This window comes from Gordonia sp. JH63 (genome assembly GCF_009856645.1).
Lineage (GTDB): Bacteria > Actinomycetota > Actinomycetes > Mycobacteriales > Mycobacteriaceae > Gordonia > Gordonia hongkongensis.
On the sequence record NZ_CP047235.1, the window covers coordinates 230,022 to 345,364 of the forward strand.

Here is a 115,343-nt window from a genome sequence, read left to right on the forward strand (position 1 = left end):
TCGATGGCGGTCGGCGGGCGGGCCATGGTCGACGTGCTGCGCGGCGATCTGGCGGCCGCGTCGACCCGCCTCGACGCGTGGGACGACACGGGACTACCGGACCAGTTCGGTTTCCCGGTGCCCACCCACGCCCGCGCCCTGCTGCTCGAGGCGAACCGGAAACTACGTGCGGCCGCGACGACAGCCGGCAGCGCATGGGACCACGGCCGCCGGTTCGGTCTGTACTCCTGGCTGCCCACCGTCGTTCTCGAGACCGCGCGGATCGGCGCGCGTGCGGGCGACACCGCGCTGCTCGGCAGCATTCTGGACGGGCTCGACGAGTTCCCGGTACCGCCCGCGCGGCCCATGTCCGGGCCCGTCGCGGTGGCCCGCGCGATGTGTTCGGTGGTGCTCCACGACGCGGACCCGTTGACGATCGTGCACGCCGCCGACGAGTACGCCGAGATCGTGCAGGCGGTCGGGGACCGGCAGTCCGAGGCGTGCATGTGGGAGGAAGCCGCGTGCGCGGTCGCCCTTTCGGGAGACCGGGACCGCGCCCGCGAGCTCGCCCGGCGAGCGATGCGACTGACGCGTGCCATGGGAGCAAGCACCAGCTCCGCACGCGTGGCCTCGCGGTTGCGTCCGTTGGGGATTCGGCTCGGCCCCGCGGCACGCGACCGGCCGACCCATGGTTGGGACAGTCTCACCAAGACCGAGACGACCGTCGCCGAACTGGTCGCGGCCGGCATGAGCGGCGGCGAGATCGCCGACCGACTGTTCATCTCGACCCGCACGGTGCAGACCCACGTCTCCCACGCCCTCGCCAAACTCGGCCTGCGCACCCGCGTCGAACTCGCCGCGTTCGTCGTGGGTCGGCAGCAGAACTGAGCATCGTCGTACGGTTGGCGCAGTTTTCTCCGTCATGACGCAGATGTACGCGTCATCGGTACGGCGGACAGTGGGTGTACCCCAACGAGGACCCACCTCGGCCGTACCGAAGGAGACCACCCGTGAACGCCAAATCGATGATCTTGGGACTCGCCCCCTGGTTCGTGTTCGCCTGGGCGGCCGAACGCCTGGGTGCCGACCACGTCACGCTCGCCGCGATCGCCGCCTGCGCGCTGGCCCTGGCCGTCACCATCTACGAGGCCGTCCGCACCGGCGGCGGTTGGAAGATCATCGACGTCGCCGGGGTCGTCCTGTTCGGCGTCATCGCGCTCATCGGCATCGTCGGTGATACTCAGGTCGACGAAGCGCTCGTGTTCTTCGGTCGCGGTGGTTCGGCGTTCGTCCTCGCCGCGGTCATGGCCGTGTCCGCGTTCACGGTCCCGTTCACCGAGCAGTACGCCCGCGAGACCGTCGATCCCGCCCTGTGGCACTCACCCGTGTTCCGCGCGAAGAACCGCCAGATCAGCCTATTGTGGGCCGGGGCGATCGCACTCATGGGCTGCTCGCACATCGTTGCCGGATTGCTGGCGTCGTCGGCGTCGGTGTCCGGCAGCCACCCGGGCAACATCCTGCTCAACTGGGTCGTGCCGATCGCGCTGATCGTGTTCGCGGTCAAGCGGACCCGGGCAATCGCCGACGCCGCGCCCAGCGCACCCGCCGCCTCCACCGCCCCGACCGCCGGCTGACCCCCGCGGCACAGCCCTCCTACCGACCCGCCCGAAGGACATCCGATGACCATCGCCACGCCCCCCACGCCCGCCCCCGTCGACCTCGCGCATCACGCCCACCTCACCGGTGTGTACGCCCCGCAGCGGGAGGAGGTCGATGTCACCGACCTGCCCGTCCGCGGCGAGATCCCCGCGGATCTGCGCGGCAGCTACCTGCGTAACGGCCCCAATCCGCGTTTCGATCCCATCGGATCGTTCGTCTATCCCCTCGACGGTGACGGCATGGTGCACCGGATCAGCATCGACGGCGGTCGCGTCGGGTACACCAACCGCTTCGTCCGGACCCCGATGGTCATCGCGGAAGAGGCTGCCGGACATGCACTCTGGTCCGGGCTCACCGACGGGTACACGCCACCCGCGAGTGTTGTCGGGGACGAACTCGCCGGCACCTACCGCGAACTGCCCGACATCAACATCGTCCGCCACGGCGGACGGTTGATGGCGATGGCCGAATCCGACCAGCCCTACCTGCTCGAACCGTCGACGCTGGCGACGCTGGCCAAGACCGATTGCGACGGCGCCATGCGGGTCGGCAGTACCGCGCACCCGAAGATCGACCCGGCCACCGGCGAGATGGTGTTGTTCAACTACAGCCTCGAAGCGCCGTATCTCACCTGGTCGATCGTGAATCCGGACGGGACGGCGGCAACCGGGCCCAACCCGGTCGACGGTCTGGACAAGTCGGTCATGATCCACGACATGGCCCTCACGTCGCGGTATCTCGTACTCTTCGTGTGCCCGTTGATCTTCGACCTCGAAGCCGCGATGACCGGTGGCTCGCTGCTGTCCTGGCAACCCGACGACGGCACGCGCATCGCCCTCATCCCGCGCGACGGCGGCCCGGTGCGCTGGGTCCAGACCGACCCGTTCTGGGTGTGGCACTTCGCCAACGCCTTCGACGGTGCGGGCCCCGACGACGGTGTCACCGTCGACTACGTGGAATGGAGCTACCCGGGTGGCTTCGCCGCCGAACCCCGGCCGGCGACGTCGGCGCTCACCCGCGCGATCATCCGCCCGGATGGCACCATCACCCGGAACACGATCAGCGACAACGCCTTCAACATGGAGTTCCCGCGAGTCGACGACCGGTTGCTCACCCGGGACCACCATCGCGTGGCAACGGTGGCGAAGGGACCCCGCGACACCGATGCCACCGACAGTCTCTGGTTCCACGACCTCTCCGCCGGCACCGAGACCTTCTGGAGTCCCGGAACCGCGATCGGCGAGCCGATCTACATCCCGGGCGCCGAACGCGATCACTGGGGCGCGATCGGCACCGACCCCGCCGACATGCGTTCGTATTTCTACCTTCTCGCCGCCGACGAGCCGACGGCCGGGCCGGTTGCCACCGTCGAACTCCCGATCCGCGTCCCCGCCGGGCTGCACGGCGCGTGGCTCGCGGACTGACCCCCTGACAAACCCACCCTATTTCCGTAAACCCATCCCGTCGGAGCGTGCTGGGTTTGTGGAAAAGGGGTGGGTTTGCGAGTCGGAAGGAACCGGCGCGGTCACCTCGACGAACCGCGCCGCGATGTCGATGGCCGACCGCGCCTCGGCCGACAGGCGGGGTATCAGTTGGAAGACGTGACCCTGGTCCGGCCAGGCCTGGATCACCGAAACCCCTCCGGCGCCGGTGATCTCGTCGTGGGTGGCCCGGGCGTCGGCCCCCATCACCTCGCGCGCCCCGTATTGGATGAGCGTCTTGGGCAGGGTCATGTCCGGGGTGAGACGGACGCGCATCCGTGGATGATCGGGGTCGGCGGTCCGGGTGTAGAGCCGCAGGATCTTGCGGGCGGACATCGCGTCGATGATCGGGTCCCGCACCCCGGTTCGCTGATTACGCACGGCCAGTTGAAAAGTCGGGTCGTAGAGCGGTGAGAACAGCACCATCGAACCCGGCTGCGGGGTCCCGGTGGCGTGGTTGACGGCGAGCAGGTCGAGCGCCAGGTGGCCGCCGGCGGAGTCACCCGCGACCACGATGTCCTCGGCGCGGTACCCCTGGGACAGCAGCCAGCGATAGCCGCGGACGGCGTCGTTGCCCGCGCACGGCCAGGCGTGCTCGGGGGCGAGCCGGTAGTCCAGGCTGAAGGCGGGCAACCCGGTCTTGTTGCCGAGCCGGCCGACCAGGCCCCGGTGCGTTCGCGGCGAGCACACCACGTACCCGCTCCCGTGCATGTAATACAGAATCCGCGAACCGGGGACCGGAGCGCTCGCGTGCCGGCCGATGACCCACTCGCCACGGACCTGCCCACCCCGGAAGTTCTCGCGCACGATCTCCACCCGGGTGTTGGCCGGGGGTGGGTTGATCCGCTCGATGGTCCGGTTCAGTGCCGGGCGCGTCCGCTGGATCATCTGCGCGGTGACGCGGGGGTGGCTTACCCCGGCCGCGGTCATCATCGGCCAGGTGACCCGGGCCAGATAGGCGTTGACCGCACGGGAACGCCGCGAACCATACGGATCGACGCCCAGGCGGCCGAACGGATGCGCGAGGAGATCGCTTCCGGGGTGGGCTCATCGGCCGGTACGGTGACGCTCATCACCTGACGGTAGTGGCTCGACGACGTGCGGGTGCGGGATCGGTGAGGGCGAGACCCGGCCGCAATCGGGCCGCGACCGTCGACGCTCCCGAAACGCCCGCGCGGGCCGTCTCCGGGGCGGACCCCGAATCGCCGGATTTCCGTCTGACGTGCACCGGCGGTGTCTCTGTGGTAACCGGATTTCGAGAGTGGGCCCTTCGCGTGGAAAAATGACTCACAATGCTCATACGGCTGCCCGGGGGCGCTCTGGCGTGCTGCGCGCGGTAGCTGCGATGAGCAGGGTGGTTCGGGTCCCGACGAAGCGGCCCGAAGGGACCGTCAGCAACGGCGCTGACCGGGACTCACCGCCGCTGTGATCGTCGGCTCTGCCCAGGTCAGCCCCGATGCGGGTGGAGCACGACGACGCCGGGGACATCGTGGTCCGCGGCCCGACACGGCCGGGTGTGGCCACAGACATCGACGACGGGTAGTGCGTGCACTCCTCGCGCGCAAAGTGAGGCGAACTATGAAGCAGGCTCCGGGACCGGTGGGTCTCTACGACCCACGCAACGAGCACGACTCGTGTGGCGTGGCGTTTGTCGTGGACATGCACGGGCGGCGCAGTCGCGACATCGTCGACAAGGCGATCATGGCGCTGGTCAATCTCGAGCACCGCGGCGCTGCGGGTGCCGAGCCCAACACCGGCGACGGTGCGGGCATCATGATCCAGGTCCCGGACCGTTTCCTGCGGGAGACCGTGGACTTCGAGCTGCCCGCGGAGGGCAGCTACGCGACCGGTATCGCCTTCCTGCCCCAGGGCTCGGAAGACGCGCGCCTCGCCTGCGAGGGTGTGGAGAAGGTCATCGAGGCAGAGGGTCTGACCCTGCTCGGCTGGCGCGAGGTGCCGACCAACGAGAACTCGCTCGGAGCACTTGCCCGCGATGCCATGCCGACCTTCCGTCAGGTGTTCGTCGGCGGCGCCGAGGGCATGGAACTCGAGCGCCGCGCCTACGTCGTGCGCAAGCGGGTCCAGTACGAACTCGGCAACAAGGGCGCCGGCGCCGACGGGCCCGGACGTGAGACCGTCTACTTCCCGAGCCTGTCCGGACGCACCTTTGTCTACAAGGGCATGCTGACGACCCCGCAGCTGCGGGAGTTCTACGTCGACCTGCAGGACTCGCGTGTCGAGAGCGCGCTCGGTCTGGTGCATTCGCGCTTCTCCACCAACACCTTCCCGTCGTGGCCGCTGGCGCATCCGTTCCGCCGCGTCGCCCACAACGGCGAGATCAACACCGTCACCGGTAACGAGAACTGGATGCGGGCCCGCGAGGCGCTCATCGACACCGCGGCCTTCGGGGCCGACGCGGCGTCGAAGATCTTCCCGATCTGCACCCCGGGTGCGTCGGACACCGCCCGGTTCGACGAGGTGCTCGAGCTGCTCCACCTCGGTGGACGTTCCCTCCCGCACGCCGTGCTCATGATGATCCCGGAGGCCTGGGAGCGTCACGAGTCGATGAAGCCCGAGCACCGGGACTTCTACCGCTACCACTCCGCGCTGATGGAGCCCTGGGACGGACCGGCGTCGGTGTGCTTCACCGACGGCACCGTCGTGGGTGCCGTGCTCGACCGGAACGGCCTGCGGCCCAGTCGGATCTGGGTCACCAAGGACGGGCTCGTCGTGATGGCCTCCGAGGTCGGCGTGCTCGACATCGATCACTCCGACGTCGTGCAGAAGATGCGTCTTCAGCCCGGCCGCATGTTCCTGGTGGACACCGCTGCCGGCCGCATCGTCGACGACGAGGAGATCAAGGACGAGCTCGCCGCCGAGCACCCCTACGGTGAGTGGCTCGAGCAGGGACTGGTCGCGGTCGACGACATCGAGGCGCCGCCGCATCAGCACATGCCGCACGACCGGGTCGCGTTGCGCCAGCAGGTGTTCGGTTACACGCGTGAGGAACTCGACCTGCTGGTCGCGCCGATGGCGAAGACCGGTGCCGAGGCACTCGGCTCGATGGGTACCGACACCCCGATCGCGGTGCTCTCCAAGCGCCCGCGCATGCTGTTCGACTACTTCCAGCAGCTGTTCGCCCAGGTGACCAACCCGCCGCTCGATGCGATCCGCGAAGAGATCGTGACCAGCGTCGGCGGCACCATCGGCACCGAGGCCGACCTGTTGCACCCCGGCCCCGAGTCGTGCCGTCAGATCGAGCTGCCGTCGCCGGTCCTCGACAACGACACGCTCGCGAAACTGGTGGAGATCAACTCCAACGACGGGCTGCCCGGTTTCCGCAGCGTCCACATCCACGGCCTCTACCCGGTGGCCGAGGGTGGCGCCGGTCTGCGCAAGGCCCTCGACGAGGTGCGTGCGAAGGTCAGCGCCGCGATCGACGACGGCGTGAACCTGGTCATCCTGTCCGACCGCGAGTCGGACGAGACCTACGCACCCATCCCGTCGCTGCTGCTGACGGCTGCGGTGCACCACCACCTGGTGCGGGAACGCAAGCGCACCCAGGCCGGTCTCATCGTCGAGTCCGGTGACTGCCGCGAGGTCCACCACGTGGCCGCGCTCGTCGGTTTCGGTGCGGCAGCGGTGAATCCGTACATGGCCTTCGAGTCGATCGAGGACATGACCGAGCGCGGTGTGCTCGGCAACCTCGACTTCGCCACCGCGCAGAAGAACTACATCAAGGCCGCCGGCAAGGGCGTGCTGAAGGTGATGAGCAAGATGGGCATCTCGACCCTCGCCTCGTACACCGGCGCACAGCTCTTCCAGGTCATCGGTATCTCGCAGGAGACCGTCGACGAGTTCTTCACCGGGCTCAACAGCCAGCTCGACGGCATCGGTCTCGACGAGATCGCCGCCGACGTCGCGACCCGCCACGCGCTGGCGTTCTCCGATCGCCCGTCCGAGCGCGCCCACCGCGAGCTCGAGGTCGGCGGCGAGTACCAGTGGCGCCGCGAAGGCGAGTACCACCTGTTCAACCCGGACACCGTCTTCAAGCTCCAGCACTCCACGCGCACCGGCCAGTACCAGGTGTTCAAGGAATACACGAAGCTGGTGGACGACCAGTCCCGCCAGATGGCGTCGCTGCGGGGCCTGTTCGACTTCAATTTCGGTGACCGCGACCCGATTCCGATCGAGAAGGTCGAACCGGCCCGCGAGATCGTGAAGCGGTTCTCGACCGGCGCGATGAGCTTCGGTTCGATCTCCGCGGAGGCGCACGAAACCCTCGCGATCGCCATGAACCGGCTCGGTGGTCGCTCGAATTCCGGTGAAGGTGGCGAGGATCCGCGGCGCTTCCATCACGACGAGAACGGTGACTGGCGTCGCAGCGCGATCAAGCAGGTCGCGTCGGGCCGTTTCGGCGTCACCTCGCACTACCTGTCGAACTGCACCGACATCCAGATCAAGATGGCGCAGGGTGCGAAGCCGGGTGAGGGCGGGCAGCTGCCGCCGCACAAGGTGTACCCGTGGGTCGCCGAGGTCCGTGGATCGACGCCGGGCGTCGGCCTCATCTCGCCGCCCCCGCACCACGACATCTACTCGATCGAGGATCTCGCGCAGCTGATCCACGACCTGAAGAACGCCAACCCGCAGGCCCGCATCCACGTGAAGCTGGTCTCCGAGGTGGGCGTCGGCACCGTCGCGGCCGGTGTCTCGAAGGCGCACGCCGACGTCGTCCTCATCTCAGGGCACGACGGCGGTACCGGCGCAACGCCGTTGACCTCGGTCAAGCACGCCGGTGCGCCGTGGGAGATCGGCCTGGCCGAGACCCAGCAGACCCTGCTGCTCAACGGACTCCGCGACCGGATCGTCGTGCAGGTCGACGGCCAGCTCAAGACCGGTCGCGACGTCGTGGTCGCCGCCCTGCTGGGTGGCGAGGAGTTCGGTTTCGCCACCGCGCCGCTGGTGGTCGCGGGTTGCATCATGATGCGGGTGTGTCACCTCGACACGTGCCCGGTGGGTGTCGCCACCCAGAACCCGCTGCTGCGTGAGCGTTTCGCGGGTAAGCCGGAGTTCGTCGAGAACTTCTTCCTGTACATCGCCGAAGAGGTCCGGGAACTGCTGGCGCGCCTGGGCTTCCGCACCCTGCAGGAGGCCGTCGGTCACGTCGAGGCGCTCGACACGACCAAGGCGCTCGCGCACTGGAAGTCGGAGAAGGCGGGCAAGCTCGACCTGTCGTCGATCCTGGCGATGCCCGAGTCGCCGTTCATGAACCAGGACCTGTACTGCTCCGGCGTGCAGGACCACGGCCTGGACAAGGCGCTCGACCAGCAGCTCATCGCGCAGAGCCGCGAGGCCATCGACCACGGCACGCGGGTGTCCTTCACCTCGAAGATCACCAACGTGAACCGCACAGTCGGCACCATGCTGGGCCATGAGGTCACCAAGGCCTATGGCGCACAGGGTCTTCCCGACGGGACGATCATCGTCGACTTCACCGGATCGGCCGGCAACAGCTTCGGTGCCTTTGTTCCCAAGGGCATCACGCTGCGCCTCGAGGGCGACGCCAACGACTTCGTCGGCAAGGGTCTCTCGGGCGGTCGCCTCGTGGTCCGTCCGGCACGCAACGCGCCGGACGACTTCGTCGCCGAGCACAACATCATCGCCGGCAACGTGATCGGCTTCGGTGCCACCGCGGGCAAGATCTTCCTGCGCGGCATCGTGGGTGAGCGCTTCTGCGTTCGCAACTCGGGCGTCACCGCGGTGGTCGAGGGTGTGGGCGACCACGGCTGTGAGTACATGACGGGTGGACGCGTCGTCGTCCTCGGCGAGACCGGCCGCAACTTCGCGGCGGGCATGTCCGGCGGTATGGCGTTCGTCTTCGACCCCGAGGGCAAGCTGGCCGACAACCTCAACACCGAGCTCGTCGACCTCGAGCCGCTCGAGGACGAGGACATCGAGTTCCTCGCCACGATCATCGAAGAGCACCGCGCCGAGACCGAATCCCCGGTCGCGGCAGCGCTGCTCGGCGATTGGGACACCGCCCAGACCAAGTTCGCCAAGGTCATGCCGCGCGACTACAAGCGTGTGTTGCTGGCCATCTCCGAGGCGGAGAAGACCGGGCGAGACGTGAACGAAGCGATCATGGAGGCCGCACGTGGCTGACCCCAGAGGATTCCTCAAGCACCCCGAGCGGGAGCTGCCCGACCGCCGCCCGGTGGAACTGCGTCTGCTGGACTGGAAAGAGGTCTACACCGACTTCGACAAGGGCCATCTGAAGACGCAGGCGAGCCGCTGCATGGACTGCGGTATCCCGTTCTGCCACAACGGCTGCCCGCTGGGCAACCTGATTCCCGAGTGGAACGACCTGGTGTACAAGGACCAGTGGCGCGACGGCATCGAACGTCTGCACGCGACGAACAACTTCCCGGAGTTCACCGGCCGCCTGTGCCCGGCTCCGTGCGAGGCGTCGTGCGTGCTGGGGATCAACCAGCCGCCGGTCACCATCAAGCAGGTCGAGGTCGAGATCATCGACAACGCCTTCGACAACGGCTGGGTGACCCCGGTCATGCCGTCGGAGAAGACCGGCAAGTCGGTGGCCGTCGTCGGCTCCGGGCCCGCGGGACTCGCTGCGGCGCAGCAGCTCACGCGTGCCGGACACGACGTGACGCTGTTCGAACGGGCCGACCGCATCGGTGGCCTGCTCCGTTACGGCATCCCCGAGTTCAAGATGGAGAAGCGCCACATCGACCGTCGTCTCGCGCAGATGGAGGCCGAGGGCACCGTCTTCCGCACCGGCGTCAACGTGGGTGTCGACGTCACCGTCGAGCAGCTGCGCGCCGACTTCGACGCGGTGATCCTCGCCAACGGTTCGACCATCGGTCGCGATCTGCCGATCCCCGGGCGTGAGCTCGACGGCATCCACCAGGCCATGGAGTTCCTGCCGCAGGCCAACCGGGTGCAGCTCGGCGACGAAGTCGAGGGCCAGATCTCGGCCAAGGGCAAGAAGGTCATCATCATCGGCGGTGGCGACACCGGCGCCGACTGCCTGGGCACCTCGCTGCGCCAGGGCGCGGAGATCGTCCATCAGTTCGAGATCATGCCGAAGCCGCCGATCGAGCGTGCCGAGTCGACCCCGTGGCCGACCTACCCGCTCATGTACCGCGTGTCGTCCGCCCACGAAGAGGGCGGCGAGCGCGTCTTCTCGGTCAACACCGAGCAGTTCGTCGGCGAGGACGGCAAGCTCACCGGGCTCAAGGCGCACGAGGTCGTCATGCGCGACGGCCGCTTCGAGAAGGTGGAGGGTTCGGACTTCGAGCTCGAGGCGGACCTGGTGCTGCTGGCCATGGGCTTCGTCGGACCCGAGCGCGAGGACCTCCTCGACAAGATGGGCGTCGAGTACGACCCCCGCGGAAACGTCAAGCGCGACGGCAACTTCGCGGCTGTCGGTCAGCCGGGTGTCTTCGTCGCCGGCGACGCCGGGCGTGGACAGTCGCTCATCGTGTGGGCCATCGCCGAGGGGCGCTCGGCCGCTGCGGCCGCCGACGCGTTCCTCACCGGGGCGTCGGACCTGCCCGCACCGATCGTGCCCACGCAGGTCGCGCAGCGCTGATCGCGCGTCGCACTCAGCAGTACTCGACTCCCGCTCACCCGCTCAGGGTGGGCGGGTGTTCTGCGTAGGCAGATCCGTCGTTCCACGGGAGTTCCGCAGGCGGCAACACGCCCGCCGGACGCCCGACCTAGACTCGGCGGTGAAGCTGCCTCCTCGGCCGGTACGAAGGGAACGGACCATGCGTCGGATCGTCGCGACTGTATGTGCCCTGCTGTGTGCGCTCCTGGCCGGCGGTGTGCTCGCCGTCCCGACGGCGACCGCCGCGCCCCGGGGGTGCCCGGAGATCTATGTGCTCGCGGTCCCCGGGACCTGGTCCAACGGCGCCAGCCCGGGTGTGCTGGGGGAGATCACCGCCGGGCTCGGACCGGAAACCCGCGTGCAGTACGTCGGCTACGACGCCACGGCGTTCCCGTGGGAGAAGGCGATCTACGGCAAGTCCAAGGCGCAGGCGGTTGCCAACACCACGGGGCTCGCCCTTCAGATGCTCCGACGATGCCCCGGTACCCGGATCGCGCTCGTCGGCTACAGCCAGGGCGCCGACGCCGCCGGTGACCTCGCATCCGAAATCGGCACCGGTCGCGCCGCGATCCGTCCGAGCCAGGTCGCGGGGGTCGTGCTGATCGCGGATCCGCGGCGGTCCAAGCGGGACAATCTCATCGGCCCCGCCCTGAGGGGTGAGGGCAGTGGCGGACCACGCCTCGACGGCATGGGGTGGGTCCTGCCCAGGGCGTTCACCCTCTGCGAACCCACCGACGTCTACTGCAACGTGCCACGCGACTACTACGTGACGCGGATCGTCGGCTACCTCGCCGAGACCAGCGACCCGACGCCGAGCCAGATCGTGCAGTACCAGGCCGAGGCGGGCGCGATCTTCTCCGAACTGCTCACCCTCGGCGGCCCCGGCGAGATCGCGCAGGAGCTTGGTGACGCGCGCGCTCGCGAGCAGATCAGGTCGTTCAACCAATTCCTCCAGTCCGGGTCGCACGGCACCTACCGGGACTTCGAGGTCCGTCCCGGCGTGACTGCGGTGCAGTGGGCCAACCGGTTCCTCGCCGGCCTCGCGTGACGACGCCGGTCGGCTGACCTGCACGAGAACCGGATGAATCGGACGTCCGACTAGAGTGGCGGCCGAAGTGGTCACCGATCCCGGGGACCAGCCGCCCGCCCTCGGACAGACGGAACATCTCCTTGCCAACGCAGCTCGCCGCCGTACTCGCCCAGACCGACCCGTCGCAAGGTCACAGCGGTTTCATCGGCTGGATTCTCGACCTCATGGACACGCTCGGCGAGCTGGGTGTCGGGGTGGCAATCCTCCTCGAGACCTTCCTGCCGCCCATTCCGTCCGAAGCCGTTCTTCCCGGCGCCGGCTTCCTCGCCTACGAGGGCCGCATGAACGTCTGGCTCGCCTGGGCCGCGGCGACCATCGGGTCGCTCGTCGGGGCCTGGCTCTGGTACTGGATCGGTGCGGCTCTGGGCCGCGATCGCACCCGGCGACTCGTCGGCCGGATGCCGCTGCTCGACTACGACGACTTCGACAAGGCGGAGGAGTACTTCGTCCGCTGGGGCGGAATGGCAGTCCTCCTCGGTCGGTGCGTGCCGCTCGTCCGATCGTTCGTCTCCATCCCGGCCGGCATCGAGAAGATGCCGTTCTGGCGTTTCACCGCCTACACGACGTTCGGTTCCGGCGTGTGGAACGCACTGTGGATCGGGATCGGCTTCGGCTTCGGTCCGGCCATCGCCCCCGCGCTCGAACGGTGGAGTGGCGTGCTGAGCAACATCGTGATCGCCGTGCTGGTCCTCATGGTCGCCTGGTTCGTCGTGAAGCGGGTCCGCCGACGCCGCGCCAGTGCCGCGGGATAGCGGGCCGGGGGAGTGGGACGACCCGTGGAATACCTCGTGCGGAAGCGCGGTTGTACCCCGCGACGGTGACGGACTCAATGCCCCGGGTCCCACCCTTTGCCGCTTCGAGCGGCCTGTTTGCCGAGAGGCGCACTGACCGCCATCGTCGTCCATCACACCGAAGCCGCCGGCCCGATTCCCGGGTCGGCGGCTTCGGTCGTTCGACGGCAGCCCGCGGGGGCGAGTGGTCGCCTGCCCGCCGCCGGGTCATTCATGCAGGTGAGGGGCGCGTCGCTACGCGCGAGGTAACAGTTCTCGTGCGACGATCGATCTAGCCGTCGTGTACGGCACTCGCCGTTTCGGGAACCGGAGCTGCGGGATTCACACGTGTCGGCAGTCGCGGGGGGTGGCGAAAGCCACTGAGAAGTCCGGCGACACGACCGGGAACAGCCGCTACAGTAAAACAAAGTTCCAGTCCGTTGTAACGAATGTGAAGTATCAGGAAGTGATTGGTCATGAAGTTGGCTGACACATTTCACTCGCCCCGCCGGGGCTCTCTGCTGAACTCGCTGACCGGCGGGCGACTCGGGGGCCGCCGCGGTTCCACGACGATGTTCCCCGCCGAAGCGGAACGACTCATCACACCCGCCGAGCTCAGACGGTTCGGCGTTCGGTCCTAGCGCCCTTCGAGGCTCGTCGCTGTCGCTCCTCGCACCTCAGGGAGCAATGGGGGACGCTTCTTCGGATCAGGGCACGTCGCCTTCGGCGACGACTCGCACGCTCATCCCGCCGACCGACACCACATCGCCGATCGTCAGCTGACGGCCGCGCCTGGTCTCCACCTCGTCGTTCACGGTGACCAGACCGTCGGCGATCACCTCCTTGGCCTCGGCCCCCGACTCGATCAGGTTGGCGAGTTTGAGGAATTGGCCGAGTCGGATGGAGTCGTCCCGGATCGTCACGTCGTACACGGCTTCGATCATGCCGTTCCACCGCCCGCCGGGCCACCTCGGCCGTCGGGGACGCAAGACGATCTGTGCCGGACGGGGCCAATCCGCGTGGAGTGCCGGGACATACCTCTCATCCCGACTACCTTTTACGCATGGCCACCGACACCCCCCTCGCGCCGGTCGACCCCGAGAATCTCGGCGAGCACCGCGACGTGGGACCGCGGACGCCCACCGCGGCCGACCGCAGGTCCCTCGCGCTGCTCGACAAGATCCGACGGCCCTCCGGGTTCGGGTCCCGCGCCCCGCACATCGCCGGCACGATCGTCGGTGTCCTGGCGGCAATCGCGTTGCTGTCCAGCCTCTTCCCGGCGATACGGCATCTGATCCACGACCCCCGCCGCTACGTCGACGACTACCTCATCACCCTCCCCGACACCAGCTTCGCCTGGGCGTTCGTGCTCGCCCTCATCGCCGTCGCGCTCTCGGCCCGCAAGCGGATCGCCTGGTGGATCAGCGTCATCTACTTGATCCTGTTCATGGCGACCAACGCGCTCTATCTCGTGCCGTCGCTGGCCGACGACCTGGGCGTGACGCGGTGGGACCGCACGAACATCTACCTCGGACTGTTCATCGATGCGCTTGCCCTGATGTTCCTGCTGTCGACGTACCGCCAGTTCTACACTCGGGTCCGCAGAGGCGCCGTGCTGGCGGCGTTCGGCACCCTGGTCGCCGGACTGGCGATTGCGACGCTGCTGGGCTGGGCCTTGGTGTGGGCGTTCCCGCACACGCTGACCAGGGGCGACCGGTTGCCGTACGCGTTCAACCGGGTCGTGGCGTTCGGCGCCATCGACCAGGATGCCTCGTTCGACGGTCGGCACACCCACCTGTTCGTGAACGGTCTGCTGGGACTGTTCGGCGCGCTGGCGCTGATCGCCGCGGCCGTCGTGCTGTTCCGGTCGCAACGGCTGCGCTGGCTCATCACCGCCGAGGACGAAGCCCTCATCCGGGCGCTGATCACGCGATTCAACGACGACGATTCGCTCGCGTACTTCTCGACCCGTCGCGACAAGGCCGTCGTCTTCTCGCCCGATGGTCGGGCAGCGATCACCTACCGGGTGGAGGTAGGAGTCGGACTGGCGGGTGGTGACCCGATCGGCGACCCGGAGTCGTGGCCGGATGCCATCGCCGAATTCCTCACCCTGTGCGAGAAATACGGGTGGCATCCGGCGTCGATGGGGTCGAGCCCGCGTGGCGCGGCCGCCTTTGACGCCGCCGGTTTCGTCTCGCTCAACATCGGCGACGAGGCCATCCTGCACACGCGCGAGTTCAGCCTCAGCGGCCCGGCCATGAAGGCGGTGCGCCAGGCCGTGACCCGCACCCGCCGTGCCGGGGTCGGCGTTCGCATCCGACGACACAACGAGATCGGCGACACCGAGATGGCGCAGATCGTCGCGCGCGCCGACGACTGGCGCGACACCGACGAGGAACGCGGCTTCGCGATGGCGCTCTCGCGCATCGGCGATCCCGCCGACGGCGACTGCCTGCTGGTCGAGGCCGTGATGGACGAGGGCACCCCCGGCGAGCGGGTCGTCGGCATGCTGTCCTTCGTGCCCTGGGGGCGCCGGGGTGTCTCGCTCGACCTGATGCGTCGTGACCGGCACGGACCCAACGGCGTCGTGGAGACGATGGTCGCCGAGTTGTGCCGTAACTCAGAGCAATTGGGCATCACCCAGGTGTCGCTGAACTTCGCGGCGTTCCGGGCGTTCTTCGAGCAGGGTCCCCAGATCGGGGCCGGGCCGGTGATGCGGATGGGCTACTCGATCCTCATGTTCGGCTCGCGGTTCTTCCAGATGGAGTCGCTGTACAAGTCGAATGCGAAGTATCTGCCGGACTGGCAGTCGCGCTACCTGTGCTTCGAGGACAGCCGGATCCTGCCCCGGGTGGGCCTAGCCGCGATCGTGACCGAGGGTTTCATCACGTTGCCGCGCTTCGGACGGGCCAAGCACTACACGCAGGGGCCGCCGTCGATCCCGCCCGGTGTCAACGCGCCCGCGCTCATCGCCGAGCTCGACGCCGAGGCAGCCACACCCGAGGGTGCGGTCGTCCACCGGCCGGAACAGGTGCGCGTCCGACTCGAGAAGATGGACCGGCTCGTCGAGCGCGGCTTCGATCCGTACCCGCCGGCCGATCAACCCACTCATACGATCGCGGCGGCCAAGGCCGAACCCGAGGGAACCGTCGTCACCGTCGCCGGACGCGTGACGCGACTTCGGGACTTCGGCAAAGTGGTGTTCGCCGACGTCCACGACTGGTCCGGCGAGGTGCAGGTGCTGGTCGAGGATTCCCGGATCATCCCAGGCACACCCGATTTCGGTACCGACGTCGACCTCGGGGATCTGATCCAGGCCCGCGGCGTCGTCGGCACGAGTCGGAAGGGTGAGCTGTCGATCCTGATCGACGCCTGGCGGATCAACGGCAAATGCCTGCGTCCGCTACCCGACAAATGGGCCGGCCTCACCGATCCGGAAGCGCGTGTCCGCCAGCGCTATGTCGACCTGGCGATCAACGAGCAGACGCGAGCATCGCTCGCCACCCGCAGCCTCGTCGTGAAGTCGTTGCGCGACTTCCTCTCCGCGCGCGGCTACCTGGAGGTGGAGACGCCGATCCTGCAACAGATCCACGGCGGCGCGAACGCCACCCCGTTCCAGACGCACATCAACGCCTACAACCTCGACCTGTATCTGCGGATCGCCCCGGAGCTCTACCTCAAACGACTGTGTGTCGGCGGGGTCGAGAAGGTCTTCGAGATCGGCCGCAACTTCCGCAACGAGGGTGTGGACTTCAGTCACAACCCGGAGTTCACGAGTCTGGAAGCCTATGAGGCGCACAGTGATTACCTCAAGATGCTCGACCTGACACGAGAGATGATCCAGTACGCGGCGACGGCGGCCTACGGGGAACCGGTCATCGTGCGCACCGACGCCGACGGAAACGAAGAGCGCGTCGACATCTCCGGGGAGTGGCCGGTCAAGACCGTTCATCAGGTCGTCTCGGAGGGCGCGGAGCAGGAGATCACCCCGGAGACGTCTGTCGAGGAGCTGCGCGCGGTATGTGACCGCCTGGATATCAATCACCGGCCCGACTGGGACGCCGGGCAGATCGTCCTGGAACTGTACGAGCACCTCGGTGAGGATCGCACCACCTTCCCGACCTTCTACACCGACTTCCCGACGTCGACGTCACCCCTCACGCGTGCGCACCGGAGCAAGCCCGGCGTCGCCGAGCGGTGGGACCTCGTCGCCTGGGGGGTCGAACTCGGTACGGCCTACACCGAACTGACTGATCCGGTGGAGCAGCGGGCACGCCTCACCGAGCAGTCGATCCTGGCCGCCGACGGCGATCCGGAGGCCATGGAACTCGACGAGGACTTCCTGCAGGCACTGGAGTACGCGATGCCGCCGACCGGAGGTCTGGGTGTCGGCGTCGACCGGGTGGTCATGCTCATCACCGGACAGTCGATCCGCGAGTCGCTCGCGTTCCCGCTGGCGAAACCGCAGGACGCCTGACCGGGTCGACCGAGTTCGAATTCGCCTCAGCCGCAGAGTGCTCCGACGGCGTCGTGGTCGTGGGTGGGGATCACGCGCACGGTGTGGCGGGCCAGGTGGAGCCGGTGCAGCGTCGCGAACGCCGCGTCGCGGTCGTCGTCGACGAATTCGCCGGGGATGCTCGGCTTCTGGCGCAGGCGCGCCACCTGCTCGAAGTGCCAGGCCGCATCGCCGGCGAGCAGGACCGGGCCGGAGGACGTGCGGGCCAGGACGCCGACGCTCCCGGGGGTGTGCCCGCCGAGGTCGACGACGACCACGGAGCCGTCGCCGAACAGGTCGTGGCTCGCGACGAATGTGGACACGGGCGGGCCGTCGAGTTCGTAGTCGAGGATCCGGCGGCCGTCGATCAGTGCCGCCCGCACCCCGCCGACCGGTGGTCGCGTGCCCGCCAGTATCCATTCGCGTTCGGGCCGAGGTAGCCACACCGGCAGGCCGGGCAGGTCCAGCAGGCCGCACACGTGATCCCAGTGAGCGTGCGTCGGCAGGGCGAAGTCGGGGGAGCGGTGCAGCGGCCGCAGCTCGAGACCGTCGGCGGTGCTGACCGTCGACCGCGGCGGGGTGATCAGCGGGCGCAAGATCGTCGGCAATTCGGGCAGGACGCGGTGGTGGGCGTCGCGGCAGAAGCCGGGATCGACCAAGAACGTGGCCTCGGGGTGCTCGACCACGAAGGTCGTCATCGCCGACGACGCGCGACGCAGGGTACGAGCTCCCTCGACGAGGCCGGCGAGCGGCACCTGTCGCGCAACCTGGGGCAGGGCGCGCACCCGGACGGTCACCTCGCCGTCGGGGAGCCCGGCGTCCTCGATGGCGTCGATGAGTCGCCGGTCCGGCGGGCGCGGCCGGAACGCGCCGCGCACGGCGAGCGCACCCGTGCGCAGCATCTCGGCCGGCGCCGGGCCCGGCTGGCGAAAGGTGGCCACCGCGTATTCCTACCCCGACCGCTAGGTGTGCGGGCCGATTCCGGGCAAGCGGATGTCATGTGTAGTTCACCGCGGAGAGGTTTTGGGTACCACTCCGCCGTCGTTGAATGGTCCTGGCCCTTCGAATGGCCTGCTGTCCTCCCAACGGGCTACAACCGAACACAATGTGTAACGACGCGCTAGAGTCCAACGACCTATTCATCGACCCCCGACGTCTGACGAGAGGTACCGGAATGGTTGTCGAAGAGCTCGCACACCAGGACCGTCGGGCGGACCGTCGCTGACATGCAACCGACCCACATCCGGTTCACGGCGACTCCCGGGCAGCCACCGAGTCTTCCCGTGCCTCGTCCCCGACCCGGCAGCACCTGAAACCGTGGCGCCGAGGGAGAGCGACGCCACCGCGAATGCGGATCATGGGGGCGGGGGAGAATCGCAGGTCCTACGGGACCTGCTGGCCCTGGTGGCCGAAGGCGACCGGGCGGCCTTCACCCGCTTCTACGATCTGACCAGTTCGCGGATCTACGGTCTCGCCGTCCGGGTGGTGCGTGATCGGCACTACGCCGAGGAGATCGTCCAGGAGGCGTATCTGCAGTACTGGCAGCGGGCCGCCGAGTACGACCCCGCCCGCGGGTCGGTGATCACCTGGATGATGACGATTGCGCACCGACGCGCCGTCGACCGGGTCCGAACCGAGAACATGCAGACCGAGCGGTTGTCGGAGTACGGCGTCCGGGCCGCCGAACCCGAGATGACGCAGGATCTTCCGCTCGAAGCGGTGCTGCGGTCGGTGGAGGTGAGCGCAGTGCACACCTGCCTCGGACATCTCACGGAACTGCAACGAGGAAGCCTCGAGATGTCGTACTTCGGAGGACTCACCTATCCCGAGGTGGCGGCGCGCACCGACACGCCCCTGCCCACCACGAAATCCCGTATCCGGGACGGCCTGAGACGGCTGCGGAGCTGCCTGGACGCGCAGGACGACCGCTGACGGATCGGCGGTGAGCGCGTCGTGCCGTCCGGCGACGCCGCGCCATCCGCGCGGGCACACTGGACGGGTGCACGAGACGACACCCGACGCGGGTCTGGATTCACCCGGTGAGTTCGTGACGGTCGGGGAGCATCGGCTCCACGTGCTCGACGAGGGGGCGGGTCCGCCGCTGCTGCTCATGGCGGCGCTCGGGAGCAACTGGTTCGACCTCGATCCGCTTGTCGCGCGGCTCGTCTCGTCGTGGCGGGTCGTGCGGTACGACCGCCCGGGTTACGGGCTGTCCGATCCCATCGGTCGGCGTCACCATCCGTCGCTGCTGGGCGAGGTGGAGCGGATGGCCGCGGTGCTCGACGCTCGGGGTATCACCGAACCGGTTGTCGTCGTGGGGCATTCGCTGGCGTCGCTGTATGTGGAGGCGTTCGCACGCCGATATCCCGAGCGGACCGCGGGCGTCGTCATCCTCGACGGATCGTTCGTCCTGGTGCCGTGGCGGATCGTTCCGCTGTCGTTCCGGGTGGGCAACGCCCATCGGGTGGTCGGTGCGGCGCGCGCGGTGACGAGCCGCGTCGGGATTCGTCGCTGGCCCAGTTTCCAGGTGTGGAGCCGCGTCGTGCCCGCGCCACCGGAGGGTCGAGGCGAGCAGCAGCGCCGATGGAGTACGCGCGTCTTCGGGCAGCCGCCCTACCTCCTGGCCCTTCTCGTCGAGAACGCCGCCTTCGGATCGATGAACCAGACGTTGCGGAGTCTGCGACGGTCCGAGCCGATGCCGGACGTCCCGGTGATCGTCGTCGTGGCGTCGTCCAGGCTCCCGGGGTGGCGCCACTTCTGGGAATGGAAGCAGCGACGGTACGCCGACGTGCTCGGTGCCCGCGAGATCGCGGTACTCCCGAGGGCGCGGCACTTCCTCGTGTCGGAGCGCCCGGACGACGTCGCCGAGATCATCGGCGGGGTGCGGCCCATCCCTACCCGCGAGTAACCAGCTACTTGCGGTTACACCTAAACTGTTCGGCATGAGCGAGCTGACCTTCACCCCGACGGCCGACCTCGTCGACGACATCGGCGCCGACGTCCGAAGCTGCGACACCCAGTTCACGCAGTTCGGCGGAAACCGGGAGTTCGTCGGACGGGTGTCGACGGTCAAGTGCTTCCAGGACAACGCCCTGCTGAAGTCGGTTCTGGGTGAATCCAACCCCGGCGGGGTGCTCGTCGTCGACGGCGACGCGTCGGTCCACACCGCACTGGTCGGAGACCTCATCGCCGAGCTCGGCCGCTCCAACGGCTGGGTGGGGATCATCGTCAACGGCGCCATCCGCGACGCCAAGACCATCGGCGGGATGGCGATCGGGGTCAAGGCCCTGGGTACCAACCCGCGCAAGTCGACCAAGACCGGCGCCGGTGAACGCGACGTCCCGCTGACCATCGGCGGCGAGACGTTCACCCCCGGCGACATCGTCTACTCCGACGACGACGGCATCGTGCTCGTCGCCGCAGGAGACAACCAGTAGAGCCCCGACCGCAGACCACGATCGACATCGAAGACCGGACACCCGCACAGCGCTGAGGAGCACCGCCATGCCGAAGCCCACCGCCGACTATTTCGCTCGCCTGGGTGCGCTCGTCGCCATCGACGACGCCGCGAGTCGTCCCACGCGCCCCGTCCTCGAGGCGTTCAGCGGGACGGAGATGGCGACCATCCCGGTCGCCACCGCCGACGATCTCGAGGTGGCGGTCGCCCGGGCCCGCCAGGCGCAGGAGGGATGGGCGGCCCGCACGCCGGCCGACCGCGCCGCGATCATCGACCGCTTCTCCGAACTGGTCCACCGCAACGCGGCGTCGCTGATGGACATCGCGCAGGCCGAGACCGGCAAGGCGCGCATCTACGCGCAAGAAGAGGTCATCGACGTCTCGATCACCGCGCGGCACTACGCGACGAACGGGCCCAAGCTGCTCGCCGATCGCAAGGTCAAGGGCATGCTGCCGGGCGCGACCAGCGTGCGCGTGCGGTACCTGCCCAAGGGTGTGGTCGGCATCATCAGCCCGTGGAACTACCCGCTGACACTGGCCGTGTCCGATGCGGTGGCCGCCCTGATCGCCGGCAACGGCGTCGTGATCAAACCCGACAGCCAGACGCCGTACTGCGCGCTGGCCCTGGCCGAGTTGCTGTACGAGGCGGGTCTGCCGCGTGAGCTGTACGCCGTGGTGCCCGGGCCGGGAAGCGTTGTCGGACAGGCGATCATGGCCAGCACCGACTACGTGATGTTCACCGGCTCCTCGGAGACCGGGGCCACCCTCGCCGAACAGGCCGGGCGTCGGCTCATCGGCTTCTCGGCCGAACTCGGCGGTAAGAACCCGATGGTCGTCACCGCGAGTGCCGACATCGCCAACGCCGTGCGCGGCGCGGCGCGGGCGTCGTACTCCAACTCCGGGCAGCTGTGCATCTCGATCGAACGTATCTACGTCGACAAGAAGATCGCCGACGACTTCGCCGAGCGGTTCGCCGCGTATGTGTCGACGATGAAGCTGTCGGCCTCCTACGATTTCAGCGCCGACATGGGTTCGCTGGCCTCGGCCGCACAGATCGACACCGCCGAAGCGCATGTCGAGGACGCGGTCGCCAAGGGCGCGAAGGTGCTCGCCGGCGGCAAGCGTCGCGCGGACCTGGGCCCCTTCTTCTTCGAGCCGACGGTCCTCACCGACGTCACCGACGACATGGTGTGTTTCGCGAACGAGACCTTCGGACCGGTCGTCTCGATCTACCCGGTGGACTCCACCGACGAGGCGATCAAGCTCGCCAACGACACCGACTACGGCCTCAACGCCAGCGTCTTCGCCGGTAGCAGCGCCGAGGCGCAGCAGGTCGCCGAGCAACTGCGCGCCGGGACGGTGAACATCAACGAGGGTTACGCCGCCGCGTGGGCGTCGACGGCGGCCCCGATGGGCGGCATGGGTATCTCCGGGATGGGACGCCGGCACGGTGACGAGGGGCTGCTGAAGTACACCGAGCCGCAGACCATCGCCGAGCAGCGTTTCATCGGCATCGACCGCATGCCGGTGGTCCCGACGAGCATCTACCGAGCCATCACGCCGACCGCCGTGCGCGCGTTGAAGTACCTGCCGGGCCGGTAAGAGAGTAAGAGAGCTCACTCTCTGCTTGTTCGGGAGTGGGATGACTCGTTCCCTCGACGGCGTCGAGTAGGACGAATTTCCGTCCACCTCAGGGTGTGGGAAGGGCAGATTGCCCTTCGACCTCGCTCACAGGGACGCAAACTCCTCACCCCGGACGGCGTCGCCACCACCCGGTCGCTCCGGTCGGGCCGCGACGTCGCGGCATCTGGCGTGCCTGTGGAGCACGATTTCGCTGATCGAGACGCCCGATGTCCTGCCCCGTCGATGTGAGCGTGGTTACGGTAGGCCTTGTGACCCGAACACGTCATGGACGCAGGAGATCCGTTCGTTCACCGGCCCGTGGGCTTGTGACGATGACCGCGTCCGCGGCTGTCGTGGCTGGGTTGTTCTTCGCCGGCCCGGCGGCTCATGCTCGAGCGCCGCTGCAGGTCACTGCTGTGACTGGCGGGATGACCATCCCCTGGGGTGTAGTGGTTGCACCCGATGGCACCGTGCTTTCCGGTGAGCGCGCGGGGCGGTTTGTTGCAGTGCGCCCCGGTGGAAAACGTGTGAACGTCAGAGCAGACCTGTCGAAGATCTTCGCGGTCCACGAGGCGGGCCTCATGGGGCTCGCCATCGACCAACGGTTCTCGGACAACCGCCGTGTGTATTCGTGTCAAGCGGAGTACACGGTGCCCGGCGCCTTTGTCGTGCCGGAACCTCTTGCCGGCGCACCTCTTCCGGCCCCACAGACTGGTCAGACCATCAAGGTGGTGTCGTGGCGGGTGAGTGCGGACTGGACGCAGATGACCCGTGAACGGACGGTCCTCGGTGGAATCCCCGTGACGTCCTCCGGCAGTCGTGCCGGATGCGGCCTATCCGCTACCGCCGACAGCCTCTGGGTCGGTACCGGCGACACAGGCACACCATCCGTTGCCCAGGACCAGAAGTCGCTGGGCGGCAAAGTTTTACACATCAAATTCGACGGTGCGCCCGCTCCGGGAAACCCGAACCCGCGCAGCCCGATCTACAGCCTCGGGCATCGCAACGTACAGGGCGTGGCGGTCCAGCCCGGCACGGGTCGCGTGTACGCCATCGAGCAGGGCACGAGCCGCGACGACGAACTGAATCGCATCGTCGCCGGGGGCAACTACGGCTATAAGCCCGACCGCACACCGATCATCTACGACGAATCGGTGCCGATGACCGATCCGGTACGGGTCCCCGGCGCGATCGGTCCGGTCTGGAGTTCGGGCAACGAGACGATCGCTCTGCCGGGAATCGCATTCCTGCCCGAAACCGGTTGGGGCGCATACAACGGCGGCGTCGTGCTGACGGCGCTCAAGGGCAAACGACTGGTGTTCCTTAAGCTCTCTGACGACGGACGCCACGTGGTGTCGCGAACCGAGGCCCTGAAGGACGAGCATGGTCGCCTGCGCGGGGTGACCGTTGCGCCCGACGGCTCGCTGATCCTGACAACCAGCGACGGCGAAGGCGCAGACCGCATCCTGCGGGTGCGCTGGGACGGCTGAGCAATGTGCGACAACTTGGCCGTCGGACACGCAATCGACCGTGATCGTCGGCGCACCGAAGTTCGCCGGTGGTACCGGCGGTCCGACGCGCGTGATCGCCATGGTGTGAATCGGACACAGAAAGGTCATCGATGACGACGCGCATCACCCGGTTCGACCGCGGACCCCACACCTTCGACGTCACCGACGAAGGTCCGATCGACGGTGAACCGATCGTGCTGTTGCACGGGTTCCCCCAGCGGGCCTCGTGCTGGGAACTGGTCGCGGAAATCCTGCACGACAACGGGTTCAGGACCCTCGCGCCGGACCAGCGTGGGTACTCGCCCGGTGCTCGCCCCGCACGCCGACGGGACTACGTGCAGAGCGAACTGACCGCGGACGTGCTCGCCCTGCTCGACGCCGCAGGCCTCGTACGAGCCCACGTCGTCGGCCACGACTGGGGCGCACTCGTCGGGTGGGCGGTCGCCGCGCACCATCCCGATCGGGTGAAGACGCTGACCGCCCTGTCTGTTCCGCACCCAGGGGCCTTCCTGCGCTCGATGCGCCACGGACAGATCTTCCGGTCCTGGTACATGGCCGCCTTCCAGATTCCGGTCCTGCCCGAGAAGTTCCTCGGCTGGGCGATGCGAACACAACCGGACTTCGGGGAGCGGATGGGACTTCCACAACCGTTCGCGTCGCGGATCGCCCGTGAGATCGGTGACTACGGCGCCCTTCCCGGCGCGCTGGGTTGGTATCGCGCGATGCCGCTCCCCGACAGGCGATCCGCGCCCCGGCCGGTCCGCGTCCCGACCACGTTCGTGTGGGGCGACGCCGACCCGGCGATCGGCGAGGAGGCGGCCCGCCTGTGTTCGGGGTGGGTCGACGCGAAGTACGAGTTCATCGCGTTGCGCGGCGCCGACCATTGGCTGCCGGAAGCGCACGCCGACGACGTTGTCGCCGCGGTTCTCGACCGGGTCGGCGATCTCGCCCCGGCGAACGGGTCGACCACCGCCCCGTCGGCGGCGGGACCGTCAGCGCAGGACTCGGCGTAACACGACGAAGACGATCAGCGCGACCACAGCTGCGAGCCCGGCATACGCGGGCGTGAGATTGGTGGTCGGGGGTTCGGTGGGCGAACCCGATCGCAACTGCGCGAAAGTCGCACGGGCGGCGTCTGATTCGGCGACCACATCGACCGGCGGGTGTGTGGGCGCGGGCGTGGGATCGGCGGGCGCGGGGGCCGAGGACGCGGTCGGGGCCGGCTTCGGGGAGTGCGTCACCGGCGGCTCGGGGGGCGACGCCGGGGTCGTGGCCGACGACACCTGAGCCGCTTCGGGTTCCGGGGTCGGAGTCGGCGGATCCACTGGCTCCGGGGCGGGCGGCGCCGACTTCGGCGGCGCCTTCTTGGCAGGTGCCTTCTTGGCTGCCGACTTCTTCGCCGGTGCGGCTCCGGCGGCCTTTTTCGCAGGGCTCTTCTTGGCCGGCGCCTTTTTCGCGGGGCTCTTCTTCGCCGCCTTCTTCGGCGGGAGCTTGTCGCCGCCGGATTCGGCGGCCGCCGTCTCCGGCGAGGCCTTCTTCGCTACCGGCGCGGCGGGTGCGGCGTCGGGTACGGAGGCGGACTCTTCCGGTGCGGCAATCGGGAACAGCGCCTGCTCGTCTTGGTTCGACTCACCGGCGGACGGCGTGGTGTTCGGATCTGGCTCGGTCATACCACGCTCCCTCGCAAGTGTCCGGCAGGCGCCCGGCAACTGCTGCGCCGCGCGACACGTTCGCACCCATCCTAATGGTGTGCCCCGGAACCGGGCACCGGCGACCGGATCCCGCAGCCTGTTCCACACGTACCGCTGATCGCTCGCCGATCTCACCCAAGCGGCCGCCGCCCACCGGCGCGGCGAGGACCCGGCTCGGACCGTGGGTCAGGAACGGACCCCGAGCCGTGCGAGGATGTCGGCGTCGACGGCTTCGAGTTCGTCGGCGATGGACTTGTGGGCGGTGCGGCGCTGACCGGCCGACATCGTCTCGGCGGTCTGCACCGCGACGTCCAGATTGTCGAGGCGCTTGGTCATCGCCGCGACGAAATCCGTGGAGTCGGAGCTGGTGTCCTGCGCGACGACCTTCTCCAGTGCCGTACGGGTGGTCGCGATCCGCGCGGACAGGGTCGCTCCGTGACCGCTGAACTGGCGCAACACCTCCGGTGAGACCCCCGCGCGGTTCGCCTGCAGTGTGGAGAGCTGTTCGCGTCCGGCGACCGCGGCCCGGTAGACGACGGGTGCGGCGATCGGTGCCACGAGCCGGGCGACGGTGAGGTAGCGCTTCACGCTGCCCGGGCTGAGAGCCTTCGCGTCGGCCGCGGCCTGCGCCTCGACGGCGAACTTCTTCGCCTCGGCCTTGCTCACCTTCGTCTGGGACTTGGCGAGCTGCTTGGCGGTCTTGCGCTCGGCCTTCATCTCCTTCTGGAAGTACTTGTGCTCGTTCTTGCGCCGGGCCTTTTGTTCCTTGCGCCGCGACTTGGCGTCGAACTTGGCCTCCAGCTTGGCTTTCGCCTTGAGAGCCTTGGCCTCTGCCTTGCGCTGAGCACGAGTCGTACCGTCGGAGGAGAACAATCCCATCGAATGCCCTTTCGCTGCTGCCGAGAAGACCGCAGTCGACCCCCGGCCTGCTCTCGTTCCGCTCCCGGCGCCGGTGTCGACCGGCTCGCTCGATCGCGTCCGGCGCCGCACTTCGTGGCCCCGCTCGCTTCGCTCCCGACGTCAGGCGCGCGTGATAACAAGTACAAGCATGACATGTGGTTGTATCCGACCACGTGTCCGTCCGTTCGAGCCCGGAAAGGGATGGCGTGGTCCCTGTCGTGTTGTCGCCGCGCGACCTCGCCGGTTGCGAGCACCGGGTCGCCCTCGATTTCGCGCACGACAGACGTCCCGCCGACGAACCCGATCCGCCTGGCGTGCAGCGCCGCAAGGAGGCCGCGGCCGACCATCGGGCGGCGATCCGCGAGCTGCTCCGGGGGGTACACAGCGATCAGCCGGGCGCGTTCGTGGTCGTCGACGCCGATGCGAGCACCGCTGAGCGCGTCGCGGCCACGCTGCGTGCCTGCGACGCCGGGGCGTCGTGGATCTGGAACGCGACCCTGCCGACCGACCGGGAGCACGGGCGCCGTGGCCATTCCGAACTGCTGGTGCGGGTCGGGGACGGTTACACACCCGTCATCGTCGTCAACCACCGGGTCAGCCAGCCGGCGAAATCGACGCCGGAACCGGACGGGCGCGCGCCCAGCCTGGTGACCAGTCCGTTCTGGATGTGGGCACCGAGCCCCGACCCATATCGGACCGGCCGGCCGAACCGACGGGACAACCTCCGGCTGGCTCATCTCACCGCCATGCTCGTGGAGATCGGCAGGGCGTCGTCGACCGACACGACAGAGTTGCGCGGCGGCGTGATCGGCGTGGACGCGGACTGCATCGTCGTCCTGGACACCGGGGCGATGCTCGAGGACTACTCGGCGATCCTCGAGCATCGGCTCGCGGTCGCGGGTGGGCAGGTCCCCACCGAGCCCCGCCGGATCAGCGAATGCCGTTCGTGCCCGTGGTGGGTGCGCTGCGGACCGGAGCTCGAGGAGAAGCGCGACGTCAGTCTCGTGGCGAGCGGCAACCAGGGTTCGGTCCTGATCGATGCCGGGATCACGACGATCGACGAACTGGCCGCACAGCGCGGGGCCCCACCGGAGGGCTGGCCGGGAGGCGTCCGGTTCGGCGACGCGATCATCAACGCGATCGCCTGGCTCACCGGCACCGAGCTCGTCCGGCGCGTCGACTCGCCGCGGGTCCACCGCGCCGACATCGAGATCGACGTCGACATGGAGAGCTACGGCGAGCACGGGGCGTATCTGTGGGGGACACTGCGCACCGACACCACCGACTCGTCCGCGCCCGTCGAGTACCGCCCGTTCGTCACCTGGGACCCGCTGCCCACGCGCGACGAAGCGCGGTCGTTCGCCGAGTTCTGGGGATGGCTCATGGCCGAACGCGCCGCCGCCCGCGAGGCCGGGAAGACGTTCGCGGCCTACTGCTACTCCCAGCAGGCGGAGAACCGATGGCTGCTGGGGTCGGCCGACAGCTTCGCCGGCGAGCCGGGCATCCCGGCGCGCGCCGAGGTCCAGGCCTTCATCGCATCGTCGGAATGGGTGGACATCTACGAGGCGGTCGGCGAGAACTTCATCTGCCCGCGGGGCAAGGGCTTGAAACGAGTGGCGCCGGTCGCCGGGTTCTCGTGGCGCGACGACGACGCGAGCGGCGAGGCGTCGATGGAGTGGTACCGGGCGGCTGTCGCGCTCGGGGGCGGGCGCCCCGACGACGGGCAGCGCCGGCGACTTCTCGAATACAACGAAGACGATGTTTGTGCCACAAAAGTGTTGCGCGAGTGGATGACCGACGGCGCGGCCGCGCAGGTGCCGCACGAGCGGGATCTGCTCGACCGGTTCCGGGCGAGCTGACGACCTCAGCCGAACCGCGGGGTCGAACGTCTCGTCGCCGCGTCTCAGGGACGCATCGAGCGCAACGAGTCGAGGAACGACCCGCTGCCGAGCAGGGCGACGGCGCCGAGCAGCAACAGTGCTCCCGGCGCCACGCCGAGGACGAACTTCCGCACCGACGTCAACGTCGAGTCCTCCGGCACACCGGGCGAGGCCTGCGGCGGATCGACCGGCGGACCCGCTGCACCCGCAACCGTCTGCGAGGTGTCGGAGCCGTCGGATTCGACACCGGTGTCGGGCTGTGGAGAACGACGATCGGTGTCCGGCCCGCTGCCGGAGCCGGAGTCCGGAGTCGGCCCGGTCGAACCACCTCCACCAGGCGGGGCGACCGTCGGTACGTCGGTGACGGCCGGACCGGTGTTCGCGGGGACCCCGGCCAGGTCGGACCCGCTCACATCGCCATCGGACGCCGAGGGAGCGTCCTCCTCCCGGCGGATGCCGCGGGACGGGTCGTCACCGTCGCCATCGCGCCCGGACGTGGTTTCGCGCCCGGACGTCGACGGATCCGGATCGCCGGTACTGGTCGTGGTCGTGGTCGTGGTCTCGCTCGTCGTGTCCGACGTCCCTGGCATGGGCGACGATCCACAACCGCAGCCCGTGGGATGGGACGGTGCGGAGGACTCGTCCGTGGTTTCGGGATCGGTGGTCTCGGGGTCCGTGGTTTCGGGTTCGGTCGTCTCGGGGTCATCGGTCGCCGAGCCCGCGGGTGTGTCGGTGTCGGTGTCGTCGACCTCGTCCGTGTCATCGGGATCGCTGTCGGAGTCGGAGTGGGCGTCACCGGCCCAGTCCGCGCCTGGCGCATCGGGGCCGGGTGGGGCTGTCGAGGCCACCCCGGGCGCGACGACGATGAAGAGAATCGCGGCGAGAGCGATCAGAAGGACGGCGAGACCACGCGGCTTGGCACGGGCGCCGCGGGGGGTCGGGAGACGGTGGCTCATCGTTCGTCAGGCGTACAGTCGAGGGGGTGAAACATCGTCGCTGACACCATGCGGCGGATCGACGCGCACCGCGGGCCGAACCCGAATGTTCATCTGACGGATCCGCGTCGGCAACCCATGACCCCCATGAATGTGAAGAACGCCACACTATCGATCGTTACACCATCTTTACAGGTGATACGCGCAGAGCGCGGCGGTCCGGTACTTTCTGATCGTACCGATCGTTGCAACGGCCGTGTACAGCGGGCTTTAATGCTTGCAAATTCAAATTTTGCGTTTCGGAGAAGATTGTCATGACTTCAGGAGGGGCGGAGAAGCCTATGGGCGACACCGGACGCACCGACTCCGATCGTTCGAGGACGACGGACGCGGATGCTCTCGACCCCGGGCTGTTCGCCCGGCGGCTCGAGGAACTGTTCCGGACGGTTCCTGGTCCGAACGGTAGGGCGTACAGCGCGAAGGCGATCGCGGCGCGATCGACCGAGCGGGGGTTCCGACTCGGCGAGTCGTATCTGAGCCAACTGCGATCGGGGAAGGCCAAGTCTCCCTCGTTCCGCACGGTGGAGGGCATCGCGGCCGCTTTCGGGGTCGACGTGCACTACTTTCTCGAGGATCGGGCCGCGCAGCGTACCCGCGACGAGATCGATCTGATGCGGTTGCAGGCCGACACGAACGTCCAGCTGGCGGCCTTCCGCCTGGCCGGGTTGTCGAGTGATTCGGTCACGGTGGTGAACGAGCTGATCAAGGTGCTGCGCGAGCAGCAGGGTCTGCCCAAGGATCCGCCGGACGTGATCGCGGCCGGTCTGAGCGACACCAAGCCGTCGGCCGATTCGCGGCTTCGCGTCGTCGGAGACCACAGCGACGACTGACCGCCGGTGAGGCGTTCGCGGAGCCATTCGTTCCGGACCGAGGGGTGTCGGCCCGGACAGGCCAGCGAAGTCGATCGCCGCGGGTGGATTCCGGCGTGGTGCGCGCTCGTGATTCGATGAGCTCATGCGTCGATCCGAGCGCGCATTGCGCGCGTTGTGCCGCGCCGAGCTGAAGGGGCTCGATCTCGATCTGCCCCTCGACGTGGCTCAACTCTGCGAACGGTACGGTGACCGTCGCGGTCGGCCCATCCGGTTGATCGAGCATGCCTTGCCCGCGGGGGTTCCCAACGGCATCTGGCTGGCCGCGACCGACGCGGACTACTTCTTCCACCAGGCCCACACCTCACGCTTGCACCGCAACCAGATCGTCGTCCACGAGTTCGGCCATCTGATCGCCGGCCACCAGATCCTCGGTGAGGCCTCGGCGGCGGGGATCGCCGCCCTGACGCAGGACGAGTCGGCAGCCGCGCTCCGGCGCACGTGCTACTCCGACGACGCCGAGTGGGAGGCCGAGATGCTCGCCTCGTTGATTCTCGGCTGGGCCGAGGACGCCGGCACCGGCGTCGGGAGCACCGCGTCGCACGGCGAACTGCGTGGACTCCAGAAACTGTTGGGGGGTCATCGCGGATGGCTGTGACACGCCGGTCGGTTGTGGCACCGGGAAGAATGTGAGTCCCTGTTGGGCGTGATCACTGTCGCGGGCGGGGGCCCGACGGTCAATCTGCTGGCCTCCGGGGTGGACGTCGGGATCGGCGCGGTCAACGCCGTCGCCGCGGGCGTCTTCGCCCTCGCGTTCTGTTGGCGCCTCGATCAGATCCGCCGTGCGGGATGGGGGTTGCAGCCGCTGGCGATGATGATCGCCGTGGCGGCGCTGACCCTCGCATTCGTCGTCGTCGACGACTCGGTCGCAGACGTGCTCAACGAGGTCGGTTTCACCGGCCTGTCGAGGGTGGCGTTCTACGCGCTCCTCGCGATCGGGGTCGCGGCGCTCGTGGTGGTGTTCTTCTTCCCCGGGAAGGTCACGCGCGAACGCCGGGCCGAATGGGAGGCATTGCCCCTCGTCGTGGCACTCGTCGGGCTGCAGGTGACCATGCTGGTCATCCCGGTCGAGATCCGGACCGCGACCATCGACGAATGGACCGTCCAGAACTGGGGTTTCGCGCTGTTCATGCTGATCGCCAGCGGTTACCTCGCCTACGGCTTCGTCGCCTGCGTCAACAGCGTCCGCAAGTTCTATGCGACGGCGGACGGCTATCTCCGTGTGTCCCTTGGCCTTCTGATGACGGGTCTGACGTGTCTCGCGGTCGGCGCGGTCTGTCAGATCGTGTTCGTGATCGTGTCCGCGACGAACGTCGTCCGGTCGCCGTGGCTTCTGACGACGAATCGGGCCGTCGCCATCGTCGGCGTCGTCACGTTCCTGATGGGGATCAGCTATCCGATGGTCTACGCGCGGGTTCAGTCGGTCGCGGCCAACCGGCGTCGTCGACGCCTCGACGCCGAACTCGTGCCCCTGTGGCGACTGGTGACCGACGCGGTCCCCGGAGTGGTGCTACCGGATGCCGGCCGGCTGACACCGACCACCCGATTGCATCGGCGCGTCGTCGAGACCCGAGACGCGTTGACGCAGTTGAGTCCTCGGGTCCCGGCGGTGTTCGGGTATGCCGAACCCGAGGTGCAGGCGAGGCTGTTGCGGGCCGCCGTGGCCGGACACGATCCGCGAGAGGGTGACGGCGGTGCCGTCCGAGACCTGGCGCCGGCCGATGGCGAGGGTCTCGAAGCTGATGCCGTGCCGTTGATCAGACTGGCCCGGGCGCTCGACGCCGTACAGTTGGTCGAGGAGCCGGCCGACCGGTGATGCGCCGGCCGGCCCTCGAACAGGCGAAGTCGCCTCAGGTGAACAAGGCGAGTCGGTCGGACTAGCGCGGCGCCATCCGGATCGCGCCGTCCATGCGGATGGTCTCTCCGTTGAGGTAGTTGTGCGCGACGATGAACTCCGCCAATTGCGCGTACTCGTCGGGCTCGCCGAGACGTTGCGGAAACGGGATGCCCTCGGCGAGGGTCTTCTGGAACTCGGGGGTGACACCAGCCAGCATCGGCGTGCTGATGGTGCCGGGGGCGATGGTGCACACGCGCACGCCGACGCGTGCGAGGTCGCGGGCTGCCGAGATGGTCATCGCGTGCACACCACCCTTCGACGCCGCGTAGGCGATCTGACCGATCTGGCCTTCGAACGCGGCCACCGATGCGGTGTTGATGATGACGCCGCGCTGACCGTCACCGTCGATGGTGGACTCTTCCTGCATGCGGTTGGCGGCCAGTCGCATGACGTTGAAGGTGCCGACCAGGTTGATGTCGATGACCTTGCGGAAGAGGTCGAGCTCGTGCGGGCCCTTCTTGCCGAGTATCCGTGCGGCCCAGCCGACGCCGGCGCAGTTGACCGCGACACGCAGCGGTGCCCCGGACTCGGCGATGGTGTCGATGACGGCCTGGACCTGGGTCTCGTCGGTGACGTCGGCCGCGACCAGCGTGACTCCTTCGGTGGGCGCGGCCTTGTCGATCGAGGCCTGCAGGTCGAGGCCGAAGACCTGGGCGCCGGCTGCGGCGAAACGCCGTGCGGTGGCCGCACCGAGGCCGGAGGCCCCGCCGGTGACCAGTACGGAAGCGCCTGAAACGTCCATGTGTGAGGTGATCCTTTCGCGGTACCCGACCCGTTCTCCTGCCGGCCGCGCCGCCGTCGTCGGCGACGCCGCTCCGGCTCGTGCTGCAGTTTCACGATAGTCAGACGGCTCGCACCAACCGCGAAAGACCCCCTGAATTACCGAACGAGCGCTCGGACGCTCTCGTCGGAACGGAGGCGGTTCTCCCGGCGGATCAGCACGATGCCGATCCCGGTGATGATCACGACTGCACTGAGCGTGCCGGCGATCACGGGCACCGACGCACCGATCAGACCGTCGGTGATGAGCCAGGCCGCGAACGCGAAGAAGAGAACTGCCGCGCCGATCGCGATGACGCGCTCGGGGAGGTGGCGGCCGAGCAGGACACCCACACCGATGGCGAGAGCGTCGGCGGCGACCATGCCGAGCGTGGACCCGATCCAGACCCCGAGCCAGTCGTTGTCGGTGGCCAACGTGATGGTCGCGAGCATGGTCTTGTCGCCCAGTTCGGCGAGGAAGAACGCCGACATGACGGCGAAGAACACCGAGGCGCCGACGCGGGTCGCCCGACTGGACTCCTCGTCGTCGAGCCGGTCTCCGCGCAGCGTCCAGAGGCCGAAGACGAGCATCGCCAGGCCGGCGAGGATCGTCAGGAGCGTGGTGGGTATCGACAGACCGAGGAAGTGGCCGAAGAACACCGAGACCGCGTGCACCGCGGTGGTGGCCACAGTGATCGCGAGGAGGATGACCCACCAGCGGTAGCGCAGGGCGTAGGTCATCGCCATCAGCTGTGACTTGTCACCGAGTTCGGCCACGAAGATCACGCCGAAGCTGAGGAGCAGGGCGGCAATCACGGACGCCAGGTTAGTCAGCGCTAACTCGGGGACGCAACTCGTCGAAGACCCGTATTTCCGCAGGTAGGGCCATCAAAAACAGATGTTCGGGGACCCGTATCCACGGGGTCGGTGACCCGTCGTGCGGCCTTCGGGCGGCCGCCCCGCCCTACGCTGCGAGAAGCATGGCCAGCACGGCGGTGTCGGGGTCGGCGTTGGGGTCGATACCCACCTGATTGCGGAGGTTGACCACCGTGCCGTCGGCCTCCGCCTCGGCCCATCCCGCCCGGTGTTCGAGCCCGAGTTCGGGGAGTCCGGGCAGCAGCACGCAGCCGGAGGCGACCTGCGAACACTCGGGCAGGGACGGGCGCGTCTGCGACGGGGGATGCAGCATGACCAGCGCCGGCGGATTGTTCAGGAAGCGGCCCGCCTCGACGAAGCTGTCGTCGACGACATTGCCGATCGCGACCATCATCCCGACGGTGTCCGCCTCACCCTGCTCCGGACGCTGCTCGACCACGCCGAAGATCGTCGTCGTGGGCAGGAAACCCGGCCGGCAGGCGATCCGGACCGAGGCCACAAGCGTCTGCGTCCACTCGAGCGTCGACTCCGGCCAGCGGCCCGAGATGAGAATGCCGTTCAGCGTGCCCTCGTGCTGGAACGGTGTGAGGCCGATCGGAATCGATTGCATCATGTCCTCCTCCGACCCGGGCACGACCTCGGGTGATCCACGGACTGGGGACCGACGGCCGACCCTGGTGAGAAGACCATCCACCGGTGGCGAGGCGCCGACAACTCGAATCACCGTGTTGTGATGGATCTTTAACATGCGAACGAACGACAGCGGCGGTCGCGGAGCACTGTCCCCGCCGGTGGGGGCGACGGCACCAGGCACACTGGACCGGTGAAGAACTCGCCCCCGCTGCGACCCATGGAGTTCGCGTCCGTCGCGATCTTCGGCGGACTGACCGTCGCGGCGGTGGTCATCGCGTCGGTCATCCCGCTGGCCCAGGCCGCCGGACTGCTCGCCCCGGTGCCGCTCGCACTCATCGCGGCGCGTACGCGGCCGCGGGCCCTGGTCACCGCCACGGTCGCCACCACCGCGGTGGCGTTCGCGATGGCGGGCACCGGCGCGATGGCAACCGTCCTCGGATCCGCGCTGGTCGGCGGCCTGGTCGGCGACATCAAGCGCCGGGGCCGGGGGATCGGTGTGCTCGGGGTCGCCACGCTGGTCGCCTCGCCGGTGCTCGGTGGGATCTCCGTGCTGATCCTCCTGATCCTGGTGCCGCTACGTGAACTGACGATCGAGGCGATGACCAACTCCATCCACGGCGTCGCGAAGTGGCTGCACGGATGGGGCCCGACCGGCGGCGTCGCCGATGGGCTCGACGCCATGAGCCGGAGCATCGCCGACGACTGGTGGGTGTGGGTCTGGGTGTCGGGAACCCTCGGCACCGCGATCTCGCTGCTCGTCGCGTGGTGGATCCTCGGTTCCGTGATCAGCAGGCTGCGGGACGTGCCGAGCGAGGACACGCTCGACGCCGTCCCGTCGGGGTTCGCCCCGGCCGCGGTGGTCGCCGCGGCCCACGATCCGGGCATCGCGCCGCTTCCGCTGGTCTTCGAACGCGTCGGGTTCGCGTACGCGCCCGAAGCCCGCCCGGTGCTGCACGACATCGACCTGCGGATCGATCCCGGTGAGTTCGTCGCCGTCGTCGGCGCCAACGGTTCCGGGAAGTCGACGCTGGCGAAGATCCTGGCCGGGCGTGACCCGTCCACCGGCGTGGTCCACCGGCCGGGCCTGCCCGGTCTGGGCGCGCACGGCGGGACCGCGCTCGTCCTGCAACGTCCCGAGATACAGATGCTGGGTTCCCGCGTCGCCGACGACGTCGTCTGGGGTCTGCCGCCCGGCGTCGACGTCGACGTCGAGGCACTGCTCGACGAGGTCGGTCTCGCCGGACTCGGTGACCGGGAGACCACGGACCTGTCCGGCGGTCAGCAGCAGCGGCTGGCGATCGCGGCGGCGCTCGCCCGGGATCCGCAGCTTCTCATCGCCGACGAGGTGACGTCGATGGTCGACCCGGAAGGCCGGGGACAATTGCTGGCGCTGCTCGCGGGCCTCCCGGCACGCCGCGGGATCGCCGTCGTCCTGGTGACGCACCGCGGCAGCGAGGCGGCGGCGGCCGATCGGGTGATCCACCTGGCCGGGGGACGCCTCGTGCCGCACGCGCCCGACTGGATGCCGGGTCCCGACGCTGACCTGGGCGCGCCGAACCCGCGCCCGTCGCCCCCGCCCGCACCGACCTCGCGGATCGGCGGGCCACTCCTCGTGCTCGACCAGGTGGGTTATGCGCACCTGCCGGGCTCACCGTGGGAGGTAGTTGCCCTGCAGGACATCTCGCTGACGGTCTACCGCGGCGAGGGACTCCTCGTCGTCGGCGGCAACGGATCGGGCAAGACGACTCTCGCGTGGATCATGGCCGGCCTGCTCCCGCCCGGGACCGGTACCTGCCGTCTGCTGGACATCCACGAGAAGATCACTCCCGGAGCGGGTTTCGACGCCGGAACGCCGATGACGGAGCGGGTCGGCGCGGTCGGACTCGGATTCCAGCACGCGCGTCTGCAACTGCAGAAGGTCACCGTCGCCGACGAGATCATGGCGGCCGGTGGTGAGAAGGTGGGCACCGCCGAGGTCGCCCGGGTCCTCGAACTCGTCGGGTTGCCGCGCCGGATGGCGGTCACCAAGGTCGACGCGCTGTCGGGCGGACAGATGCGACGCGTCGTGCTGGCCGGTCTCATCGCGCGCCATCCCGACCTGCTGGTCCTGGACGAGCCGCTGGCCGGTCTCGATCCGCCGGCACGCGAGGAGATCGTCGCACTGCTGGCCCGGCTCCGCGCCGACGGGATGACCATCGTGATCATCTCGCACGACTTCGAGTCGTTGGAGTCGGTGTGTACCCGACGGGTCAGGCTGGTCGACGGGCGTCTCCTGCCCGATTCGCATCAGATGATCGACCAGGCACGCGGCTGGGACGGAGGAACCCGATGACGATGCGTACCGTCCCGCTGCGGCAGGTGCCCGGCGACTCGTTCGTGCACCGGCTGTGGGCGGGGACCAAACTCGTGATCGTGCTGATCCTCGGGATCATGACCTGGGTGCTGCCGTCGTGGCCGGCGCTGGGCATGGTCGCCGCGGTGGTGGTGATCACCGCCCTCGTAGCGGGAATCCCGTTGGGCGCCATACCTCGTCCGCCGTGGTGGTTCTGGGGTCTGATCGGCATCGGCGTCGCGTTCAACGTGTCGTTCGCCGGCATCCCCGGCGCCCTGGTCTTCCTGCGCGCGATCACCCTGGCACTCGTCCTCGTCGCCAGTTCGATCCTCGTCATCTGGACCACCCCCATGGCCGACGTGGCGCCGGCGCTGGCGCGGCTGATGCGTCCGCTGCGGTGGCTCCGGCTGCCCGTCGACGAGTGGGCGGTCGCGATCGCGTTGTGCCTCAGGGGTCTTCCGCTGCTCATCGAGGAGTTGCGCATGCTGCGTGCGGCGCATCGCCTCCGGCCGACGGCCAAGGGCCGCAGCGACCATCCGTCGGCGGAGATGGGGATCATGGATCTGATCACCGCGGCGATGTCGTCGGCGCTCCGACGCAGCGCCGAGATGTCCGAGGCGATCACCGCCCGCGGCGGCACCGGCCGCCTGACCGCCCATCAGGCCGGCCCCGGGCGCGCAGATGTGTTGGCGCTCATCGTGATCGGCCTGGCCTGCGCGGTCGCCATCACGGTCACGCTCGTTCTCTGAGGGACGCGTCCCCACCGCTCCCTGAGGAGGGTCCGGAGCTTGCGGAGGGCGCGTCACGAAGGGTCTTTGGCGAGACGACTTGCGGACGACCCTTCGTGACGCTCGCAAGCTCGCTCCTCAGGGAGCAGGGGGAGGCTTCGCCCGCACGTGGGGAAGGGGGGGAGGCTTCCCGTGGGGAGCGGGGAGGCTTCCGTGGGGAAGCGGGGGAGGCTTGGCTCGCGCGGGAGCTGAGAGGTTTCGCTCGCTACTCAGGGAGCAGGGGTTTGCTCGCAGCAGAGAACGTGGGCCCCGAACAACAAACAGCGCCGGTCACCTGAAGGTGACCGGCGCTGTTGAGGTTCGGCGAACCGGGATCAGGCCGGGACGACCAGGCCGCTGCCCTGGCTCTTCGCGCGGGCGAGACGCTCGTTGGCGTCGGCCCAGTTCACGACGTTCCACCACGCCTTGACGTAGTCGGGCTTGACGTTCTGGTAGTCGAGGTAGAAGGCGTGCTCCCACATGTCCAGCATGACGACCGGGATGATCGCGGCGGGGATGTTGCCGCTCTGGTCGGTCAGCTGCAGGATGACGAGCTTGCCGCCGATGGTGTCGTAACCCAGGATCGCCCAGCCCGAACCCTGCAGGGTGGTGGCGGCGGCGGTGAAGTGGGCCTTGAACTTGTCGAAGCCACCGAACTGTTCGGTGAGGGCGGCCGCGAGGTCGCCGTCGGGCTCGCCACCGCCGTTGGGCGACAGGTTCTTCCAGAAGATGGAGTGGTTGGTGTGACCGCCCAGGTGGAACGACAGGGTGGCGGAGAGTCCGTAGACCTTGCCGGCGATGCTGTCGTCGTCGCGGGCCGCGGCCAGCTTCTCCAGGGTGTCGTTCGCGCCCTTGACGTAGGTGGCGTGGTGCTTGCTGTGATGGAGCTCCATGATCCTGCCGGAGATGTGCGGTTCCAGTGCCGCGTAGTCGTAATCGAGATCCGGCAAGGTGTATTCAGCCACGATGTTCCTCTCTGAGGTGCTACTCGTTTCCCTGTCCACGCATGGCTCCGACGACTCGGCCGGGCGCCACGCGAATGCTTCCAGCCTTCCCCAGAGCATGGGTGATTGCAACAATCCCGCGCCAAGAAACATCAAGTGCGGTTGAGATGTCAACGACGCGAGAGTGCGTAGGCTGAGAGCTGACCAGGCCGCATCGAGTCGGCTGGGTTCAGATGAGGACGAGCAGGATGAAGACCGCGATGAGCGCGAGAATGGTCAGGGCGCTTGTGCGGCAACTCCTCGCGACGTCGTAGTTGGCGCGTGGGGCGGTCCGACCGAGCCCGGGGGCGCGTCGGAGATCTCCGGTCGCGTGCGTCGCCATCGTCGCCTCTCGTCCCTCGAACGGCTGCACATCCCTGCCGGCGGACGGGCCGCGATGGCGTACTAGTGATCGGTATCACAGTGCCACGGATGTGACCGCCATCATAAACAGACTCGAACGGTCAGCTCAACTCGTCGTCGCCGGGCCGTATCCCACCGCGCGTAGACTTGGCGCATGTCATGGCTCGACCAGCTCTTCGCCGCCGGTTCACGCAAACAGGATCTCGTCGCCGCCGACGCTGCACTGCCCGGCCGCTCGTCCGAGATCACGGTCCCGGGCGAGCACCTCGTTCTCGGAACGCCCATGCGCGGTCGGGCCGAGTCCGACGGCTCCCACGTACACGGCATCGGACGCTTCGACGACGGCCTCGACGCGATCGTCCTGGCCGGTGGCTGCTTCTGGGGGATCGAGGAGATCTTCTGGCAGGTCCCCGGTGTGTACACGACCGCGGTCGGATACGCGGGCGGGTACACGCCGAATCCGACCTATGAGGAGACCTGCACCGCGCGGACCGGTCACACCGAGTCGGCGCTGGTGGTCTTCGATCCGGCCGTCGTCGATCTCGAAGGCCTGCTGAAGGTCTTCTGGGAGTCGCATGACCCGACGCAGGAGATGCGTCAGGGCAACGACATCGGCACCCAGTACCGATCAGCCGTGTACGCCCTGACCGACGCGGACCTTGACCTCGTCCGCAGCACCGCCGCAACCTTCCAGACCGCACTCGACGCTGCGGGCGAGGGTGCGATCGCCACCGAGATCAAGCCGCTGGCGCAGGCGGGCGACGGACGGTTCTACTACGCCGAGGACCACCACCAGCAGTATCTGGCGAAGAACCCGCATGGATACCGCTGCCATGCCGCGACCGGTGTCGCCTACCCCGCCTGACGTCGCGGTGCGCCGCCGTACCCATCGGTCGCAGACCCGACGAGACACGCGGTGACCGAACGGATCTCGCTGCGGCAGTGGAATCGCACCCTGCTGCAGCGCCAGCACCTGCTCACCCGCGTCGCGGAGGACGCCATCGAGGTCCTGGACCGCTGCGTCGGGCTGCAGTCCCAGGACCCGCGGGCGGCATTCTTCGGATTGTGGTCGCGGATCGCGGATTTCGATCCCCTCGAGCTGGACGATCTGCTCACCGACCGCGAGGTCGTGCGCATGACGCTGCTGCGCGCGACGATCTTCCTGATCGACGCCGAGGACGCACGCTGGATTCGTCCACTCGCCGAGCCCACGCTGCGGCGTGGACTCACCGACATCCACGCCCAGCGACTGGTGGACGCCGACCCGACGCAGGTCGTGCGGTCCGCCGCCGAGATTCTGGCGGGTCGCGAACTCGCCGTCGCCGACCTCGGGAGCGAACTGGTTGCCCGCCATCCGGCGGAAGATGCGTCGACCCTGACCGCCATCGCACGGTGCGGGCTGCCACTGGTCCAGGTCCCCCCGCGTGGTTTGTGGCGCGGGCGGGGCGCTCCGACGTACCGCCTGTTCGACGAGTGGGCCGGCCCGGGCGTGCCGGCCGTCGTCGACGACGAAGCCCGTGCCGATCTCGTCCGGATGTATCTGCGCGGGTTCGGCCCGGCCACCGTGAAAGCCATCCAGACGTGGTCCGGGCTCACCCGGTTGCGACCCCTCGTCGAGAAGCTGGAGGCCGACTGGGAGCTCGTCCGGCTCGACGGTCCGAACGGCGAGGTCCTCTACGACCTCGACGGTCTCGCCCTCGCCGACCCGGATGCGCCGGCGCCGGCGCGGCTGATCGCCCCCTTCGACCACGTGATCGGCGCCCAGGCCGACCGAATCCGGGTCGCCGACCCGGAGATGTACCGGCGCACCGTGACTCCCAATGGCCGGTCGCCCGGATTCGTGTTCCTCGACGGATTCCTCGCAGGGACATGGTCTCTCGACGCCGAGGACGTTCCGGCGGTCGAGTACCTGCGTCCGGTGACCGCCGCCGAACGGCGCGAGGTCGACGCCGAGGTCGACCGGCTCCGTGAATTTCTGGTCGATACCTGAAGCTCGGAGCGACGGGGCCCGGCAGATGTCGCACATCGTGGCGCCGAGCGCAACGACACACTACGTCTGCGCACCGGATCGAAGGAGCCCGCGACTCAATCGCCGGTGCGCGGGTTCCGCGAGGTGATGCAGTAGCGGCGACCGACCGGATCCGCCATCGTCGTCCAGTGCGGGAAGTGCTCGATCGCGCGGGCGCCCCAGTCCTCGTGCCGTGCGACCTCGTCGGGGACGGAATTCGTGGCGATGTCGAGGTGCGCTGTCGCCACATCGTTGTCTGACTCATCCTGCTTGCGCTGCAACAGGATCCCTAGGGTCACCGCGGGGTCGCGGCGGAGCGCGACCAGCTCGGGCCGACCCCGGGGCTTCGTCGGCCAGCCGGTGAACCCGGTCCAGAAGTCGACCTCGGCGTCGAACATGCCGGCGGGGATGTCGATGCACAGCTGGTCGATGATGCTGATGGTGTCGCCGGGCCAACGGATGGGCCGCGACCGCTTCGATTCGCCCTCCCACGGCACGAGGCAGAACACGAAACCGGCGGGTGACCGGAGGGTGAGGTGAGTCCCGGCGTCGACGACGAGGGTCGCACCGAGTGCCTGTGCCTCGGCGGTGGCGGCGTGCGGGTCGTCGGTGTGGATGTCGAGGTGGACTCCACCCGGTCCGTCGTCGATCCGCTGGACTCGCAGATGCGGGTCGCCGTAGAAGGGCTCCAGCGAGGCGAACTCGCGGTGCTCACCCCGCGGCGGTGAGACCGTGCTGCCCGAGATCGCGCGCCAGAAGGTCACCTCGCTGCCGAACACCTCCGCGGGGAAGTCGAGGAATGCGCTGAGCCACCGCACCTGCACCCGGCAGATTCTACGGTGCGTCCCACGTCGCGGACTGTCGCGGCGCGTGGGAAAACAGCAGGCGGGTCGCCGTCGTTACACTCGGACAGATGACTGCAGGACCGCTGGGGGCGGTGGGGAAGAAATTCTCGAAGGCGCGGACCGAGCAGGTCGCCGTCGTCCGTCTCGACGGCCCGATCGGGATCGCGGGGATGGGCAAGCACGGCGTCAACACCGAGTCCGTCGAGCCGGTTCTGAAGAAGGCGTTCGCCACGGAGCGGTTGCGGGCCGTCGTGGTCGTCATCAACTCGCCCGGTGGCTCGCCTGCGCAGTCGGAGTACATCGCCGAACGCATCCGCCAGCTGTCGGCGGAGAAGGGCGTGCCGGTCCTCGCGTTCTGTGAGGACGTCGCGGCCTCCGGTGGCTACTGGATCGCCTGCGCGGCCGACGAGATCTTCGCCGCCCACACCTCCATCGTCGGCTCGATCGGGGTCGTGTCGTCGGGCTTCGGTTTCTCGGCCGTGCTCGACCGCTTCGGTGTACAGCGCAGGCTGTACACGACCGGCGAGAACAAGGCGCGACTCGACACCTTCTCGCCCGAACAGCCCGAGGACGTCGAATGGCTGAAGGAATTGCAGGGCCAGCTGCACGAGGCGTTCATCGCGTGGGTCCGGCAGCGCCGCGGTAAAAAGCTGACCGCTTCCGACGCGGAACTCTTCAACGGCGACGTGTGGATCGGTCACCGCGCCGCGGAACTCGGGGTCGTCGACGGGATCGGCGTGATGCGCTCGGTCGTCGCCGAGCGGTACCCCGACGCGGAGATCACCGTCGTGGAGACGCCGAAGCCGCTGCTCATGAGACTCGTGGGAAGCCAGACATCGGTTGCCGGATTTGCGGAGAGCGTGACGACCGGCGTTCTGGCAGCATTCGACCGCGCCCCGTCGTTGCGGCTGTCGCTGCTCCACCGGGACTGAAAGGCCCGATCACAGCCCGTTCACATGGTTTTGCTTGTGAATTGTCCCCACGTTATCCACAGGTGCTGTTCATCGAAGGAAGAGTTCACGACGTTCCGGCGTGTGCACTTTCGTGAATTTCCTACGCGCACATTCGGCTAAACGAGTGATCGCGGTCACAAGTCGCGGGCCGGTGGCCAGCGTTTTTCCACAATTCCACAGTCTCATCCCCAAGTAGACGGTCAGTGCGCGAACGAGGGACAAATGTCCAGGACGTACATGTGGATAAATTTATGTAGGCTTACATAGCGCCTTGCTTCACACCCGTCTCGGTGATGACAGCGGGGCGCGCGGGCAGTGGTCCGGTCGAGCTGCCGCCGCGCCCGGCCGTCTCTGTGCCACCATGGAAAACGTGAGCATGGGCGACATCACTCAGGTGCCGGTGACCGACCTTCCGGATGACTTCACCGGGCAGACCGACGCGGTGATGCTCGACGTCCGTGAGGACGACGAATGGGCGTCCGGTCACATCCGGGGCGCCGTGCACATCCCGCTGGCCGAGGTGCCCGGCCGCCTTGCCGAACTCGACCCCGATCACGATCTGTACGTGGTCTGCCATTCCAGCGGCCGATCGATGCGCGTGCTGCAGTACCTCGCGCAGGTCGGTTACGACGGGATCTGCGTCCGCGGCGGCATGCTCGCCTGGCAGGAACACGGCAAGCCCGTCGAGATCGGTGATCCACGACCCGAGGGCGACGCCGGCCGATGATCGACCTGTGCCCGCGGTGTCGAATCCAGGCACCGCACCGTCCCGGCCGTGAACACTGCCCCCGATGCGGCGGACCGCTGAGCGTCGTCGAGGATGCCGCGCGGGCGCTGGCCGCCCGGCAGACGCCGGCACGATCGCCGGCGCCCGGCGCGGTGCGCCCGCCGCACGTCCCGTCTCGTCCCGGCCCGGCCCCGGTGTCCGCCGGACGTCTCTACCGCAGTCGCAACGTCCGGTGGGTGGCCCGCCGCCCACCCGAGGCGATTCCTGTCCGCCGCGGCCCCTCGGGCCGACGTGGCCCCCGACTGATTCCCCGGTACGTCTACATACCCACCTGGGGTCTGCATGACGAACCGGCGGAGGTCGACACCGCGCACCAGAAACTCGAGAGTTCGCGTGTCCGACTGCAGTTCGCCCTGAACGTGGCGGGCTCTGCGCTGGCCGCGTCCGCACTGGTCCATCTCGTGCGCTACCTCCTGCTGGTCGTCAACCGTGACCGTCCGCTGCCCGAATTCCTCATCGTCGCGTCCGACTGGCTGACCGTCTTCGTCGGTGTGGTCGCATTCCTCGGATTCGTCCTGGCGACGCTGGCTTTCATGCGCTGGGTCCTGGAGTTGCGCGCGGACACCTACGCCGCGGCCGGTCTCGTCGACCCGCGCCGGCCCGGTTGGGTCGCCGCGCTCGCCGGCCTGCCGCTGGTCAACCTCATCGGTGCGCCGCTGGTGGTGCAGGAGGTCGCTGTGCATCGGGTCGGCCAGGACCCCGCGCTCGATGCCGACCTCGTCGGCCGACGACTCCGCAAGTTGTGGGTCGCCTGGGTGGTGGTGAATGCGGCGGCCGGGGCGGCGATCATCGCCCGGCTCGTCGCGTGGCGCTCGGACTCGCTGCAGACCGGGGCGAACGCGATGGTGATGGTCATCGTCAGCGCGGCGGTCTCGGCTGCCTTCGCCTTCTGGATGGCACGCCGGGTGCGGACACTGTTCGACGCCGCCGCGGCGGCCCCGGTCCCGACGAGACGGTGGGTGGCGGTCGGATGAACTCAGGGGTGAACGTGGGCGCGGCCGAGAAGGTCTCCCGATCGGGCAAGCCGGCGGTGGTGGCGCACCGCGGGGCGTCGGGCGACTGTCCGGAACACACCCTGGCCGCCTACGAGCTGGCTCTCGCACAGGGTGCGGACGGCCTCGAGTGCGATGTCCGGTTGACCGCCGACCACGAACTCGTGTGCGTGCACGACCGGACCGTCGACCGGACGTCCGACGGCTCGGGGATCGTCAGCGAGATGACGCTCGCCGAACTGCGCGAGCTTGACTTCGGGAGCTGGCATGCCGCTGGTGGACCCGCGTCGATCCTGACGCTGCGGGAGCTGCTCACGCTGACCCTGGACTGGCGCCGACCCGTCCGCCTGTTCATCGAGACCAAGCATCCGGTGCGGTTCGGCAGTCTCGTCGAGCAGAAGCTCCTCGAGATGCTGCACGAGTTCGGGGTGGCGACGCCGCCGTCGGCCGATCACAGCCGCGCCGTGGTCATCTCGTTCTCGTCGGCCGGGGTCTGGCGGATCCGGCGCCACGCCCCGATGCTGCCGACGATCCTGCTCGGTGACACCGCCCGGGTCCTGGGCGGGGGCGCCGCGACCGCGGTCGGGGCGACCGGCATCGGACCGTCGGTGATGACCCTGCGGCAGTACCCGGACCTGGTCGATCGCGCCGCCGCCGCCGGTCGGGTCACCTACTGCTGGACCGTCGACGAGCAGGTCGACGTCCAGCTATGTGCCGATCTCGGTGTGCGGTGGCTGGCCACCAACCACCCGGCGAAGGTGCGCGACTGGCTGGTCACCGTCGACTGAGCCGCCGCCCGCACGACCTGTCGGGTGCCGCGGGCCGACGTGAGAGAGTGGACCGATGGGCAAGAAGAGCAAACGGGGTAGTGGACCACGTCCGGGAAGCAATCGCGCCGAGCGCGTCGCAGCACGTAAGGCACGCCAGGCCGCAGCTCTGGCGCCGCCGCCCCGGCCCTTCGCCGGGTTCGCGTCCGAATGCGATTTCGTCGCGCTGCGGACCTTCGTCGCGTCGGCGACTGCGCGGTTGGAACTCACCGAGCCGGCCGGTTCCCGCAACGACGTCTCGATCGTGACGATCCTGCCGGGCGCGGTGCCTGCTCTCGCGCGCGACCTCGACGGTGCGACAGAGGGTTTCGTGGGTCTGCAGACCGACCCCGATCGATCGGCGCTGACCGTCGAACTCGCCGCGGCCATCGCGTGGGCCGCTCACGCCGACGCCGGCAGTGAGTTCGACCTCGAAGCTGCCGACGAGGCCCCCAGCCTCGACGAGGTCGTGAAGACCGACGCCACCCTGGACATCACGGTGCACCAGGACTTCGGCTGGTGGTTCGTGGAGGGCACCGAGGTCCCGGCGGAGATCACGGCCATGTTCGAGCGCGCCAACGACTCGGTGCTGCCGACCGCGCGGCTCGTGGTCGACAGCGGCGCCGGTGCGCCCTGGTGGGTCGATGCGGGCGAACGTGCGCACCTGCGCTGGATTCGACCCGAGCCGGAGGACGACCTGATGTCGGCGATGGCCCGGCTCCACGCGGCCGGTCATCTGACGATGGGTGAGGGCTCGCGGTTCGCCGGATCGTTCCGCACCCACGGGTTGCTCGTCCCGGTCTTCGACCTCGACAACGAGATGCACCACGAAGAGTGGTACGCGGGTCTCAACGAGCTCGATCGCCGCCTCGGCGAAGCACTCGCGGACACCTCGCCGCTGACGATCGAACAGCGCAGCTCCCGCAACGGCATTCGCGGTCGCCAGGTCACGCTGCGCTGACCGGCGTGGTCCGTAACCGCGCTGTTTCTGCTCCCTGAGAGCCTTCTTCTGCTCCCTGAGGTGCGAGCGAAGCGAGAGGGTCCTATAGCTTGTCAAGTGCTCCGAGGTCAGTGGTGAGGTCGCGGAACACTTCGCGGGCGATGTAGCGCTTGAGGCAGCGGAGGATGTCTTTCTTCGTTTTGTGTTCGGCGGAACGTCGCTCGACGTAGGCGCGGGTGGGGGCGTGGGATTTCATGCGTCCGACCGCGATCATGTGCAGAGCACTGTTGGCTTGCCGGTCCCCGCCCCGGTTGAGTCGGTGACGGCTGGTTTTGCCTGAGGATGCCGGTAACGGGGCGGCGCCGACGAGTTTGGCGAACCGTGCCTCGGTGCCCATCCGCTCGACGTTGTCACCGGCGGTGATCACCAGGCGGGCGGCGGTGATCGGCCCGATCTGCGGGCGCGAGAGCAGGGTGGGTACCAGCTTGCTCAGCAGTCGTGTGAGTTCGCGGGCCAAAGACCGGGCTTGTTGTTGGGCGAGTCGGTGTCGGTCGAGCAGCGACCGCGCAGCGCGCACGAACGCCGCGGCCGGCCCGGACAGATCAGCTTTCTCGGCTGGTACCGGCAAGTCTTTGATGAATGCTGCCCGCTTGGCGATGGTGCGGGCCTGGCGCGCTTGATCGGCGTACTCGGCTGGTGCGGTGGTACACAGGTCACGGATCTGGTTACCGATGCGGGTGGCTTCCTCGACGGCCGAAGCCCTTGCCACGGTGAGCATCCGAATAGATTCGACCGCGCCGCGGGTGTCTTTGGCCACCGCGGTCGCGCGGCCGGTGATGACTGCCATCGCTGCGGCGTAGGCATCGAGTTGATCGGTCTTACCGTGGGCGTAGCGGCGCGGCAGATCGGGGGTGTTGACCTCGATCACTCGCACCCCTTCGGCGGTGAGCATCCGGGTCAACCCGGCCCCGTAGGAGGCGCTCGATTCCACTGCGGCATCCTCGACGCGGCCGAAGCCACACGCCCACTGCCACAACTGGGTGTAGCCGGCGGTGGTGGTCGGGAACTCGCGATCGGCCAGCGGGCGGCCGTCGGTGGCGACGATCGCGGCGTGGTGGGTCTGTTGATGGGTGTCGACTCCGAGTACGACCACTTGCGTGGTCACTGCTGTCTCAGCCATTCTGGCGGTGTCTCCTTCACTGCGGTGTGGGATGACCTCACCGGGGCGGGTGGACAGGACAGTGAAGAGTCACGGCCTACCAGCCAGACAGGGTCCTAATCAGGTCACACCCGCCCCGGTCCTCACAGGTCACTTGGTGCAGGTGATCGACCGGAGTTCCGGGCCGACACATCTCGCCCATGACAGCACCGTCAGCCACGAAGTAAGTCAGACCCAAACCCGGTCAACCACCCACACCCATTCTCACTGCCACGAAGGGTGTAGCAACGTATCTCGCCAGCCCTTCGTGGCTCGTCGCTTGCGCTCCTCGCACCTCAGGGAGCGAGGGTTATGTCGTTCTCTCGGATCTGGAGCGGGGGTTTCGCGGCTCTTTCGGATTGGGGCGGATGGAACTCCGTCAGATGTTCCCGCCGGCCGCGACCGGTGCGGTGGCGTCGGATGTCTTCTCGCCGTTGAACTCTCGCTCGACGAAGTTCTCCAGGTCGAAGAGGTTCCCGTTGCAGCGTTCGGCGATGGTCTGCAGGGTCGTCATGGTCGCGACCTCCTCGACCTGTTCCTTGAGGAACCACTGCACGAACTGCTCGCCTAGGTAGTCGCCGGTGTCGCGGGCCGACTTCGCCAGGTCGACGACCTGCTGGGTCACCGTCTTCTCCTGTGCGAGAGCGAGATCGATGGGCGCACGGTAGTCCTCGAACCGGTTGTTCGGTGCCGGGATGCCGGGGATCTCGACCTCCATGTCGCGGTCGAGGAAGTACTGCACGATCATCATCGCGTGATTGCGCTCTTCGACGGCCTGGCGGTAGAAGAGCTTTGCCAGCTGGGGCATGTCGTGGTTGTCGAAATAGGTGGCGACCGCGATGTACTGCTGCGAGGCGTAGAACTCGTTGCTGATCTGGTCGTGCAGCAGCTGATGGAACTTCGTGTGTTCGGACATGCGGCCCATCGTAGAACCGAAAAATGGCTCTCACCAGCAAGTTCAGGCTAAGTAAGGCAAGTCTGGCCTGCGTTTGGCGACCCTTTCACGACGGCCCGCCGGCGTCGACGAGAAGCTCGTCGGGGACGGGCTGACCTGCGCGGAGGTAGCCGAAGAACTCCTCGGTCTGCTCGGTGACGGGCAGCGCCAGTCCTTCGTCGGTGAAGGTGCTCTCGCCGGCCGGGGTCGTCGTCGTGATGGGGTCGCGCAGCGCGAACATGAGGGACGCGAGGTTCCAGATGTGATCTCGCTCATCGACGGTGAGCGCGTCGATGGCGCCGCCGACAAATCCGAAGAGTCGGAACGGGTTGAGCAGGACCGACGGACTGGTCGCCCGAGACACGAGTGCGGCGAGGAACTTCCGTTGATTGACCACTCGCGCGAGGTCGGCGCGCGGGAATGCGCGCGTCCGGACCAGCCCGAGAGCCTGCCTGCCGTCGAGGCGGTGACAGCCTTTCGCCAGGCGCAGACCGGCTTTGGGGTCGTTGAGCGGTTGGTCGATACACATGTCGACGCCGCCGACCGAGTCGACGAGGGTGTCGAATCCGCCGAAGCCGATCTCGGCGTAGTGGTCGATGCGGATGCCGGTCAGGTTCTCGACGGTCTGCACGAGCAGCGCCGGACCGCCGATGCTGAACGAGGCGTTGATCTTCAGGCTGCCGTGACCCGGCACCTCCACGTACAGGTCGCGCGGGATGCTCACCACGATCGCCTTGCCGCCGCCGGGTGGGTTGTGGACGAGCATGATCGTGTCGGTGCGGGAGCCGTCGGCGTCACCCGTGGCCAGCGCCCGGCGTTGTTCCTCGGTGAGATCGGATCGCGAGTCGGTGCCGACGATGAGCCAGTTGGTGCCGGGGGTGTCCGACGGGCGTCCGGCGTAGGCCGGCAGGGCGTCGATCCGGTCCAGTCTCGTGTCGTAGTAGAACAGCAGTCCCACACTGCCGAGGACGACGACGAGCAGCAGGATCATCAGGATCTTGCCCACCCGGACCGCGCGGCGCCCCGTGCGCCGGGGCCGGGGAGGACCGGCCGGCCGCGGGGGCGCGGGCGGACGTCCGACGGCCCGGTCGCGGTCGCGACGGTCGCCACGCGGCGGATGAGGTCCACGAGACCGATCGTCGGGGATCGGCTCCGGCTTCTGGGTGGGCGCATACCCGCCGGGAGCGGGCCGCGCCGACGGTGGCGGCCGATCGGCCGGGGACGGGTGCGGGGGCCGGCCGGTGGGACCGGGGCCCGGCGCCCGGCGCGGGTCGGGACCGCGTGCAGGGATCCGCGGCATGGCCTGCGGATGAGCGGACGGACCGACGGCACCGGGAGGCGGGCGGTGGCCTTGTCCGGGTGGCGGCCCCGGGCGCGGAGACGGGCCCGCTGGCCGCCCGGGCGGCATCGGCGGTCCGGGGCGACCTCGCCGGAGGATCGGCGGGTCCTGCTCGTTCATCCCAACCAATGTACGCATGGGCGGTGGCCACGGATGTCGGTCGGTTGGTTGCCGACGTGGGGTCGAACCGCCCACATAAGGTCTCGTTCCGGACCGAACGGGGTACAGGACACGCCATGACCGACAAACACGTCGCCGACGCGTCGCAGGACTCCGGGAACGATGACGCCCGGACCGACGGCGGGCACACCCCGCTGAATCGCGCCATCACCGGCAAACTCCTGTTCCTGTTCATCCTGGGCGACGTCCTCGGTGCGGGCATCTATGCCCTCGTCGGGGAGGTCGCCGGTGAGGTCGGGGGAGCGATCTGGGTGCCGTTGGCGCTCGCCCTCGCGCTGGCGATGCTGACCGCGGCGTCGTATGCGGAGCTCGTCACCAAGTACCCGCGGGCCGGCGGCGCGGCGGTGTTCGCGCGGCACGCCTACCGCCATCCGCTCATCTCGTTCCTGGTGGGATTCTGCATGCTGGCGGCCGGAGTGACGAGTGCCGCCGGGCTGGCGCTCGCCTTCGCGGGTGACTACCTGCAGGTCTTTCTCGACGTGCCCACCACCGCGGCGGCGCTGGTGTTCCTGCTCGCCGTCGCGGCGCTGAACGCCCGCGGGATCACCGAGTCCCTGCGGGCCAACGTGGTGATGACGATCGTGGAGGTCTCCGGACTCGTGCTCGTCGTCGTGCTGGCCGGGATCGTGCTGGGTCGCGGTGACGGTGAGCCGCAGCGGGTGCTGGAGTTCACCGACGAGACCACTCCGGCTCTCGCCGTGCTGGGCGCGGCGTTGCTGGCCTACTACTCGTTCGTCGGGTTCGAGACCTCCGCGAACATGGCCGAAGAGGTCCGTGACGTGCGGCGGGTCTACCCGAAGGCGCTGTTCGGTGCGCTGCTCGCCGCCGGCGTCGTATATGTCCTCGTCGGTCTCGCCGTGTCGGTCGTCGCGCCACCCGAGCGCCTGGTGGAGTCGTCGGGCCCGCTGCTCGAGGTCGTCTCGATCGCCGATGTCGGAATACCCGACCAGCTGTTCTCCCTGATCGCGCTGATCGCCGTCGCGAACGGCGCGCTGCTCACGATGATCATGGCGTCGCGCCTGACCTTCGGCATGGCCCGCGACGGGCTGCTGCCGGGTGCGCTGGCGAAGGTGCTGCCCGGTCGTCGGACGCCGTGGACGGCGATCGTGGCCACCACCGCCGTCGCGATGATCCTCTCGGCAACCGGGACCGTCGCGGCACTCGCCGAGACGGTGGTGCTCCTACTGCTGTTCGTGTTCGTCAGCACCAACGTCGCTGTCCTCGTCCTGCGCCGCGACCGCACGGACACCGACCACTTCCGGGCGCCGACGATCCTGCCCGTGCTCGCGGTGATCTCCTGCATTGTCCTGATGACGCAGCAGAGCGCGTCGACCTGGGTGCGCGCGGGCATCCTGATCGTCGTCGGACTCGTGCTCTATCTCCTCGCGCGTGTGACCGGGTCGGGTGGGCGCCGGGTCAACCACGACGACATCGACGACGACCACAGCTCCCGGCGCCTCACCTGACGCGGATGTTGTTCGCGCGGTAGTCGTATCCGTCCTGACTCGCTCGCTCGTACTGGAATTCGACGGTCTGCCCCGGCACCAGGTCCCGGAAACCGGTACCGACGATCTCGCTGTAGAACGCCCACGCCCCGCCCGGGGTGGCATCGGAATCGAGTACGCCCCAACCCTCTTCGTCGTTCCACGACCGAACGGTCCCGGTGGTGTTCGGGCCGAGGGCAGCCGGCGGTGACGTAGGTGTGTCGGTGAGGACGGTCTCCTCGATTATCGTGAGTCCATCCGGTCCGGCGTCACCGACGCTGTGCCACAAGGCAGTTCGGAACACGCCATTGTGCTTCGGATCCGGCCGGGCCACCTCGGTCGGCCAGACCGAGAGCGCCACATATCGGCATCCGCTTTCCGGTGGGACTGCTATCGCATGGTCGAAGTCGACGACGGTCCCCGGACGCAAGCCGGGCAGGGACAGCTCGTCGAGATTCTGAACGGCCAGAACACGGACGACGAAAGTGGTCACGTGGACGGTGCCGGACAACGCCGGTGACTCGATGACACCCCAGCCCTCGTCGTGGTGCCATTCGCGGATCGTCCCGGTTGTCGACATCGGTCCACCGTAGGCGCCGGACCCGTGGCGCGACAGTGAATTACCGTTGGGGTACATCGCGTCCGGGTGGGCCTGAATGCCGCAACGTCAGGGGTGTTGGCGGAGGCATGGGGAATCCGCATGAGCTCGAGCCCGGGGTCCGGACACGACGTCATACGGCTTCTCAACGCTCCGCGAGCGATCCGATCTCGGGGGCGTCCGGGCCGAAGTGGCGGAAGAGTGCGCGGCGTCGGGAACGGGTGCCGGTCCATTCCAGATAGCGCGGACCGGCCGGTGTCCGTGCGATGACCTGGTACGCAACAGTGTTGCGGACCCACGCGAGACCGAACGCCCACGGCACCGCAGGGCGGAGACCGAGGTCGCGCATGCCGCGCACGCCGAGAAAGCCCTGCAGCATGCTCAGCAGGCGGGCGCGGGTGTAGCGCGCGGCGAGGCGGGGGAACAACCGGTAGTGCAAGCGGCTCTGGGCGTCGACGATCGCTGTCGTGAGGGCCGCGCCGGCGTCGGTCACGTCGTGCTGCGCCAGTAAGACCGCATAACTCAGCTGATGCTGGTCGCGTTCGGAGTCGAAGAGCCAGTCGTCGTCGACGCCGATCAGCCAACCGACGTACTTCCAGAGGTGCATGAGGGCGCGGGAGTCGTCACGGCTCACCGGGACGCCGAGGGCGCGGACCCCCATCATCAGTGCGCCGCTGAAGAGGTTCAGCGTCGCGGCGAGGTCGGACTGGTTGATCGGCAGACCCCACTGGTCGATGTTCCAGCGGCCGTTGTGCTCGTACCGCTCGTTGACCAGGGCGTGCATGAGGCGCACATGGACGGTGAGTCGCCAGCCGTCGCCGTCGCGTGCCATCCCGCCCGGTTCGCCGACCGCGATGGCCCAGGTCTGCGTCTCGCCGAGTCGTCGGATGACCGTGTTCCCGGTGAGGCCGCCGGTCGCGACCAGCAGGTCGGCGGGACCGCCGAAGCGGTAGCCGCCGATCAGGGAGAGCTGGAGCAGGACGTCGTTGGCGTTCTGGCCGAACCGCCGATAGACGGCGGCGCCGCGGTCGCAGAGAGCGGGGTCGACCCAGTCCGGTGTCTTCTCGACGAGTGCGAAGAAGTCGCGCAGGGCGTCGGGCGCATCGGAGGGCATGTCGCCGGCGAGGGCCCACTCGAACTGGCGCATCGTGACCCGGCCGTCGGCGTCCCGCGGGAGGCGCATGGCCCGAACCAGCGCCGCGGCGGGTTCGTCCCGTGTGCGCAGCCGACGCCCGAGCTCCGCGAGCTCGTCGTCGCCGGGTTCACGGAGGTGGTTGTAGACCTTGAGCAGTCTGCCGATGCGCCGGCCGCGGGACTCGGCGGCTCGATGGCGTCGCGGGAAAGGGAGGCTCGCCGGCTCGGCGGTCGGGTCGGACGGCGCATCGACGGTCATGAGACGAATCTAGCGAATCATCTCACCCCGTTCAATGGTGGCCGGTAGGGGCGCACGGTCGGAGTGCGCAGTCGACGGGAAAGGCCGCACGGTCGACGATGTCTCGGTTCTCAGCCGACCCAGGACAGATGGTCGCGGAGCAGTCCGTAGCCGACGAAGGCGACCACATCGATGACCGCGTGGGCGATCACGAGGGGCCAGACGCGGCCGGTGACCTGGAAGAAGCGACCGTAGACCACGCCCATGACCAGATTCCCGAGTCCGCCGCCGAAGCCCTGGTACAGGTGATAGCCGCCGCGGAGGATCGCGCTGGCGGCGAGCGACGCGTTGTCGGATACGCCGAGTTGTCGCAACCGGGTGATGAAGTACGCGACCACCACGATCTCCTCGGCGGCGGCGTTGCCGATCGCGATGAGCACCAGAACCGGCCACTCCCACCAGGTGTCGGCCTGGCTGGGCACCAGGCTCGCGTTGAGGCCCAGGGCCCGGGCCACGGCGACGAGTCCCAGGCCGGGCAGACCGATGACGGCGGCGAGGACCAGTCCCGAGGGGATGTCGCGGCGCGGGGTCCACCGACCCAGACCGACACGTGACAGTCCGATCCCGCTGCGCCACAACAGGTATATGCCCAAGGCGGCGATGGCGAACAGTCGGAGGCCGCCCATGATCTGCCGGACGGCGTCGATGAGACCGAGGTCGGAGCGGCTGGGATTGAGTGCGACGGTCGTCTCGCCGATACCGCCGGCGAGCTGCGCCTCGAGCAGTGCGAGTGCCGCGGACAGCGCCGAGAACGCGAATGTGAGGACACCGACGATGACCAGTTCGACGATGATGCCGCGTCGTTCGGTCCGGTCGGTGACGACCGGGATGCCGTGGGGCGACGGTGTGAGGTACTCGCGCAAGACCATGCCGGTCAGCCTAGAATCCCGCGATCCGTGGTGCGGATGCGTGATCCGCGGGCGGCGTTGCTACGGAAGCCGGGTCAGTCGGGCATCGAGTTCAGGAACGGGCAGCCCGCGAGATTCCGCAGCGCGCGGGACAGTTCGAACACGTCGGAGACCGGCCGCGCGAACGGGAGGCGGACGTCGGAGTCGCTGTCGAGTCCCTCGATGCGGAACCGGATGCCGAAGCGATCGAGGCCGAGCGGCCGCACCCGTCCGGTGCGCAGCTCGACGGGAAGCTTGCGGACCAGTTGTCCGACGATGTCGGCGTGGTCACTGTCGAGATGCTCGAGCCAGCTGCCCTCGTGCTCCCAGAAGGGGTCGGGGTCGGCGTCGGCGAGCTCGGTGGCCGACACCGACGTCGCGCCGTCCGAGGACGCGATGACCGCGGTGTCGACCTGCAGACGCATCATCGACGCGCCGTGTCCGATGTCGAGGAGACCGTCGTCGGGGTGTTCGCCCGCGATCTCGATGGCCAGGTCGCGTTCCAGGTCGCGCGGGACCTCGTGCAACGTGCCGTTCAGCCAGATCACCGAACGCACGCGTTCACGCAAGTCGATGGGTGCCCAGTCGGTGACCTCGAGCATGGCGGGCACGCCCTCGGCGCCGTCGACGGTCCGCATCGCGTCGCCGTCGGTGGGGACGAGGACGAAGGCCTGGGACTCGAAGAGGTGCACGACGTCGATCGGGGTGGCGTCCGCGCCCTCGACGGCCAGGATGGCGGAACCGCCGCGACGACAAGCCGTCTGGATCATCTCGGCATCCGTGGGGCGGTCGGTCGTCGTTCTCGTCATGACAGTCTCTCCGGTCGGCGTCGCGGGGCGCGGGTCGTTTGAAAGGTAACCCTAACCTAAATACCCGGAGCGCACGCGTCAATGGTTTCGACGCCCCTGCGTAGAGCCTGGGACACATGCGCGAAAGGGTCTCGGCAGGCCTGTTCCACTAGGCTCGTGTGGTGCCTGTGATCGCCTACTTCGGCCCGCCCGGAACCTTCACCGAGATGGCGCTCGACGCGGTCCTCGCCGAACAACAGTCCGCGGACGGCCTCGACCTGTCGGGCGGGGTCGACCGGGTCGCCGCGTCGAGTCCGGCCGCCACCATCGCCATGATCCGCACCGGAGATGCCGACTACGGCTGTGTGCCGATCGAGAGTTCGCTGGAGGGTTCGGTGCCGGCGACGATGGACGCCTTGGTGCCGCCCGCGGCCGACGCCGCCGACGGTCGGGTGCAGGCCTTCGCCGAGACGGTGCTCGACATCTCGTTCGCGATCGCCGCAGCCACCCCGATGTCCGCGGCCGATGTCCGCACGATCGCCGCCTACCCGGTTGCCTCTGCGCAGGTGCGTCAGTCGATCGGTGGGCTTTTCCCCAACGCCGAGTTCGTGATCGCGAGCTCCAATGCCGCTGCCGCGCAAGACGTCGCGGCCGGGAAAGCGGACGCCGCGGTCACCACGGGGCTCGCGGCGCGCCTGTCCGGACTCGTCGTGCTCGCCGACGGCGTCGCCGACGCGCGGGAGGCGACCACGCGGTTCCTCCTGCTCGGCAGGCCCGGGGTGCCGTTGCCACGCACCGGCGCCGACCGCACCTCGGTCATCCTCGACCTGTCGAACGAGCCGGGTAGCCTGATGGCGGCGATGAACGAATTCGCCTCGCGCGGAATCGACCTCACTCGTATCGAGTCGCGCCCGCAGCGCGACGAGGCCCAGGGTCGCAGCATCGCCGGCCGGTACCGGTTCTTCCTCGACGCGGTCGGGCACATCGACGACGCGGCCGTCGCCGAAGCCCTTGCCGCCCTTCACCGCCGGTGCGAGCGGGTGGTGTTCCTCGGCTCGTGGCCCGCGGTGCGCACCACGGGCTCCGCGCCACCGGACCACACCGAGTCGCTGGCCTGGGTCGACTCGATGCGTCGGGGAGGCGAGTGATGGCGCGGCTGCATCTGGTCCGTCACGGTGAGACCACCTCGAACGTCATGCGTCGCCTCGACACCGCTCTTCCCGGTGCCGCACTCACCGATTTCGGTGCGCGACAGGGTGTTCGGTTCGGTCTCGAGAACGTGCCGGAACAGCACGCGGTGCTGCTCAGTTCACGCGCGCTCCGCGCCCGGCAGACCGCCGAGCTGATCGGGTCGGTGTGGGATGTGGAGACCGCGGCGATCGACGGCGTGCACGAGGTCCAGGCCGGCGAGCTCGAGGACCGCTCCGACCGCGAATCGCATGAGGTCTTCCAGGACATCATGCACCGCTGGCACGCCGGCGACCTCGACGCACGCATCCCCGGCGGCGAATCCCTCGCGATGGTCTACGACCGGTACCTGCCGACGGTCGAGGACCTCGCCGACATGTACCTCACCGGACCGGACCAGCGCGATGTGTTCCTGGTGAGTCACGGTGCGGCCATCCGCCTGATCGCCGCCCGGCTCGCCGGGATCGACTCCCGGTTCGCCGCGGCGACCCACCTCGGCAACACCGGTTCCATCGAACTCGAGTACTCCGACGGCATCTGGGTGTGCACCCGATGGGGAGCCACGACGGCCCCGTTCGAAATCGCCGACGAGCCGCTCGTCGACGAACCGATGGGCTGACGGCGTCCCTCCGCTCCCTGAGGAGTGAGCTTGCGACGTCACCCCGTTCCCTGAGGAGCGAGCTTGCGAGCGTCACGAAGGGTTACTTGATGATGGCGTCGACTGTCTTCTTCAGCGCCGAGGGCTGCGACGGGCGTCGGGGAGCCTTCTCCCGGCGGCGCAGCATCTCCTCACCGATCTCCCGGAGCTCCTTGCGGCTCAGCGTCTCTCGGACCTTCGGGAACCACTCGTCCTCTTCCTCCTCGATGTGGTGCTCCACGTTCTCGATCAGGACGGTGGTCTTGGCGTCGAACCGTTCGTTGTCCGGTGAGAGAGCGGCCAACTCGACGACGAGTACGTCGGCGACGTGGTGCTCCTCGTAGGACTCGAGGATGTCGTCCTCGAGATCGGGGACCCGCTTGCGGATCTCGGGGTACATCACCTCGTTCTCGATGTAGGTGTGCACGGTGAGGGCCTCGATGATCTTGTCGACGATCTTGCCCTTGGTCTTCACGGCGTTGTCGCCCTGCGACCTGAAGTCGCGGAACAGTTTGCGGATCTCCTTGTGGTCGTCCCGGAGGATGACGATGGCGTCTGAGGACATGGACGTACTCCTGAGATAGAGGGCTGCTCGATCTGCTATCCCTCGTACCGCGTTTCGCCGCAGGTCAAACATCGAGACGGCGGCATCGGCGCGCCGGCCACGCCACTAGCCCCAGCCGTTGGCGTGCAGCCACTCGTCGTCGATGCCGAAGTGGTGTGCGATCTCATGGACGACGGTGACCGCCACCTCGTGGACGACCTCCTCCCGCGAGTGGCACATCGCGAGGATGGGGTCGCGGTAGATGGTGATGGTGTCCGGTAGGAATCCGCCGTAGTCGGTGGTCCGCATCGTCAGTGCCACACCGTGATACAGCCCGAGGATGCCGGGTTCTTCCGGGTTGTGCGGTTCGACGAGGATCACGACGTTGTTCATGGCGTCGGTCAGTTCGCCGGGGATGGTGTCCAGCGCGTCGGAGACCAGCCCGTCGAACTCGTCGTCGGACATGTACACGGCCATCGGGTCAGCCCGCCGGGGCCGGTGCTTCGGCGGGGTTGGGCGCGATGCCCGGCGGGAGCGGCACCGGCGTCGGCAAGGCCCGGCCCGGTGGCGCCTCCGGGGGTGCGACCGGCGCACGCCCGTTGATCAGCAGTGCGCCGCCCTTGGCGTCGCCCACCAGGGTCGCGAAGCCGCCGCGCTTGTCGGGTAGCCCGAGGTAGCACACCACCTTGCGGCTTCCGGCGAGCCAACTCGGCTCGCTGAGCACCGACCACTGGACGTTGAGCGTGGTCGCGTCGAGCTGCTTGCGCCCGCCCACGAACCGTTCGGCCTGGACCGGGCAGATCGAGCCGAGGTAACTGTTCTGGGCGCCGGTCGGCGGCCACGGCTTGTTCGACATCCGGTCGCCGAAGCGGACCGACAGATCAACGATCCCGGTGGTCTGGAAGGCATGCGGCTCAGCGCAACTCACCGCGAATCCGGTCGGGGTTCGGGTTTCGGGATCGATGCCGACGCAGGTGCCCTCGGGCCAGACGTACGACTGGTTCTGGTCGGCGACCCGGCCGGAGAACTGGACCGGGGCTCCGTCGGCGCCGTTCTCCTGGACCCCGCACCGCAGCTGACGCGCGCCCTTGTCCCACTGCACCTGGGAGGGGTACATCATCCCGACGGCGAAGCGGCCCTGCGGGTCGAGGCGCCCGGCGAGATACTGGTCCACCATCACCGGGCACTGTTCGTCGCGGATCGTCGCGAACCGCTCGGCGCCGGGCCACAGAGCGTCTTCGCCGAACTCCGCGCCGGGGATCAATGCGGTGTCGATGGCTCCCGCGACCTCGAAGCGGTGTTTCTGCTCGCACGGCACATCGACCGGCTGGCCGGGGTTGCCGGCCGGCCAGTCCAGACAGTCACCCGCGACCGACTTCGTGAAGGCGTTCTCGACCAACCGCTCACCCTCGCCGATGTTGCTGCCGCCGACGCTGCCGCTGTCGTCGAAGACCCCCGCAGCGAAGGCGATCCCGCCCGCCACGAGTGCGCCGACGACGATCGCGCCCAGGACCACGAAGACCGGGTTGCGGGCGAAAGCGCCTGGTCGGCGGGGTCCGCCGGCCGGTGCGTCGGCGTCGGCGGGGTGGCTGCGGTCGGGGTCGGGCGCGTTCATCGGGATCCATCATGCCTAACGGACCGGACGGGGCACACCCTCGTGCGCCGATGGCCGGACCGGGCCGATGCAGCGCATGACCGCGCCGGTCGGGTTCGCCAGACCGGTTCCTCATTCCCCGTCGGGTGCCAGGTGCCGGGCGGTGAGTCCGGTGAGCTCGCTGCGAAAGCCCTCGTAACCCGTACGGAGCCGATCCCCGGGCCAAGCGTCGGGGAGGAGTTGCCCGGGCAGGAGCGGGTCGCGGAGGATGTGCCGCACGATGGCGGCGGCGACCTCGAATCGATCGGCGACCGTCGCCGCGGCAGCGAGTGCGTCGAGCAATTCGTCCGCGGCCCCCGCCCAGGTCGACGGGGTGAACAGTCGTGCGGCCAGCTCGGTCGACGCCTCCTCGGGAGCCGCGCGGAAGAGACTCAGACGACGGCGTAGTTCGGGCGGTAGCTCGATGTCGAGGTTGGCCGGGCGGGCCCAGACGCCCTCCCGGATCTCGCCGAGCCGGGCCTTCCGCAGCGTGTCGCGCAGCAGCGCCCGTTCGGTCGAGCTCTCCGAACCGATCGTCACGATCGCGAGATCCCAGCTGCCGTCCCAGTCCCGCCGTGCCGGATGGAGTGCCCGGTCCTGGCGCAGCTGTCGTTCGACCAGGCGGGGCGAGAGTCGGCATCTGCCGTCGATGCGTTCCAGATCTCCCGCCGCGACCAGTCGCGTCAGCGCCACCCGGACGGTCGATTCGCGGAGCCCGAGCTCGGTGGCCGTGGCCAGGAGCCCGTTGATCGACGCATCGGGGGAGTCGAGGCCGAGGAGGGCGCTGAGGATGACCGATCGCGCCGTGAGCTTGGGAATGTCCACGCGTCCGGGCACGGCGTCGATGCTATCGGGCGGGTTCGGCTCGGCGGCGACGACGGGTATTACAAGACTCTGGCGCACAGCAGAATGATGTAATACCGTGGATCACGACCTCCACCAGGAAGCGGGTTCCGCCATGTCCACCCACGTCGTCACCAATCAGGTCCCCGAACTCGTCGACTTCGACGCCGCGGACAATCCGGCCATCTCCGAGGCGGTTCACCGCGCGGGCGCCGACCACATGCTCGAGGACCTGCACCGGATCGGCCGTCTCGCCGGTGGTGCCGAAGCGCTCGGATGGGGAGACCTCGCCGAGTCCCACCCGCCGGAACTGCGGACGCACGACCGCTACGGCAACCGGGTGGACGAGGTCACCTACGACCCCGCCTATCACGACCTGATGCGGACGGGTATCGGTTTCGGTCTCGGTGGTACCGCATGGTCGGACCCGAGTCCGACGGCGCACTTCGAGCGTGCGGTGAAGTCGAGCGTGTGGGGTTCGGTGGACGCCGGGCACAGCTGCCCGTTGTCGATGACCTACGGGGTGGTGCCGGCACTGCGGGCCAACCCCGAACTCGCCGGGCTGTACGAGCCGCTGCTCGTCTCGACGACCTACGATCCCGGTCTCCGGGCGCCGCTGTCGAAAGCGGGGCTGACCGCCGGAATGTCGATGACCGAGAAGCAGGGCGGCTCCGACGTTCGCGCGAACACCACGACAGCCGTCGTCCAACCGGACGGGACGTACCGCATCACCGGCCACAAATGGTTCACCTCCGCACCCATGTGCGATGTGTTCCTGGTGCTGGCGCAGGCGCCGGGAGGTCTGTCGTGCTTCTTCGTGCCGCGGGTGCTGCCCGACGGCTCCCGCAACACCTTTATGCTGCAGCGGCTGAAGGCCAAGCTGGGCAACCACTCCAACGCGAGCAGCGAAGTCGAGTACGACGACACGGTCGGGTGGCTCGTCGGTGACGAGGGCCGCGGGGTGGCGACGATCATCGAGATGGTGAACATGACCCGCCTGGACTGCACCCTCGGCTCGGCGACCGGCATGCGGGTCGGCGTCGCCCAGGCCGCCCATCACGCCACCCACCGCCGGGCCTTCGGCGCCGCGCTCGTCGACCAACCGCTGATGCGCAACGTGCTGGCCGATCTCGCGGTCGAGTCGGAAGGAGCCACGATGACGGCACTGTGGCTCGCGGAACTGACCGACAAGGCGACCGCAGGCGACACCCGGGCGGATGCGCTGCGGCGGATCTCGCTGGCGGTCAGCAAGTACTACGTGTGCAAACGCGCCCCGATCCATGCCGCCGAAGCGCTGGAGTGCCTGGGCGGCAACGGATATGTGGAGGAGTCGCGGATGCCGCGGCTCTTCCGGGAGTCGCCGCTCATGTCGATCTGGGAGGGGTCGGGGAATGTGGCTGCGCTCGATGTGTTGCGGGCGATGGCCAAACAGCCCGACACGGTGACCGTGTTCCTCGACGAGATCGACAGTGCGGCAGGGGCGGACCGGCACCTCGACGCCGCGGCCGACGAACTCCGACGGGAGCTGGGCGACCTGGACGCGATGCAGTACCGGGCCCGGCGGGTCGTCGGCCGCATGGCCCAGCTCCTCCAGGCCTCCCTGCTGGTGCGGTACGGCCATCCGGCGGTCGCCGATGCGTTCGCCGCGAGTCGGCTCGGCAACGACCGGGGGGACGTGTTCGGCACGCTGCCGTCGGGGATCGACACGGCGTCGATCATCGAACGGGTGACGCCGAAGACCGTGCAGGACAACGTCCGTGGATGAGTCGTCCGGCTCGCCGCCGGCCGCGTGGCGCAACGACCTGCGCGGCGGTCCGGACTCGTTGTTCACCGGCCGCGCCGGACGTGAGCCGGATGTCGACTACCGCACGCTCACCTACGAGGTCACCGGCCGGATCGCCCGTATCACCTTCAACCGGCCGGATCAGGGCAACGCGATCACCGTCGACACCCCCGTCGAACTGTCGCACGCGGTGGAGCGCGCCGACCTCGACCCCGGTGTCCACGTGATCGTCGTATCCGGGCGGGGCAAGGGTTTCTGCGGCGGATACGACCTGTCGACTTTCGCCGAGAACGGCGGCGACCCGTCAGAGGCCGTCGATCCCCATGCCGTCAACCCACGGACCGGCACTGTCCTCGATCCCGTTGTGCAGGCACGCAATCACGACCCGGGCCGCACCTGGGATCCCATGATCGACTACGCGATGATGAGCAGGTTCAACCGCGGTTTCGCCAGCCTGCTCCACGCGAACAAGCCGACGGTCGCCAAGCTGCACGGGTTCGCCGTCGCCGGCGGCACGGACATCGCCCTCTACGCCGACCAGATCATCTGCGCCGACGACACCAAGATCGGTTATCCGCCGACCCGGGTGTGGGGCATCCCCGCCGCGGGGATGTGGGCTCATCGGCTCGGCGATCAGCGCGCCAAGCGACTGCTGTTCACCGGCGATTGCCTGTCGGGCGCACAGGCGCACGAGTGGGGGCTGGCCGTCGAGGCGCCCTCGGCCGACGAGCTCGACGACCGGACGGAGGCATTGCTCGAGCGGATCGCCCGCATGCCGATCAATCAACTCGTGATGGCCAAACTGGCGCTCAACAGTGCGCTCCTGGCTCAGGGCGTCGCGAATTCGGGGATGATCAGCACGGTCTTCGACGGCATCTCCCGCCACACCCGCGAGGGCTACGCCTTCCAGCAGCGGGCCGCAACCGTCGGGTTCCGGGACGCCGTCCGCGAACGCGATGAGATCAACGGCGACTGGAAGCGTGCTCAATTCCGGTCGCCGACAGAGTGATCGACGCCGCACTGGCGTGAGCGAACTGCGCCCCTCGCCCTGCTCCCTGAGGAGCGCCCGGAGCTAGCGGAGGGCGCGGCCCCCACCGCCCCCTGAGGAGCGTCCGGAGCTTGCGGAGGGCGCGTCACGAAGGGCCCGGCGTCCGAGGCGGTGCCCCCCGGTGCACCCGTCCGGCGTCTGTGACTGGTGGGGTTTCTGTTCACCACAGTCCACCACGGTTCACCACTGGGGCGCGATTGACGGCGACTGCTGCGCAACAGGATTCGCGACAATGAGGGCTGTGGAGAAATCTCGTCGTCGAACGTGATTGCGAGTAGCTTGATGTCATGCCCTCGATCACCGAACTCCGCGACACCCTCACCGTCCTGCAACCGCCGCCCGACGACGGCAGTGGCCGCGCGCTACACGAGCGGCTCGACGAACTACGGATGTTGCGCAACGTGCTCGATCACCAGATCGCCGTGCACACAGCACTATTCGACGACACAGGTGCGGCAGCGCGGGCGGGGTCGACCACACGAAACGCACTGATCGAGATGGGCATGCCACCCGCGGCCGCGCACCGCTATGTGCGCACCGCCAGCGGGCTGGAGTCGGTGCCGAAGGTGTTTGACTGTGCCGCCGAGGGTTATCTGTCTGCCGAGTGTGTTGATGCGGTGATCCGTGGAATCACCCTGGTGAACAAGCGATCCGCGTCACCGCTGTCCGACGACGAGCGCAGCGGATATGAGAGCGAGTTGCTTGCGCAGGCATTCTCCGGCGCCACCCCGACCGAGATCGACGACCACGACCGTGGGATCGCCATCCGGGTCGCCGCTACCGACCTCAGCACTGTGGCGGCGGCCGATGATGCGTCGCTGAACACCGTGCACACCCACATCACCGAAGACGGGCGGGTCGCGATCACCGGAGATGTGACCGCGGTGATCGGAGAGAAGTTCGTGTCCATGATCGACGAACGGTCCTGCCCGCGTCCCGAACCCGACGGCGCGACGGATCGTCGCGGTGCGGCCGAGCGCCGTGCCGATGCGCTGGAGCTGTTGTTGGATCAAGCTGCAATCGGCGCGGCGATGACCTCGGCCGGCGCACCCCGCACCCAACTCCTGGTGACCATCCCCGCCGACGGCGCTGATCCGGCACGGCTGCCGTGGATGGGGGCGGTCTCGGAGTCGACGACAAGACGGCTGTCGTGTGACGGCGGGGTGGCCGAGATCGTCCTCGACGACGAGGGCGTGCCGCTACAAATGGGCACCACGAAACGCCTGTTTACGCACCATCTGCGGCAGGCGATCGTCGTGCGGGATCGGTGTTGCGTGAAATGCGGTGCCCCCGCAGCACATACCCAAGTCCACCACCTCGTGCACTGGGCCGATGGTGGTCCCACCGATCTCGACAACGGGTGCCTACTCTGCCAGCGCTGTCACACCCAGGTGCACCACCACGGCTGGCAAGTGGTGATGGGTCCCGACCGGCACCCGTGGCTGATCCCACCCGCCGACATCGACCCGCGACGCCTACCCCGGCCGGCCTACAACCGACGCACCATGCGGCTCGACGACGCTCCCGTCTAGACAGTCCACAGACCAGACCCTCCGGCGTCGACCCGGCGCCACACGACCTTTGACAACTCCACAGTGTGAAACGGAATCACCGGGATCTCGTAGCAAGGACACGGCCTATGGCGCGCCTTTGCGCTACGAGATCCCGGAGAGGATCAGGGTGCGTCGGGCACGAGGTCCGCGTCGCCGGGGGCAGAGAGGGTGAGTACCGCCTCCGTGATTCGCGGGTCGCGCTCCAGCTCGTTCTCGAGTCGCCGGAGAGCGACGGCCACCGAGGACTCGGCGTCGTCACCTTCGAAATCGACTGCGGCGACGAGGAACAGCTGAACGGGCCCGGTGTACTCGACATGCAGATAGGTGACCCGCTCGATGTTGCTGTGCGCGAGCAGGTCCCGGAGGACGCGCTGCTGGACGGCGTCGTCGACCGCCTGCCCGAGCAGGAACCGCCTGTTCTGGTTGATCAGGACGATGGCGACGACTCCGAGGAGCACGCCCACCAGGATCGACCCGATCGCGTCGTAGGTGGCCGACCCGGTGACCTGGTGCAGGAGCACTCCGACGAAGGCGATGGCCAGACCGATGAGCGCGGCCGCGTCCTCGGCGAAGACGGCACGGAGAGTCGGGTCGGAGGTGCGGAAGACCTGTCGTAGCAGACCGATCCGACGCTTGACCGCGCCGCGCTTCGCCTGTTGATACGACCGCACGAACGAGATGCCCTCGAGTACCGCGGCGATCGCCAGGACCGTATAGGCGATGCCGTAATCCGTCGCCGGCTCCGGTGACAGCAGTTCGGTGATGCCGTGCTGCACCGACACCGCGGCTCCGACCGCGAACAACCCGAACGCCGCGAACATCGACCAGATGTACGCCTCACGTCCGTAGCCCTGCGGATGACGGGCATCCCGGGGCCGATGGGCACGTCGTTCCGCGATCAGCAGCAGGATCTCGTTCCCGGTGTCGGCCCACGAGTGGGCCGCTTCGGCGACGAGCGACGCGGAGCCGGTGACCATCGCGGCGCCGGTCTTGGCGACGGCGATCAAGAGGTTCGACACGAACGCGATGACGACCGTCAGGAAACTCTCGCCGGGTCCGCCGGATTCGTGCTGCTCGTCGGGAGGAGTCACTGCGCCGAGTCTCCCACACGATGCGGTGCCCGCGGCCTCACCCAGATCGAGGGAGTGTCGGCCGCGCCTACACTCGCGGGAGTGGCAACCCATTCCGACGATGCATCCGAGGCCGGGCCCGGCATCGACGCCCCGGGCCCCGAGGTCGTCGAACTGGCCACCCGACTCTTCGACATGGCGCGGTCCGGTGCCACCGACACGCTCGCCGGTTACCTCGACGCCGGCGTCCCGGCCGATCTGCGTAACCAGTCCGGTGACTCGCTCCTCATGCTCGCGGCGTACCACGGCCACGCGTCGACGGTGTCGGCCCTCCTCGACCGCGGCGCCGACGCCGACCTCGCCAACGACAAAGGGCAGACGCCGTTGGCGGGCGCGGTGTTCAAGGGTTTCGACGACGTGGTGCAGGCGCTCGTCGACGCCGGGGCGGACCCGCACGTGGGGACTCCGGCTGCCGATGCCGCGGCAGCGATGTTCGGCCGTGAGGACCTGCGTCGGCTGTGGAGCTGAGACCTCCCCGGGGACCGCGGCGGCGTGATCGGGTTCGCATCGCGCTCTCAAGTAGGGTTTGAAGTCGTGATCGACCTGAAGACTGTTCGCGACAACCCCGACCTCGTCCGCACCTCACAGCGCTCTCGCGGTGAGGACCCGGGCCTGGTGGACGCGCTGCTCGCCGCCGACGCCGAGCGCCGGGCGGCAATCGTCGAGGCGGACGCGTTGCGATCCGAGCAGAAAGCTCTCGGCAAGCAGGTCGGTAAGGCACAGGGCGACGACAAGCAGGCGCTGCTGGCCAAGGGCAAAGAACTCGCCGAGCAGGTCAAGGCCGCGGTGGCGCGCCAGTCCGAGGCCGATGCGGCCGCGGCGAAGGCCCATCGGGCCATCTCCAACATCGTCGCCGATGGGGCGCCCGCCGGCGGTGAGGACGACTACGTGGTCCTCGAGCACGTCGGCGAGCCCCGTGACATCGAGAACCCGAAGGACCACCTCGAGCTCGGTGAGTCGCTCGGACTGCTCGACATGGAGCGCGGCGCCAAGGTGTCGGGGTCGAGGTTCTACTTCCTCACCGGCCAGGGTGCGCAGCTCCAGCTCGCACTGCTGAACATGGCCGCGGCGAAGGCCACCGCGAACGGGTTCACCTTGATGATCCCGCCGGTGCTGGTCCGGCCGGAGGTCATGGAGGGAACCGGGTTCCTCGGCGCCCATGCCGACGAGGTCTACCACCTCGACAAGGACGACGACCTGTACCTGGTCGGCACGTCGGAGGTGCCGCTCGCGGGGTACCACATGGACGAGATCCTCGACCTGTCCGACGGTCCGAAGCGCTACGCCGGCTGGTCGACCTGTTTCCGACGCGAGGCCGGCAGCTACGGCAAGGACACCCGCGGCATCATCCGCGTCCACCAGTTCGACAAGGTCGAGGGCTTCGTCTACTGCCGGCCCGAGGACGCCGAGGCCGAACACCAGCGCCTGCTGGGCTGGGAGAAGGACATGCTCGCCGCCATCGACGTGCCGTACCGCGTGATCGATGTCGCCGGCGGCGACCTCGGCTCGTCGGCCTCGCGGAAGTACGACTGCGAAGCCTGGGTGCCGACGCAGGGCACCTACCGCGAGCTGACCTCGACGTCGAACTGCACCACGTTCCAGGCACGACGCCTCTCGATCCGCTACCGCGACGAGAACGGCAAACCGCAGACCGCCGCGACGCTCAACGGAACGCTGGCGACCACCCGCTGGCTGGTCGCGATCCTCGAGAATCACCAGCAACCCGACGGTTCGGTCCGGCTGCCCGCCGAACTCGCCAAGTTCGTGGGCACCGACGTGCTCACCCCGCGGTGAGCTGAGCTCCTGTCATGACCGCCGGCATCGTGATCGCGGTGATCGGTTCGCTGGCGTTCGCCGCCGCAGCGGTGCTGCAGGCGCTGGGCGCCGAGCAGGTCGCGCAGCGAGCGGCGATCCGTGAGGAGCGCCGTCGGTCGGCCGCCGCGCATCCGTCGTTGCGCTCCACGGCGGCCACCATGCTCACGGTGCCGTTCCTCGTCGGATTCGTCTTCGACATCATCGGTTTCGTCGCGACCATCGCGTCGGCACGGCTGATCCCGCTCTTCTTGTCGCAGACGATCATCTCCGCACGGTTGGTGGCCACCGCGCTGCTGGCGATGGTGGTCCTGAAAGTCGGCCTGACGCTGCGGGATTGGATCTCCGGGGCGGTGATCGTGCTGTCGTTGGTGCTGCTCGCGCTCTCGGCGGGCCGCGAAGGCGTGGAGCACGATGCTTGGATGCACTGGGCGGTACTCGTTGCCGGACCGGCGCTGATAGCGCTGGGCGTCATCGTGATGCGCCGCTTGCGTAAGCACATCGCGGCGGTGACGGGTCTCATCGCCGGGGCCGTCTTCGGTGTGATGGCGGTGGCCTCTCGCATCCTGGACGGTCTCGACCCACTCGATCTGTCGGTGTTGTTCACCGACCCCGCGCTGTATGCGTTGCTGCTCAGCGGGATCGGCGGTTTCTACCTGTTCACCGTGGCGCTGCAGACCGGCTCGGTCAACGGCGCGGCCGCCGCGCTGGTCGTCGGTCAGACGGTCCTGCCCGGGGCGGTCGGCATCGCGTTCCTCGGCGACGTCACGCGTGCCGGATGGGGTCCGGTCGCGATCGTGGCCTTCCTCGGCGCAGTTCTCGGCGGCGTCGTACTGGCGTCGTCGGGTGCTGTCACCGCGGTCGAGACGGCCGATGCGACGAATGCGCCTCGCGGGTACGGCCATCCGCCGCGCGAGGTCGAACGGCGATAGGCCACGAGGCCCACGGTTCGCGTTGCGATTCGAGCCGCCTTCCGGGACAAATCGCAACGTGATCTCAGCGGATTGTCACACGATCGCGGCGAGCAGCCGATCCAGTGCGCGGTGGGCGCGTTCGCGTGCGGTGTCGTCGGCGGGATGCCGGGCGAGCCAGAGGGCGGCCTCGTTCATCGCACCCGACAACAGCATCGTCATCACGTCGACCAACTCGCCGTCGACGCCGACCGCCACGAGGGCCTCGCGCAGATGGGTCGCCGACCCGGCCTCGTCGAGTCGGCGCCACTCGTCCCAGCCGACCACCGCAGGTCCGTCGATCAGCAGGATGCGCACGGCGGCTCCACTGGTGATCGCGTCCACGAACGCGTGCGACCCGGCACTCAACTGACTCGCCGGGTCGGTGCCGGCGGCTTCGGCCGCCGCGACGACCGCATCGGCGACCTGCTGGTGGCAGGCCGCGGCCACCGCCGCGAACAGCGCGCCCTTGTTGCGAAAGTGGTGATAGACGGCGCCGCGGGTGACGCCCGCGGCTTCGGCGACATCGTCGAGGGACACGTCGGCGAATCCACGATCGGCGAACTGACGGGTGGCGGCGGCGAGGACGGCACGGGCCGTTTCGGCTGCGGCCGCGGCGGAGGCTCTCGGCACGGAAGGTTCCTTTACGTACGCTGCGTATGTATAGTCGGTTATACAAACACATCGTACGTAAAGGAGTTCCACATGAACGTCACCAGCGTCTACCCGGTTCTCATGTCCACGGACGTGGCCGCGGCCTCAGGCTTCTACCAGCGGGTTCTCGGCTTTGAGGTCACCTTCTCCGCGGACTGGTACGTCAGCATGCGCACCGGCGTGTTCGAGCTGGGGCTCGTGGATGCGACTCATCCGACGATCCCCGAGGGCCACCGCCGACCCGCCGCCGGACTGCTGGTCAACATCGAGGTCGACGACGTCGACGTGCTCTACCGGCGTCTCACGGACGAACACGGACTCCGTCCGGTACTCGAGTTGCGCGACGAGGACTTCGGTCAGCGGCATTTCATCGTCGAAGGTCCCGACGGCGTACTCCTCGACTGCATCCAGCCGATCCCCGCGGCCGACGAGTTCGCCGACGCCTACGTCGCCGACGCGTCGACGAACTGATCGCGATCGTCATCGTCCCGCACGACCGCCCGGCGGTGGCTACTGTTCGACCATGCTGATCGGGATCCTCGCGGCGGTGTTCGCGGCGCTGGCGTACGGCACCGCGTCGGTGTTGCAGGCGCGCGGCGCGCAGAGTGTCGAGGACACCGGCGCGCCGGGGGAGGCGCCGTCGCTGCGGTCGACGATCACCGCGATGCTGACGGTGTCGTTCCTCGCGGGCACGGCGCTCGACGGGATCGGATTCCTGGGCAACATGGTCGCCGCCCGCATGATCCCACTGTTCCTGGCGCAACCGATCGTCAGTGCGAACCTCGTAGTGACCGTCGTGCTCGCCACGCTGTTCCTGCACGCGCGGTTGTCGGTCCGCGACTGGACGGCGATCGCGGTCGTCGTCGTATCGCTGGTCGTGCTGGGCTTCTCGGCCGGCGACGAGGGTCACGAGCACGAATGGTGGCTGCACTGGGCGGTGCTCGTCGTGGGAGCAGCGATCCTGGGACTCGGCGCCGCGATCCTGCCGCGGATGCAGAGTCGTGTCGCGGTACTGGCGGGCCTCTCCGCCGGCGTGCTGTTCGGGGTCCTCGCGGTCGCGGTGCGCATCCTCGACGGCCTCGACCCCTTCGATCTCGGTGAACTGCTCACCGACCCGGCGCTCTACGCGATCATCCTGTGTGGCCCGGGTGGCTTCTACATGTTCACCGTCGCCCTGCAGAAGGGGTCGGTCAGCGCGGCGTCGGCCGCTCTGGTCGTCGGCGAGACGGTCGTCCCCGGTGTCATCGGCATCCTGGTGCTCGGCGACACCACGCGTGCCGGTTGGGGCGCCGTCGCCGTGATCGCCTTCGTCGCTGCCGTGGCCGGCGCGGTGGTGGTGGCGATGTCGCCGGTGGTCGAGGCGGTCGAGCGGGCCGGTGAGAACCCGGTGCCGGACGCCACCCCTGGCTGACGCCCCTGGTGTGACCTTCGGTGTGACATCCGGGCGCGGTCTCGTGCCGAGTCGGAACCGAACGGCACAGCAGACGCCGCATATCGGGCAGGATGACGATCCATGCGGCTTCTCTCCCGCGGCCTCGGAACGCTGACCGCGATCCTCGGGCTGACGACGACCCTGTCCCTCCTCGCGCCCACGGTGTCGGCGGCGCCCGTTCCGGTACCCGCGGCAGCGCCGGCGCAGTTGCCGTCGCAGGACCCGTTCTACGAATTGCCCGCGGGTTACGAATCGAGTTCACCGGGTGCCGCGCTACGCACGCGGCAGGTCGAGTTGGGTTGGCGCGGAACCAGTATTCCGATCTCGGCCACCCAGATCCTCTACCGGACGACGAACCAGTTCGGCAGGCCGACGGCGACGGTCACCACGGTCATCTCGCCGCCGGGCGCTGCCGCCGGGACGCCGCGCCGCGTCGTCTCCTACCACTCGTTCTACGACGCACTCGGCTCGCAGTGCGACCCGTCGTACACGCTGCGCGGCGGCAACGCGAGCGAGGCGCCGATCGACATCACGCTCATCTCCGGTCTGCTCGCCGCCGGTTACACCGTTGCCGCCCCCGACTACGAGGGCCGCGGGCTGCGCTGGACGATGGCGCGCGAATCGGGGTACGCCGCGCTCGACGGCGTGCGTGCCGCACTCGGTCACCTGCGGGCGCCGGCCCGGACACCGATCGGACTGTTCGGCTACTCCGGCGGATCGATCCCCACCGGTTTCGGTGCAGAGCTGGCGCCGCGCTACGCGCCGGAGCTGAACATCGTCGGGGCCGCCGCGGGTGGCGTGCTGGTGAACCCGGCCAACAATCTGGGCTATGTCAACGGCAGCGAGAACTGGGCCGGCGTGATCCCGGCTCTGATGGCGGTGTACGCCGAGACCTATGGCATCGACATGCGGTCCTACCTCTCCCCGAAGGGCAAGCGGGTCCTCGGACAGGTCGCGGGGGAGTGCATCGAGGCGTTCGCCGACAAGTACCCGGGTCTGACCGATCACCAGCTCCTCGTGCCGACGGTCGGCGGCCTGCTGGACGTTCCCGGTGTACGACAGGCGATCTCGCAGAATGTGATGGGGACGCTCGGCACCCCGCGCAGCCCCATGATGCTCGGGGTCGGCAACGTCGACGGCACCGGTGACGGTGTGATGATCGCGGCCGATGTCGCGCGCCTCGCCGGCTCGTTCTGCAACCGCGGGGTGCCGACGACATTCACCGAGTACCGCGGCTCGAACCACACCCGGGCGTTCATCCCGTGGAGCGCCGAGGCGCTCGGCTTCCTCAACAGTCGCTTCTCCGGGCAGCCGGCCGGCGGGTGCGGCCGGTGACAGCGACCGGCGCGGCATCACGGCGGCGTACGGAAAATCTGTGAGCAGGTGGACGACCCGCGCCGAGCGTGACGGGGACGCCGACGCGATCCGCGACGTGGTGCTCGCGGCGTTCCCGACCCCCGACGAGGCGCGGATCGTCGATGAGCTGCGGGCCGACAGCGACGCCTGGATCGACGGGCTCTCCATCGTCACGACCGACGCCGACGGCACGATCGTCGGGTACGCGTTGTATTCGCGGTGCCGCGTCGACGCGGCACCGGCGCTCACGCTCGGACCCTGCGCCGTGTTGCCGTCGTGTCAACGGTCCGGGGCGGGCTCCGCGGCCATCGTCGCGGGTCTCGACGTTGCCCGCGCACACGGCGAGAACTTGGTGGTCGTGCTCGGCCACGCCGAGTATTACCCGAAGTTCGGTTTCGTCCCCGCGTCCCGATTCGGAATCCGCGCACCGTTCGACGTCCCGGACGAGGCGATGATGGCGCTGCGTCTCGACGATGCGCGCCCGGTGCCGAGCGGGACGATCGCCTACCCGGCTGCGTTCGGGGTCTGAGAACGACTTCGCGCCCCGGGAGACCCGGGGCGCGAAGGGTGGCCGACCTCGTCCTGCCGAGGGGAGGCGGTTCAGTCGGCGTCGGCGGACGGGCTGGCGTTGGTGCCCCCGTCCGAGACCTCGAAGTTCTTCCACTCGCCGTCGTCGTGCACCTGCATGACGGTGCCGAGGCTGTCGTCCGGTGCGGCGACGGTCTTGAACCAGTCGTATGCGCCGGTGGCGTCGTCGAACTCTTTCTCTTCGACGACGTTCTCGCTCGAATCGATGACGCGGTACTTGGCCATGATGTTCTCCTCACGGTCGTTGTGTGCGACTCGCGGTCCGACGTCGTGTCCGGCCGTGAGCCCTGTTCCTCATCGTAGAAATCTGTCCGCGCCCGGGACCCCCTTGCCGAGGTCGTCGAGCTCGGATCGTGTCGCGCGCAACGGGTCGGTAACGGGTCGCGAGCGAACGTGCCGGAGGGCTACCCACAATCGCGTCGGAGTAATCGGCCGGCGTCGAATCGCGGCCCACGGACGACGAATGACTCCGGACGCGGTTGGGTACACCCCGACGGTCCGAAGGCGTCGTCACGTCGTAGGGAGGGAATCGTGGCCGATCGCATCGACGACCTCTGGGGTGGACGCACCCCGTACGCGCCGGGTGAGCAATGGCCCGTGCGGGTCGATCAGCATCTGGGCGACGGGATCAGTCCTGACGAGGTGCAACGCTGGGTTCGCTCGGCGTCGGTCCTGCATTCCAACGGCGATGCCCTCGACATCGCGGTGGTCGACGACCGGATCGTCGGCGTCCGCGGCCGGGCCGATGACCGTGTCAACCGCGGTCGCGTCGACGTCAAGGATCTCTACGGATGGCAGGCCAGTTCGTCTCGGGACCGACTGACCCGCCCGCTCGTGCGGCAGCACGGTCGGCTGGTTAGAGGCGACGTGGGACGACGCCATGGGACGCATCGTCGAACGGTCCCGGTCCCTGCTCGACGAACACGGACCCGCGGCAATCGGCTTCTACACGTCCGGACAGCTCTTCTTGGAGGAGTACTACACGCTCGGGGTCATCGCCCACGGAGCCATCGGCACCGACCACGTGGACGGCAACACCCGGTTGTGCACCGCGACGGCCGCAGAAGCGCTGAAGGCCTCGTTCGCCAGCGACGGTCAGCCCGGCACCTACACCGATTTCGACCATGCCGACACCATCGCGCTGTTCGGTCACAACATCGCCGAGACCCAGAGCGTCACATGGATGCGCATCCTCGACCGACTCGCGGGTCCACACCCGCCGGCCATCGTCTGCGTCGATCCGCGGACGACGCCGGTGGCCCGGCATGCCACCGTCCACCTGGCACCGCTGCCCGGCACGAACGTCGCGCTGATGAACGGGCTGCTGCACGAGATCATCGCCAACGACTGGGTCGACCACGACTACATCGACGCGCACACAGTCGGTTTCGACGACCTGCGTCGGATGGTCGACGACTATCCACCGGAACGTGTCGCCGAGATCTGCGATGTCCCGGCCGACGATCTCCGTCACGCCGCACGTCTGTTGGGCAGCGCCGAACGACTGGTGTCGACGGTGTTGCAGGGCTTCTACCAATCGCACCAGGCGACCGCCGCGGCGGTTCAGGTCAACAACATCCACCTCATCCGGGGGATGCTCGGGCGGCCCGGTTGCGGTCTGCTGCAGATGAACGGCCAGCCCACCGCCGAGAACACCAGGGAGTGCGGGGCCGACGGCGATCTCGCGGGGTTCCGCAACTGGGAGAACGACGCGCACGTGCGCGAACTGGCCGACCTGTGGAACATCGAGAAAGACCGGCTCCCGCATGAAAACCCGCCCACCCACGCGATGGAGATCTTCCGCCTCGCCGAAGAGGGGACGATACGGATGCTGTGGATCAGTGCCACGAATCCCGCCGTGTCGCTGCCGGAGCTGGGGCGAATCCGGGCGATCCTCGAACGGGACGATGTGTTCGTCGTGGCGCAGGACATGTTCCCGAATGAGACGACCGCACTCGCCGATGTCGTACTCCCGGCCGCCGGATGGGGTGAGAAGACGGGCACGTTCACCAACGCCGACCGCACTGTGCACCTGTCGGAGAAGGCGGTCGATCCACCCGGCGAGGCCAGAGCCGACCTCGACATCTTCCTCGACTACGCCCGTCGCATGGATTTCCGCGACCGGGATGGGAAGCCGTTGCCCCCGTGGACGGATGCCGAATCCGCTTTCGACGCCTGGCGGGCGTGCAGCGCAGGCCGGCCGTGCGACTACAGCGGGATGACGTACGAGCTACTGCGGACTCGCGGTGGCGTGCAGTGGCCGTGCACCGCGGACGCTCCCGGCGGTACCGAGCGTCTCTACGCCGACGGTCGGTTCTACAGCGCGGCGGACTACTGCGAGTCGTACGGCAAGGATCTGCTCACCGGCGAGCCGCTACAACCCGATGAGTACCGCGACCTCAACCCGGCGGCGCGGGCGCTGGTCAAGGCGGCGCCACACCTGCCACCTCCCGAGAGTCCCAGTGCCGACCACCCTTTCGCGCTGATCACGGGACGAACGGTCTACCACTTCCACACCCGCACCAAGACGGGCCGCGCTCCCGAACTCGACGGGGCGGCGCCGGAGGTGTGGGTGGAGGTCAACGCACTGGATGCCGCGCGCAGCGGTGTGCACGACGGCGACCTCGTCGAGATCGCCAGCCCGCGCGGCGCGATCCGCGCAACGGTGCGGATCGCCGCCATCCGTCGCGGCGTGCTGTTCGTGCCCTTCCACTACGGGTACTGGGACGCTGACGACGACATCGGGCACCATCGCGCGGCCAACGAGCTGACCATCACCGACTGGGACTCGGCGTCGAAGCAGCCGATCTTCAAGATGGGTGCCGCGGCGATGACGCTCGTGACTGCGAAGTGCGGGATTCGTACCGAAATCCGGTACGAATCCCGCACTCCGCGATCCGGCTACGAGTCGAGCTTCGACGCGCGGAGTTCATGCCCCTTCGACGTCAGACAGCGTCCCGTGGGCAGATCCCACTGCCATCCGTGCAGATTGCAGGTCAGCTTCTCGCCGTCGATGACCCCGAACTTGCCGAGATCGGCCTTGAGGTGCGGGCAGCGCCGCTGGATCTCCCAGCCGTCCTTGGTGATCGACGCCGAGTCGTCGTGTGCTTCGGCGAACCAGCCGTCGGCGTAGGCGATCCGTTCGTCGGTCAGGCACTTGAAGAAGGTGTAGAGGAACTCGTTGTAACCGCCGATGCGCCAGGTGGTGAACCGCGTCGACAGGAAGATGGTGTTGACCCAGTCGGGCTCGTTGTCGCGCAGGACGGTCCGGACCAGCTCGGTGGCGATCCGGAAACCGTAGCGGTACTTGCCCTCTCCTTCCTTGGGCTCGCGCACGATGCGGTTCGGGAAGTCGATCACGACGGTCTCGGTGGCGTCGTTGGCCGGGCCGCCGCCGGGGGTCATCACCAGTCCGACGGGGTAGCCGATGCCGTCGCAGATCAGATCCGACTGCGCCATGATCGGCTCGAACAACTCGCGGAGCGCGCCGATCAGCGGCTCGCCCTCGGCCGTTGCCCACGTGGCCTTCTCCGCGGCGATGACCGGTGCGAACTTCTCCTTCATCCGCTCGAGGTAGGCCCGCTTGTTCTCGCCGAAGACATCGGCGGGCGCGTAGGGATGGGTCACCTCGTTCAGCGTCGGTCCCGAGAAGTCGGCGACCGAACCCGACACCATCATCAGGCCGCGGTGCTTCTCGCCGTCGTCGGTGCCGTGGATGCGCATCTGCTCCAGGAAGGTCTCCTGGTCCGGGAAGATCGACGTGGTGTCCGCGGTCTCGCCGGACCCGAAGTCGTTGAGGTAGAACAGGTCCTCGTCGAGGAACATCGGCGGTCCGGCCGACGGCACCACCCACGTCGCCCCGACCTGCTCGATATAGGAACGCGCACGGTCCATTCCGCGCTGACGTTTCTGAGAGGCGAAGTTGGCCTTGGACTTCCGCGGGATGTCGTAGACCATCGGGTACCAGATCGCGCCGGAGTACTGCAGCAGATGGACGTCGACGTGCCCGAACGCATCGTCGACGACGTCCAGGTCGATCGGCCGGGCGTCGTTCATGTTGAAGCACACCGTCTCGCCGTCGGAGACGATGAGTCCACTGTCGCCGATCGGGCCGTCGGCGGGCGCCCGCAACGCGATGATCATGACGTCCAACGAACCCTTGTCGTTCGTCACCGTCGTCTTGACCGAGTCGGTGGTTTCCACGAACTTGGAGAATCCGAGCTTCTCGAGTTCGCGGCGCAGGTCCGGCACCGGGTAGTCGGGGAGCAGGACGGTGGCGTCCTTGTTCACGTTCTCGCGCAGGTTCCGCTCGTCGAAGTGATCGCGGTGCAGATGCGAGACGTAGAGGTAATCGCAGTCGCCGAGCGCCTTCCAGTCGAGTCCGGAGTTGTCCGGGAAGGGCACCCAGGAGGCGAAGTACGTCGGGTTGACCCAGGGGTCGCAGAGGATCGATCCGGCGGTGGTCTGGATGTGGAAACCGGCATGACCGATGCTGGTGATCTGCACGAAGGGGCCTTTCATGGTGTGCGCGGGGCTGCGCGGCAGGGCACTACAGACGTCCAGGGTATCGAGCCGTGCCGGGCTGGTGCGTGGGCCATGAGTCCCGCGGGATGCTCACCGTGAGGAGTCTCACGGGTCCCGTCGCGATGAACGGCCGGTCACGGGACCAGGCTGCCGACGGCGGCGAGAGCTCCGGGGACAGTGGCTAAGCTCTCTCGCATGGAACCCGTGTACGACACCGTGATCACCGCCGCCCGCCTGTTGTGGCTGGCCGAAGGTCTGAAGTTCAAGGTGTCGGGTGTGGAACACGTACCGGCCGACGGCGCCGGCGTCGTCGCGATCAACCACACCGGCTACCTGGACTTCACCTACGCGGGTATCCCGGCCTACCTGCAGGGCCGTCGCAAGGTCCGCTTCATGGCGAAGAAGGAGGTCTTCGACAACAAGATCTCCGGGCCGATCATGCGTTCGCTCAAGCACATTCCCGTCGACCGCGCGCAAGGTGCGGACAGCTACCGCAACGCGGTCGAGTACCTCAAGCGCGGCGAGCTCGTCGGGGTCTACCCCGAGGCGACGATCAGCCGGAGCTTCGAGCTGAAGGCCTTCAAGTCCGGTGCCGCCCGCATGGCGATCGAATCCGGCGCGCCGATCGTCCCCACGGTGATCTGGGGTGCGCAGCGCGTGTGGACCAAGGGGCACCCCAAACAGCTGGGGCGCACCGGGTACAAGATCTCCATCGGCGTCTGCGAGCCCCTCGAGGCCACGGGCAGCGCCGACGCCCTCACGGCCAAGCTGCACGAGGTCATGAGTGCGAAACTCCTCGAACTGCAGGATGCCTACGGCGAACACCCGAAGGGTGAGTTCTGGGTCCCCGCCCGGCTCGGCGGTTCGGCGCCGACACTCGAGGAGGCCAACCGGATGGACGCCCAGGAGCAGGCCGAACGTGCCGCCAAACGCGAGCCGCGGAAGGACGACCCCGGGGTCGTCTGATCGACTGCCGGCCGGTGAGGCGGCGTTAACCTGGACCCATGAGCGCAGCCAGGCACGGACACCGCGAGCCGGTGTATCGCACCTTGGAGCTCATCGCCAACGGGATCGTCCGGGCGCAGGCTCTCGACCTGCACTTCACCGGCATCGAGAACATCCCCGACTCCGGCGGCGCCGTGCTGTGCGTCAACCACACCGGCTACGTCGACTTCCTGCCGCTCGCGCTCGGGGTGCAGCGGGCCGGACGCCGGACCCGTTTTCTCATCAAGTCCGAGGTCATGGACATCGGGATCATGCGGTTCCTGGTCAACCACACCAAGACCGTCCCGGTGGACCGGTCGCGCGGCGCCGAGGCGTATCGAGCCGCGCTCGGTCGGCTGCGGGACGGCCACATCGTCGCGGTCTATCCGGAGGCGACGATCAGCCGCAGCTTCGAGCTCAAGGAGTTCAAGAGCGGTGCGGCCCGGATGGCCGCCGAGACCGGGGTGCCCATCATCCCGGCGATCGTGTGGGGTGCCCACCGCCAGTGGACGAAGGGCGGACTGCGGAACATCGGCCGGAGCCGGCTGCCGGTGCATGTCCGGTTCGGTCTGCCGTTCACCCCAGCTCCGGGCGAGTCCCCCGAGCGTGAGACCCTGAGGCTCCGCGACACCATGAACTCGATGCTCCTCGAGGTCCAGGACGCCTACGGTCCGCACCCGCCAGGTGAGTTCTGGGTTCCGTCGCGACTGGGCGGTTCGGCACCGACACCTCAGGAAGCCGCGCTGATCGAAGCCGACGAGGCGCTCCGCAAAGCCGAGGCGCGGGCGAGACGAGCCGCCGAGAGATCACGGTCGAGAGAAAGCAGACGCTGATGACATTCGGTCCACCCACACTCATCGCCAGCGACGTGGACGGAACCCTCATCGACGACGAGAACCGGGTCTCCCCGCGCACGCTGGCCGTGCTCGCCGCCGCCCGCGCCGCCGGTACGGAATTCGTGCTGGCCACCGGTCGACCCCCGCGCTGGATCGCCGAGATCACCGACCAGTTCGCCGGCACCGACGCGTACGTCCGGTATGCGGTGTGCGCCAACGGCGCCATCATCTACGACGCCGAGCACGACCGCGTGCTGTGGTCGGCCAATCTCGAACCCGACGCCCTGGTCAAACTCGGCGAGATCGCCTACCAGCAGATCCCGGGATGCGGCATCGCGGCCGAGCGGGCGGGCCGTTCCGCACACGACGCCGCGACCGCGCCGTTCGTCGCGAGCGCCGGCTACGAACACGCATGGCTCAACCCCGACCACGTCGAGGTCGGTGACGACGAGGTGTTCGGTGATCCGGCCGTGAAACTCCTCGTCCGCAAGCCGGGTATGGCCTCCGACGAGATGGCTCGTCGTCTGGAGCCGATGGTCGGCGACCTCGCCCAGGTGACCTTCTCCACCGACAACGGACTCATCGAGCTGTCCGTACCGGGCACACACAAGGCGTCGGGACTCGCCCGACTCGCCGAGCTCACCGGGCTCCCCGTCGATGCGGTGATCGCGTTCGGCGACATGCCCAACGACGCCGAGATGCTCACCTGGGCGGGCCACGGGGTCGCGATGGGACACGGTCATCCGACCGCCCTCGACGCCGCCGATGAAGTCACCGTGGGCAACAACGACGACGGCGTCGCGAAGGTGCTCGAGCGCTGGTTCGCCGGAACCTGATCCGTCCCCGCGAATCGCGGGGCCCGGCTCAGGCCGCCGGCGGTACCGGGGCGGGAGCACCCGGTTCGACCGGCGGCGCCGGGGCACCGGGTGCGGCCGGCGGAGGTGCCGGGGCTGCGGGATCGGCGGGCGGCGTCGGTTCGGGTGCCGGCGGGGCGCCGCCGGCGAGCGCCCGGATCGCGGTGAGCGCCGCGTAGCCGTGGACTCCCGGACAGCTGGTGCTGTTGTAGTCGCGGTGCCCGGAGATGACCGGCAGGTTCGACTGCGTGCCCGCCGCGAACTTGGTGCCCGCGAACCCCTCTGAGGTCAGCGTCGCCGTGCCCGCCGGGTTGAGTCCGGCCTTGCCGAGGCGCCAGCGCAGGAACTTGCCGGTCGCCGACACCATCGCCGCGGTCGGCGGCACCTCCTCGAGGTTGCCGATCATCGACACCCCGAGGGTCTCCTTGTTGAACCCGCCGGTGTGCGTGCCCTCGACATTGCGGTCGAGTCCGCCGAACGCGCCCTCGAAGATCTGGCCGTACTTGTCGATGAGCACGTTGTACCCGATGTCGCACCAGTTCAGGCTGCGTGCGTGATAGGCGTAGATGCCCCGGACGATCTCCGCGGACTGCTGCGGGGTGTAGTCGTTGCTGCCGGCCGTGTGGTGCACGATCGCACCGCGCATCTGCGGCGAGTACACCGGCTGCGAACAGCGAATGGACTCGTCGGCGCCCCATGCCTGGCGGGCCACGACCTGCGGTCCGCCGGTCAGCGGCGACAGCAACGACGAACCCAGGCCGAGCAGGCTCTCGGGGCTGATGAGCGTCGCCTTCAGCGCATTGAGGGCAACCGTGGCCAACTCCGTCACCACCGTGCTCGCGGTGCCGACGGCCAGCTGGGCGAGATCGCCGCCCTGGGTTTCCGCCGCCGGGATCGCGAGGCCGTCCTTGCTCGCGGCGACCTGCACCTCACGTGCGTCGCCCACCCAGACCGGTTCGGTACCGACCGGGTTCTTCGCGCTGGGCGCCTGTCCGCGGGAGATCTGCTCGAGGACCGTCCACGGTCCCCACTTGCCGTCGGGGTTCTTCGCACGCAATTTGAGATCGACGTCCACGGGGCGCTCCCAGGTGAACGCCACCATCTTGATCGGCGCCTCGCGCACGATGTGCGTGACCGCCGCCCCGACCTCGCGGCCGTCGGCCATCGTGGGTCTCGCCGGGGTCGTGCTGCTCGGGTTCGATCGTGTCGGGGTCCCCGGTGCCCGGTCACCTCGAGGCGTCGGTTGTTCCCGCGTCGTCGACGGCGCTGCCCGCTCGCTACTGCTGGGCGCCTCGGTCGTCGGGGTGGCGGAGGGTTCGGTTGTCTCCGAGCCGGTTTCCGACGGTGACGATGCTGTCGGGGGGGATTCCGACGGCGACGGTTCTGCCGATGACGACGACTCCCTCGACGGTGATCCCGACGGGGCAGAGGGATCGGTGCTCGACGATCCACCGGTCCCCGGGACGAGACCCTTCGGCAGCGGGACCGTCAGATCCGGCAGCGGGAACGCGTGCGGATCGATCGGCGGCAGTTCGACCCCCGCCGCGGCGAGGCCGGACGTCGCCACGTCGACGATGGCGGCGGGCAGTTCCCGTAACGGGACCTGCTCGATCTCGGTGTTGGAGACCGTCTGCTTGTTGTCCACCAACTGTGGTTCGGACTGGCTCGCGATCACCACGAACGGGCTCGCGACGACCGCGGCGGCGATCGCGGCGAGCGCGATCGAAGGTTTCGGTCTGGGGTAACGCACTCAGGTCTCCTCGCAGGTTGGTCGGACCGCGGCGCTGGTGCTCCGGGGGTGTGGTCGGGTCCGGTCAGCCGTCGACATCAGCGCAGCCGACGGCGTCGAAGCCACCAGGACTTCGAAGTCGTCGACCGTGCTCGGTACGGCGGCCATCGTCGCCGTCAGGCATCGACGACGGCGGCGACACACGCCGCGCATCGGTAACTCGTGATGTTCTTGTTATCTGTGTGACGGATGTGGCTGGTGTGCTGACGCCGGACGATGGGGTGGCCACGAATCCGGGGACCTGACCCCCGCGCCAGGGTCACGGCGGCCCGGACAACTCGTGATCCGGTTGTGATCCCCTCGGGTTGGAGATCGGCATCTGAGTTCACTAGGGTCACTTAAGTCCCAATCGTCACATCAGTCACACGCGTTACGGGCGGTGCAGAAGACCGCCGCCCGCGGCTGATGTCGTCGCGACCGAAGGATGTGTTCTGCAGTGACCAAAGCCCGACCTACACGGCTTCTGCCGCGATGGACGGCGAGCGGTGCGCGGCCCGGACGGGCCCGCAACCGCGCGTTGACCTGGGCCGCGGCGGGGCTGGCGCCCGCACTGCTGGCCGGTGGACTCGCTGTCGCGAGCTCATCGGAATCGGCCGATCAGGTCGAGCTCTCGGTCGGGTCGACGGTGACGCTGATCGGGCACGGTCATGGCCACGGCCGCGGAATGGGGCAATGGGGAGCGTACGGCTACGCCCGCAAGGGCTGGACGGCACAGCAGATCCTGCGCCACTACTACGGTGGCACCACCGCGGGGAAGGTGGACAGGCCCGAGATCCTGGTGGCCCTCACGGGTCAGGGCTCGGTGAATGTGCACGCGGACGCCGGCATGCGAGTCGGTGGTCAGACGGTGGCTCCCGGGCAGGCGGTCAGCCTGTCCGGGGGCACGGCCACCATCCGCAGCGGGTGCGGCGGCGGTGTGGTGCGGTCGGTGCCGGCCACCTTCGTCGAACCCCTCAGCATGGCGCCCAACCGCCCGGCCGGTGAATTCCTCAAGTTCTGCGGATCGAACAAGGCCTACCGCGGGGCCATGGGCCTCGAAGGCGGGCGCGTGGTGAACCGCATCCACATCGACGACTACGTCAAGGGCGTCATCCCGCGCGAGAGCCTGCCCGCCTGGGGCGACTCCGGCGGCGCGGCGGCGCTGCAGGCGCAGGCCGTGGCGGCCCGCACCTACGCACTTGCGGCGATCGCGGGTGGCAAGAAGATCGACGACACCCAGAATTCGCAGGTCTACGGCGGTGTCTCGGGCGAGGACCGCCGGACCAACGCGGCCGCCGACGCCACCGCCGGCCAGATCCTGTTGCAGAACGGTCAACCGGCCTTCACCGAGTTCTCCGCGTCGACCGGCGGCTACACGGCCGGCGGACGTTTCCCGGCCGTCGTCGACGAGGGCGACACGGTCTCGCCCAACCACAACTGGACCGCCACCGTCAGCGCGGGCAGCATCGGATCGGCGTTCGGAGTCGGTGCGCTGCGGAGCTTCGAGGTGATCGAGGCCAACGGCCTGGGCGCCGAACACGGACGCGCGATCAAGGTGCGCGCGGTCGGCTCCGGCGGGACCGCGGAGGTGAGTGGCGAGGAAGCTCGAACCAAGCTGCAGCTGAAGTCGTCGTGGTTCGCGGTCCAGGGTCAGCCCTCGCCGCCGCGGATCGTCAAACCGCCCACCGGCCCGGCGTCGCCCGGCGGCGGGGGTATCGATTTCGGCAGCCTCAACCAGCTCGCCGAACAGATCCTGCCGGGATCGTCGAAGTTCCTCGACATGGCGACGTCGGCGATGAACGGACGTTTCTCTGACCTGGGCGGGATCACCGGACCGCTGGGCCAGGCGCTCGGTGTGCCGACCCTGACCCCCGACGCCGCGGGCGTCACCCAGCTCTTCGAGAAGGGGATGATGTTCTTCACCCCGGGCACCGGACCGCGGGTCCTCGTCGGCAAGGGGCTCGAGCGCTACCAGGATCGCGGCGGCATCCCCGCGCTGGGATTCCCGAAACGCGACGCGTTCCGCTGATCGGTCAGGGCTCCGGCCCGGCCTCCACGATCTGGACGGCGACATCGACGAGCTTGGTGTTGGTGTCCTGTGACAGGCGCGCGAGCAGTGCGAACGCCTCGCCCGCGTCGAGCTTGTAGCGCTCCATGATCATGCCCTTCGCCTGGCCGATGATGTCCCGCGAGCCGAGCGCGGCGCGCAGCTGCTGCTTCTCCTGGATGGCCCCGAAGGCGGTGGCGGCGTGCGCGGCGAACAGCTCGCCGAGTTGACGAGCCTCGGCGGTGAACGCGGCCGGCTCGGTGCTGTGGAGATTCAGCGCGGCCGAGTCATCGCCGTCGATGTAGAGGTAGAAGCAGGCCATCGACCGGATACCGAGATCGGCTGCCGCAGCCGCGAAGTTCGGCCAGCGCGTCTCGGTCCGCATGTCGTCGATCCAGACGGTGAGATCGGAGACCGCGGCCCGGATGCACGGGCCCTCGCCCAGTTCTCGCTGCAGAGTGTCGGACTGGCCGCCGAGGTCGCCGACCATCACCGGCGTCTCGATGGTGCCGTTCGCGACGAGGGTCACGGTCGCGTACTCGGCTCCCGGAATGGCGTCGACCGCGAATTTGGTCATCGAACGCAGCGCTGCTTCGGTGTCGTCGCTCTCGCGGCGCATCTCGCCGGCGATGCGCGTCATCTGAGCCCCGAAGTCCGCCAAGTCGGTCACTCCTGCCTCCTCGTGAGACGTTGTCCAGAGCGCCTCGACTGGACCGACAGCAAAGCGCAGGCTTCGAACTCCCCCGGGTGTTCAAAGAGATCATTATGCCGTACCGTGCGTGTCCGCGACGGTGACGAGTCCTTCTCGTTGCGCGACCGACCCGATGGGTGACGAAGTCATCACGTCGACGCAGAAGTCCGTGTCCGAGTACGACGCTGACGGGTGCAACGCCGACGACCGCAGGGCCGCGTGCACCTCGTCACCGGTTCGCGGGTACTCCTCGACCCGCCACCGCCAGTGCACCGCGAGCACCTCGCCCGTCGGGGTCAGAGATTCCGGCAACCGCGCGATCAGTTCGTCGAGATCCGCGTCGCCGAGGTAATAGAGGACCTCACTGAGGACGATCAGGTCGAACCGGCCGGACGGCCAGGCGGAGACGATGTCGCCGACGCGCACCTCGACGGAGTCGTGGCCGTCGAGTCGCTCGCGTGCGAGCTCCACCGCGCGCGGACTGACGTCCATGCAGAGCAGATGATCGGCGCGCGTGGCCAACTGCGCGCTGAGCACGCCGACCGAGCAGCCGGGCTCGAACACCGACCCGTACCGGGGAGAGCTCAAGGCCGCCAGGCTGAGGGCGTACTTTCGTTGCTCGTACCACCGCGACGTGAAGCCCCAGGGGTCGTCGCTGTCTCGGTACATGTCGTGGAAGTAGTTGTCGGCGAGCCCTTCTCGGCTCCCGGCGGTGTGGTCGTCGGCCATGTCGTCCGTCCTGATGATCGTCGGTGTCGAGTGCCGTCCCGGGCCGTCGTCGATGCCCATGTCGTGAGCGTCGTGGTTCACACGAAGACGAACTCCCGATCGCGGAGGAGGCGGTCGAGGATGTGCGGTCCGAGGACGGTCGCGTCTTCGGGGGCGGGTGACAGCGGGCGGATCTGGGTGTCGAAGGCCTGCACGGCCTCTCGCTTGGCGGCCTCGAGATCGTCGTCGAGGACGAAGGTCCGCATCCGCTCCCACGGGATGTCGGGATCGTCGGGTGTCGCCCAGTGCCACATCCAGATCGGATACATCCAGACGGGGACACCACATCGGTCGCCGACGCGTCGGGCACCCCGTCCGACGGCCTCGTGGTCGGGATGACCGTCGTGCGCCCACACCGCCAGCAGGGCCGTCGGGGTCTCCGGCTGCTCGGCGAGGGTGTGCTCGACGATGGTCTCGATCTCGTCCTCGTGGTCGGCGAGCGTGCCGTCGCCGAGCCCGCACCATCGCGTCGGTTCGATGCCCAGAACCGATGTCGCGGAGTCCACTTCGGCGCGTCGCCGAATCGCCAGCTCGGCGGGCGAGAGCGTGGGCGAACCAGGGTGCGACGCCGAGCCGTCGGACAGGCAGAGCGCGACGACCTCGATGCCACGTCGGTGGGCAGCCGCCATCAGCCCGCCGACCCCGAGTACCTCGTCGTCGGGATGAGCGGCCAGGACCACGAGCCGCCGGACGCCCGGCTCGATTTCGGGCCACGGATCCCGCGCGGCGAACCACCGCTGCCATTCCGATTCCGGAGTTCCCTCCGCCGAGGTGGGGGTGGCGCCGAAGCGGTGCGTCGAGGGGGAGCCGTCGGCGGTCATGGACCCGCCGATCCCGGTCCGGGTGGGACGCCGTCGGTCAGTGCGCCGAGTACTGCGAGGTCTCGATCGGCGTGGGACTGCCGGATGTAGACGGTGAGATCGGCGACGGCTTGCGCGTGACCGGCGTCGGCGGACAGCGGGCCGGGACCGAGCGCGCGTCCCACCCGGTCGATCACCGCGGTCGCGACCTGTTCGACCGACCAGCGCACGGCGAAGGCGAGTCGTTTCGACGGCGCGCCCGGGTCGGTGTCGATCTCGCGTGCCGCGGCCTGCAGATGCGCCCAACCGGACGCGAGATGGGCGTCGACCGCGCCGGCGTGCATCAGCAGCAGCGGGTCGTCGGAACGGGCGGCCGCGCGGTAGAGCGGCGCCGCGACCTTGCGGGCCCCGCCGAACCAGCATGCCGCGACCCCGATCCCGCCGTGCCAGAATCCCGGCCGGTCGAGGTATGCGCCCGGTTCGCCGATCGCGTCGGCGGGCACGGCGTCGAACGTGACGGTCCCGGTGTCGGAGTCCCGCATGCCCGCGTTGGCCCACCCGGAGCTGTCCGCGGACACCCCCGGGTGGCCGAGGTCGACGCCGAACAACCGGTTGCCGGTGTCGGTGCGCGCGGTGACCAGCGCGTGGGTGCACGACGACGCGCCCGAGCACCACTCCTTGGTCCCGCTCAGTTCCCAGCCGTGTGCGCCGCGTCGGGCGTCGACGCCGGTCCCGCGGGTCTGGGCCGCCCACACACCCCAGAACTCGCCCGGGGCGGTCCCGCCGTCGCAGATTTCGGCGAGGATGGCGTCGGCGTCGGCGTGCGCCTCGACGAGGCGACCCGTGCTGATGTCGTCGGAGCAGGCCCGGACGAGGGCGGCGAACCGGTCGAGGGTGCGTCCGCCGCCCGGGCGGGGGAGCGCGAAGGACGGGTCGCCGACGATCGCGCGTGCCCGTGCGGGCGTCACCCGGCGACCTCGTCGGGCCGGGCCCCGGACAGTTGCCGCAGGTAGCCCGCGAAGCCGTGCCGTGCGCGCCCGTCGCGTCGCGTCGAGGTGCGGACCGGCGCGTGCGCACCCCGTTCGATGACCGCGTCCGCGGCATGCAGGCGGTCGACGAGATCAACGTCCTCGTCGGTGTCGAGCTCACGGAACCCGCCGACGTCGGCGTAGGTCGAGGCGCGGACGCCGAGATTGGCGCCGTGGACGTGGCCGTGCCCGGGGGACGGGTCGTACTCCCGCAGGTACATCTCGCCCGTTCCCGCCGGCCACTCGTCGAAACCGTCCGGGGTGACCGTGCCCACGTACGCGTCCGCCCCCGCGTCCGCGGCGGCGACATGCTCGGCGAACCAGTCGCGCGGAACCGTCGAATCGGCATCGGTCGTCGCGAACCACGTGGTGTCCGGTTCCGACGACGACGCAACCACGGACGCGAAACCGGCTCCGCGCGCCGCGCCGACACAGCGGACATCGACCACCACGGTCGACACCTCGTCCGTGACCAGCGTCGCGGAGTCGTCGTCGCAGGCGTCGAGCACCACGATCACCTCCACGGGGATCGGCACCGCCGTGGCCGCGGCCTGCAGGGCTTCGAGGCACGCGGGCAGACGCTCGGCCTCGTTGTGGACGGGCACCACGACGACGATGCGCTCGACCGGAGCCGTTGCCTGGTGTTCCTTGGGGAGCCCCGGAGCCTGCGAGGACACCCGGTCGTCGGGCGATCGTACGAACAGCGGCGTCACTCAAACCCCGAACTGGTCACAGGAGAGGATGGGGCCCGGGGGCTACAGGCCGACGTTCGAAACAATACCCGGCTTCCGTGCCAGGCCACGTGGCTCGGAGATTACTCAGGGAGGGTCCGTTACCCTGAGGACCCGTGGCAACCAGTAGCAGCTATGACCTGATCGTCGTCGGCTCCGGATTCTTCGGCCTCACCGTCGCCGAGCGGGCCGCGACGCAGCTGGGCAAACGGGTCCTCGTGCTCGACCGGCGCGACCACCTCGGTGGCAACGCGTACTCCGAAGCCGAGCCGACGACCGGCATCGAGATCCACAAGTACGGGGCACACCTGTTCCACACGTCCAACGAGCGGGTGTGGGAGTACGTCAACCAGTTCACCGACTTCACCGGCTATCAGCACCGGGTGTTCGCGCTGCACAACGGGCAGGCCTACCAGTTCCCGATGGGTCTCGGGCTGGTCAGCCAGTTCTTCGGCCGCTACTTCAGTCCCGACGAGGCGCGGAAGCTGATCGCCGAGCAGGCCAGCGAGATCGAGACCGCCGAGGCGCGCAACCTCGAGGAGAAGGCGATCAGCCTGATCGGCCGCCCGTTGTACGAGGCGTTCATCAAGCACTACACCGCCAAGCAGTGGCAGACCGATCCCAAAGAACTGCCCGCGGGCAACATCACCCGGCTTCCGGTCCGCTACACCTTCGACAACCGCTACTTCAACGACACCTACGAGGGTCTACCGGTCGACGGTTACACCGCGTGGCTCGAGAACATGGCGGCCGACGACCGCATCGAGGTGCGCCTGTCCACCGACTGGTTCGACGTCCGTGAGCAATTGCGCGCGGACAGTCCCGACGCCCCGATCGTCTACACCGGCCCCGTGGACCGTTACTTCGAGTACTCGGCCGGCCGACTCGGCTGGCGCACACTCGATTTCGAGACCGAGGTGCTCGACACCGGCGACTTCCAGGGCACACCGGTGATGAACTACAACGACGCCGACGTCCCGTTCACCCGGATCCACGAGTTCCGGCATTTCCATCCCGAGCGGAACTCCTACCCCGACGACAAGACGGTCATCATGCGGGAGTTCAGCCGGTTCGCCGAGAACGACGACGAGCCGTACTACCCGATCAACACACCCGAGGACCGGGCGATGCTGACCACCTACCGTGACCTCGCCCGCACCGAGACCGCAAGTGCCGGAGTGTTGTTCGGCGGTCGCCTGGGCACCTATCAGTACCTCGACATGCACATGGCGATCGCGAGTGCGCTCACCATGTTCGACAACACCCTGGCACCGCATCTGCGTGATGGTGCGCCGCTGGTGGCCGACCCCGCAGGAGCCGAATAGATGACGGTGACTCCCGTGAACCAATCCGACATCCCCGACGCCGGAGTGGGGCCGTCGAAGGCGAAATCGCTTCTGCAGCGGGTGATCTTCCCGCGCGCAGGCGAACCCCTCGACGTCCGGTCGCTGTACGTCGTGGAGTCCGAGAGCAACAACCGCCGGGCGCACGCCCCCAGCCGGACCTCGGTGCTCCTCGGTGCCGAGTCCGAGGTGAGCTTCGAGACCTACTTCAACGCCTTCGCCGCGGCCTACTGGCGCCGCTGGAGCATCCTCGACTCCGTGGTGCTCCGCGTCGAGGTGATCGGCACCTGCCGCGTCGACCTGTACCGCTCCAAGATCGACGGGTCGCGTATCGGCATCGGCGGTGACCTCGTGGACACCGACGAAACCGGCCGCGGCGTAGTCGAATTCGAGCTGGACCTCGGCCCCTTCGAAGACGGCGGCTGGATCTGGTTCGACGTCACCACCGACACCGACACCGAGATCGTCTCCGCCGGTTGGTACGCGCCCATCGAGGCGCCGACCCCGGACGCGGAGACCAAGCGCGTCACGGTGGGCATCCCGACCTTCAACCGACCCATCGACGCGGTGAACGCGTTGGCCGCGTTGACCTCCGACCCGATGGTCGACGAGGTGATCGACGCGGTGATGATGCCCGACCAGGGCACCAAGAAGGTCATCGACGAACCCGGTTACACCGAGGCCGCAGCCGCTCTCGGCGACCGGCTGCACATCTTCGACCAGGGCAACCTCGGCGGCTCCGGCGGATACGCGCGCATCATGTACGAGGCGCTGCGGCTCACCGACTCGCCCTACGTCCTCTACATGGACGACGACATCGCGATCGAACCCGACTCGATCCTGCGGGCGCTGGCCATGTCGCGATTCGCGAAGGCGCCCATGCTCGTCGGCGGTCAGATGCTGAACCTGCAGGACCGCAGTCACCTCCACTGCATGGGTGAGGTCATCCGGCGCGACACCTTCATGTGGACCGCGGCGCCGTTCGTCGAGTACGACCACAACTTCTCCAAACACCCACTGCGCGACCGCGAGAACTCGAAGAACCTGCACCGGCGGATCGACGTCGAGGGCAACGGTTGGTGGATGTGCATGATCCCGCGCGAATGTGCGGAGCAGATCGGCCTCCCGATGCCCCTGTTCATCAAGTGGGACGACTGGGAGTTCGCACTCCGCGCGTCGAAGGCCGGTTACCCCACCGCCACCGTGCCGGGTATCGCGATCTGGCACATGGCCTGGAGCGACAAGGACGACGCGATCGACTGGCAGGCGTACTTCCACCTGCGCAACCGGCTCGTCGTCGCTTCGATCCACCACGACGGTCCCATCAAGGGGATCGTCCGGTCGATGACCAAGGCGACCGCGAAACACCTCCTCTGCCTGGAGTATTCGACGGTCGCGATCCAGAACGAGGCGATCCGGGACTTCCTCGCCGGACCCGATCACATCCGCAGTCTGCTGCCCACCGCGCTGCCGAAGGTCGCGCAGATGCGCAAGCAGTATCCGGACGCGGTCGTCCTCCCCTCGGCGACCGAGCTGCCGCGGACCTCGGGCGAGGCAACGCATCTCGGGACCTCGATACCGCTGAACCCGATCAGCAAGATCAAGGCGCTGACCGCCGCGGTGGTGAACAATGTCCGCCCGGCCGATCCCCGGCATCACGAGGTGCCGCAGGCCAACTTCCCTCCGATCGAGGCGCGATGGTTCTCCCTCGGACGGGTCGACGGTGTCACGGTCACCACCGCCGACGGCCGCGGCGTCGTCTACCGGCAGCGCGACCGCGAGAAGATGATCGAGCTCGCCCGGGAACATTTCGCCCTCGTGAAGGAATTGCAGGACAAGTTCCCGGAGATGAAGCAGCAGTACAGGTCCGCACACCGCGACCTGACGTCGAAGGAGAGCTGGGCGGGTGTCTTCGGAATCTGATGGTCCGGTGATCGGCAGCGGGGGCGACACGGTCCTGGAGGACCGTGCGGAGACGGGGAAGGTCCCGGCCGACGACACCCCGCGTCCCCTGAACGGCGAGGAGAAGGCGCTGGTCGCCATCCAGGCCGGGCTCGGCGCCCGCCCGGGCGTCCGCCCGGCCGCGCGCGGACTGTCGCACGTGGGCGAGCACGCGCTGGGCTGGCTCGCGATCTCGGGGACCGGTTGGGCCCTGGCCCGCCGCCGCGGTGACGTACGGGCGCAACAGCTCTGGCTCGAGGCGGGAGTGGGCGCCTTCGGCGCGCACGCCGCGTCGGTGATCATCAAGCGGATCGTGCGCCGCCCGCGGCCCGCACACCCGGCGATCGCCATCGGGGTGTCGACGCCGAGCAAACTGAGTTTCCCGTCCTCACACGCCACCTCGACCACCGCGGCCGCGATCCTCATCGGCCGCGCCGCCGGCTGGGACCCGAAGGTGCTGCCCGCTGTGCTGGTCCCGCCGATGCTGCTGTCCCGACTGGTGCTGGGCGTGCACTACCCGACCGACGTCACCGCGGGTGCCGCGATCGGTGCCGCGAGCGCAGCGGCGGTCATCGTGGGCGATAAGGTGCTGCTCGAACCCACCCGGAATGACCAGGAGTCCGGACGTGCCCGCCGCGCGGCGCGCGTCCTGGCCCGGCTCGGCCTGACGGCCGCGGTCCCCGGCGGGACGCTGCGTCTTGCCGCGTCCCCCGTCATCGCGCGGGTGACACGACACAGGGAGAGTGCATGAGCGAGGAGCCGATCGAGCACGGGAAGGTTCTCGGACCGCCGAAGAACCTGACGTCCGGGCTGATCAAGGCCGTCCGGCCGCGGCAGTGGGTCAAGAACGTCCTGGTGCTCGCCGCTCCGCTCGCCGCGGGCAACATCACCGACGTCTCGGTGCTGGGCTCCGCCGGTATCGCCTTCGTCGCCTTCTGCCTCGCCGCGTCGAGCATCTACCTGGTCAACGACGCGATGGACGTCGAGTCCGACCGCAACCACCCGACCAAGCGGTTCCGGCCGATCGCGGCCGGCGTCGTCCCGGTGACCCTGGCCTATGTCCTCGCCGCCGTCCTCCTCGTCGGCTCGATCGGCATCGCGTTCCTCGCCAACTGGCAGACGGCCGTCGTCATCGCCATCTACCTGGTGATCCAGCTCGGCTACTGCTTCGGCCTGAAGAACCAGGCCGTCATCGACATCTGCATCGTGTCGTCGGGCTTCCTGCTGCGCGCCATCGCCGGTGGTGTCGCCGCCGAGATCGTGCTGTCGCAGTGGTTCCTGCTCGTGATGGCCTTCGGGTCGCTCTTCATGGCGGCGGGTAAGCGCTACGCCGAACTCCAGCTCGCCGAACGCACGGGCGCCAAGATCCGTAAGGCCCTCGAGTACTACACGACCACCTACCTGCGCTTCGTGTGGACCCTGTCGGCGACTGCGGTCGTGATCTTCTACGGCTTGTGGGCCTTCGACAAGGGCTCCGACCACGACACCAACGTCGCGTACGCCATCTCGATGGTGCCGTTCACCGTGGCGATCCTCCGTTACGCCGTCGACGTCGACGGGGGTGCCGCGGGCGAGCCCGAGGAGATCGCGCTCGGCGATCGTGTCCTGCAGCTGCTCGCCGTGGCGTGGCTGGTGTGTGTGGGTGTCGCGGTCTATGCAGTCAATTGATGAGTCGCCAACCGGATTCCGGGCGCTGACGACCGGCCGCACCAAGGTCGCGGCCGTCAGTTTCGTCGTCGGGGCCGCCGTCGTCACGACGTTCTTCGCGATCGGTGCGTGGCAGCGCCGGTGGATCGCCGACGACGGACTCATCGTCCTGCGGACGCTGCGCAACCTCTTCGCCGGCAACGGTCCGGTCTTCAACGCCGGTGAGCGGGTGGAGGCGAACACCTCGACCGCCTGGACCTACCTGCTGTGGTTCTGGGCGTGGCTCACCGACGGTCAACTCGAGTACGTCGCGCTCTGGGTGGCGCTGGTCTGCTCGGTCGCCGCGATCCCGATCGCGATGTACGGCAGCGCGCGACTGTTCGGGACACGCATCGGCGGGCTCACCGGCGACGGCTGGACCCTGCTGCTGCCGTTCGGCGCGGTCATCTACATCGCCATTCCGCCCGCGCGCGACTTCGCCACGAGCGGGCTCGAGAACGGACTCTGCATCTTCTGGGCGGCCGTCCTGTGGTGCCAGCTCGTCGCCTGGGCGCAGCGCGGCGCGCGCACGAACCGCGGGAGCGCGGCGGCCACGCTCGTACTCGCCTTCACCGCCGGTCTGGCGCCGCTGATCCGGCCCGAACTGGCGATCCTCGGCGGCCTCGTGCTGCTGCTGGTGTTCTTCGCGCCACTCGGCTGGAAGATGCGTCTGGGCGTCGTCGTGGTTGCGGGGACCCTGCCGGTCGGCTACCAGATCTTCCGCATGGGCTACTACGCCCTGCTGGTTCCCAATCCCGCGGTCGCGAAGGACGCCAGCGGTGCCAAGTGGGACCAGGGCTTCGCCTATCTGACCAATCTCTTCGGCCCGTACGTGCTCGTGCTGCCGGTCGTCCTGGCGGCGGTGGCCGGGGTCCTGCTGGTCGTCGGCGGCCGCATGCGGTCGAAGAGGGCCGACGTCACGGGTGCCGACGCGACCGCGGATTCGGTTGACGCAACGGCCGACTCGACGACGGACACCCGGTCGTCGCGCCTCGCCGGATGGTCGCGCCGGCTGCAGTCCTCGACCGCGGTCGTGTCCGTCGTGGTCCTCGCCGGCATCGTGCTGATCGTCTACTGGATGCGTCAGGGCGGCGACTTCATGCACGGCCGGGTGCTGCTCGTTCCGGTCTTCATCACCCTGTTGCCCTTGATGGTCGTGCCGGTGACGATTCCCGCCCACGTCGGTGCGGCGTTCCGTCGCCGGCCGTCGACGGACTCCGAGTCCGTGATCTCCGACCCGGTGGACGACGCGGCTCCGGCGCCCGAATTCAGCCCCGCCGACCGCCGGCGCGCGCGGGCCCAACTGGTCGGCGCGGTGGCCATGAGCGCCATGTGGATCACCGTCGTGGTGTGGGCGGTCTCCACCCACGCCAACGTGCTGCCGAACGCGGGCATCGACATCGGCCGCAGCGGCATCGTCGACGAGCGCCGCTTCTACGTCACCAACATGGGCAACGAGAATCCCGTGACCGCCGAGGATTACCTCGACTACCCGCGCATGAGCGCGATGGTCGAGAAGATCGACGAGTACCGCGAGGACGGCGGCGTCATCCTGCCGTCGTTCAACTACGACGAGTGGTACGTGGCGCAACTTCCCGCCGTGATGCCGAAGGGTGCCGAGCGGCAGGTGACCGTCTACTTCCTCAACCTCGGCATGACGAGCATGAACGCCCCGCTGGATGTGCGCGTCATCGACCAGATGGGTCTGGCGTACCCGCTCGCCGCGCACACCGAGCGTCTCGAGGACGGCCGTATCGGCCACGACAAGATCCTGCCGAGCGAGTGGGTCGTCGCCGAGGCCGGGGCATACCCGCGCCGCCCCGTGCTGCCCGGTTATCTCGACGAGGACCTGGTCCGTCAGGCCCAGGTGGCGCTGCAGTGCCCGGAGACCAAGGACCGGTTCGCCTCGTTCGAGGCACCGTGGTCCTTCGACCGCTTCAAGCACAACCTGCGTCAGGCGTTCACCTTCAACAGCTACCGCATCCAGCGTGAGCCGGAGTACGAGATCCAGCGCTGCGGCCTGGAGATGCCACCGCCGGTGAACCCACGCTAGTGACGCGCGCCCGGGCGCGGCACCCAACCACACGACACCAAGAGAATCCCGAGAAAACGCGGGGTCGAACCTGTGGAGTTGCCGTCGAACATCTCGGATCGGTAACGTCCCCGTGGGCGCGGCCGATAGAAAGGTCGTGACTGAGGCGTTCTGAACTGCTGGGACGCCGAAGTGACGGGGGTTGTGATCGCGATCACATGGTTTGTCACGTTCGGGGGCATCGAATAGGCTCGCCGACGGTGAATCGCATGCGAGAACGACTCGTGAACGACGTCGCGCCGCGCAATGAGCCGGGGGACGAAAAATGTGTGACGCACAATGACCGGTAGGCCACCGGGGACCATGAGTTCCGGCCGATCGGCTGAAGAGGGAGATTCTGTACATGCGTGAAGCTGCCACCGAGGCGCCGAGGCCTGCGCGCAACCGGATGAGCAACCGGTTGATCGCCGCTTTCGTCGCCATCCTGACAGTTGTGGGACTGACCGGTGTCGTCGCCGGCCAGGCCAACGCCCGGATCGGCGGAACGCAGGTCGGCAAGCAGGAGTTCTGGGTCAACGGCTGCGGGATGCCGAACGTCAAGGTCCGCGCCTGGAAGAAGCCCGGCAACTACAAGACCGTCATCCTCCTCGACGGCATGCGCGCCCAGTACGACTACAGCGGCTGGGAGATCAACACCAACGTCCAGGAGATGGTGAAGTCCGGCGTCAACGTCGTCGAGCCCATCGGTGGACCCGCGAGCTTCTACACGGACTGGGACGCACCCAGCAACTTCAACCGGCAGCCCTACCGGTACCGGTGGAACTGCGTCATCAGTCGGACCCTGATCAGCGCGCTCGACGCCCGCGGCTTCCGCGTCGGACCGTCGAAGCGCTACGCCATCATGGGCCTGTCCATGGGTGGTAACGCCGCACTGGTCCTCGGTGCCCAGAACCGTCAGCACTTCGACCGCGCCGGCTCGCTTTCGGGCTACAACTTCCTGAGCGCTCCCGGCATGCGTACCGCGCTGCGCCTGGCGATGCTCGACGTCGACCCGAAGCCGTGGAACATCGACGCGATGTGGGGCCCGCCGTGGAGCATCCGCTGGTTCCAGAACGATCCCTTCTGGAACATCGGCCTGATGCGCGGCATGAAGGTGTTCGTCGGTTCCGGTAACGGTCTGTTCGGCCGCTACAACGCACTGCCCAACGTGTTCGACGACCTGTTCAAGGGTTCGACCCTCGAGCTGCTCGCCTTCACACAGTCCAAGGCCTTCGAGGCCGCGGCCTTCGTCCAGGGCGTCCCGCTGATGACCTACTACGCCAACGGCACCCACGCCTGGGGCTACTGGCAGGACATGATCTGGAACGCCAAGAACCGCGGGTTCTTCCGCTGATCTGACATCGCCGGTCCGCCGGCCACACGACGCCCCGCCCGGGTTTCCGGGCGGGGCGTCGTCGTGCGTGGGCGCGCCCTGCTCTGAGGTCCACGCTGAAAACCACCCTCCAGAGGGGCTCCAACGCCCTACAGTCCGCCGCCCCTGTATGGAGGGTGGTTTCCAGCGGGCGTCCGACCCCACAGATATCAACTGTCACACAAATCCCACGTGTCACAGCGTGGCGTGCGGACAGGCCTCGCTGCGGCGTGTAAGAAACTCCTGAGGCGTTTGATACTCATGAGGCACGTGTGACTGACGGGGAATCGGTCACGACGCTGCGGGCGCCGGCGTACAGGGGCGAAGGAGTTCTGGAGAGTGATGCGGCGAAACAGTGGTACAGGCAGGGTCGACGCGCGACCGGCTGACGCAGGACAGGGTGACGCGCGCCCGGCCGGTCGTCGGGCGACTCTTCGCCCGGTGACGGCCGCCGTGGTCGCGCTGGCGACCGCCGCGGTGCTCGTCATCGGCAACGGTCTCGCCGGCGCCGAGCCCGCTCCGGCCCCGCCTGCCCCCGCGGCCCCGCCCGCGCCGCCGGCGTCGCCGAGCGCTCCGGCGCCCGCGCCACCGAGCTCGCGCGCCCCGGTCGCTCCGGCGTCGGTGCCGGCCGCCCAGCCGGCGAGGGTGACGAACACCTACTGGTACACCGACCGGCGCGTGGCCCTGTGGGTCTACTCGCCGGCGATGAACACCAACATCCAGGTGCAGATCCTGCTGGCCCGTGACTGGCACGCGAAGCCGAAGGAGAAGTTCCCGCAGCTGACGATGCTCGACGGCCTGCGCGCGCAGGACGATCAGAGCGGCTGGATCATCAACACCAAGATCGTCGACTTCTACAAGGACAAGAACGTCAACGTCATCCTGCCGATAGGTGGTGAGTCGAGCTTCTACACCGACTGGAAGGAACCTGACCGCGGCAAGAACTACAAGTGGGAGACGTTCCTCATGCGGGAACTGCCGCCCATTCTGGAGAACGATTGGCGCTCCACGGACGTCCGCGGCATCGAGGGCCTGTCGATGGGTGGCTCCGCGGCCATGATGCTGGCCGCGCGCAATCCCGGCTTCTATAAGTTCGCGGCGTCGTTCTCGGGGATCCTGCAGCTGAGTTCGTTCGGCATGCCGCAGGCCATCCAGTTCGCGGTGCGCGACGGTGGCGGCTACGACTCGATGAAGATGTTCGGCCCGCCCTCCGATCCGGCGTGGAAAGAGCACGACCCCTATCTGATGGTCGACAAACTGCAGGGCACGAGCCTGTACGTCTCGTCGGGCAACGGCATGGTCGGGCCGCACGACAAGCCGTCGGACATCCCGATGCTCGCGACCAACTATTCCGGCGTCGGACTCGAGATGCTGAGCCGCGTGACCTCGCAACAGTTCGCGATCCAGTTGAACCGCAGGGGGATTCCGGGCCAGGCGAACTATCGGCCGTCGGGCACCCACACCTGGCCGTACTGGGAGTTCGAGATGATGCAGGCGTGGCCGCAGGCCGCCGCGGCACTCGGACTGTCGCGCGACGCGGTCGCATGCCGCGTCGACGGCGCCTTCCGCAAGGTCTGGGACGCCAACAAGGCGACGCTCGGGGGCTGCCTCACCCCGTCGTACCCGGTTGCCGGTGGCAAGGCACAGGACTTCGCCGGCGGACGCATGTTCACCGGCCCGAAGGGTCCGAAGATCGTCACCGGCGCGATCGGTGGCGCCTACGTCGCCGCCGGTGGACCGAGCGGACGTCTCGGCAAGCCGACGACCGACGAACTCCCGACCCGCGACGGCAAGGGCCGCGTCAACCACTTCGAGCACGGCCGGATCACCTGGACGGCGAAGGACGGCACCAAGGTCCTGAAGTGACGGTCAGACGGAGGGGACGGGGCGCCGACGGCGCCCCAACCTCGACCCCACGTGTGTACGGCCTGAAACTTCGCTGAGGAATCGGACCGTTACCGCAGGTGGTGCTGGTGCGGCGGCCGGAACGGCCCCGCGCGGACGGTAGCCTGACGTGGTGTGCGATGCAGGGTGCCCCTGCGTTGCGATCGGCCGTAGGCCGGACGTGAGTGTCGCCGGACGAGACCGTCCGGCGGTGCGTTGATCTCGACCCGAAAGGTTCGGCAGGAAGTGGCGATGACAACGAAGTGTGTGCGGCTGGTGCTGGCCGTGACGGGCCTCGCTCTCGCGCTCGGGTCCGTGTCGGCCTGCGCCGATGACTCGACGGCCAGTGCGCCGATCACCAACAACCCGGTCACGACGACATCGCTGTACTCGGCCGCTCCCTCGACGAGCGCGTCGCAGGGTTCCACATCCGAGGAGACCACCCCGTCCACGCCCGGCGGCACGTCGGAGCTGCCGGCGACCGAACCGAACCCCAGCACGAAGGTCCCGGCCAGCTTTCCCGGACCCAGCGGACAGCCGCTCGACGACAAGGCCCGCGCGTATCTCGCCGCGTTGAAGCAGCAGGACGTCACGTTCATGGGTGACAACGACAATTCAGTGGCCCTGACGATGGCGAAGTACGTCTGTGGTGCCAAGCAGAAGGGCACCGACCCGAGCATGGTGAAGGCCTTCGTCACCGCCTCCGTGGGTCCGGGGGCGGACAACGTCGAGGAAGCGAACTCGAAGGCCGACAAGGTCATCCGCGCGGCCGAACAGCACTACTGCTGACGTGGCCGCTCGACGCAACGCCGCGGGCCGCACCCGGAAGGGTCCCGTCCGGCGGCTCGGCGCCTTCGCGCTGCTCCTCCTCGCGCTCGCGGTCATCGCGATCGTGCTCATCGTCGTGCTGGTCCTGGTGTGGCTGGCACCGGGGCCCGCGCCGATCGGCCCCGGCGGGCCGTCGACGACCCCGCCGTCGAAGGAACGGCCGGATGCACAGCCGGCGGACTGTCCGGACGTCCTGACCGTCGTCGTGCCCGGGACCTGGGAGTCCAGCGCCGACGACGATCCGTACGCGCCGTCGGCGAATCCGAACTCGTTGATGCTGCGCGTGTCGCGTGCCCTCTCGAATGACTTCGACTCGTCCCGCAGCGAGATCTACACCGTTCCCTACACGGCGCAGTTCCGGAATCCGACCAACCTCGCCGACCGGCAGGCCGACTACAACGTGTCACGCACGCAGGGATACAAGCGCGCGGCGGGCAAGATCATCTCCACCAACGAACGCTGCCCGCTGACGAGCTACGTGATCATGGGATTCAGTCAGGGTGCGGTCATCGCCGGCGATCTGGCCAGCAACATCGGCAACGGCCGGGGCGTCCTCGAGGACGGTGACCAGGATCTCGTGCTGGGCGTCGGGCTGATCGCCGACGGTCGGCGCCAACCGGGTGAGCAGAACGACATCGAGCCGAGCCCGAACGGCGTGGGCGCCGAGATCGCGCTCGGCGGCATGGGCAACCTCGTTCCCGGCATCTCCATGACCGGCCCGCGCACCGGCGGTTTCGGCGACCTCCGTGACCGGGTTCAATCCATCTGCGCCCCGGGCGATCTCATCTGTGACTCGCCGACGATCGTCAACCCGCTGGCGGCGGTGTCGAAGCTGGCGAACGCGGCGTCGAATCCCGTCCACGCGATGTACGCGACCACCCGCTACTGGGAGAACGACGGTCAGACCGCGACCCAGTGGATGTACGACTGGTCCAAGGATCTCATCGAGGGCGCACCCCAGCCGAAGCACAACTGACCGGCAACCTGCCGGTCACGGCTGGCCGGATAGAAGCGTCTCCAGACGCGACTCACCCGACCGCCCGCATCGTCGAACTAACCGGCCGGTAACCTCTTCTCGCGGCTGCGGCCGATTCGTTTGGCGGCGCCGTCACGCTGCATTAACGTGTTGGGCTGGCCCGAGGAACACCGCAGTGCGCCGCAGACGCCGCACGCGACCTCACCAGCCGGCGATCACGATGAGAGGACAGCGATGACGCAACCCCCGAGCGATGCCGGTGCCACCTCGGCCGGATTGCGGAAGTTCCGCTTCGGCGCGGGTGGTGAGGGCAACAAGGACGAGGGCGGTGCCCGCAAGTTCGTCAAGCTGGCGCAGACGGCCGAGGAATACGGCTACGACACCTTCGCGGTGCCCGACCACCTCGGCAACCAGGTCGGTCCGCTCGCGGCCCTCGGCGCGCTGACGCAGGCCACCAGCACGATCCGCCTCGCGACCTCGGTGCTGGCCAACGGCTGGCGTCATCCCGCCCTCCTCGCCAAGGAGGCCAACACGATCGACGTCCTGAGCAGGGGACGACTCGAGTTGGGCATCGGCGCCGGATGGATGAAAGAGGAGTTCGACAAGGCCGGCATCGAATTCGAGTCGCCCGGCGTCCGGATCCGTCGCCTCGACGAGGCGCTGACCGTCCTCGACGGCCTGATGCGCGGGGAGACGGTGAACTTCGACGGCGAGTTCTATCAGATCAACGGCCTCGAGGGCAGTCCACGGCCGCGGCAGGGACCGCGTCCGCCGATCGCCGTCGGCGGCGGCGGACCCAAGATGCTCGCCCTGGCCGCCAAGCACGCCGACATCATCTCCGTCGCGCCCGGCACCACCACCGACGGCAAGATGAAGCTGTCCGACATGACCATCGAGAAGACCGCCGAGCGTGTCGGCCGGATCCGGCAGGTCGCCGGCGACCGGTTCGACGAGCTCGAACTGAACTGGACGATCGCTGTCATCGTCATCACCGACGATCGGGTCGCCACCGCCGAGATGGCGCTGAAGGCGCTCGAACAGGGCTATCCGCCCAACATCGCGCACGACACCGAGTTCACCGTCGACGACGTGCTGACCTCGCCGTACATCGCGATCGGGAGCTTCGACGAGATCGCCGACCAGATCCGGGAGGTGCGCCGCCGCACCACCATGTCCTACGTAGGGGTGTTCCCCACGCAGATGGATGCTTTTGCGCCCGTGCTGGCGCAATTGAAGGGGGAGTAGGATGGCCGACGGTCTCGCGAGTCAACAGCGAGGTGACGGGTCGGTGAACCCGGGGGCGCGCGTCGAAGGGCGACGCGCGCTCATGCGAAGCCGAGCATGACGAACGCGAGTTTTTTCGTTGGGTAACTGGACGTGCGCTACCGTATCCCGCGGTCGGCACAGGACGTGGACAGCAGGACTGCGTGGTGGTGTCGCCAAGACCTCGCCGGAGAACTGCGCCCGCGTGGGGGAGTCCACGAGGGGGCACAGGAGTAATGAATGCTGAGTACTGAACTCGAAGACTTTCTCGATGAGACCGGGAACATCTCTTTCACCGAGGAAGCGACCCTGGTCGACTACGTCGAGCAGAACGTCCGCGAACAGGCCGACACACTGGCCTACCGGTTCATCGACTACAGCCGCGAACGCGATGGCGAGCCCCAGGATCTGACGTGGGCGCAGTTCGGCAAGCGACTCCGTGCCGTCGCAGCACGTCTGCAGCAGGTCACCAAGCCGGGCGACCGCGTGGCGATCCTCGCGCCCCAGTCGCTGGAGTACGTGATCGGGTTCTTCGCGGCGCTCTACGCCAGCAACGTCGCCGTCCCGCTGTTCTCCCCGGACGAGCCCGGACACACCGACCGACTGCACGCGGTCCTCGACGACTGCAAGCCGACCGCGATCCTCACCTCGACGAAGTCCGCCGAGGCGGTGCGTGACTTCTTCGCGCCGCTGCCGGCCAAGGAGCGTCCGCGCGTCATCGCCGTCGACGCCGTCCCGGATTCGGTCGGGTCGAGCTGGGTGGCACCGGTCGCCGGTCAGGACCACAACAAGGACACCGTCGCCTACCTGCAGTACACCTCGGGTTCGACGCGCGTCCCGGCCGGTGTGGAGATCACCTATCAGGCGGTCGCCGCGAACGTGCTGCAGATCTCCGACACCATCGGCATCGATCGCAAGGCCCGCGGCGTCACCTGGCTGCCGATGTTCCACGACATGGGTCTGCTCACCGTGATCCTGCCCGCGCTCGGCGGCCGCTACATCACGATCATGAGCCCGCAGGCGTTCGTTCGCCGTCCCGGTCGCTGGATCAAGGAGCTCGCCGCCGCCGCCGACGGCGCGGAGACCTTCGCCGCGGCTCCCAACTTCGCCTTCGAGCACGCCGCCGCGCGCGGTCTGCCGAAGGAGGGCGAGAAGCTCGACCTCTCCAACGTCATCGGTCTGATCAACGGGTCGGAGCCGGTCACGGTCAGCTCGATGAAGAAGTTCAACGAGGCGTTCGCGCCGTACGGGCTGCCGAAGACGGCGATCAAGCCCTGTTACGGCATGGCCGAGGCCACGCTGTTCGTGTCCGCGACGCAGCGCGAGAACGAGGCGAAGGTCGTCTATGTCGACCGCGACGACCTCAACGCCGGCACTTTCACCCTCGTCGACTCCGACGCGCCCAACGCGGTCGCGCAGGTGTCGTGTGGTCAGGTCGCGGTGAGCCAGTGGGCCACCATCGTCGACACCGAGACGGCGACCGAACAGCCCGACGGCCATGTCGGGGAGATCTGGTTGCATGGTCTGAACATCGGCGCCGGCTACTGGAACAAGCCGGAGGAGACCGAGGAGACATTCCACAACAAGCTGGTCACCCCGCTCCCGGAGAACAGTCACGCCGAGGGTGCGCCCGCGGACGCGATCTGGATGCGCACCGGCGACTTCGGGGTCTGGCTCGACGGTGAGCTCTACATCACCGGGCGAGTCAAGGACCTGGTGATCGTCGACGGCCGCAACCACTACCCGCAGGACCTCGAGTACAGCGCGCAGGAAGCCAGCGACGCGCTGCGCCCCGGCTTCGTCGCCGCGTTCTCGGTGCCGGCCAATCAGTTGCCGGGCGAGGTGTTCGAGTTCGCCGGCAGCGGTTTGAAGCCCGACGCCGACGACGCGTCCGAGCAACTGGTCATCGTCGCCGAGCGCGGACCCGGCCGCAAGGCCGACCCGCAGGAGGTCGCCGACACCGTGCGTGCCGCGGTGGCCCAGCGTCATGGCGTGATGGTCCGCGACGTCCTGCTGGTTCCGGCCGGCTCGATCCCGCGCACGTCGTCGGGCAAGATCGCGCGGCGCGCGACCCGTGCGGCCTACATCGACGGCAGTCTCCGGGGCGGCTACAAGCAGACGGCGTTCCCGGACGCCGAGTAGCGAATCTGCGGACCCGGGCGGGGTGAGTGCGTCGAGTTGCCGCGCCCGGACACCCCGCGGGCTGATAATGCACCCGGCACCAGTTCAGGTGCCCCGAGATCAGTAGTCTGGAAGCGATGTCTGAACTGAATACCGACGAGGCCCGCAGTATCGATTCCGCCGCGGCCGGCACCGACGGCGAGACCGCCGGTGACCTCACTGTCGACCAGCTTCGTGATTGGCTGCGCGAGTGGGTGTCACAGGCGACCGGGCTCCCCGTCGAGCAGATCGCCGTCGACCGTCCCATGGAGGAGCTCGGTCTCTCGTCTCGCGACGCCGTGGCGCTCGCCGCCGACGTCGAGGACAAGACCGGGGTGATCCTCACCGCGACGGTCGTCTACAACCATCCGACGATCGCCACGCTCGCGCAGCGCATCATCGAGGGCGATCCCGACGAGGGCGCCGACGGCGATGCGGACACCTTCTGGCGGCGCGAGCGCACCGCGGACGACGACATCGCGATCGTCGGGCTCTCGACCCGGTTCCCGAAGTCGGGCACGACGCCCGAGTCGACGTGGGACGCGCTCATCGCCGGCGTCGACGGTGTCTCGGACCTGCCCGCGGATCGGTGGTCGGAGTTCCGGTCCGATCCCCGGCTCGTCGAGATCCTCGACGCGGCCAACACCAAGGGCGGTTATCTCGACGACGTCCGCACGTTCGACGCCGACTTCTTCCAGATGAGTCCGCGCGAGGTCGAGATGGTCGACCCGCAGCAGCGTCTCGCGCTCGAGCTGACCTGGGAGGCACTCGAGCACGCGCACATCCCGCCGAGCGATCTCAAGGGTGCGCCGGTCGGTGTGTTCATCGGCTCCTCCACGAACGACTACCAGCTGCTGGCGACCCTCGGCCTGAGTGAGGGCGCCGAGGACACCGCCGCGTATGCGCTGACCGGCACCTCCACCGCGATCGTCGCGAACCGGGTGTCCTACTTCTACGACTTCCGCGGGCCGTCGATCGCCCTCGACACCGCGTGCTCGTCGTCGCTGGTGGCCGTTCATCAGGCCGTCCGCAGCCTGCGGACCGGCGAATCCGACCTCGCGCTGGCCGGCGGCGTCAACATGATCATCAACCCGGCGGCCACCCTCGGTTTCGACAAGATCGGCGCCCAGGCGGCGGACGGGCACGTGAAGGCGTTCTCCGCCGACGCGGACGGATTCATCCGCGCCGAGGGTGGCGGCCTGTTCGTCCTGAAGCGACTGTCCGACGCGCGCCGTGACGGTGACGACGTCCTGGCGGTCATCGCGGGCTCGGCGGTCAACAGCGACGGTCGCTCGAACGGTCTACCGGCACCCAACCCGGAGGCGCAGGTCGACGTCCTACGGGACGCCTACGCCGACGCCGCGATCGATCCGCGCACCGTCGACTACGTGGAGGCCCACGGCACCGGGACCATCCTCGGCGATCCGATCGAGGCCGACGCCCTGGGCCGCGTCGTCGGTCGCGGGCGTCTGCCCGGCTCGCCGATGCTGCTCGGATCGGTCAAGACGAACTACGGCCACATGGAATCGGCCGCGGGCGCGGGTGCTCTGGCCAAGGTCGTGCTCGCGATGCAGCACGGCACCATCCCGGCGTCGCTGAACTACAGCGGCCCCAACCCGTACATCCAGTTCGACGCCAACAATCTCAGGGTCATCCCGGAGGCCACCGAGTGGCCGCGCTATTCCGGTCATGCCGTCGCCGGTGTCTCCGGATTCGGTTTCGGCGGCACCAACGCGCACGTCGTCGTCCGCGAGGTGCGGCCCGAGGATCTCGCGCCGGAGTCCGCGCCCGCAGGCGATGCGGGCGCATCCGAGTTGCCGGCGTCGGCGTCGCTGCCGGGAGAGCCTGACCGTTCCCCGCTGGTTGAGCCTGTCGAAACCGATGATGAGTTCCTCACCGAGGCCGAGCGCGCCGTGCTCGCCGCGCAGGCGAAGAACATCGATCCGGTGATCGAGGAGACCGCGCCGGATCCGGCCGCCGGATTCGCCCCGTGCGCGGTCGAGGGTTCGGTTGTGCCGCTGGTCATCTCGGGCTTCCTGCCATCGCGTCGGCGCAAGACCGCCGCGGACCTGCTCGAGTGGCTCGAGTCCGACGAGGGACGGTCGACGCCGCTCGCCGACATCGGCCGCGCGCTGGCACACCGCAACCACGGACGCTCGCGCGCCGTCGTCATGGCCCGTACGCACGACGACGCGATCACCGGTGTCCGCGCGGTGGCCGAGGGCAAGAGCAATCCGCTTGTCTACTCGTCGGATTCGCCCGACGCCGCGTCCGCGGTCTGGCTGCTCTCCGGCTTCGGTTCGCAGCACCGCAAGATGGCCAAGCAGCTCTACACCGAGAACCCGATCTTCGCCAAGTACGTCGACCGGGTCGACGAGCTGGTGCAGAACGAGCTCGGGTACTCGATCGCGGAGATGTTCGTCGACGACGAGCAGACCTACGGCATCGAGCAGAGCCAGGTCGGCATCTACACGATCCAGGTCGCGCTCGCCGACACCCTGCGGCACCACGGCGCCGAACCCGGTGTGCTCGTGCCGCATTCGATGGGCGAGGCCTCGGCCGCGTACATCAGCGGCGGTCTCTCGCTCGAAGACGCGACCCGGGTGATCTGCCAGCGCTCGCGCCTGATGGGCGAGGGCGAGTCGATGCTCCAGGGCGACGACATCCGCCTGATGGCGCTCGTCGAGTACAGCGCCGAGGACATCACCGACGTCCTCACCGACTACCCCGACCTCGAGATCTGTGTCTACGCCGCTCCGACGCACACCGTCATCGGCGGACCGGAGTCGCAGGTCGACGCCATCGTCGAGCGTGCCGAGAAGGAGGGCAAGCTCGGACGCAAACTGGCGACCAAGGGCGCCAGTCACACCTCGCAGATGGACCCGCTCCTGGGTGAGCTGGCCTACGAACTCACCGGTATCACGCCGTTGCGGCCCACCACCGGGTTCTACAGCTCGGTCGACCGCGAGGTCTTCTACCGCGCCGGTCACGAACCCGTCCACACGATCGACTACTTCACCAAGGGCCTGCGCCACAGCGTGTGGTTCAGCCAGGCGATCGCGAAGTCGGTGGAGAACGGCCACCGCACCTTCCTGGAGCTCTCGCCGAACCCGGCCGTTCTGATCTCCGTTGCCGCGGTGACCTTCTCGGCTGGGCTGCACGACGCCGAGCTCATCGAGACGCTGCGGCGTAAGGAGGACGAGAGCTACGGACTCGTCAACGCGCTGATGAAGCTCTACGTGCACGGACATCCGGTCGACGTCGCGTCGCTGTTCGGTCGCGGTGGTCACGCGGCCATTCCGCGTACCCGCTTCGAGCGCAAGGAGTTCTGGCTCACCGCGAAGATCTCCTCGGGCGGCTCGGCCGGCACGGTCCCGGGATCGCACGTGGCACTGCCCGACGGCCGTCACGCCTGGGAGGTCAACGCGGCCGCGGTCACCGATCCGCGTGAACTGGTGCGTGCCGCGGCGGCCCAGGTCCTGGCGAATGCGGCTGTCGGGGCGTCGGTCGCGCACAGCGCCATCCCGGCATCGGGAACCCTCACGACGACGCTGAGCCCGCATCCCGGCGGTGCGGCGGTGACCGTGCACGCCAAGGCGGACAAGAACTTCCAGCTGCTGTTCGAGGCGGCGGTGACCGGCGACCTCGACGACACCGCAGGTGAGGTCACGGCCGCGCCGGCAGCCCCGGCACGGTCCGGTGCCGAGGTGTTCGCCGATGACACGGTGGTCGTCGAGGACGACGTCGTAGACGACATCGGCAACCGATGGAACCCCGAATCCGGTGAGACGGTGGGTGATCGGCTCGCGATCATCGTCGGCGAGTCCATGGGCTACGACCCCGAGGACCTGCCGCGCGAGATTCCGCTGATCGAGCTCGGTCTCGACTCGCTGATGGCGGTGCGGATCAAGAACCGCGTCGAGTACGAGTTCGACATCCCGCAGCTGCAACTGCAGGCGATGCGCCAGGCGAACCTCGCCGACGTCGAGAAGTTCGTCGACTTCGCGGTGACGCATCGCGATCAGCTCGACGATCTCGCCCAGAATGCCGCCGGCGGTGGCGAACTCGACACCGCGGCGCTCAATGCCTACATCGACGAGCAGAACGCCGGCGGTGGTGAGTCGGCAGCCTCCGCACCGGCCGGTCAGTCCGACGAGCCCGGCGAGCAGTCGCCGGAGCCGAAGCGGCACATCGCCGAGGATCTGGCCGACGTCGAGCAGGCGGTCGCGAACTCGCCCGAACCGGAGGTGTCGTCACGCGAGGAGGCGGTCGAGGAGTCGGCCGCTCCCGCGGCAACCCCGAAGCCGGCCACCGACATCACCTCGCAGCGGGCCGTCGCCGAGGCGGCCGGCTCGGACGTGCCGCCGCGGGATGCCGCCGAGCGCTTGACCTTCGGCACGTACGCGGTGGTCACCAAGGCCTCGGCCGGCGGCATCTTCAACAAGCTGCCGGTGCTGTCGGAGGACGTGGCCCAGCAGCTCACCGATCGCCTCAACGAGCGCACCGGCGGGGATCTCGACGTCGAGGACATCCTCGACTCCGAGACGATCGAGGAGATGTCGAACTACGTGCGCGAGCATCTCAATGCCGGCGCGTCGACCGACGGGTTCCTGCGCTACCTGCGCCTCGTCCCGGACGGCAAGAAGGTCTATGACCCGTCCGCCGGCGATCCGACGCCGATCCTGCTGTTCCATCCCGCGGGCGGGAACACCTCCGCCTATGAGGCGCTGCTGAAGCGTCTGCCGGCGGACCGGCCCGTCATCGGCTTCGACCGTGGAGTCGAGGGATCGATCGAAGACCGTGTGCGCGAATATCTTCCGCGCCTGCGTGAGCTGCAGCCGAACGGCCCGTACGTGCTGGTCGGCTGGTCCTTCGGCGGTGCGCTCGCCTATGGCGTCGCGCAACTCCTGCGTGAGGCCGGGGAAGAAGTTGCCTTCGTGGGCCTCATCGACGTGGTGCGCCCTCGCGCGGACATGACCGAGACGCCGGACAGCAAGCGGGCGCGGCTCGAGCGGTGGAAGGAGTTCGCGATCCGCAACTACGACCTCGACCCCGATGTACCGATCCCGATGGATCGGCTTGTGGAGGCCGACGACGAGGGGCAGTTCGCGATCATCATGGAGATGATGTCGATGTCGGGCACCAAGATCCCCGGCGGCATCATCGAACACCAGCGGACCTCGTTCATCGAGAACCGCGTGCTGAGCAGCATCGCGCCGGAACCCTACGACGGCAAGGTCGTGCTGTACCGGGCCGACAAGATGCACGCCGGCGCCGTCGAACTCGAACCGCAGTGGGCCGAGATCGACGAGGACGGCCGCTGGGGTGAGGTCGTCGACGATCTGGAGATCATCCATGTCGGCGGTGACCACCTCTCGATCGTCGACGAGCCGTACATAGCCAAGATCGGTAACGACCTGGCCGCGCGGGTCGGACGGCTCGATGAGCAGTAGCGGCACGGCTGCTCATCGTCAATCAGTGGTCGCGTAGAAAGTGAGACACCGTGGCTGACACCACCGCAGGCAAGCTCGCCGACCTCCGTCAGAAGTTGGAGGCCGCTCGCGAGCCGGGAGGCGAGAAGGCGCTCGCGAAACGCGCGGCGAAGGGGATCTGTTCTCCGCGTGAGCGTCTGAGCATGCTCTTCGATCCCGGGACCTTCGTCGAGATCGGTGCGCTGGCGAAGATGCCGGGTGCGGCCGAGAGTGGTTACGGCGACGGCGTGGTCACCGGACACGGGCTGGTGCACGGGCGTCCGGTGGCGGCGTTCTCCCACGACCAGTCGGTCTTCGGTGGAACCGTCGGTGAGATGTTCGGCCGCAAGGTCGCCTCGCTGATGGAGTGGGCGGGCAAGATCGGATGCCCGATGGTCGGTATCAACGACTCGGCCGGTGCGCGGATCCAGGATGCCGTCACCTCACTCGCGTGGTACGCCGAGATGGGTCGCCGCAACGATCTGCTCTCCGGTCTCGCGCCGCAGATCTCGGTGATCCTGGGCAAGTGCGCCGGCGGCGCGGTCTACACCCCCGCCAACACCGACATCCTGGTGGCCGTCGAGGACAAGTCGTACATGTTCGTGACCGGACCCGATGTGCTGAAACAGGTGAACGGCGAGGAGATCTCGGCCGAGGACCTCGGCAGCGCGCACAATCAGGCGCGGTGGGGCAACATCCATCACGTCGCCCCCGACGAGAAGTCCGCGTTCGACTGGGTCCGTGAGTACCTGCAGTACATGCCGTCGAGTGCCTACGAGCGGCCGCCCGTCGTCAACCCGGGTCTCGAGCCGGAGATCACCGAGTCCGACCTGTCGCTCAACGACTTCATGCCCGACAACGACAACGCCGGGTACGACATGCACGACATCATCATCAAGCTGTTCGACGACGGCGCCTTCCACGAGGTGGGAGAGTTGTTCGCGCCCAACATCATCACCGGGTACGCACGGGTCGACGGCCGGTCGGTGGGTGTGGTCGCCAATCAGCCGAGCGTGATGTCGGGTGTGCTCGACACCGACTCGTCGGAGAAGGCGACGCGTTTCGTGCGCATCTGCAACGCCTTCAGCATCCCGTTGGTGTTCCTGGTAGACACCCCGGGCATCCTCCCGGGTCTCGCGGAGGAGCAGAAGGGCACCATCCGACGCTCCGGCCGCTTCCTGTACGCCTACGTCGAAGCCGATGTCCCCAAGGTGACCGTCGTGCTGCGCAAGGCTTACGGCGGCGCCTACGCGGTGATGGGCAGCAAGCACCTCGGTGCCGACGTCAACTTCGCCTGGCCGACAGCGAAGATCGCGGTGATGGGCGCCGAGTCGGCGGCCGCGGTGCTGACCCGACGTCAGACTGAAGGTCTCTCGGCCGCCGAAGCCGACAAGATCCGGCGTGAGTTCATCGACTTCTACAACACGATGATGGCGACCCCGTACCTCGCCGCCGAGCGGGGTTACGTCGACGCGGTCATCGAGCCGTCCGAGACCCGGCTCCAGTTGCGAAAGGCGTTGGCGCAGTTGCGCGACAAGCAGGTCCTCAAGACCCCGCGCAAGCACTTCCTGATGCCGATCTAGCGACGGGCCTCGCTCCGCTCTGAGGTGCGAGCGCTACCTGTACCGCCCTCCGCTCCCTGATCGAGAAAGTCGCAGATCCCCTGCTCCCTGAGGAGCGAGCTTGCGAGCGTCACGAAGGGTCTTGGTGACTCGGGTCGCGAAGACCCCTTCGTGACGACGCGCCCTCCGCAAGGTCCGGGCGCTCCTCGGGGAGCAGAGTGCGTGGTAGTGCGCGGGTAGCAGGACTGCCTAGTTCTTCACCGCCCGCATGGGTCCCGGGGTCCAGAGTCCGTGGTGGGTGTCGGTGGTGATGGTCAATTCGGCGTCGGTCTGCGGGAGGATCGGGGTCAGGCTCTGAAGCATGCCCCAATCCTTGGCCCAGTCGTTGCGCAGGTACGACGGGTACACGCGCGGCCGCAACTCGTTCTCGATGATGCCGAGCGGGCCACCGGAGTCGCCGGCCATCCAGCGCTGGGAGTTGACCCGTTCGCCTTCGCGGTCCGGCGAGATCCGCCACTCCGGTGTCTCCAGAACCCCGTACTTCACCTGGGCGGGACGCTGACACGGGAAGGCGAGACCTGCCTCCCAGTCGATGAGCACCGGATCCTCGCTGCCCACCAGCGAATTCAGCGTCACCATCGACGAGACGCGTGGCGGGGTGACGGCCAGCCACTGGTCGCGCAGCGTCGAGGTGTCCTCGGCGAGAACGCGGACCACCGTCGCGCCCGGGGGCGCCTGGTCCATCGGGAAGCGCAGGTTGCGCCACTCGGGGGCACCACCGATGTCGAGCGGCACCATCTGACCGGCCGGTGCCACCGTGCCGTCCGGCGCGACGCGGCCGAACTGCAGTCGCACTCGCTGTCCGGGCCGGGTGACGGCGAGGTCGTCGATGTACTCGACCTGCCCCGCCACCGACATCGTGACGAGCGGCTGCTCGCCGGAGGGGTTCTCCGGCAACTGATACCAGTCGGACGTGAGGCGACCGGTGCCGCTGGGGGAGTTGTAGGTTCCGAGGACCGGGGTCTGGCTCGGTGACAGACCGAACGGCAGCTTCACGGTCGACCCGTTGACGCCGGCCTGGGCGGTCTGCCCACCGCTGGTGTCGCTGGAACCTGTCGTGGTGTCGGTCTCGGCGCTGGTTCCGTCCTCGGTCGGATCGGACTGGGTGCGGTCGACTTCCGCGGTCGAGGTGCCCGACGAGGACTCCTCGGCTTCCTCTTCGGTCTCCTCGGACAGGTCCGACGCCACTCCGTTGGGGTCGAACCCTTCCATCCCGGTTCCGGCCAGCGCGGCGCCCGGCGACGGGTTGTCCTGTCCCGCCACTCGCGCGGGTGACAGCAGTCCGGCGTTCGGATCGTCCTCCACCAGTACGGCATCGGCGAGTGCGCACGGCTGTCCTTGGAGCGCGTTGACGTTCGAGCTCAGCCACGACCACGAATTGCGCTGCGTCCAGTCCGCTTTCGCGAATGACACCAGGGTGAACAGCAACATGATGGTCGACACGACGATGATCGACGGGCTGCGGAGTCGGGCGAACACCGACCGCGACGTTCCGGTCCGGACGGCGTCGTCGACGTAGTCGTCGCGGAAGTGTTGCCACAGACCGAGGGCGGTCAGCGCCACCGCAACCGCGAGGATTCCGGTCCAGAGCGGGATGCCCCGGACATCGGGAACCGCGTCCCGCCAGGGGATTCCGTAGCTGCCGACGTACCACCACTGGTTGCGTCCGGAGAACGCGAGCGCCAGGACGTATGCGCAGGCGGCGGCGAACAGGGTCCGGTTGCGGCGACGACGCATGATCGTGCGATCGGCGCAGGCGGTCGCCACTGCGGCGAGCGCGCCGCCGATCGCGGCGTACACGCCGAGCTGGTGGGTCCACTTGGTCGGCAGGAATGCCATCAGCACGGCCGAGCCGGCGACCATGGCGACCAGACGCCACGTGGGTGCGGTGGCGACGCCGGGCAGGCGGCGCCGGTTGAGCAGCATCACCACGACCAGGACGAAGCAGGTGAACACGATGAGAATGCCGAAACGCCGGGCGATTCCGCCATCGGCGGTCGGATTCATCAGCATGTAGTAGCGCATCGGCTCTTCCCACCACTTGTTGGTGGGGCCGACCTGCCCGTTGACCGACACCGCTTCCAGGATCGGTGCCAGCGGCTGGTCGGCGAAGATTTCGAACATCACCGCGAGCCCGGCGGCGAGGATCGGGAGAAGCAACGGCCACAGACCATCCCGCTTGCGGCGCAACGCGAGACGTTTGATGAGCGGCCGGATGCCGGCGATCAGGGCGATCGAGGCGATGACGCCGGTGGGATGGATGGTGAGGGTGAACGCCGCGGAGATGATGCCGATCGTCAGCGGGAAGAACCGGCCGGTGGCGATCGCGCGCTCGACGCACACCCAGGTGAAGATGGTGCCCAGCGCGATGAGCGGCTCGACGCGCAGTCCGTTGTTGTACGGCATCCACACCGCCAGGAAGACCAGGGCGGCAGCCCAGATCGCCGGCGTCGACTCGCGGACGGCCCGCCCGAGACGGGGGATCGCGGCCCGGCTGATCAACCACCACGACGCCATCGCGAACAGGAACGGCAGCAATCGCAACCACGGCGTCGCGGTGCTGATCTCCATCCACGCCGACAGGTAGTGGTAGTGCCAGCCGAACGGATCCTGCGGGACACCGAAGTAGCGGTAGTAGTTGTCGAGATAACCGGCCTCGCCGGCGATCCGGCCGACCGTCACCTGGTATCCGTCGTCGGCAGTGTTGCCGCCGACGAACAGCCAGATCAGCAGCACCAGGGTGACGACTCCGTCGACCGGGCGTACGCGCCACCAGCCCGCCGGGAAGATCTTGTGATGGCCGCGCGCGTCGCGGGCGTCGAGGACCGCCAGCGCGGCAAGGGAGAGGATCGTCGACGCGATGCCGAGGACCAGCAGCCAGAACTTGAGTGTCGTGGGCGTGGAGACGAACCGGGTGTCGATGGTCGACCGGAAGGAGAGTCCGTCGGTGCTGACGTCGGCCGGAAGGCTCGAGTACACACCGATGATCTGCGGCCGGGCGTTGGGATCTCGTAGATCGAAGGACCGGACGGCGCCGGTGTCATCGTCATTCGGCGCGCTCGCGCCGCTCCCGGCGCCGGCGGCGTTCTCCGGCAGGCCCTGGATCGACCCCCGCGTGCCTTCGGTGTCGGATTCGACGGCGATCCGGCAGTCCGGCGCCGACTGTGCGGCCGCGCGAGGAGTGTTGAGCAGCACGACGTTTCGTTGCACGACCTGGAGCGAGTCGGCGGTGGCCCGGACGAAGAGGCCGACCTTGCCTGCCTCCGCGCCGCCTTCGGGCACCGTCGACAACAGCACTCCGCCGGACGCGGGCAAGGACGCGCCGAGTGCACACGGAACCGTGACGTCCATGGAGACCGGGACGAACGACACGTTCGGTGCGGCGACGTTCGCCACCGAACCCTGTTGCGGCCAGGTCAGTTCGGCCTTGGTGTAGTCGACCGGCAGGAACGGGCTGAGCAGTGCGAGCAGGATGCCCACGATGCCCGCGGTGATCGCGACGATACGCGCGGTGCCGGCGTGGCGTTCGGCGAAGCCCGGGCGGCGGTCGCTCACGAATGGCGCGGTGTCGGCGGGACTTCGGGAAGAAGTGTCGGTGTCTGCCACGTCTGCCTGGTTCTCTCCGGGGTGCCGCGTCGCCGGTTCGGCGTGCGAGTGGTCGGGGTCAGTCATCTTCGGGCACCACCCTGATCGGGCCGGGGCGCGACCATCCCCAGGTGGTCGACGTTCCCGTCTGCACGTCCGCGGGTCGCGCCTGCGGCACCAGCGGGGTCAGGCGCTGCAGGTTGCCCCACTCGCGGTACCAGTCGTCGTCGAGGTAGGTGGCGAGGGTCGACGGCCGCGTGAGCGCCTCCACCGGCGCCAGCAGGCCGCCGTCCTCGGTGGCCATCCAGGTCTTGGACTGCGAGTTGGCGATCCACGACTCGGGCAGGATACGCCACTGCGGGAGGTCGAAGACGCCGTGGTGGGCGGTCATCGGACGCTGGCACGGGAACACCGCGCCGGCGGCGAAGTCGATGAGCACGGGGTCGGTGGAGCCGACGACGGTCTGCAGGGTCTGCAGCACCGGGGCCCGCGGCGGGGTGATCGCGAGCCACTGGTCCGGGTCGAGGTTGTTGTCCCGGGCGACGATTCGCATCACGGTCGCGTCAGCGGGAACGCGGTCCATCGGGATGCGCAGGTTTCGCCACGGGCGGTTGGTCCGCTCGGGGTCGATCGGGATCGCGGGCGCGCCGACCTCCTCGAACTGTCCGTTGGCAGGAACATTCGGCCCGCTCGCTTCGCTCCCGGCGCCGGCTTCGGGCTCCCTACCGAACTGAACCTCCAACGCCTGCCCGAAGTTCGGGACGCCGTCCCGGTCGAGCGTGAAGACCGCGCCGGCGGCGGTGATGACGATCAGCGGTGAGGAGTCGCGGGCGGGCAGGCGATACCAACCGGTGGTCAGAGTGGCCTGGCCGCTGTTGGTCTCGTGGCTGCCCAGCACGGGTGTGGTCGCCGGATCGAGGCCGAATGGCAGTGCCGCGGTGCTGCCGTTGACGCCGCGAGGCCCGACGCCGCCGGTGGTTCCCGGGTTGCTGCCGTAGACGATGAATGTCTTCGACAGGTCCGCGGAGGTGTTCATCGCGCCGGGTTTCTGGGCGCCGGCCTGCGGTGTGAGGTCCGGCTTCACCCCGTCGGGACGGAATCCCTGGGACTGACCCTGCAGCGTCGACGACGCCGTGCCGCCGTCCGCCGGCGTCAGCATGCCGCGATTGGGATCGGGTTCGACGAGCACGGAATCGGCCATCGCGCAGGTGTTTCCGCGCGCGGAGTCGAGATTGGCGGACAGCAACGTGAAGGTGTCCGCGCGGCTGGTCGCGGCCTTCGCGAACACCGCGAGTTCACTGACGACGATGAGGACGGCGATCACCGCTATCGGTGCGGACGCGACCCCGATGCGCCAGCCGGCGGGCGCGGCACCGCGGTCATGGGCGAGGCCGGTCTCGTCGACGAAGTCCATCCGGAGGTGTTGCCAGATGGCGAACAGCAATGCCACCACCGCGAGCGCGAGGAGCACGGTCGACACCTGGATCCCGGCGACGACAGGTGCCTTGTCGAACCAGGCGATGCCGAAGTTGTAGGGCCACGGCCAGGCGTTCTTGCCCGCCGCCGCGGCCGCGCACGCCACCAGCAGCCCGGCGACCAGGATCGACAGGTTGCGGAGCGTGCGGCGCGCCGCCTGCCCGATCGCCACGCAGGCGACGGCGGCCAGCGCCGCGCCGAGGCCGGCGAAGATGCCGAACTGGATGGTCCACTTCGTCGGCGTGAACGACAGGAACAGGATCGTCAGCAGGGAGGCGCCCAGTGCCCGCCACACCGCGCCCGGATCGAGGCCGTCGATCCGCTTGCGGCGCAACATGATCGCCAGGACGACGAACATGGACACGGCGAACAGGAGCACCGGGATGCGGCGGGCCAGGGCGCCGTCGGTGGTGTTCACCGCGAGGAAGTAGTAGCGCAGGAGTTCCTGATACCACGCCAGCGTCGGACCGACCGAGTAACGGATCCGCAGGGCCTCGAAGACGGTCGCCAGGGTCTGGTCGCGGAAGACGATGATGACGACCAGCGCCACACCCGCGAGAAGGGGGGCGAGCAGCGGCAGGAGCCCGTCTTCGGCGCGGCGTCGGACCAGGATGCGGAGCATGGGCCGGGCGCTCGCGATGAGCAGGGCGAGCGCGACGAGACCATGCGGGGCCAG

The 115,343-nt window shown here is 68.5% G+C and carries 91 protein-coding genes and 2 pseudogenes (2 of these 93 cut by a window edge); 58 read left to right on the plus strand and 35 right to left on the minus strand.

What is annotated here, in order from left to right; genetic code table 11:
* The 3 genes from GR168_RS24125 to GR168_RS01075 all read left to right on the plus strand — a co-directional run.
* Window positions 1-867: the 3' portion of a LuxR family transcriptional regulator gene (locus GR168_RS24125; protein ID WP_275406159.1), read on the plus strand. The gene continues 1,869 nt to the left of window position 1, outside the view; only the last 867 of its 2,736 coding nucleotides appear in the window; the start codon falls outside the window, past its left edge; its stop codon occupies window positions 865-867.
* 122 nt (window positions 868-989) lie between these two features.
* Complete coding sequence (locus GR168_RS01070) at window positions 990-1,613, plus strand: hypothetical protein (RefSeq protein ID WP_065631305.1); 624 nt, start codon at window positions 990-992, stop codon at window positions 1,611-1,613.
* Between the two features lie 45 nt (window positions 1,614-1,658).
* Complete coding sequence (locus GR168_RS01075) at window positions 1,659-3,062, plus strand: carotenoid oxygenase family protein (protein WP_159369780.1); 1,404 nt, start codon at window positions 1,659-1,661, stop codon at window positions 3,060-3,062.
* An 18-nt stretch (window positions 3,063-3,080) separates the two neighbouring features.
* Here the strand turns inward: GR168_RS01075 and GR168_RS01080 are convergent.
* Window positions 3,081-4,192, minus strand: a pseudogene (locus tag GR168_RS01080) (alpha/beta hydrolase).
* 505 nt (window positions 4,193-4,697) lie between these two features.
* On the opposite strand from GR168_RS01080, the gene gltB reads away from it, so the two are divergent.
* The 4 genes from gltB to GR168_RS01100 all read left to right on the plus strand — a co-directional run bounded on the left by gltB (window position 4,698) and on the right by GR168_RS01100 (window position 12,588).
* On the plus strand, window positions 4,698-9,281 hold the full coding sequence (gltB, locus tag GR168_RS01085) for a glutamate synthase large subunit (protein ID WP_159369781.1): 4,584 nt from the start codon (window positions 4,698-4,700) through the stop codon (window positions 9,279-9,281).
* Window positions 9,274-10,728, plus strand: coding sequence for a glutamate synthase subunit beta (locus GR168_RS01090; RefSeq protein ID WP_058253694.1), 1,455 nt, complete (start codon window positions 9,274-9,276; stop codon window positions 10,726-10,728). The genes gltB and GR168_RS01090 overlap by 8 nt, the downstream gene beginning before the upstream one ends.
* A gap of 178 nt (window positions 10,729-10,906) precedes the next feature.
* Window positions 10,907-11,794, plus strand: coding sequence for a cutinase family protein (locus tag GR168_RS01095; RefSeq protein ID WP_058253695.1), 888 nt, complete (start codon window positions 10,907-10,909; stop codon window positions 11,792-11,794).
* A 122-nt stretch (window positions 11,795-11,916) separates the two neighbouring features.
* Complete coding sequence (locus GR168_RS01100; RefSeq protein ID WP_159369782.1) at window positions 11,917-12,588, plus strand: DedA family protein; 672 nt, start codon at window positions 11,917-11,919, stop codon at window positions 12,586-12,588.
* A gap of 725 nt (window positions 12,589-13,313) precedes the next feature.
* On the opposite strand, the gene GR168_RS01105 is transcribed toward GR168_RS01100, so the two are convergent.
* On the minus strand, window positions 13,314-13,550 hold the full coding sequence (locus GR168_RS01105; RefSeq protein WP_058253697.1) for an RNA-binding S4 domain-containing protein: 237 nt from the start codon (window positions 13,548-13,550) through the stop codon (window positions 13,314-13,316).
* Between the two features lie 119 nt (window positions 13,551-13,669).
* Here GR168_RS01105 and lysX point away from each other — a divergent pair, with 119 nt between their 5' ends.
* Complete coding sequence (gene lysX / locus GR168_RS01110) at window positions 13,670-17,083, plus strand: bifunctional lysylphosphatidylglycerol synthetase/lysine--tRNA ligase LysX (RefSeq protein ID WP_159369783.1); 3,414 nt, start codon at window positions 13,670-13,672, stop codon at window positions 17,081-17,083.
* 26 nt (window positions 17,084-17,109) lie between these two features.
* On the opposite strand, the gene GR168_RS01115 is transcribed toward lysX, so the two are convergent.
* Window positions 17,110-18,042 (minus strand): MBL fold metallo-hydrolase, encoded by a 933-nt coding sequence (locus GR168_RS01115; protein ID WP_238994986.1) that lies wholly within the window; start codon window positions 18,040-18,042, stop codon window positions 17,110-17,112.
* Window positions 18,043-18,418: 376 nt separating this feature from the next.
* Here GR168_RS01115 and sigK point away from each other — a divergent pair, with 376 nt between their 5' ends.
* The 6 genes from sigK (at window position 18,419) to GR168_RS01145 (ending at window position 24,704) form a co-directional block, all read left to right on the plus strand.
* The gene (sigK, locus tag GR168_RS01120) at window positions 18,419-19,033 is read left to right on the plus strand and encodes an ECF RNA polymerase sigma factor SigK (protein WP_159369784.1); all 615 of its coding nucleotides are present in this window, start codon (window positions 18,419-18,421) and stop codon (window positions 19,031-19,033) included.
* 67 nt (window positions 19,034-19,100) lie between these two features.
* Complete coding sequence (locus tag GR168_RS01125) at window positions 19,101-20,009, plus strand: alpha/beta hydrolase (RefSeq protein ID WP_137809843.1); 909 nt, start codon at window positions 19,101-19,103, stop codon at window positions 20,007-20,009.
* Window positions 20,010-20,043: 34 nt separating this feature from the next.
* The gene (rraA, locus tag GR168_RS01130; RefSeq protein WP_078111901.1) at window positions 20,044-20,538 is read left to right on the plus strand and encodes a ribonuclease E activity regulator RraA; all 495 of its coding nucleotides are present in this window, start codon (window positions 20,044-20,046) and stop codon (window positions 20,536-20,538) included.
* 67 nt (window positions 20,539-20,605) lie between these two features.
* Entirely contained in the window at window positions 20,606-22,159 is a 1,554-nt protein-coding gene (locus tag GR168_RS01135) for a succinic semialdehyde dehydrogenase (protein WP_159369785.1), read from the plus strand.
* 353 nt (window positions 22,160-22,512) lie between these two features.
* Window positions 22,513-23,670, plus strand: a complete 1,158-nt coding sequence (locus GR168_RS01140) for a PQQ-dependent sugar dehydrogenase (RefSeq protein WP_238994987.1) — start codon at window positions 22,513-22,515, stop codon at window positions 23,668-23,670.
* Window positions 23,671-23,801: 131 nt separating this feature from the next.
* Window positions 23,802-24,704: an alpha/beta fold hydrolase gene (locus GR168_RS01145; protein WP_159369787.1), complete on the plus strand. Its 903-nt coding sequence runs from the start codon at window positions 23,802-23,804 to the stop codon at window positions 24,702-24,704.
* Here the strand turns inward: GR168_RS01145 and GR168_RS01150 are convergent.
* Both GR168_RS01150 and GR168_RS01155 read right to left on the minus strand, forming a co-directional pair.
* Window positions 24,684-25,361, minus strand: a complete 678-nt coding sequence (locus GR168_RS01150) for a hypothetical protein (RefSeq protein WP_159369788.1) — start codon at window positions 25,359-25,361, stop codon at window positions 24,684-24,686. The genes GR168_RS01145 and GR168_RS01150 overlap by 21 nt on opposite strands.
* Before the next feature lie 207 nt (window positions 25,362-25,568).
* Window positions 25,569-26,261 (minus strand): DUF6474 family protein, encoded by a 693-nt coding sequence (locus GR168_RS01155; RefSeq protein WP_159369789.1) that lies wholly within the window; start codon window positions 26,259-26,261, stop codon window positions 25,569-25,571.
* Window positions 26,262-26,488: 227 nt separating this feature from the next.
* Between GR168_RS01155 and GR168_RS01160 the strand changes: the two genes are divergently transcribed.
* Complete coding sequence (locus GR168_RS01160) at window positions 26,489-28,141, plus strand: TM0106 family RecB-like putative nuclease (protein WP_159369790.1); 1,653 nt, start codon at window positions 26,489-26,491, stop codon at window positions 28,139-28,141.
* Between the two features lie 44 nt (window positions 28,142-28,185).
* Here the strand turns inward: GR168_RS01160 and GR168_RS01165 are convergent, their stop codons facing one another.
* The gene (locus GR168_RS01165; protein WP_159369791.1) at window positions 28,186-29,118 is read right to left on the minus strand and encodes a hypothetical protein; all 933 of its coding nucleotides are present in this window, start codon (window positions 29,116-29,118) and stop codon (window positions 28,186-28,188) included.
* Window positions 29,119-29,411: 293 nt separating this feature from the next.
* Between GR168_RS01165 and GR168_RS01170 the strand changes: the two genes are divergently transcribed.
* The 3 genes from GR168_RS01170 (at window position 29,412) to GR168_RS01180 (ending at window position 31,842) form a co-directional block, all read left to right on the plus strand.
* Window positions 29,412-29,987: a helix-turn-helix transcriptional regulator gene (locus tag GR168_RS01170; protein ID WP_058253707.1), complete on the plus strand. Its 576-nt coding sequence runs from the start codon at window positions 29,412-29,414 to the stop codon at window positions 29,985-29,987.
* Window positions 29,988-30,111: 124 nt separating this feature from the next.
* A complete protein-coding gene (locus tag GR168_RS01175) occupies window positions 30,112-30,624 on the plus strand; it encodes a hypothetical protein (RefSeq protein ID WP_058253708.1) in 513 nt (170 codons plus the stop codon).
* A 42-nt stretch (window positions 30,625-30,666) separates the two neighbouring features.
* Complete coding sequence (locus GR168_RS01180) at window positions 30,667-31,842, plus strand: MAB_1171c family putative transporter (RefSeq protein ID WP_159369792.1); 1,176 nt, start codon at window positions 30,667-30,669, stop codon at window positions 31,840-31,842.
* A gap of 61 nt (window positions 31,843-31,903) precedes the next feature.
* On the opposite strand, the gene GR168_RS01185 is transcribed toward GR168_RS01180, so the two are convergent.
* The 3 genes from GR168_RS01185 to GR168_RS01195 all read right to left on the minus strand — a co-directional run bounded on the left by GR168_RS01185 (window position 31,904) and on the right by GR168_RS01195 (window position 34,168).
* Window positions 31,904-32,665 (minus strand): SDR family NAD(P)-dependent oxidoreductase, encoded by a 762-nt coding sequence (locus GR168_RS01185; RefSeq protein WP_065631287.1) that lies wholly within the window; start codon window positions 32,663-32,665, stop codon window positions 31,904-31,906.
* Between the two features lie 137 nt (window positions 32,666-32,802).
* Window positions 32,803-33,498 (minus strand): TMEM165/GDT1 family protein, encoded by a 696-nt coding sequence (locus GR168_RS01190; RefSeq protein WP_159369793.1) that lies wholly within the window; start codon window positions 33,496-33,498, stop codon window positions 32,803-32,805.
* A gap of 148 nt (window positions 33,499-33,646) precedes the next feature.
* Window positions 33,647-34,168 carry a hypothetical protein gene (locus GR168_RS01195; protein WP_058253731.1) on the minus strand — a complete coding sequence of 174 codons (522 nt, stop codon included), beginning with the start codon at window positions 34,166-34,168 and terminating at the stop codon, window positions 33,647-33,649.
* A 213-nt stretch (window positions 34,169-34,381) separates the two neighbouring features.
* On the opposite strand from GR168_RS01195, the gene GR168_RS01200 reads away from it, so the two are divergent.
* Together GR168_RS01200 and GR168_RS01205 are read left to right on the plus strand one after the other, a co-directional pair.
* Window positions 34,382-36,523: a DUF2232 domain-containing protein gene (locus tag GR168_RS01200; RefSeq protein ID WP_203235878.1), complete on the plus strand. Its 2,142-nt coding sequence runs from the start codon at window positions 34,382-34,384 to the stop codon at window positions 36,521-36,523.
* Complete coding sequence (locus GR168_RS01205; protein ID WP_159369794.1) at window positions 36,520-37,272, plus strand: energy-coupling factor transporter transmembrane protein EcfT; 753 nt, start codon at window positions 36,520-36,522, stop codon at window positions 37,270-37,272. Before GR168_RS01200 ends, GR168_RS01205 begins: the two co-directional genes overlap by 4 nt.
* 353 nt (window positions 37,273-37,625) lie before the next feature.
* On the opposite strand, the gene GR168_RS01210 is transcribed toward GR168_RS01205, so the two are convergent.
* Together GR168_RS01210 and GR168_RS23725 are read right to left on the minus strand one after the other, a co-directional pair.
* Entirely contained in the window at window positions 37,626-38,255 is a 630-nt protein-coding gene (locus GR168_RS01210; protein ID WP_004021423.1) for a superoxide dismutase, read from the minus strand.
* Between the two features lie 208 nt (window positions 38,256-38,463).
* On the minus strand, window positions 38,464-38,616 hold the full coding sequence (locus GR168_RS23725; RefSeq protein ID WP_165629232.1) for a hypothetical protein: 153 nt from the start codon (window positions 38,614-38,616) through the stop codon (window positions 38,464-38,466).
* Window positions 38,617-38,790: 174 nt separating this feature from the next.
* On the opposite strand from GR168_RS23725, the gene msrA reads away from it, so the two are divergent.
* Window positions 38,791-39,501, plus strand: coding sequence for a peptide-methionine (S)-S-oxide reductase MsrA (gene msrA / locus GR168_RS01215; RefSeq protein WP_068971337.1), 711 nt, complete (start codon window positions 38,791-38,793; stop codon window positions 39,499-39,501).
* Between the two features lie 51 nt (window positions 39,502-39,552).
* The gene (locus GR168_RS01220; RefSeq protein ID WP_058253716.1) at window positions 39,553-40,626 is read left to right on the plus strand and encodes a winged helix DNA-binding domain-containing protein; all 1,074 of its coding nucleotides are present in this window, start codon (window positions 39,553-39,555) and stop codon (window positions 40,624-40,626) included.
* A 95-nt stretch (window positions 40,627-40,721) separates the two neighbouring features.
* Here GR168_RS01220 and GR168_RS01225 read toward each other — a convergent pair whose 3' ends face one another.
* Window positions 40,722-41,468 carry a VOC family protein gene (locus tag GR168_RS01225; protein ID WP_078111894.1) on the minus strand — a complete coding sequence of 249 codons (747 nt, stop codon included), beginning with the start codon at window positions 41,466-41,468 and terminating at the stop codon, window positions 40,722-40,724.
* Between the two features lie 89 nt (window positions 41,469-41,557).
* Here GR168_RS01225 and GR168_RS01230 point away from each other — a divergent pair, with 89 nt between their 5' ends.
* The 5 genes from GR168_RS01230 to GR168_RS01250 all read left to right on the plus strand — a co-directional run bounded on the left by GR168_RS01230 (window position 41,558) and on the right by GR168_RS01250 (window position 45,988).
* Window positions 41,558-42,421, plus strand: a complete 864-nt coding sequence (locus GR168_RS01230) for a S49 family peptidase (RefSeq protein ID WP_137809856.1) — start codon at window positions 41,558-41,560, stop codon at window positions 42,419-42,421.
* A gap of 397 nt (window positions 42,422-42,818) precedes the next feature.
* Complete coding sequence (locus tag GR168_RS01235; RefSeq protein WP_058253732.1) at window positions 42,819-43,169, plus strand: rhodanese-like domain-containing protein; 351 nt, start codon at window positions 42,819-42,821, stop codon at window positions 43,167-43,169.
* A complete protein-coding gene (locus GR168_RS01240) occupies window positions 43,166-44,203 on the plus strand; it encodes a DUF4328 domain-containing protein (protein WP_159369795.1) in 1,038 nt (345 codons plus the stop codon). Before GR168_RS01235 ends, GR168_RS01240 begins: the two co-directional genes overlap by 4 nt.
* A complete protein-coding gene (locus tag GR168_RS01245; protein ID WP_058253733.1) occupies window positions 44,200-45,009 on the plus strand; it encodes a glycerophosphodiester phosphodiesterase family protein in 810 nt (269 codons plus the stop codon). The genes GR168_RS01240 and GR168_RS01245 overlap by 4 nt, the downstream gene beginning before the upstream one ends.
* 55 nt (window positions 45,010-45,064) lie before the next feature.
* Complete coding sequence (locus GR168_RS01250) at window positions 45,065-45,988, plus strand: DUF5926 family protein (RefSeq protein WP_159369796.1); 924 nt, start codon at window positions 45,065-45,067, stop codon at window positions 45,986-45,988.
* An 82-nt stretch (window positions 45,989-46,070) separates the two neighbouring features.
* On the opposite strand, the gene GR168_RS01255 is transcribed toward GR168_RS01250, so the two are convergent.
* From GR168_RS01255 to GR168_RS01265, 3 genes are all read right to left on the minus strand, one after another.
* On the minus strand, window positions 46,071-47,147 hold the full coding sequence (locus GR168_RS01255; protein ID WP_137811085.1) for an IS110 family transposase: 1,077 nt from the start codon (window positions 47,145-47,147) through the stop codon (window positions 46,071-46,073).
* Window positions 47,148-47,544: 397 nt separating this feature from the next.
* The gene (locus tag GR168_RS01260; protein WP_058253734.1) at window positions 47,545-48,081 is read right to left on the minus strand and encodes a ferritin; all 537 of its coding nucleotides are present in this window, start codon (window positions 48,079-48,081) and stop codon (window positions 47,545-47,547) included.
* A gap of 85 nt (window positions 48,082-48,166) precedes the next feature.
* Window positions 48,167-49,399 (minus strand): LCP family protein, encoded by a 1,233-nt coding sequence (locus GR168_RS01265; RefSeq protein WP_238994988.1) that lies wholly within the window; start codon window positions 49,397-49,399, stop codon window positions 48,167-48,169.
* Between the two features lie 275 nt (window positions 49,400-49,674).
* Here GR168_RS01265 and GR168_RS01270 point away from each other — a divergent pair, with 275 nt between their 5' ends.
* Entirely contained in the window at window positions 49,675-51,084 is a 1,410-nt protein-coding gene (locus GR168_RS01270; RefSeq protein ID WP_159369797.1) for an APC family permease, read from the plus strand.
* Here GR168_RS01270 and GR168_RS23730 read toward each other — a convergent pair.
* The 4 genes from GR168_RS23730 to GR168_RS01290 all read right to left on the minus strand — a co-directional run bounded on the left by GR168_RS23730 (window position 51,077) and on the right by GR168_RS01290 (window position 54,828).
* The gene (locus tag GR168_RS23730) at window positions 51,077-51,682 is read right to left on the minus strand and encodes a cold shock domain-containing protein (protein ID WP_203235879.1); all 606 of its coding nucleotides are present in this window, start codon (window positions 51,680-51,682) and stop codon (window positions 51,077-51,079) included. The two genes, GR168_RS01270 and GR168_RS23730, sit on opposite strands and share 8 nt — an antisense overlap.
* Window positions 51,683-51,845: 163 nt before the next feature.
* Window positions 51,846-53,093, minus strand: coding sequence for an oxygenase MpaB family protein (locus tag GR168_RS01280; protein ID WP_159369798.1), 1,248 nt, complete (start codon window positions 53,091-53,093; stop codon window positions 51,846-51,848).
* Between the two features lie 110 nt (window positions 53,094-53,203).
* Window positions 53,204-54,001: a type II CAAX endopeptidase family protein gene (locus GR168_RS01285; protein WP_159369799.1), complete on the minus strand. Its 798-nt coding sequence runs from the start codon at window positions 53,999-54,001 to the stop codon at window positions 53,204-53,206.
* Between the two features lie 74 nt (window positions 54,002-54,075).
* Window positions 54,076-54,828: a DUF2470 domain-containing protein gene (locus GR168_RS01290; RefSeq protein WP_159369800.1), complete on the minus strand. Its 753-nt coding sequence runs from the start codon at window positions 54,826-54,828 to the stop codon at window positions 54,076-54,078.
* Between the two features lie 158 nt (window positions 54,829-54,986).
* On the opposite strand from GR168_RS01290, the gene pheA reads away from it, so the two are divergent.
* Both pheA and GR168_RS01300 read left to right on the plus strand, forming a co-directional pair.
* Window positions 54,987-55,955, plus strand: coding sequence for a prephenate dehydratase (gene pheA, locus GR168_RS01295; protein WP_159369801.1), 969 nt, complete (start codon window positions 54,987-54,989; stop codon window positions 55,953-55,955).
* Window positions 55,955-56,614: a histidine phosphatase family protein gene (locus tag GR168_RS01300; RefSeq protein ID WP_058253726.1), complete on the plus strand. Its 660-nt coding sequence runs from the start codon at window positions 55,955-55,957 to the stop codon at window positions 56,612-56,614. Before pheA ends, GR168_RS01300 begins: the two co-directional genes overlap by 1 nt.
* An 82-nt stretch (window positions 56,615-56,696) precedes the next feature.
* On the opposite strand, the gene GR168_RS01305 is transcribed toward GR168_RS01300, so the two are convergent.
* The 4 genes from GR168_RS01305 to GR168_RS01320 all read right to left on the minus strand — a co-directional run bounded on the left by GR168_RS01305 (window position 56,697) and on the right by GR168_RS01320 (window position 59,646).
* Window positions 56,697-57,197 carry a hemerythrin domain-containing protein gene (locus GR168_RS01305; RefSeq protein ID WP_159369802.1) on the minus strand — a complete coding sequence of 167 codons (501 nt, stop codon included), beginning with the start codon at window positions 57,195-57,197 and terminating at the stop codon, window positions 56,697-56,699.
* Between the two features lie 105 nt (window positions 57,198-57,302).
* Window positions 57,303-57,653 (minus strand): metallopeptidase family protein, encoded by a 351-nt coding sequence (locus GR168_RS01310; RefSeq protein ID WP_058250909.1) that lies wholly within the window; start codon window positions 57,651-57,653, stop codon window positions 57,303-57,305.
* Window positions 57,654-57,657: 4 nt separating this feature from the next.
* Complete coding sequence (locus GR168_RS01315; protein ID WP_159369803.1) at window positions 57,658-58,791, minus strand: septum formation family protein; 1,134 nt, start codon at window positions 58,789-58,791, stop codon at window positions 57,658-57,660.
* 111 nt (window positions 58,792-58,902) lie between these two features.
* A complete protein-coding gene (locus GR168_RS01320; RefSeq protein ID WP_203235880.1) occupies window positions 58,903-59,646 on the minus strand; it encodes a PaaX family transcriptional regulator C-terminal domain-containing protein in 744 nt (247 codons plus the stop codon).
* Window positions 59,647-59,767: 121 nt separating this feature from the next.
* Between GR168_RS01320 and GR168_RS01325 the strand changes: the two genes are divergently transcribed.
* The 3 genes from GR168_RS01325 (at window position 59,768) to GR168_RS01335 (ending at window position 64,015) form a co-directional block, all read left to right on the plus strand.
* On the plus strand, window positions 59,768-61,417 hold the full coding sequence (locus GR168_RS01325; protein ID WP_159369804.1) for an acyl-CoA dehydrogenase family protein: 1,650 nt from the start codon (window positions 59,768-59,770) through the stop codon (window positions 61,415-61,417).
* On the plus strand, window positions 61,410-62,444 hold the full coding sequence (locus tag GR168_RS01330; RefSeq protein WP_159369805.1) for a crotonase/enoyl-CoA hydratase family protein: 1,035 nt from the start codon (window positions 61,410-61,412) through the stop codon (window positions 62,442-62,444). Before GR168_RS01325 ends, GR168_RS01330 begins: the two co-directional genes overlap by 8 nt.
* 326 nt (window positions 62,445-62,770) lie before the next feature.
* Window positions 62,771-64,015: an HNH endonuclease signature motif containing protein gene (locus tag GR168_RS01335; protein WP_159369806.1), complete on the plus strand. Its 1,245-nt coding sequence runs from the start codon at window positions 62,771-62,773 to the stop codon at window positions 64,013-64,015.
* 143 nt (window positions 64,016-64,158) lie between these two features.
* Here GR168_RS01335 and GR168_RS01340 read toward each other — a convergent pair whose 3' ends face one another.
* Window positions 64,159-65,127 carry a cation diffusion facilitator family transporter gene (locus GR168_RS01340; protein WP_159369807.1) on the minus strand — a complete coding sequence of 323 codons (969 nt, stop codon included), beginning with the start codon at window positions 65,125-65,127 and terminating at the stop codon, window positions 64,159-64,161.
* Between the two features lie 81 nt (window positions 65,128-65,208).
* Here GR168_RS01340 and GR168_RS01345 point away from each other — a divergent pair, with 81 nt between their 5' ends.
* The 3 genes from GR168_RS01345 (at window position 65,209) to GR168_RS01355 (ending at window position 67,910) form a co-directional block, all read left to right on the plus strand.
* Window positions 65,209-65,634 carry an ankyrin repeat domain-containing protein gene (locus tag GR168_RS01345; RefSeq protein ID WP_238994989.1) on the plus strand — a complete coding sequence of 142 codons (426 nt, stop codon included), beginning with the start codon at window positions 65,209-65,211 and terminating at the stop codon, window positions 65,632-65,634.
* A 66-nt stretch (window positions 65,635-65,700) separates the two neighbouring features.
* Window positions 65,701-66,960, plus strand: coding sequence for a serine--tRNA ligase (gene serS / locus GR168_RS01350; protein ID WP_068972421.1), 1,260 nt, complete (start codon window positions 65,701-65,703; stop codon window positions 66,958-66,960).
* A 14-nt stretch (window positions 66,961-66,974) separates the two neighbouring features.
* Window positions 66,975-67,910: an EamA/RhaT family transporter gene (locus GR168_RS01355; RefSeq protein ID WP_159369808.1), complete on the plus strand. Its 936-nt coding sequence runs from the start codon at window positions 66,975-66,977 to the stop codon at window positions 67,908-67,910.
* Window positions 67,911-67,985: 75 nt separating this feature from the next.
* Here GR168_RS01355 and GR168_RS01360 read toward each other — a convergent pair whose 3' ends face one another.
* Window positions 67,986-68,561 (minus strand): TetR/AcrR family transcriptional regulator, encoded by a 576-nt coding sequence (locus GR168_RS01360; RefSeq protein WP_159369809.1) that lies wholly within the window; start codon window positions 68,559-68,561, stop codon window positions 67,986-67,988.
* A 72-nt stretch (window positions 68,562-68,633) separates the two neighbouring features.
* On the opposite strand from GR168_RS01360, the gene GR168_RS01365 reads away from it, so the two are divergent.
* From GR168_RS01365 to GR168_RS01380, 4 genes are all read left to right on the plus strand, one after another.
* Window positions 68,634-69,053: a VOC family protein gene (locus tag GR168_RS01365; protein WP_159369810.1), complete on the plus strand. Its 420-nt coding sequence runs from the start codon at window positions 68,634-68,636 to the stop codon at window positions 69,051-69,053.
* Between the two features lie 52 nt (window positions 69,054-69,105).
* On the plus strand, window positions 69,106-69,993 hold the full coding sequence (locus tag GR168_RS01370; protein WP_159369811.1) for a DMT family transporter: 888 nt from the start codon (window positions 69,106-69,108) through the stop codon (window positions 69,991-69,993).
* Window positions 69,994-70,095: 102 nt separating this feature from the next.
* Window positions 70,096-71,349 (plus strand): lipase family protein, encoded by a 1,254-nt coding sequence (locus tag GR168_RS01375; protein ID WP_068972426.1) that lies wholly within the window; start codon window positions 70,096-70,098, stop codon window positions 71,347-71,349.
* Window positions 71,350-71,389: 40 nt separating this feature from the next.
* Window positions 71,390-71,899, plus strand: a complete 510-nt coding sequence (locus GR168_RS01380; protein WP_159369812.1) for an N-acetyltransferase — start codon at window positions 71,390-71,392, stop codon at window positions 71,897-71,899.
* Window positions 71,900-71,970: 71 nt separating this feature from the next.
* Here GR168_RS01380 and GR168_RS01385 read toward each other — a convergent pair whose 3' ends face one another.
* Window positions 71,971-72,183 (minus strand): hypothetical protein, encoded by a 213-nt coding sequence (locus tag GR168_RS01385; protein WP_058250921.1) that lies wholly within the window; start codon window positions 72,181-72,183, stop codon window positions 71,971-71,973.
* 303 nt (window positions 72,184-72,486) lie between these two features.
* On the opposite strand from GR168_RS01385, the pseudogene GR168_RS01390 reads away from it, so the two are divergent.
* Window positions 72,487-74,797 (plus strand): annotated as a pseudogene (locus GR168_RS01390) (nitrate reductase); the annotation flags it as partial.
* A 62-nt stretch (window positions 74,798-74,859) separates the two neighbouring features.
* On the opposite strand, the gene GR168_RS01395 reads toward GR168_RS01390, so the two are convergent.
* Window positions 74,860-76,464, minus strand: coding sequence for a Rieske 2Fe-2S domain-containing protein (locus GR168_RS01395; protein WP_159369813.1), 1,605 nt, complete (start codon window positions 76,462-76,464; stop codon window positions 74,860-74,862).
* Between the two features lie 213 nt (window positions 76,465-76,677).
* Between GR168_RS01395 and GR168_RS01400 the strand changes: the two genes are divergently transcribed.
* The 3 genes from GR168_RS01400 to GR168_RS01410 are packed head-to-tail and all read left to right on the plus strand — an operon-like array spanning window position 76,678 to window position 79,138.
* Window positions 76,678-77,448 (plus strand): lysophospholipid acyltransferase family protein, encoded by a 771-nt coding sequence (locus GR168_RS01400; protein ID WP_078111884.1) that lies wholly within the window; start codon window positions 76,678-76,680, stop codon window positions 77,446-77,448.
* Window positions 77,449-77,486: 38 nt separating this feature from the next.
* Entirely contained in the window at window positions 77,487-78,299 is an 813-nt protein-coding gene (locus GR168_RS01405; protein WP_165629213.1) for a lysophospholipid acyltransferase family protein, read from the plus strand.
* Window positions 78,299-79,138 carry an HAD family hydrolase gene (locus GR168_RS01410; RefSeq protein WP_159369814.1) on the plus strand — a complete coding sequence of 280 codons (840 nt, stop codon included), beginning with the start codon at window positions 78,299-78,301 and terminating at the stop codon, window positions 79,136-79,138. The genes GR168_RS01405 and GR168_RS01410 overlap by 1 nt, the downstream gene beginning before the upstream one ends.
* A 28-nt stretch (window positions 79,139-79,166) precedes the next feature.
* Here the strand turns inward: GR168_RS01410 and GR168_RS01415 are convergent, their stop codons facing one another.
* Entirely contained in the window at window positions 79,167-80,906 is a 1,740-nt protein-coding gene (locus GR168_RS01415) for an N-acetylmuramoyl-L-alanine amidase (RefSeq protein ID WP_159369815.1), read from the minus strand.
* A gap of 463 nt (window positions 80,907-81,369) precedes the next feature.
* On the opposite strand from GR168_RS01415, the gene GR168_RS01420 reads away from it, so the two are divergent.
* Window positions 81,370-82,953 carry a SpoIID/LytB domain-containing protein gene (locus GR168_RS01420; RefSeq protein ID WP_238994990.1) on the plus strand — a complete coding sequence of 528 codons (1,584 nt, stop codon included), beginning with the start codon at window positions 81,370-81,372 and terminating at the stop codon, window positions 82,951-82,953.
* Window positions 82,954-82,957: 4 nt separating this feature from the next.
* On the opposite strand, the gene GR168_RS01425 is transcribed toward GR168_RS01420, so the two are convergent.
* The 5 genes from GR168_RS01425 to GR168_RS01445 form a co-directional block, all read right to left on the minus strand.
* Window positions 82,958-83,641, minus strand: a complete 684-nt coding sequence (locus GR168_RS01425) for a GAF and ANTAR domain-containing protein (protein ID WP_159369816.1) — start codon at window positions 83,639-83,641, stop codon at window positions 82,958-82,960.
* Between the two features lie 93 nt (window positions 83,642-83,734).
* Window positions 83,735-84,391: an SAM-dependent methyltransferase gene (locus GR168_RS01430; protein WP_137809896.1), complete on the minus strand. Its 657-nt coding sequence runs from the start codon at window positions 84,389-84,391 to the stop codon at window positions 83,735-83,737.
* Window positions 84,392-84,468: 77 nt separating this feature from the next.
* Window positions 84,469-85,251: a PIG-L family deacetylase gene (locus tag GR168_RS01435; RefSeq protein ID WP_137809879.1), complete on the minus strand. Its 783-nt coding sequence runs from the start codon at window positions 85,249-85,251 to the stop codon at window positions 84,469-84,471.
* Window positions 85,248-86,198 carry an acyl-CoA dehydrogenase family protein gene (locus GR168_RS01440; protein WP_068971465.1) on the minus strand — a complete coding sequence of 317 codons (951 nt, stop codon included), beginning with the start codon at window positions 86,196-86,198 and terminating at the stop codon, window positions 85,248-85,250. Before GR168_RS01440 ends, GR168_RS01435 begins: the two co-directional genes overlap by 4 nt.
* Window positions 86,195-86,971, minus strand: a complete 777-nt coding sequence (locus tag GR168_RS01445; protein WP_159369817.1) for a glycosyltransferase — start codon at window positions 86,969-86,971, stop codon at window positions 86,195-86,197. The genes GR168_RS01440 and GR168_RS01445 overlap by 4 nt, the downstream gene beginning before the upstream one ends.
* 134 nt (window positions 86,972-87,105) lie before the next feature.
* Here GR168_RS01445 and glf point away from each other — a divergent pair, with 134 nt between their 5' ends.
* The 13 genes from glf to GR168_RS01510 all read left to right on the plus strand — a co-directional run bounded on the left by glf (window position 87,106) and on the right by GR168_RS01510 (window position 109,567).
* On the plus strand, window positions 87,106-88,314 hold the full coding sequence (gene glf, locus GR168_RS01450; RefSeq protein ID WP_159369818.1) for a UDP-galactopyranose mutase: 1,209 nt from the start codon (window positions 87,106-87,108) through the stop codon (window positions 88,312-88,314).
* Complete coding sequence (locus GR168_RS01455; protein WP_159369819.1) at window positions 88,315-90,255, plus strand: glycosyltransferase; 1,941 nt, start codon at window positions 88,315-88,317, stop codon at window positions 90,253-90,255.
* 34 nt (window positions 90,256-90,289) lie between these two features.
* Window positions 90,290-91,024 carry a phosphatase PAP2 family protein gene (locus GR168_RS01460; RefSeq protein WP_165630746.1) on the plus strand — a complete coding sequence of 245 codons (735 nt, stop codon included), beginning with the start codon at window positions 90,290-90,292 and terminating at the stop codon, window positions 91,022-91,024.
* Window positions 91,021-91,941: a decaprenyl-phosphate phosphoribosyltransferase gene (locus tag GR168_RS01465; RefSeq protein ID WP_159369820.1), complete on the plus strand. Its 921-nt coding sequence runs from the start codon at window positions 91,021-91,023 to the stop codon at window positions 91,939-91,941. The genes GR168_RS01460 and GR168_RS01465 overlap by 4 nt, the downstream gene beginning before the upstream one ends.
* On the plus strand, window positions 91,928-94,012 hold the full coding sequence (gene zomB, locus GR168_RS01470) for a flagellar motor control protein ZomB (RefSeq protein ID WP_159369821.1): 2,085 nt from the start codon (window positions 91,928-91,930) through the stop codon (window positions 94,010-94,012). Before GR168_RS01465 ends, zomB begins: the two co-directional genes overlap by 14 nt.
* A 382-nt stretch (window positions 94,013-94,394) precedes the next feature.
* A complete protein-coding gene (locus GR168_RS01475; RefSeq protein ID WP_004021369.1) occupies window positions 94,395-95,384 on the plus strand; it encodes an alpha/beta hydrolase family protein in 990 nt (329 codons plus the stop codon).
* A 360-nt stretch (window positions 95,385-95,744) separates the two neighbouring features.
* Window positions 95,745-97,268 (plus strand): alpha/beta hydrolase-fold protein, encoded by a 1,524-nt coding sequence (locus tag GR168_RS01480; RefSeq protein WP_159369822.1) that lies wholly within the window; start codon window positions 95,745-95,747, stop codon window positions 97,266-97,268.
* A gap of 270 nt (window positions 97,269-97,538) precedes the next feature.
* Window positions 97,539-98,075, plus strand: a complete 537-nt coding sequence (locus GR168_RS01485) for a DUF732 domain-containing protein (protein WP_065631375.1) — start codon at window positions 97,539-97,541, stop codon at window positions 98,073-98,075.
* Window position 98,076: 1 nt separating this feature from the next.
* Entirely contained in the window at window positions 98,077-99,090 is a 1,014-nt protein-coding gene (locus tag GR168_RS01490; protein ID WP_068970994.1) for a cutinase family protein, read from the plus strand.
* A 234-nt stretch (window positions 99,091-99,324) separates the two neighbouring features.
* Window positions 99,325-100,335 (plus strand): LLM class F420-dependent oxidoreductase, encoded by a 1,011-nt coding sequence (locus GR168_RS01495; protein WP_159369823.1) that lies wholly within the window; start codon window positions 99,325-99,327, stop codon window positions 100,333-100,335.
* 258 nt (window positions 100,336-100,593) lie between these two features.
* A complete protein-coding gene (fadD32, locus tag GR168_RS01500; RefSeq protein ID WP_068970992.1) occupies window positions 100,594-102,495 on the plus strand; it encodes a long-chain-fatty-acid--AMP ligase FadD32 in 1,902 nt (633 codons plus the stop codon).
* Window positions 102,496-102,611: 116 nt separating this feature from the next.
* Window positions 102,612-107,966 carry a polyketide synthase Pks13 gene (gene pks13 / locus GR168_RS01505; RefSeq protein WP_159369824.1) on the plus strand — a complete coding sequence of 1,785 codons (5,355 nt, stop codon included), beginning with the start codon at window positions 102,612-102,614 and terminating at the stop codon, window positions 107,964-107,966.
* 50 nt (window positions 107,967-108,016) lie between these two features.
* Entirely contained in the window at window positions 108,017-109,567 is a 1,551-nt protein-coding gene (locus GR168_RS01510) for an acyl-CoA carboxylase subunit beta (protein ID WP_068970990.1), read from the plus strand.
* Between the two features lie 228 nt (window positions 109,568-109,795).
* On the opposite strand, the gene GR168_RS01515 is transcribed toward GR168_RS01510, so the two are convergent.
* On the minus strand, window positions 109,796-113,278 hold the full coding sequence (locus tag GR168_RS01515; protein WP_159369825.1) for an arabinosyltransferase domain-containing protein: 3,483 nt from the start codon (window positions 113,276-113,278) through the stop codon (window positions 109,796-109,798).
* Window positions 113,271-115,343, minus strand: partial view of an arabinosyltransferase domain-containing protein gene (locus GR168_RS01520; protein ID WP_203235881.1) — the 3' portion only. 1,338 nt of this gene lie beyond the right edge of the window; 2,073 of the gene's 3,411 nt are visible here — the last part of the coding sequence; its start codon lies off the right edge, out of view — the gene reads right to left on this strand; it ends in the stop codon at window positions 113,271-113,273. Before GR168_RS01520 ends, GR168_RS01515 begins: the two co-directional genes overlap by 8 nt.

What these genes read in the sequence shown, in the direction of transcription:
- GR168_RS01150 (WP_159369788.1), bottom strand. Translation starts at nt 25,361, where the DNA reads ATGACCGAGCCAGATCCGAACACCACGCCGTCCGCCGGTGAGTCGAAC.
- GR168_RS01205 (WP_159369794.1), top strand. Translation starts at nt 36,520, where the DNA reads ATGACGATGCGTACCGTCCCGCTGCGGCAGGTGCCCGGCGACTCGTTC.
- GR168_RS01405 (WP_165629213.1), top strand. Translation starts at nt 77,487, where the DNA reads ATGAGCGCAGCCAGGCACGGACACCGCGAGCCGGTGTATCGCACCTTG.
- GR168_RS01305 (WP_159369802.1), bottom strand. Translation starts at nt 57,197, where the DNA reads ATGTCCTCAGACGCCATCGTCATCCTCCGGGACGACCACAAGGAGATC.
- GR168_RS01375 (WP_068972426.1), top strand. Translation starts at nt 70,096, where the DNA reads ATGCGGCTTCTCTCCCGCGGCCTCGGAACGCTGACCGCGATCCTCGGG.
- GR168_RS01420 (WP_238994990.1), top strand. Translation starts at nt 81,370, where the DNA reads ATGTGTTCTGCAGTGACCAAAGCCCGACCTACACGGCTTCTGCCGCGA.
- rraA (WP_078111901.1), top strand. Translation starts at nt 20,044, where the DNA reads ATGAGCGAGCTGACCTTCACCCCGACGGCCGACCTCGTCGACGACATC.
- GR168_RS01485 (WP_065631375.1), top strand. Translation starts at nt 97,539, where the DNA reads ATGACAACGAAGTGTGTGCGGCTGGTGCTGGCCGTGACGGGCCTCGCT.
- GR168_RS01185 (WP_065631287.1), bottom strand. Translation starts at nt 32,665, where the DNA reads ATGGACGTTTCAGGCGCTTCCGTACTGGTCACCGGCGGGGCCTCCGGC.
- GR168_RS01465 (WP_159369820.1), top strand. Translation starts at nt 91,021, where the DNA reads ATGAGCGAGGAGCCGATCGAGCACGGGAAGGTTCTCGGACCGCCGAAG.
- gltB (WP_159369781.1), top strand. Translation starts at nt 4,698, where the DNA reads ATGAAGCAGGCTCCGGGACCGGTGGGTCTCTACGACCCACGCAACGAG.
- GR168_RS01165 (WP_159369791.1), bottom strand. Translation starts at nt 29,118, where the DNA reads ATGAGCCACCGTCTCCCGACCCCCCGCGGCGCCCGTGCCAAGCCGCGT.
- GR168_RS01075 (WP_159369780.1), top strand. Translation starts at nt 1,659, where the DNA reads ATGACCATCGCCACGCCCCCCACGCCCGCCCCCGTCGACCTCGCGCAT.
- msrA (WP_068971337.1), top strand. Translation starts at nt 38,791, where the DNA reads ATGTCATGGCTCGACCAGCTCTTCGCCGCCGGTTCACGCAAACAGGAT.
- GR168_RS01310 (WP_058250909.1), bottom strand. Translation starts at nt 57,653, where the DNA reads ATGGCCGTGTACATGTCCGACGACGAGTTCGACGGGCTGGTCTCCGAC.
- GR168_RS01280 (WP_159369798.1), bottom strand. Translation starts at nt 53,093, where the DNA reads ATGACCGTCGATGCGCCGTCCGACCCGACCGCCGAGCCGGCGAGCCTC.
- GR168_RS01435 (WP_137809879.1), bottom strand. Translation starts at nt 85,251, where the DNA reads ATGACCGCCGACGGCTCCCCCTCGACGCACCGCTTCGGCGCCACCCCC.
- GR168_RS01355 (WP_159369808.1), top strand. Translation starts at nt 66,975, where the DNA reads ATGACCGCCGGCATCGTGATCGCGGTGATCGGTTCGCTGGCGTTCGCC.
- GR168_RS01290 (WP_159369800.1), bottom strand. Translation starts at nt 54,828, where the DNA reads ATGACGAGAACGACGACCGACCGCCCCACGGATGCCGAGATGATCCAG.
- GR168_RS01495 (WP_159369823.1), top strand. Translation starts at nt 99,325, where the DNA reads ATGACGCAACCCCCGAGCGATGCCGGTGCCACCTCGGCCGGATTGCGG.
- GR168_RS01250 (WP_159369796.1), top strand. Translation starts at nt 45,065, where the DNA reads ATGGGCAAGAAGAGCAAACGGGGTAGTGGACCACGTCCGGGAAGCAAT.
- GR168_RS01400 (WP_078111884.1), top strand. Translation starts at nt 76,678, where the DNA reads ATGGAACCCGTGTACGACACCGTGATCACCGCCGCCCGCCTGTTGTGG.
- GR168_RS01335 (WP_159369806.1), top strand. Translation starts at nt 62,771, where the DNA reads ATGCCCTCGATCACCGAACTCCGCGACACCCTCACCGTCCTGCAACCG.
- GR168_RS01455 (WP_159369819.1), top strand. Translation starts at nt 88,315, where the DNA reads ATGACGGTGACTCCCGTGAACCAATCCGACATCCCCGACGCCGGAGTG.
- GR168_RS01140 (WP_238994987.1), top strand. Translation starts at nt 22,513, where the DNA reads ATGACCGCGTCCGCGGCTGTCGTGGCTGGGTTGTTCTTCGCCGGCCCG.
- GR168_RS01095 (WP_058253695.1), top strand. Translation starts at nt 10,907, where the DNA reads ATGCGTCGGATCGTCGCGACTGTATGTGCCCTGCTGTGTGCGCTCCTG.
- GR168_RS01195 (WP_058253731.1), bottom strand. Translation starts at nt 34,168, where the DNA reads ATGCAATCGATTCCGATCGGCCTCACACCGTTCCAGCACGAGGGCACG.
- GR168_RS01370 (WP_159369811.1), top strand. Translation starts at nt 69,106, where the DNA reads ATGCTGATCGGGATCCTCGCGGCGGTGTTCGCGGCGCTGGCGTACGGC.
- zomB (WP_159369821.1), top strand. Translation starts at nt 91,928, where the DNA reads ATGCAGTCAATTGATGAGTCGCCAACCGGATTCCGGGCGCTGACGACC.
- GR168_RS01315 (WP_159369803.1), bottom strand. Translation starts at nt 58,791, where the DNA reads ATGAACGCGCCCGACCCCGACCGCAGCCACCCCGCCGACGCCGACGCA.
- GR168_RS01300 (WP_058253726.1), top strand. Translation starts at nt 55,955, where the DNA reads ATGGCGCGGCTGCATCTGGTCCGTCACGGTGAGACCACCTCGAACGTC.
- GR168_RS23725 (WP_165629232.1), bottom strand. Translation starts at nt 38,616, where the DNA reads ATGGCGACGCACGCGACCGGAGATCTCCGACGCGCCCCCGGGCTCGGT.
- GR168_RS01270 (WP_159369797.1), top strand. Translation starts at nt 49,675, where the DNA reads ATGACCGACAAACACGTCGCCGACGCGTCGCAGGACTCCGGGAACGAT.
- GR168_RS01145 (WP_159369787.1), top strand. Translation starts at nt 23,802, where the DNA reads ATGACGACGCGCATCACCCGGTTCGACCGCGGACCCCACACCTTCGAC.
- GR168_RS01260 (WP_058253734.1), bottom strand. Translation starts at nt 48,081, where the DNA reads ATGTCCGAACACACGAAGTTCCATCAGCTGCTGCACGACCAGATCAGC.
- lysX (WP_159369783.1), top strand. Translation starts at nt 13,670, where the DNA reads ATGGCCACCGACACCCCCCTCGCGCCGGTCGACCCCGAGAATCTCGGC.
- GR168_RS01480 (WP_159369822.1), top strand. Translation starts at nt 95,745, where the DNA reads ATGCGGCGAAACAGTGGTACAGGCAGGGTCGACGCGCGACCGGCTGAC.
- GR168_RS01155 (WP_159369789.1), bottom strand. Translation starts at nt 26,261, where the DNA reads ATGGGATTGTTCTCCTCCGACGGTACGACTCGTGCTCAGCGCAAGGCA.
- GR168_RS01170 (WP_058253707.1), top strand. Translation starts at nt 29,412, where the DNA reads ATGACTTCAGGAGGGGCGGAGAAGCCTATGGGCGACACCGGACGCACC.
- GR168_RS01230 (WP_137809856.1), top strand. Translation starts at nt 41,558, where the DNA reads ATGACTGCAGGACCGCTGGGGGCGGTGGGGAAGAAATTCTCGAAGGCG.
- GR168_RS01105 (WP_058253697.1), bottom strand. Translation starts at nt 13,550, where the DNA reads ATGATCGAAGCCGTGTACGACGTGACGATCCGGGACGACTCCATCCGA.
- GR168_RS01175 (WP_058253708.1), top strand. Translation starts at nt 30,112, where the DNA reads ATGCGTCGATCCGAGCGCGCATTGCGCGCGTTGTGCCGCGCCGAGCTG.
- GR168_RS01475 (WP_004021369.1), top strand. Translation starts at nt 94,395, where the DNA reads ATGCGTGAAGCTGCCACCGAGGCGCCGAGGCCTGCGCGCAACCGGATG.
- GR168_RS01385 (WP_058250921.1), bottom strand. Translation starts at nt 72,183, where the DNA reads ATGGCCAAGTACCGCGTCATCGATTCGAGCGAGAACGTCGTCGAAGAG.
- GR168_RS01135 (WP_159369785.1), top strand. Translation starts at nt 20,606, where the DNA reads ATGCCGAAGCCCACCGCCGACTATTTCGCTCGCCTGGGTGCGCTCGTC.
- GR168_RS01285 (WP_159369799.1), bottom strand. Translation starts at nt 54,001, where the DNA reads ATGGTCTTGCGCGAGTACCTCACACCGTCGCCCCACGGCATCCCGGTC.
- GR168_RS01365 (WP_159369810.1), top strand. Translation starts at nt 68,634, where the DNA reads ATGAACGTCACCAGCGTCTACCCGGTTCTCATGTCCACGGACGTGGCC.
- GR168_RS01515 (WP_159369825.1), bottom strand. Translation starts at nt 113,278, where the DNA reads ATGACTGACCCCGACCACTCGCACGCCGAACCGGCGACGCGGCACCCC.
- GR168_RS23730 (WP_203235879.1), bottom strand. Translation starts at nt 51,682, where the DNA reads ATGTCGACAACCGGGACGATCCGCGAATGGCACCACGACGAGGGCTGG.
- GR168_RS01410 (WP_159369814.1), top strand. Translation starts at nt 78,299, where the DNA reads ATGACATTCGGTCCACCCACACTCATCGCCAGCGACGTGGACGGAACC.
- pks13 (WP_159369824.1), top strand. Translation starts at nt 102,612, where the DNA reads ATGTCTGAACTGAATACCGACGAGGCCCGCAGTATCGATTCCGCCGCG.
- GR168_RS01240 (WP_159369795.1), top strand. Translation starts at nt 43,166, where the DNA reads ATGATCGACCTGTGCCCGCGGTGTCGAATCCAGGCACCGCACCGTCCC.
- GR168_RS01430 (WP_137809896.1), bottom strand. Translation starts at nt 84,391, where the DNA reads ATGGCCGACGACCACACCGCCGGGAGCCGAGAAGGGCTCGCCGACAAC.
- GR168_RS01245 (WP_058253733.1), top strand. Translation starts at nt 44,200, where the DNA reads ATGAACTCAGGGGTGAACGTGGGCGCGGCCGAGAAGGTCTCCCGATCG.
- fadD32 (WP_068970992.1), top strand. Translation starts at nt 100,594, where the DNA reads ATGCTGAGTACTGAACTCGAAGACTTTCTCGATGAGACCGGGAACATC.
- GR168_RS01255 (WP_137811085.1), bottom strand. Translation starts at nt 47,147, where the DNA reads ATGGCTGAGACAGCAGTGACCACGCAAGTGGTCGTACTCGGAGTCGAC.
- GR168_RS01265 (WP_238994988.1), bottom strand. Translation starts at nt 49,399, where the DNA reads ATGCCGCGGATCCCTGCACGCGGTCCCGACCCGCGCCGGGCGCCGGGC.
- GR168_RS01235 (WP_058253732.1), top strand. Translation starts at nt 42,819, where the DNA reads ATGGGCGACATCACTCAGGTGCCGGTGACCGACCTTCCGGATGACTTC.
- GR168_RS01325 (WP_159369804.1), top strand. Translation starts at nt 59,768, where the DNA reads ATGTCCACCCACGTCGTCACCAATCAGGTCCCCGAACTCGTCGACTTC.